This window comes from Anabaena lutea FACHB-196, from assembly GCF_014698305.1.
GTDB classification, from domain to species: Bacteria; Cyanobacteriota; Cyanobacteriia; order Cyanobacteriales; family Nostocaceae; genus Anabaena; species Anabaena lutea.
In genome coordinates this window covers 173,014-288,356 of the sequence record NZ_JACJST010000002.1, presented here as the reverse complement: position 1 = coordinate 288,356, position 115,343 = coordinate 173,014, and the positions used below count along the sequence as shown (strand labels likewise).

At 39.6% G+C, this 115,343-nt stretch carries 97 protein-coding genes and 2 pseudogenes (2 of these 99 only partly in view); 58 read left to right on the top strand and 41 right to left on the bottom strand.

Features of this window, described 5'->3' with window-relative positions:
- Positions 1-832: the 3' portion of a DNA cytosine methyltransferase gene (locus tag H6G59_RS03510; RefSeq protein WP_190711774.1), read on the top strand. Its footprint begins 362 nt before the window's first position; the window shows 832 of its 1,194 coding nt (coding positions 363-1,194); the start codon falls outside the window, past its left edge; its stop codon occupies positions 830-832.
- Here the strand turns inward: H6G59_RS03510 and H6G59_RS03505 are convergent.
- The 3 genes from H6G59_RS03505 to mnmE form a co-directional block, all read right to left on the bottom strand.
- On the bottom strand, positions 789-1,793 hold the full coding sequence (locus H6G59_RS03505; protein ID WP_190711773.1) for a restriction endonuclease: 1,005 nt from the start codon (positions 1,791-1,793) through the stop codon (positions 789-791). The genes H6G59_RS03510 and H6G59_RS03505 overlap by 44 nt on opposite strands.
- The gene (locus H6G59_RS03500; RefSeq protein WP_190711772.1) at positions 1,780-2,037 is read right to left on the bottom strand and encodes a helix-turn-helix domain-containing protein; all 258 of its coding nucleotides are present in this window, start codon (positions 2,035-2,037) and stop codon (positions 1,780-1,782) included. Before H6G59_RS03500 ends, H6G59_RS03505 begins: the two co-directional genes overlap by 14 nt.
- Before the next feature lie 93 nt (positions 2,038-2,130).
- Positions 2,131-3,558: a tRNA uridine-5-carboxymethylaminomethyl(34) synthesis GTPase MnmE gene (gene mnmE / locus H6G59_RS03495; RefSeq protein WP_190711771.1), complete on the bottom strand. Its 1,428-nt coding sequence runs from the start codon at positions 3,556-3,558 to the stop codon at positions 2,131-2,133.
- A gap of 154 nt (positions 3,559-3,712) precedes the next feature.
- On the opposite strand from mnmE, the gene H6G59_RS03490 reads away from it, so the two are divergent.
- Positions 3,713-3,913, top strand: coding sequence for a hypothetical protein (locus H6G59_RS03490; protein ID WP_190711770.1), 201 nt, complete (start codon positions 3,713-3,715; stop codon positions 3,911-3,913).
- On the opposite strand, the gene H6G59_RS03485 is transcribed toward H6G59_RS03490, so the two are convergent.
- Positions 3,910-4,623: a Uma2 family endonuclease gene (locus H6G59_RS03485; protein ID WP_190711769.1), complete on the bottom strand. Its 714-nt coding sequence runs from the start codon at positions 4,621-4,623 to the stop codon at positions 3,910-3,912. The two genes, H6G59_RS03490 and H6G59_RS03485, sit on opposite strands and share 4 nt — an antisense overlap.
- A 147-nt stretch (positions 4,624-4,770) precedes the next feature.
- Between H6G59_RS03485 and H6G59_RS03480 the strand changes: the two genes are divergently transcribed.
- From H6G59_RS03480 to H6G59_RS03470, 3 genes are all read left to right on the top strand, one after another.
- On the top strand, positions 4,771-4,992 hold the full coding sequence (locus H6G59_RS03480; RefSeq protein ID WP_190711768.1) for a DUF29 family protein: 222 nt from the start codon (positions 4,771-4,773) through the stop codon (positions 4,990-4,992).
- A 123-nt stretch (positions 4,993-5,115) separates the two neighbouring features.
- A complete protein-coding gene (locus tag H6G59_RS03475) occupies positions 5,116-5,331 on the top strand; it encodes a type II toxin-antitoxin system HicB family antitoxin (RefSeq protein WP_190711767.1) in 216 nt (71 codons plus the stop codon).
- Positions 5,328-5,552, top strand: a complete 225-nt coding sequence (locus H6G59_RS03470; protein WP_190711766.1) for a type II toxin-antitoxin system HicA family toxin — start codon at positions 5,328-5,330, stop codon at positions 5,550-5,552. Before H6G59_RS03475 ends, H6G59_RS03470 begins: the two co-directional genes overlap by 4 nt.
- 192 nt (positions 5,553-5,744) lie before the next feature.
- On the opposite strand, the gene H6G59_RS03465 is transcribed toward H6G59_RS03470, so the two are convergent.
- The 5 genes from H6G59_RS03465 to H6G59_RS03445 all read right to left on the bottom strand — a co-directional run bounded on the left by H6G59_RS03465 (position 5,745) and on the right by H6G59_RS03445 (position 10,388).
- A complete protein-coding gene (locus tag H6G59_RS03465) occupies positions 5,745-6,347 on the bottom strand; it encodes a cytochrome c oxidase subunit 3 (protein WP_190711765.1) in 603 nt (200 codons plus the stop codon).
- Between the two features lie 78 nt (positions 6,348-6,425).
- A complete protein-coding gene (gene ctaD, locus H6G59_RS03460; protein ID WP_190711764.1) occupies positions 6,426-8,102 on the bottom strand; it encodes a cytochrome c oxidase subunit I in 1,677 nt (558 codons plus the stop codon).
- 153 nt (positions 8,103-8,255) lie between these two features.
- A complete protein-coding gene (locus tag H6G59_RS03455; RefSeq protein ID WP_190711763.1) occupies positions 8,256-9,182 on the bottom strand; it encodes a cytochrome c oxidase subunit II in 927 nt (308 codons plus the stop codon).
- A gap of 100 nt (positions 9,183-9,282) precedes the next feature.
- Positions 9,283-9,891 carry a DUF2231 domain-containing protein gene (locus H6G59_RS03450; protein WP_190711762.1) on the bottom strand — a complete coding sequence of 203 codons (609 nt, stop codon included), beginning with the start codon at positions 9,889-9,891 and terminating at the stop codon, positions 9,283-9,285.
- Positions 9,888-10,388, bottom strand: a complete 501-nt coding sequence (locus H6G59_RS03445; protein ID WP_190711761.1) for a DUF2231 domain-containing protein — start codon at positions 10,386-10,388, stop codon at positions 9,888-9,890. The genes H6G59_RS03450 and H6G59_RS03445 overlap by 4 nt, the downstream gene beginning before the upstream one ends.
- Positions 10,389-11,098: 710 nt before the next feature.
- Here H6G59_RS03445 and H6G59_RS03440 point away from each other — a divergent pair.
- A complete protein-coding gene (locus tag H6G59_RS03440; RefSeq protein ID WP_190711760.1) occupies positions 11,099-11,887 on the top strand; it encodes an ABC transporter permease in 789 nt (262 codons plus the stop codon).
- Positions 11,888-11,906: 19 nt separating this feature from the next.
- Here the strand turns inward: H6G59_RS03440 and H6G59_RS03435 are convergent, their stop codons facing one another.
- The 3 genes from H6G59_RS03435 to H6G59_RS03425 form a co-directional block, all read right to left on the bottom strand.
- Positions 11,907-12,164 carry a hypothetical protein gene (locus H6G59_RS03435; protein WP_190711759.1) on the bottom strand — a complete coding sequence of 86 codons (258 nt, stop codon included), beginning with the start codon at positions 12,162-12,164 and terminating at the stop codon, positions 11,907-11,909.
- A gap of 445 nt (positions 12,165-12,609) precedes the next feature.
- A complete protein-coding gene (locus H6G59_RS03430; protein WP_190711758.1) occupies positions 12,610-14,316 on the bottom strand; it encodes a serine/threonine-protein kinase in 1,707 nt (568 codons plus the stop codon).
- A gap of 65 nt (positions 14,317-14,381) precedes the next feature.
- On the bottom strand, positions 14,382-15,218 hold the full coding sequence (locus H6G59_RS03425; RefSeq protein WP_190711924.1) for an alpha/beta fold hydrolase: 837 nt from the start codon (positions 15,216-15,218) through the stop codon (positions 14,382-14,384).
- Between the two features lie 180 nt (positions 15,219-15,398).
- Between H6G59_RS03425 and H6G59_RS03420 the strand changes: the two genes are divergently transcribed.
- A complete protein-coding gene (locus H6G59_RS03420) occupies positions 15,399-16,931 on the top strand; it encodes a SagB/ThcOx family dehydrogenase (RefSeq protein ID WP_190711757.1) in 1,533 nt (510 codons plus the stop codon).
- Between the two features lie 134 nt (positions 16,932-17,065).
- On the opposite strand, the gene H6G59_RS03415 is transcribed toward H6G59_RS03420, so the two are convergent.
- Entirely contained in the window at positions 17,066-18,667 is a 1,602-nt protein-coding gene (locus tag H6G59_RS03415; protein WP_190711756.1) for an alkaline phosphatase D family protein, read from the bottom strand.
- 260 nt (positions 18,668-18,927) lie between these two features.
- Between H6G59_RS03415 and H6G59_RS03410 the strand changes: the two genes are divergently transcribed.
- Together H6G59_RS03410 and H6G59_RS03405 are read left to right on the top strand one after the other, a co-directional pair.
- Positions 18,928-21,348 carry a GAF domain-containing protein gene (locus tag H6G59_RS03410; RefSeq protein WP_190711755.1) on the top strand — a complete coding sequence of 807 codons (2,421 nt, stop codon included), beginning with the start codon at positions 18,928-18,930 and terminating at the stop codon, positions 21,346-21,348.
- A 17-nt stretch (positions 21,349-21,365) separates the two neighbouring features.
- Positions 21,366-22,874: a hybrid sensor histidine kinase/response regulator gene (locus tag H6G59_RS03405; protein WP_190711754.1), complete on the top strand. Its 1,509-nt coding sequence runs from the start codon at positions 21,366-21,368 to the stop codon at positions 22,872-22,874.
- Between the two features lie 10 nt (positions 22,875-22,884).
- Here the strand turns inward: H6G59_RS03405 and H6G59_RS03400 are convergent, their stop codons facing one another.
- The 3 genes from H6G59_RS03400 to H6G59_RS03390 all read right to left on the bottom strand — a co-directional run bounded on the left by H6G59_RS03400 (position 22,885) and on the right by H6G59_RS03390 (position 26,965).
- Positions 22,885-25,470: a DUF3769 domain-containing protein gene (locus tag H6G59_RS03400; RefSeq protein ID WP_190711753.1), complete on the bottom strand. Its 2,586-nt coding sequence runs from the start codon at positions 25,468-25,470 to the stop codon at positions 22,885-22,887.
- 203 nt (positions 25,471-25,673) lie between these two features.
- Entirely contained in the window at positions 25,674-25,790 is a 117-nt protein-coding gene (locus tag H6G59_RS03395; RefSeq protein WP_015209277.1) for a photosystem II reaction center protein I, read from the bottom strand.
- 986 nt (positions 25,791-26,776) lie between these two features.
- Complete coding sequence (locus H6G59_RS03390; RefSeq protein ID WP_190711938.1) at positions 26,777-26,965, bottom strand: hypothetical protein; 189 nt, start codon at positions 26,963-26,965, stop codon at positions 26,777-26,779.
- A gap of 401 nt (positions 26,966-27,366) precedes the next feature.
- Here H6G59_RS03390 and glgP point away from each other — a divergent pair, with 401 nt between their 5' ends.
- A complete protein-coding gene (glgP, locus tag H6G59_RS03385) occupies positions 27,367-29,931 on the top strand; it encodes an alpha-glucan family phosphorylase (protein WP_190711752.1) in 2,565 nt (854 codons plus the stop codon).
- Between the two features lie 483 nt (positions 29,932-30,414).
- Here glgP and H6G59_RS03380 read toward each other — a convergent pair whose 3' ends face one another.
- On the bottom strand, positions 30,415-32,472 hold the full coding sequence (locus H6G59_RS03380) for a thioredoxin domain-containing protein (protein WP_190711751.1): 2,058 nt from the start codon (positions 32,470-32,472) through the stop codon (positions 30,415-30,417).
- A gap of 385 nt (positions 32,473-32,857) precedes the next feature.
- Complete coding sequence (locus tag H6G59_RS03375; RefSeq protein WP_190711750.1) at positions 32,858-33,013, bottom strand: hypothetical protein; 156 nt, start codon at positions 33,011-33,013, stop codon at positions 32,858-32,860.
- 519 nt (positions 33,014-33,532) lie between these two features.
- On the opposite strand from H6G59_RS03375, the gene clpP reads away from it, so the two are divergent.
- Positions 33,533-34,138 (top strand): ATP-dependent Clp endopeptidase proteolytic subunit ClpP, encoded by a 606-nt coding sequence (gene clpP, locus H6G59_RS03370; RefSeq protein WP_127054511.1) that lies wholly within the window; start codon positions 33,533-33,535, stop codon positions 34,136-34,138.
- An 88-nt stretch (positions 34,139-34,226) separates the two neighbouring features.
- On the opposite strand, the gene H6G59_RS03365 is transcribed toward clpP, so the two are convergent.
- The gene (locus H6G59_RS03365; RefSeq protein WP_190711749.1) at positions 34,227-35,015 is read right to left on the bottom strand and encodes a hypothetical protein; all 789 of its coding nucleotides are present in this window, start codon (positions 35,013-35,015) and stop codon (positions 34,227-34,229) included.
- A gap of 1,150 nt (positions 35,016-36,165) precedes the next feature.
- On the opposite strand from H6G59_RS03365, the gene H6G59_RS03360 reads away from it, so the two are divergent.
- From H6G59_RS03360 to H6G59_RS03350, 3 genes are all read left to right on the top strand, one after another.
- A complete protein-coding gene (locus H6G59_RS03360; protein ID WP_190711748.1) occupies positions 36,166-38,520 on the top strand; it encodes a ribonuclease R family protein in 2,355 nt (784 codons plus the stop codon).
- 17 nt (positions 38,521-38,537) lie between these two features.
- Positions 38,538-39,158, top strand: a complete 621-nt coding sequence (locus H6G59_RS03355) for a UbiX family flavin prenyltransferase (protein WP_190711747.1) — start codon at positions 38,538-38,540, stop codon at positions 39,156-39,158.
- A 202-nt stretch (positions 39,159-39,360) separates the two neighbouring features.
- The gene (locus H6G59_RS03350) at positions 39,361-40,023 is read left to right on the top strand and encodes a LapA family protein (protein WP_190711746.1); all 663 of its coding nucleotides are present in this window, start codon (positions 39,361-39,363) and stop codon (positions 40,021-40,023) included.
- A 19-nt stretch (positions 40,024-40,042) separates the two neighbouring features.
- Here the strand turns inward: H6G59_RS03350 and H6G59_RS03345 are convergent, their stop codons facing one another.
- A complete protein-coding gene (locus tag H6G59_RS03345; RefSeq protein WP_190711745.1) occupies positions 40,043-40,237 on the bottom strand; it encodes a hypothetical protein in 195 nt (64 codons plus the stop codon).
- 427 nt (positions 40,238-40,664) lie between these two features.
- On the opposite strand from H6G59_RS03345, the gene H6G59_RS03340 reads away from it, so the two are divergent.
- The 6 genes from H6G59_RS03340 (at position 40,665) to H6G59_RS03315 (ending at position 46,318) form a co-directional block, all read left to right on the top strand.
- Complete coding sequence (locus H6G59_RS03340) at positions 40,665-42,317, top strand: NB-ARC domain-containing protein (protein WP_190711923.1); 1,653 nt, start codon at positions 40,665-40,667, stop codon at positions 42,315-42,317.
- 52 nt (positions 42,318-42,369) lie between these two features.
- Positions 42,370-42,924, top strand: a complete 555-nt coding sequence (locus H6G59_RS03335; RefSeq protein WP_190711744.1) for a shikimate kinase — start codon at positions 42,370-42,372, stop codon at positions 42,922-42,924.
- A gap of 128 nt (positions 42,925-43,052) precedes the next feature.
- Positions 43,053-43,943 carry an acetylglutamate kinase gene (argB, locus tag H6G59_RS03330; RefSeq protein ID WP_190711743.1) on the top strand — a complete coding sequence of 297 codons (891 nt, stop codon included), beginning with the start codon at positions 43,053-43,055 and terminating at the stop codon, positions 43,941-43,943.
- A gap of 115 nt (positions 43,944-44,058) precedes the next feature.
- On the top strand, positions 44,059-44,580 hold the full coding sequence (locus tag H6G59_RS03325; protein WP_190711922.1) for a tetratricopeptide repeat protein: 522 nt from the start codon (positions 44,059-44,061) through the stop codon (positions 44,578-44,580).
- A gap of 14 nt (positions 44,581-44,594) precedes the next feature.
- Positions 44,595-45,422, top strand: coding sequence for a DUF3153 domain-containing protein (locus H6G59_RS03320; RefSeq protein WP_190711742.1), 828 nt, complete (start codon positions 44,595-44,597; stop codon positions 45,420-45,422).
- Positions 45,423-45,553: 131 nt separating this feature from the next.
- Positions 45,554-46,318 (top strand): Uma2 family endonuclease, encoded by a 765-nt coding sequence (locus H6G59_RS03315; protein ID WP_190711741.1) that lies wholly within the window; start codon positions 45,554-45,556, stop codon positions 46,316-46,318.
- 34 nt (positions 46,319-46,352) lie between these two features.
- Here the strand turns inward: H6G59_RS03315 and pdxH are convergent, their stop codons facing one another.
- Positions 46,353-46,997, bottom strand: a complete 645-nt coding sequence (gene pdxH, locus H6G59_RS03310; RefSeq protein WP_190711740.1) for a pyridoxamine 5'-phosphate oxidase — start codon at positions 46,995-46,997, stop codon at positions 46,353-46,355.
- A gap of 112 nt (positions 46,998-47,109) precedes the next feature.
- Here pdxH and H6G59_RS03305 point away from each other — a divergent pair, with 112 nt between their 5' ends.
- The 3 genes from H6G59_RS03305 to H6G59_RS03295 all read left to right on the top strand — a co-directional run bounded on the left by H6G59_RS03305 (position 47,110) and on the right by H6G59_RS03295 (position 50,654).
- Positions 47,110-48,204, top strand: a complete 1,095-nt coding sequence (locus H6G59_RS03305) for an AI-2E family transporter (protein ID WP_190711739.1) — start codon at positions 47,110-47,112, stop codon at positions 48,202-48,204.
- A gap of 126 nt (positions 48,205-48,330) precedes the next feature.
- Entirely contained in the window at positions 48,331-49,146 is an 816-nt protein-coding gene (locus H6G59_RS03300; protein ID WP_190711738.1) for a segregation/condensation protein A, read from the top strand.
- A 338-nt stretch (positions 49,147-49,484) separates the two neighbouring features.
- Positions 49,485-50,654: a nucleotidyltransferase family protein gene (locus tag H6G59_RS03295; RefSeq protein ID WP_190711737.1), complete on the top strand. Its 1,170-nt coding sequence runs from the start codon at positions 49,485-49,487 to the stop codon at positions 50,652-50,654.
- Between the two features lie 79 nt (positions 50,655-50,733).
- On the opposite strand, the gene speA is transcribed toward H6G59_RS03295, so the two are convergent.
- Positions 50,734-52,746 carry a biosynthetic arginine decarboxylase gene (speA, locus tag H6G59_RS03290; protein ID WP_190711736.1) on the bottom strand — a complete coding sequence of 671 codons (2,013 nt, stop codon included), beginning with the start codon at positions 52,744-52,746 and terminating at the stop codon, positions 50,734-50,736.
- A 351-nt stretch (positions 52,747-53,097) separates the two neighbouring features.
- Here speA and ndk point away from each other — a divergent pair, with 351 nt between their 5' ends.
- Positions 53,098-53,547: a nucleoside-diphosphate kinase gene (gene ndk, locus H6G59_RS03285; protein WP_127054297.1), complete on the top strand. Its 450-nt coding sequence runs from the start codon at positions 53,098-53,100 to the stop codon at positions 53,545-53,547.
- A gap of 173 nt (positions 53,548-53,720) precedes the next feature.
- Here the strand turns inward: ndk and H6G59_RS03280 are convergent, their stop codons facing one another.
- A complete protein-coding gene (locus tag H6G59_RS03280; RefSeq protein WP_190711735.1) occupies positions 53,721-54,467 on the bottom strand; it encodes a TerC family protein in 747 nt (248 codons plus the stop codon).
- A gap of 248 nt (positions 54,468-54,715) precedes the next feature.
- Between H6G59_RS03280 and H6G59_RS03275 the strand changes: the two genes are divergently transcribed.
- The 3 genes from H6G59_RS03275 (at position 54,716) to H6G59_RS03265 (ending at position 57,469) form a co-directional block, all read left to right on the top strand.
- The gene (locus H6G59_RS03275; RefSeq protein WP_190711734.1) at positions 54,716-55,144 is read left to right on the top strand and encodes a hypothetical protein; all 429 of its coding nucleotides are present in this window, start codon (positions 54,716-54,718) and stop codon (positions 55,142-55,144) included.
- A 245-nt stretch (positions 55,145-55,389) separates the two neighbouring features.
- A complete protein-coding gene (gene tcmP / locus H6G59_RS03270) occupies positions 55,390-56,676 on the top strand; it encodes a three-Cys-motif partner protein TcmP (protein WP_190711733.1) in 1,287 nt (428 codons plus the stop codon).
- Between the two features lie 43 nt (positions 56,677-56,719).
- Positions 56,720-57,469, top strand: coding sequence for a DUF5131 family protein (locus H6G59_RS03265; RefSeq protein ID WP_190711732.1), 750 nt, complete (start codon positions 56,720-56,722; stop codon positions 57,467-57,469).
- A gap of 71 nt (positions 57,470-57,540) precedes the next feature.
- On the opposite strand, the gene H6G59_RS03260 is transcribed toward H6G59_RS03265, so the two are convergent.
- The 3 genes from H6G59_RS03260 to H6G59_RS03250 all read right to left on the bottom strand — a co-directional run bounded on the left by H6G59_RS03260 (position 57,541) and on the right by H6G59_RS03250 (position 59,176).
- Positions 57,541-57,882 (bottom strand): hypothetical protein, encoded by a 342-nt coding sequence (locus H6G59_RS03260; protein ID WP_190711731.1) that lies wholly within the window; start codon positions 57,880-57,882, stop codon positions 57,541-57,543.
- A gap of 115 nt (positions 57,883-57,997) precedes the next feature.
- On the bottom strand, positions 57,998-58,417 hold the full coding sequence (locus tag H6G59_RS03255) for a hypothetical protein (protein ID WP_190711730.1): 420 nt from the start codon (positions 58,415-58,417) through the stop codon (positions 57,998-58,000).
- 66 nt (positions 58,418-58,483) lie between these two features.
- Positions 58,484-59,176, bottom strand: coding sequence for a hypothetical protein (locus tag H6G59_RS03250; RefSeq protein WP_190711729.1), 693 nt, complete (start codon positions 59,174-59,176; stop codon positions 58,484-58,486).
- A gap of 452 nt (positions 59,177-59,628) precedes the next feature.
- On the opposite strand from H6G59_RS03250, the gene acs reads away from it, so the two are divergent.
- From acs to H6G59_RS03195, 11 genes and pseudogenes are all read left to right on the top strand, one after another.
- Complete coding sequence (acs, locus tag H6G59_RS03245) at positions 59,629-61,599, top strand: acetate--CoA ligase (protein ID WP_190711728.1); 1,971 nt, start codon at positions 59,629-59,631, stop codon at positions 61,597-61,599.
- 22 nt (positions 61,600-61,621) lie between these two features.
- Positions 61,622-62,200 carry a DUF4365 domain-containing protein gene (locus tag H6G59_RS03240; RefSeq protein WP_339327918.1) on the top strand — a complete coding sequence of 193 codons (579 nt, stop codon included), beginning with the start codon at positions 61,622-61,624 and terminating at the stop codon, positions 62,198-62,200.
- 4 nt (positions 62,201-62,204) lie between these two features.
- Positions 62,205-62,795 carry a DUF4365 domain-containing protein gene (locus H6G59_RS03235; RefSeq protein WP_190711727.1) on the top strand — a complete coding sequence of 197 codons (591 nt, stop codon included), beginning with the start codon at positions 62,205-62,207 and terminating at the stop codon, positions 62,793-62,795.
- 3 nt (positions 62,796-62,798) lie between these two features.
- Positions 62,799-62,996 (top strand): annotated as a pseudogene (locus H6G59_RS03230) (AMP-binding enzyme); the annotation flags it as partial.
- A gap of 304 nt (positions 62,997-63,300) precedes the next feature.
- Positions 63,301-64,224, top strand: coding sequence for an energy-coupling factor ABC transporter permease (locus tag H6G59_RS03225; RefSeq protein WP_190711726.1), 924 nt, complete (start codon positions 63,301-63,303; stop codon positions 64,222-64,224).
- On the top strand, positions 64,217-64,876 hold the full coding sequence (locus H6G59_RS03220) for an energy-coupling factor transporter transmembrane component T family protein (protein WP_190711725.1): 660 nt from the start codon (positions 64,217-64,219) through the stop codon (positions 64,874-64,876). Before H6G59_RS03225 ends, H6G59_RS03220 begins: the two co-directional genes overlap by 8 nt.
- Positions 64,877-64,886: 10 nt before the next feature.
- Positions 64,887-65,651, top strand: coding sequence for an energy-coupling factor ABC transporter ATP-binding protein (locus H6G59_RS03215; RefSeq protein ID WP_190711724.1), 765 nt, complete (start codon positions 64,887-64,889; stop codon positions 65,649-65,651).
- 337 nt (positions 65,652-65,988) lie between these two features.
- Positions 65,989-66,468, top strand: a complete 480-nt coding sequence (locus H6G59_RS03210) for a hypothetical protein (protein ID WP_190711723.1) — start codon at positions 65,989-65,991, stop codon at positions 66,466-66,468.
- A 58-nt stretch (positions 66,469-66,526) separates the two neighbouring features.
- Positions 66,527-67,183 carry a DUF1361 domain-containing protein gene (locus H6G59_RS03205; protein WP_190711722.1) on the top strand — a complete coding sequence of 219 codons (657 nt, stop codon included), beginning with the start codon at positions 66,527-66,529 and terminating at the stop codon, positions 67,181-67,183.
- Positions 67,184-67,546: 363 nt separating this feature from the next.
- A complete protein-coding gene (locus H6G59_RS03200) occupies positions 67,547-68,716 on the top strand; it encodes a baeRF7 domain-containing protein (RefSeq protein WP_190711721.1) in 1,170 nt (389 codons plus the stop codon).
- A complete protein-coding gene (locus tag H6G59_RS03195; RefSeq protein WP_190711720.1) occupies positions 68,682-68,924 on the top strand; it encodes a hypothetical protein in 243 nt (80 codons plus the stop codon). The genes H6G59_RS03200 and H6G59_RS03195 overlap by 35 nt, the downstream gene beginning before the upstream one ends.
- Positions 68,925-69,057: 133 nt before the next feature.
- Here the strand turns inward: H6G59_RS03195 and H6G59_RS03190 are convergent, their stop codons facing one another.
- Positions 69,058-71,403, bottom strand: a complete 2,346-nt coding sequence (locus H6G59_RS03190) for a putative PEP-binding protein (protein WP_190711719.1) — start codon at positions 71,401-71,403, stop codon at positions 69,058-69,060.
- A 293-nt stretch (positions 71,404-71,696) separates the two neighbouring features.
- Between H6G59_RS03190 and H6G59_RS03185 the strand changes: the two genes are divergently transcribed.
- Entirely contained in the window at positions 71,697-72,149 is a 453-nt protein-coding gene (locus tag H6G59_RS03185; RefSeq protein ID WP_190711718.1) for an MgtC/SapB family protein, read from the top strand.
- Between the two features lie 49 nt (positions 72,150-72,198).
- Here the strand turns inward: H6G59_RS03185 and H6G59_RS03180 are convergent, their stop codons facing one another.
- The 3 genes from H6G59_RS03180 to H6G59_RS03170 form a co-directional block, all read right to left on the bottom strand.
- Positions 72,199-72,612, bottom strand: coding sequence for a hypothetical protein (locus H6G59_RS03180; protein WP_190711717.1), 414 nt, complete (start codon positions 72,610-72,612; stop codon positions 72,199-72,201).
- A gap of 420 nt (positions 72,613-73,032) precedes the next feature.
- A complete protein-coding gene (gene recF, locus H6G59_RS03175) occupies positions 73,033-74,163 on the bottom strand; it encodes a DNA replication/repair protein RecF (RefSeq protein WP_190711716.1) in 1,131 nt (376 codons plus the stop codon).
- 328 nt (positions 74,164-74,491) lie between these two features.
- Complete coding sequence (locus H6G59_RS03170; RefSeq protein WP_190711715.1) at positions 74,492-77,350, bottom strand: cation-translocating P-type ATPase; 2,859 nt, start codon at positions 77,348-77,350, stop codon at positions 74,492-74,494.
- 189 nt (positions 77,351-77,539) lie between these two features.
- Between H6G59_RS03170 and H6G59_RS03165 the strand changes: the two genes are divergently transcribed.
- Positions 77,540-79,210 carry a transglutaminase-like domain-containing protein gene (locus H6G59_RS03165; protein WP_190711920.1) on the top strand — a complete coding sequence of 557 codons (1,671 nt, stop codon included), beginning with the start codon at positions 77,540-77,542 and terminating at the stop codon, positions 79,208-79,210.
- Positions 79,211-79,537: 327 nt separating this feature from the next.
- The gene (locus H6G59_RS03160; RefSeq protein ID WP_190711714.1) at positions 79,538-80,899 is read left to right on the top strand and encodes a hypothetical protein; all 1,362 of its coding nucleotides are present in this window, start codon (positions 79,538-79,540) and stop codon (positions 80,897-80,899) included.
- A gap of 342 nt (positions 80,900-81,241) precedes the next feature.
- On the opposite strand, the gene H6G59_RS03155 is transcribed toward H6G59_RS03160, so the two are convergent.
- Positions 81,242-82,096 carry a PD-(D/E)XK nuclease family protein gene (locus tag H6G59_RS03155; protein WP_190711713.1) on the bottom strand — a complete coding sequence of 285 codons (855 nt, stop codon included), beginning with the start codon at positions 82,094-82,096 and terminating at the stop codon, positions 81,242-81,244.
- A gap of 105 nt (positions 82,097-82,201) precedes the next feature.
- Here H6G59_RS03155 and H6G59_RS03150 point away from each other — a divergent pair, with 105 nt between their 5' ends.
- From H6G59_RS03150 to H6G59_RS03130, 5 genes are all read left to right on the top strand, one after another.
- Positions 82,202-83,629, top strand: a complete 1,428-nt coding sequence (locus H6G59_RS03150; protein ID WP_190711712.1) for a phosphoglucomutase/phosphomannomutase family protein — start codon at positions 82,202-82,204, stop codon at positions 83,627-83,629.
- Positions 83,630-83,739: 110 nt separating this feature from the next.
- The gene (locus tag H6G59_RS03145) at positions 83,740-84,009 is read left to right on the top strand and encodes a lipopolysaccharide assembly protein LapA domain-containing protein (protein ID WP_190711711.1); all 270 of its coding nucleotides are present in this window, start codon (positions 83,740-83,742) and stop codon (positions 84,007-84,009) included.
- A gap of 208 nt (positions 84,010-84,217) precedes the next feature.
- On the top strand, positions 84,218-84,916 hold the full coding sequence (locus tag H6G59_RS03140) for a Uma2 family endonuclease (protein WP_190711710.1): 699 nt from the start codon (positions 84,218-84,220) through the stop codon (positions 84,914-84,916).
- Positions 84,917-85,028: 112 nt separating this feature from the next.
- On the top strand, positions 85,029-85,247 hold the full coding sequence (locus H6G59_RS03135; protein ID WP_190711709.1) for a hypothetical protein: 219 nt from the start codon (positions 85,029-85,031) through the stop codon (positions 85,245-85,247).
- Positions 85,248-85,264: 17 nt separating this feature from the next.
- On the top strand, positions 85,265-85,696 hold the full coding sequence (locus H6G59_RS03130) for a DUF29 domain-containing protein (protein WP_190711708.1): 432 nt from the start codon (positions 85,265-85,267) through the stop codon (positions 85,694-85,696).
- 65 nt (positions 85,697-85,761) lie between these two features.
- On the opposite strand, the gene ndhD1 is transcribed toward H6G59_RS03130, so the two are convergent.
- Positions 85,762-87,336, bottom strand: coding sequence for a photosynthetic/respiratory NAD(P)H-quinone oxidoreductase subunit D1 (gene ndhD1 / locus H6G59_RS03125; RefSeq protein ID WP_190711707.1), 1,575 nt, complete (start codon positions 87,334-87,336; stop codon positions 85,762-85,764).
- Between the two features lie 294 nt (positions 87,337-87,630).
- Here ndhD1 and H6G59_RS03120 point away from each other — a divergent pair, with 294 nt between their 5' ends.
- The gene (locus H6G59_RS03120; RefSeq protein ID WP_190711706.1) at positions 87,631-88,197 is read left to right on the top strand and encodes a PEP-CTERM sorting domain-containing protein; all 567 of its coding nucleotides are present in this window, start codon (positions 87,631-87,633) and stop codon (positions 88,195-88,197) included.
- 437 nt (positions 88,198-88,634) lie between these two features.
- Here H6G59_RS03120 and H6G59_RS03115 read toward each other — a convergent pair whose 3' ends face one another.
- From H6G59_RS03115 to H6G59_RS03100, 4 genes are all read right to left on the bottom strand, one after another.
- On the bottom strand, positions 88,635-88,880 hold the full coding sequence (locus H6G59_RS03115; protein WP_190711705.1) for a hypothetical protein: 246 nt from the start codon (positions 88,878-88,880) through the stop codon (positions 88,635-88,637).
- Positions 88,881-89,291: 411 nt separating this feature from the next.
- Positions 89,292-91,364, bottom strand: a complete 2,073-nt coding sequence (locus tag H6G59_RS03110) for an NAD(P)H-quinone oxidoreductase subunit 5 (protein WP_190711704.1) — start codon at positions 91,362-91,364, stop codon at positions 89,292-89,294.
- Positions 91,365-91,643: 279 nt separating this feature from the next.
- Positions 91,644-92,030, bottom strand: a complete 387-nt coding sequence (locus tag H6G59_RS03105; protein ID WP_071188574.1) for a thioredoxin family protein — start codon at positions 92,028-92,030, stop codon at positions 91,644-91,646.
- Between the two features lie 371 nt (positions 92,031-92,401).
- Complete coding sequence (locus H6G59_RS03100; RefSeq protein WP_190711703.1) at positions 92,402-93,118, bottom strand: NnrU family protein; 717 nt, start codon at positions 93,116-93,118, stop codon at positions 92,402-92,404.
- A gap of 239 nt (positions 93,119-93,357) precedes the next feature.
- Between H6G59_RS03100 and H6G59_RS03095 the strand changes: the two genes are divergently transcribed.
- From H6G59_RS03095 to H6G59_RS03075, 5 genes and pseudogenes are all read left to right on the top strand, one after another.
- Positions 93,358-94,371, top strand: coding sequence for a LysR family transcriptional regulator (locus H6G59_RS03095; RefSeq protein WP_190711702.1), 1,014 nt, complete (start codon positions 93,358-93,360; stop codon positions 94,369-94,371).
- A gap of 96 nt (positions 94,372-94,467) precedes the next feature.
- The gene (locus H6G59_RS03090; RefSeq protein WP_190711701.1) at positions 94,468-95,844 is read left to right on the top strand and encodes a serine/threonine-protein kinase; all 1,377 of its coding nucleotides are present in this window, start codon (positions 94,468-94,470) and stop codon (positions 95,842-95,844) included.
- A gap of 27 nt (positions 95,845-95,871) precedes the next feature.
- Positions 95,872-96,906 (top strand): PstS family phosphate ABC transporter substrate-binding protein, encoded by a 1,035-nt coding sequence (locus tag H6G59_RS03085; RefSeq protein ID WP_190711700.1) that lies wholly within the window; start codon positions 95,872-95,874, stop codon positions 96,904-96,906.
- 69 nt (positions 96,907-96,975) lie between these two features.
- Positions 96,976-98,388: an ABC transporter substrate-binding protein gene (locus tag H6G59_RS03080; protein WP_190711699.1), complete on the top strand. Its 1,413-nt coding sequence runs from the start codon at positions 96,976-96,978 to the stop codon at positions 98,386-98,388.
- Positions 98,389-98,556: 168 nt separating this feature from the next.
- A pseudogene (locus H6G59_RS03075) lies at positions 98,557-99,153 on the top strand (substrate-binding domain-containing protein); the annotation flags it as partial.
- Between the two features lie 72 nt (positions 99,154-99,225).
- Here the strand turns inward: H6G59_RS03075 and H6G59_RS03070 are convergent.
- A complete protein-coding gene (locus H6G59_RS03070; protein ID WP_127054735.1) occupies positions 99,226-99,984 on the bottom strand; it encodes a Crp/Fnr family transcriptional regulator in 759 nt (252 codons plus the stop codon).
- Between the two features lie 271 nt (positions 99,985-100,255).
- Here H6G59_RS03070 and H6G59_RS03065 point away from each other — a divergent pair, with 271 nt between their 5' ends.
- On the top strand, positions 100,256-101,107 hold the full coding sequence (locus H6G59_RS03065; RefSeq protein ID WP_339327917.1) for a DALR anticodon-binding domain-containing protein: 852 nt from the start codon (positions 100,256-100,258) through the stop codon (positions 101,105-101,107).
- A 152-nt stretch (positions 101,108-101,259) separates the two neighbouring features.
- Here the strand turns inward: H6G59_RS03065 and H6G59_RS03060 are convergent, their stop codons facing one another.
- A complete protein-coding gene (locus H6G59_RS03060; RefSeq protein WP_190711697.1) occupies positions 101,260-102,132 on the bottom strand; it encodes a Cof-type HAD-IIB family hydrolase in 873 nt (290 codons plus the stop codon).
- Positions 102,133-102,553: 421 nt separating this feature from the next.
- Here H6G59_RS03060 and H6G59_RS03055 point away from each other — a divergent pair, with 421 nt between their 5' ends.
- Complete coding sequence (locus H6G59_RS03055; protein ID WP_190711696.1) at positions 102,554-103,366, top strand: exosortase-dependent surface protein XDP2; 813 nt, start codon at positions 102,554-102,556, stop codon at positions 103,364-103,366.
- A gap of 201 nt (positions 103,367-103,567) precedes the next feature.
- Positions 103,568-106,507 (top strand): DNA polymerase I, encoded by a 2,940-nt coding sequence (polA, locus tag H6G59_RS03050; protein WP_190711695.1) that lies wholly within the window; start codon positions 103,568-103,570, stop codon positions 106,505-106,507.
- Between the two features lie 8 nt (positions 106,508-106,515).
- On the opposite strand, the gene H6G59_RS03045 is transcribed toward polA, so the two are convergent.
- The 3 genes from H6G59_RS03045 to cofH all read right to left on the bottom strand — a co-directional run bounded on the left by H6G59_RS03045 (position 106,516) and on the right by cofH (position 110,371).
- The gene (locus tag H6G59_RS03045) at positions 106,516-108,024 is read right to left on the bottom strand and encodes a family 10 glycosylhydrolase (protein WP_190711694.1); all 1,509 of its coding nucleotides are present in this window, start codon (positions 108,022-108,024) and stop codon (positions 106,516-106,518) included.
- Between the two features lie 583 nt (positions 108,025-108,607).
- Entirely contained in the window at positions 108,608-109,006 is a 399-nt protein-coding gene (gene psb27, locus H6G59_RS03040; protein WP_190711693.1) for a photosystem II protein Psb27, read from the bottom strand.
- A 222-nt stretch (positions 109,007-109,228) separates the two neighbouring features.
- Complete coding sequence (cofH, locus tag H6G59_RS03035) at positions 109,229-110,371, bottom strand: 7,8-didemethyl-8-hydroxy-5-deazariboflavin synthase subunit CofH (protein ID WP_190711692.1); 1,143 nt, start codon at positions 110,369-110,371, stop codon at positions 109,229-109,231.
- 243 nt (positions 110,372-110,614) lie between these two features.
- Here cofH and H6G59_RS03030 point away from each other — a divergent pair, with 243 nt between their 5' ends.
- The 3 genes from H6G59_RS03030 to H6G59_RS03020 all read left to right on the top strand — a co-directional run.
- On the top strand, positions 110,615-112,198 hold the full coding sequence (locus tag H6G59_RS03030) for an LA_3751/LA_3752 family putative glycosyltransferase (RefSeq protein WP_190711691.1): 1,584 nt from the start codon (positions 110,615-110,617) through the stop codon (positions 112,196-112,198).
- A 40-nt stretch (positions 112,199-112,238) separates the two neighbouring features.
- The gene (locus H6G59_RS03025) at positions 112,239-113,930 is read left to right on the top strand and encodes a glycosyltransferase family 39 protein (protein ID WP_190711690.1); all 1,692 of its coding nucleotides are present in this window, start codon (positions 112,239-112,241) and stop codon (positions 113,928-113,930) included.
- A 281-nt stretch (positions 113,931-114,211) separates the two neighbouring features.
- Positions 114,212-115,343, top strand: the 5' portion of a protein-coding gene (locus H6G59_RS03020; RefSeq protein WP_190711689.1) for a glycosyltransferase. 110 nt of this gene lie beyond the right edge of the window; 1,132 of the gene's 1,242 nt are visible here — the first part of the coding sequence; it begins with the start codon at positions 114,212-114,214; its stop codon lies beyond the right edge, outside the window.

Genomic DNA, 115,343 nt, shown 5'->3' with positions numbered 1-115,343 from the left:
AAAAATTGGCTTACCTGAAATAAATGTTGTTGTTGGTGGTCCACCTTGTCAGGGATTTTCAGTAGCAGGGAAACGAGACCCAAAAGATCCAAGAAATAAGTTGTTTTATGAGTTTGTGCGCGTAGTTTCAGAAATACGTCCTTGGTATGTTGTGATGGAAAATGTACCAGGTATTTTGACAATTCAAAATGGTGTTGTAAAACAAGCTATTATTGAGGCTTTTGAGTCTATTGGTTATCCTCATATTTCTGTAGCAATTCTGGAATCTGCTGCCTATGGAGTACCGCAAATTAGACCAAGAGCTATTTTTATTGCTAATAGATTTGGAATGCCAAACCCTTATCCTAAATCTCAATTAAACCCTGAAGAATATAAACCTATTGAATCGGCGATTTCTGATTTACCAGCATATACAAGAATACCAGAAATTAACCATGAGTGGACTAAGCATTCACCAGAATATATGGAACGTATTGCTCAAGTTCCTCCTGGTGGTTCTTTATATGAAAAATATGTTGATGCTTTCAAAAGACAATATCCTGGTAAACCAAGTATGACGGTGAAAGAAAATCATGGTGGTACTCATATTCACCCATATTTAAATCGTGTAATTTCTGCTAGAGAAATGGCAAGATTACAAACATTTCCCGATTCATTTATTTTTGAAGGTTCAATGAAAAAAGCCATGTGGCAAATTGGTAATGCTGTGCCACCACGTTTAGCCGAATGTATTGGTTATGCGCTGATTCCTTATTTAAATGATATTTTCATGAATCAAAAACAACTAGCTACTTTTCCTGATTTTCAACAAACTCAGCTAACTTTTGATTAAGTGCATTACGCCACTTCTCCATATCGTACCAACCACAGCCAATACAACCTTTTTCTGCATCTTTGCCATTTTTAGATATATCATTTGGCCATCTTTCATCACCTTTATAATAAAACTTGATACCAAATGGATAAGGTCGAATATTATTCTGATAACATTGACGACAAACTTCACGTTTTTGTTGATTGCGCTGATTAGTCATCAGTTGAAAGTCATGAATAATCTCTTCGTCAGTGAGATTATTAATAGCTTCCTGACTTCTTCTTGTATTTGCATCCCAACGTATTTCAGGGAATTTATGATCTGGCAATAAGCTTTCTTTTTTACCTAATTTTCCTTCATAAACATCATACCCTCGAAGAGTAGTAATTATTTTCTCTCTTGTTGCCGGCGACCATGCTTCATAACCTGATATACCACCACGAGGTAAAGGAACTAGAATTAAATGAGTTGTGCGCTTTAAACATTGATTACAAGACTTATGAAGGTAAGTGGCAATTGTAAAGCCAAATTCTTTCAAATCTTGGTTTCTACGCGCCCAGTTAGGATTGGGAAATTTGCATGAAATACAAGTCCATTCAAAAGTTGTTAAAGCATCAAATAAGGATTTAGTGACTTCTGCTTTATCTTTGTTATCTCTCCAAAAATTTTCTTGTTCTACAAGCCATTCTCTACGGTTGTTAGGTTGACAATGATCATAAGCTTGAAGAAGGTATTCTTTAATTTCTAACACATCAGACAATTCAGTACCAGTACGACGATATTCAATTGGTATTGAACCTTCCCATGTCACACCGTTTTCATAGCTAAAAGTCACATCTAAATAAGATTCGGATGCTTTACTATGCAAACGTTTACTATGAACCTGAATATTTTTCAAATCTTGGTAAATAGTTGCATCTATTAAAGTTTTGCTGGATTTATTGCTACTATTCTTACGAGCAACCCTATTTTTTTTCATTGTACACAGTGGCTTCTGCTTCTAGTCCATTGAGAAGAACGGAAACACTAATACCTAAGCCATCTGCAAGACTTACAAGAGCCGTCAGGGAAGGATTTCTAACTCCGCGTTCCACACCAGATATGTATGTCCGGTCTAAATTAGCGCGTAGTCCTAATTCCTCTTGTGAAATTCCCAACTCTGTTCTACGTTGCCTCACAAGATAACCTAAAGCACTAAGAATCTTTTGTTTTGATTCATTCATGTGCCAATTGTGAGGATGTATGGACTATCAGTCTACGGACGATGTGTCACATTTAAAGGCAATTTTTAGCCAAACGGGGAAAACATCACTATCCTACTTTCCAATACAAAATCTACTAAAAATCCGATCTAAAACTGATTCCGTCACCTCTTCTCCGGTAATTTCTCCCAAAGCATAAATCGCACCTCGCAAATCAATTGTCCAAAAATCTAAAGGTAACTGCTCGATAATTGTTTTTTGCACTTGTTCCAAATCAATCTTCGCTTTTGTTAATGCTGCCGCTTGTCTTTGATTAATAGCTAAATCCATATCAGCAGCTTGCACCTTTCCCGCTTGGACTATTTCTAAAATTGCAGTTTCTAAACCATCAATTCCTTGATTTTTCGCCGCAGCAGTTTTCACAACTTGCTTGATTATTTGATCATCTCCTATTCTCTGCGTTCTCTGCGTCTCTGCGGTTCGTTTATTCCATAATTCCTGGTTATTTTCCAACAAATCAACCTTATTAATTACCAAAATCAAAGAACGGTGTTTTACTTGTTCATAAATTTCTTGATCTGCTTCTGTCCAACCTGCGGAAGCATCAATAGTCAATAATACTAAATCAGCAGCACTCGCAGCACGACGCGATCGCTCTACCCCTATTTTCTCCACCTGATCTGCTGTTTCCCGAATCCCTGCTGTGTCTAAAACCTGGATAGGAATTCCCCCCACCACTAGCTGAGATTCCACCACATCACGGGTTGTACCGGGTAAATCTGTGACAATAGCGCGATCGCTCTGACTCCACGCATTCAATAAACTCGATTTTCCCACATTGGGACGACCAACTATCGCTACTTTTAACCCGGTTCGCAATAATTCACCTTGATCTTTTGTGGCTAATAACTTGGTTATTTCTGCGGTAACTTGATCAATCTCAGAAATAATCCTTTGCTCATCTAAGGGTGGTAAATCTTCCTCAAAATCAATTCGTGCTTCTATTTCCGCTAAAATATCCAAACATTGAGCGCGTAACTGACGAATCGGATGAGCTAATTTACCTTGTAACCCAGCTAAAGCCGTTTGTGCTGCTTGGGGAGATTTCGCACCAACTAAATCTGCGATACTTTCTGCTTGGGTTAAATCCAATCTTCCATTTAAAAACGCTCTTAATGTAAATTCCCCCGGTTGCGCTAATCTCGCACCATTTTCTAAACATAGTTGCAATACTTGTTGTACAGCCATAATTCCCCCGTGACAATGGAATTCCACCACATCCTCACGGGTAAAAGAACGGGGTGCTTTCATAATTAGTAACAAAGCTTCATCAACAACTTGCTTGGTTTGGGGTTGACGGATGTAACCATAGAGAATGCGGTGACTTGACCAAACTTGTTTTCCCGGTGCAGAAAATAGAGTTTGTGCGATCGCTATTGCATGATCACCAGAAACCCGCACAATACCCACACTACCTTGTTGGGGGACAACAGCAGTAGCTATCGCAGCGATCGTTCCAGTATTAGCTAATAATTCCGACATGGGAGTTTAGGTGACAGTGAACAGGTGACAGGGAACAGGGAACAGGTGACAGGGAACAGGGAACAGTCAAGTGAACAGCAATAACTGACCTACAAAGTTAATAGTAATATTTATCTAAAGGGTAATAACGCCGTACTTGAGAGAGGAATTCACTGTGGAACAAACAATAAACTGTGCTGAAGCCTGTGTAAACGGCTGCGTTTTAGGCGATAAATGTCCCAATATCGACTCTAGAGAAGCAGCTTCCAAGTTTATCGAAGAGACTTCTTTGGATAAAATGCTAGAGATAGCTGAAGAAAGACTGCGGAAAAAAATGACAGAACCGCCAAAATGGGTATTTCCTGAAGATCCTTAAACAGTATTTGGATCAATACCTAATTCTCGCAGCTTCGCCGCCAAGCGATCGCTGCATTGTCTCTCTTCTTCAGCCCGTTGTTTCTCCTGTTCAGCCCTTGCAAATTCATGTTTTGCTACTTCTTCAGGTGTGGGAACTAATTCTCCTTCAGCAGTGAAAAAGCGTAACTTATTCTGATCAACTCCCAAAAATAACTCTAACTGCTGACTCCATAACCAGCCTTGACTATTAGGTTCTATTGGTTGATACTTCCCAGCTAGGAGGACAAACCCAACAAACTCTAAATTTTGAGGATCAAACCAAAAGTATTCTGGTGTTCTAAAAATATCTTGGTAAATTTGTTTTTTTAAACCCTTGTCCGTTTTAGCTGTAGAATCTGATAGCAATTCCACAATTACATTTGGATACTTACCATCTTCTTCCCAAACAACCCAACTTTTGCGAGGTTTACGTTCAGTTCCCAACACGACAAAAAAATCTGGACCCCGGAAATGTTCAGATTTCAGTTGCCGAGGACTGTAATAAACTGTAACATTACCAGACGCATAGAACTTATTATTATTTTGCCACAACCACTCAAGACATTGAATGAGCAGCGTCATTTGTAGTCGGTGTAAGTCAGTTTCCAAAGGCGGTTCATCACTATATAAATCTCCTGGAGGAAATATAACATCTTCTTCTGGGACGGGAATATCTTGGATAAGAGTCATGGTAATAAGTAGCGGATTAATAAATAAATGTATCTAATTAGTCGGTGCTAAGTTCAGTAATTGAATACTGTCAACTTACAGATGATATTATGATTATAGAATAAGCTCAATGCCAGAAGAAGGCTATATTTTAAAGTATAAACCGCTATGAAACTTCAAACTCAAGCAACTTTATACGAGCAAGATTATTATTTATGGATAGAAACTACGATAAAAAAATTACAAGATAATGAATTTCAATCTTTGGATATTGACAATTCAATTGAGGAACTTGCAACTTTGGGACGGAGTGAAAAAAGCTTTGCGGAGCTATCTAAATTTAACAGATTTTTTGGGGAATTTTTAACCATCGCTCTCCTACCCCCCTGAACGGTTACAATTGTAAGGATTTAGCAATGCTAAACCCCTACGAAAAATTTATATCTATCATAATTTTCGTGAAATAGTATTATGCTTTAAAATAAACTATATCAACAAAATCCCCATACCCAAATGAGTAGAGAATTTAACGTAATTATTGAACGAGATGCTGATGGTTACTTCGTCGCATCTGTACCCAGTCTCCGTGGTTGTCACACCCAAGCAAAATCTTTAGATGAACTAATGGAACGGGTGAGAGAAGCGATAGAACTGTGTTTAGAAGTAGATGAAAATCAAACAGAATACCTAGAATTTGTAGGTGTTCAAAGAATTGCAATTGAAGTATGAGCAAATTACCAAGTTTAACAGGAAAGGAAGTCATAGCAGCACTTGGTAAAGCAGGTTTTGAAGTAATCAGAGTCCGAGGAAGTCATCATATTCTTGTACACAGTGATGGAAGAAGAACCGTTGTTCCAGTCCATGCGTGTGAAACAATTGGAACTGGATTAATGACGCAAATACTCCGTGATTGTCAATTAGATAGAGAAGAATTTAGAAACTTACTTTAAAATAGCTAATTGTGGAGTTTTTGCTGTTAATATTCATCTTTTTCTTTCCTTTGCGTGAAACAAAATATCCATTAAATAATAACTAACGGTTTTGGGGATGAAAACCTCAATGCACCAAATCATTGATAACGGTGCGTTACGCTGTCGCTAACGCACCCTAAAAAATTTATTGATTTTTGAGGAGTAAAAGACCTACTGCCAAACGTAGATAAGCAGAAACAAAATAATCCAGATCACATCAACAAAGTGCCAAAACAACGAAGTTGAATTAACACCAAAGTGACCTGTATCGTAATTACCGGGAATAAAAGAACGAATCAAAATCATCAACTGCAACAAAATCCCAGTCAAAACGTGCAAACCGTGAAACCCAGTTAACAGGTAAAACATTCCGCCAAAAGTACCGGAAGTGAAGCCAAATTCTAATTGACTCCATTCCACAGCTTGACCATATAAAAAGTAGCTACCCATTGCTATTGTAGCTAACAAAAATAGGCGAAATCCCTGTAAATTGTCACGTTGTAGGCATCTTTCAGCAAAGTAAATTACAAAGCTACTAGAAACCAGAATGATTGTGTTAATTGTCGGTGCTGTAACTTCCAGTCCTGAAACACCAGCAGGAAGCCAGTTAACTGTTGTGGTTTTGTAGATAATATAGCCAGCGAAGAAACTTAAGAAAATGACGCTTTCAGATAAGAGAAAGACAATAAAACCAAACATTTTATTGCCTTCTTCGTCGTGTTCATGTTCATGGCTGACATGATGCAATTCTTCAGGGTTGATAGAACTATCCATTGGGTAATTTCTCCTTTTGAGTTTTAAATGCAGAGAGAGGGGACGCAGAGGTTTTCTACGTCCTTCTTTTTCTCTGCATTATTCTGCGTTTTGTAATATTGTCTGGCGTTCCAAGTTAGCTGTTAATGGTTCTGATTTTCCGTAGCCATAAGGTGCGCTAATGACAATGGGAATTTCTTCAAAGTTTTCTACGGGAGGAGGTGAAGAAATCATCCACTCTAAACCAATTGCTCTCCAAGGATTATCTGGTGCTTTTTCACCTTGCATCCAAGAAATTAGCATATTGAAAATGAAGGGTAAGGTAGACATTCCTAATAAGAATGCACCTAGACTAGCGATAATATTCCAAAATTGATACTCTGGTGCGTATGAAGCAACTCGGCGTAACATCCCTTGCAAACCTAATGGGTGCATGGGTAAAAAGTTAAGGTTAGTACCAATGAATGCTAACCAAAAGTGAATTTGTCCCCAACCTTCACTGAACATCCGCCCTGTCATTTTCGGGAACCAATGATAGATGGCTGCATACAAACCCATCGTCACTGTTCCGTAAAGAACATAATGGAAGTGACCAACGACAAAGTAGGTGTTGTTAACGTGAACGTCTACTGGTACAGAAGAAAGCATAATTCCTGTAATACCAGCAAAGACAAACATCAGCAAACCACCCAACGCAAATAGCATTGGTGTAGTTAATCGGATTTTTCCACCCCAAATTGTTGCTACCCAAGCAAATACTTTAATTCCTGTAGGAATGGATACAAACATGGTTGTCAACATGAAAATCAACCGCATCCACCCAGGTGTACCGCTGACATACATATGATGTACCCAGACGATACCGCTAACTACGGCGATTAACATGGAGGAAACAGCGACGACTTTGTAACCAAATAATGGCTTACGAGAATAAACGGGGAAGATTTCTGAGAAAATCCCAAAGATGGGCAAAATGATTACATAAACTGCTGGGTGGGAGTAAAACCAGAAATAGTGCTGGAACATCACCGGGTTTCCGCCTTTGCTGGGGTCAAAGAAGGCAGTTCCAACTGTGATGTCAAACAGCAGCATTACTGCACCAGCAGTTAAGGCGGGAAGTCCAAATAATTGGATGATTTGGGCGCTAAATACTGCCCACACAAATAAGGGCATTCGGAAGAAACCCATACCGGGGGCGCGCATTTTCACAATGGTGGTGACAAAGTTCACCGCACCCATGATGGAGGAAACACCGGAAATAGCTACCGCTAATAACCAAAGAACTTGTCCGTTAATCAAGTTGCCCGTGGGGTTTTGGGTACTGACGGGGGGATATGCCCACCAACCAGATTGGGCGGGGCCACCGGGAACGAAGAAGCTGGACATGAGGAGAATGCCCACGACTGGAACCATCCAAAAGGCGACGGCGTTCAGGCGGGGAAATGCCATATCTCGCGCCCCAATCATCAAGGGTACGAGGTAGTTAGCTAGACCAACAAGGGAGGGAAATGTCCACAGGAACAGCATGACAGTGCCGTGCATGGTGAACATTCCGTTATAAACGGTGCGGTCGATTAAATCAGATTCGGGGGTGACTAGTTCTCCCCGCAAGATCATGGCGAAAATACCGCCAATAAGAAAGAAGAAAAATGAGGTGACAAGGTATTGAATACCTATGACTTTGTGGTCTGTGCTAAAGGTGAAGTATGTTTTCCAGTCGCTTGGTGGTTCGTGGTGATGTGTTTCACCTGCGATATGAATAGGAATGTTAGTCATTCGATTTTAGATTGTGGATTTGGGATTAAACGTCAGAATCTCTTCTTGTTTAGGATTAAAGGATTAACAAGATTTAAAAAATAAACAGAACATAATTAACTTAAATTCTGAAAGTCCTTAAATCCTGTAAATCCTGATTCTGATAAAAGTTGGTTAGCCGGAAAAGTTGACTACTGGAGGTGCAGCTGGTTTGACGGTTTCCCAGCCAGTTTTGAAGCTTTGTCCGCTGGTTTGGGCGTATTCGCTGGCTGCTTGATTTTTTGCTGGGGTGGGAATGTGGCTTGCAGCTTTTTCTAACCATTCGTGATACTTTTCTGGAGATTCAATAATCACGTTGGCTTGCATGGTTGCGAAGTATGTACCGCTGTATTGGGAATCGGTGAGGCTATATTTACCGGGGCGAATTGGTGTAAATTCAAAGTCGATTGTATGACCAGGAATTATGTCTTGTTTGAGGCGAAAAGCGGGGATGTAGAAGCCATGTAGCACATCTTGTGATTGCAATGCTAAACGGATTCTGCGATCGCTTGGTAAATGCAATTCTGTACTGGTAACATTCTTCTCAGGATAATGGAATACCCACGACCATTGTTTGGCTAGTACGTCAATTTTTTCTACAGATTCATCCACAACTTCATCTGGTGTTTCTTGATCTGCGGCAAAAGCTGATTGCATACCAATGGGATTATGTAGGTGTACCAGCTGGGCTGGCCCTTGAATCCCCATTTCTTCATAAACTTGGTAGCTGTAATTTGCAATCCACAACACTAACATGATGGGAATTGCTGTCCACACAACTTCTAAGATAACGTTACCTTCAATGTGTGGACCATCACTCAAATCGTATTGGTTAGCACGGTGGAAGGTAATTGAATACAAAACGGTGCTTGTGACACCCAAAAAAATGAAAGCACCCAATGTCACCAAAAAGCTAAACAAATCATCAATGAGATGAGATTCAGCTGCCGCTTGAGGGGGAAGCCAAGAATAAGCCTGTTTGCCAATACCGATACTGATCAAAGTGATGGCAACTACCCCGGTCATCAAGGTTAATATATTTAAAATCTGCCGAATTTTCATGGTTACTCATTGGTCAGTTTTGATTGGTAATTAGTAATTGGTAATTGGTAATTGGCAACAGAAATTTATTAATTACGAATTACGAATTACAAATTACGAATTAATTTCCCAGTACCTTGTTAATGTCTTGTCCCATTCTCAACAAGTTGTCTGCGGTGTTGTGAACGCCAAAATCAGCGGCTAATTGCGCTCCTAATGTACCGTGTAAGTACATAACAAACATGATGGAAATTCCTGCTAATAGATAACTCCAGCGCACTTGTATATCTGAGTCTTTGCAAGAAATGTAGCGTTGCCATCCTCGCCAAAAAGTCATGCCAATAATCAAAGCTAGTAGTGCAACACCGCCTACACCATGCCACATCATGGTTGCCATTGCTTGCATACCCCAAGCACTTTTAATATCAGCAGATGGGGTTGCTAAGAACATTTCATAAAAACCCGCAGCTACTGTGAAAAAGGTGATGACAGCAGAAGCTACCATGTTGTACCAACCAACTTCAAATAATTGAGCGCGTTCTACAGAAATTGCTAAATATTTGAAAACCCATTGATCTATTGGGAAGAGTACACCAACAATATCGAAGGTAATAGCAATGATGAATAAACCTAGTGTTAGATGTACTAAGTTGGGGTGAATGGGAATACTGTAAGGCAATCCATTTGCACCCATTTGAGCGCTGATTTGATCAATTAATTCTGAGTTCATGGTAATATTCCATCCTTTACCGCTTCCACAACTGGAACGGTGTGTAGTCCATAAACCCACACAAGTTGATCACCGAGATATACTTGTACTCCAACGATGATGGTTAAAAGTAGCCCAGCAGCTAGATAGTGAATTGGTAATTTTTGTGGGTTCCGGGTGCGGAGTACATAGCGCCAAGCTGTAATTGTGGCGATAATTCCCGAAAGTGACCAACCGATGAGGGTATGGTAATTTAATACTGATTTAACTAAGTTGTAAGGTTTGGCTAAACCAGCTTCAAATTGACCAAAAATAATGGCGACAAAAATAGCAATCGTCGCTACACACATATTCCACCAACTCACTTCAAATAAGCGAGTTTTCCCAGTTAAATATCCAATTAGATCACAGAAAAAAGAAAATACCACCATCGCAATTACGAAGTGAACGACGATGGGATGAAGTGTATCTGGGTAAGGTAAATTATGGTCGTTCAACGACGTTAAAGACTCAAACATGAAATTCTCCTAGACTTAGGTACTACTCCTGTGCCAAACTTCAATAGTTGCTAAATATCTGCTTATAGCAATTGATGAAATCTTTTGATGGAGACTGCCTTTAGGCATAAGTTGACGGCTGAATATTGATAATTTTCAGTTAATTCATTTGCTCATAACAACAGATGCAACAGCAATTGTTGATGTAGATAAACTAAATCGCTGTTGGGTTTTTGATTTACTCAACCTATTTTTTAGGTTACGTAAATTTTTGTGAATTGTCCAAAACCTAAAAGTTAAACTTTTAGAATTAGTAGAGAGCAAGAAAAGGAATATGCTAATTTAGCTACCTTTGCTTTCTTTAAATATTATGAAATAAAAGGCATAAATTTTGATGTCTAGTGTTGTACATATAAGAATTATTACTTTGTGATGGAAATGACAGAAATTTAGATTATTCTTGTTACAGATAAAAACTGTCTATTTTGGTGATTTGCTTTAGTTAATAATTATTGTAAATTGGATATCGTGGGAATAGTTATTTTTTCTTCTTAGGAATATTTAGCACCTAAGTAAGTAGGCTTAATTTAATATAATATCTATCCTGGGATAATTTATTTTTATACATATTTATCTATGCTTATTTTACCTGGTTTGTCAAATATATGTTATACCAAATGAAATGAGTTTACTCTGAGATTATAGTGATGAGTTATTACCAACTACCTATTATGAAACAGACGATTAAAAAAGCCTTAACTTTGCTTTCCGTTTACTATGCTTATATGCTAGAGTATCGCTCAGAACTAATATTATGGGTTCTGTCTGGTTCTTTACCAATTATTCTCATGGGTGTATGGATACAAGCAGCACAAGGAGGAAAATTTAGTTTCACTCCTATAGAATTTGCTCGTTATTTTTTTGCAGTTTTTCTGGTTAGACAAATTACAGTTGTTTGGGTTATTTATGATTTTGAAAAAGAAGTAGTGGAAGGCAAACTTTCACCACGATTATTGCAACCATTAGATCCAGGATTTCATCACTTTTTTACTCATGTTGCGGAAAGATTTGCCAGGATGCCTTTTGTATTTATATTAGTAGGATTATTCTTTTTATTATATCCTCAAGCTTTTTGGTTGCCAAGCTTGGCGAATTTATTGCTTTTCATATTGGCAGCAATTTTGGCTTTCACCTTAAGGTTTTTAATTCAATACACCTTTGCTATGTTTGCTTTTTGGACAGAAAGAGCCACAGCTATAGAAAATGTTTGGTTTTTGTTTTTGCTGTTTTTATCCGGTATGATTGCACCTTTAGATGTTTTTCCAGAAGCGGTGCGGAACGTAGTCATGTTTACGCCTTTTCCCTATTTGATTAATTTTCCTGCCAGTATTTTGGTAGGGCTACCCGTGGATTTAACAAGGGGATTTTTATCAATTGTGGGTTGGTTACTGGTATTTTTGGGTGCAAATCGCTTGTTATGGCGTGCAGGCTTAAAGCGGTATTCAGGAATGGGAGCTTGAATAATTCATAATTGAATGTTTAATGTAGTTCAGAAGCGTGAGTATTCTGTATGAGTTCCCGTAGTTGATCGAGATTATTTACAGTTAAGACATACTTATGAATAGTCCTTAATATCTCTAAATCACAAATTGGGGAGATCTCTGATATTAGTTCTAAACCCTCCATGCCGAATTTTACATCTAAAGCTAATTCAATACTTAAAAGCCGTTCTTGCACCCGGCCTTCTTCTCTGCCCTTCAGCAGAATTTCCTGATAAAAGAAAGATTTTTCTAGCACTATTATCCTCCACCTAATAATTTATCTAACTTGCGTGAGTTTGATTTATTAGATAAGTTACTGGAATTTGTAGTAAATTCAGTAAACATTACTGCATATGAATATACAAAGTTTAACTGGTAACTAAATAGCTATTTTACATTTTAACTATGAGATTAGCGACATCTAAAATAATGCAGTTGTAACTAGTAACACGCCAAAGCGTACAATCTTATTTTTTAGCTAGTTGCTGCATTTAATCTACCACATCTCGTCCCGATTTACTACCTAAAAACTGATGAAGCAGTCTATACCATATTTTGAATAATTTTGTATAAAAAATTACTACTATTAGACTAAGCATAGCAATGCGCCTAAAAGGATTCTTAGTATACCAAAAGCCTGAAACTAGCTATTTCGGTAATTTCATACCATGATTAATTTATAAAGTCCGTAAGTCCTAATATTATAAATTGCTGGGTATGGTTTTAAATTTCTCTACCGAACCCAAAGAATAATCTTCTAATTTAAAATCAGCAAAAGGTTTTTTCTCTAATCTATCTCGTAAGGCTTCATCTAATATCACGCCTTCGGCTTGTTTTTTCACACCAATAATAATAATACTGCGTTGATAAGCTGTTGAATCTTGACTAGCTTGACAATCTTTTCTTTGGAATTGTCCCAAATTTAATAAGCGATAACCTTGAACAGTGGATATATTGCTAAATATCTTTTTTACTAATAATTGAATTTGCTTAGAACGTTCTAAAGCCCGACTTTGTTCCGCTGCAATATCACCTTCACAAGAAGCTGTTCCCACAGAAATAATTTCGCTGGGATTTTCCATGATTCTCTGGATACCTTCTTGTTCTAAGTTAGATTTTAACGAGTCAAGGGTAATAGTTTGATCGTTATATTTAATTTGGTAGGTGCTACCTAATTGCCATTTATATTCTACTGATAAAACCGCAATATTAAATTCTGCTACTCTCCCTTGACTATCTTTGCCTTCTTCGTAGGGGAAATAATCAACTTTGCCTTTTTTGACGGGTGCTTGTCCATAATCAGGAGGAAGAACGATGAATTTTTGATTGCGGTTGGCTAATGCTACAGACCAAAGTAAGAATAAGGAAACTATTAAAGCGGCTAACCATGCTAATAATGGCAATTTTTCGGGCTGCTTTTGTGGTGGAATAATGGTGTGATTAGTAGTTGTTTTATTAACTATTGCAGTTTTTAAACCGCCGCCAACATTGATGGTAGCTGATGTATTATCTGTAAGTAAAAATTGAATTTTTACTAATCTTTGTAAAATTTCTTCTGCATTGCTAGGACGTTGATTTACTGCTGTTAACATCAACCAATCAATGAAATCTAATAGCAGTTGTGAAACGTGAGTTGCATGATTTCGCCATTCTAAAACATCTAGGTGCGGATTATATAATTGTGTAGGTTGATATCCCGTTAATAAAAATACGAAGGTACGTCCTAAGGCAAAGAAATCTGATTGGGGTATGGCTTGTCCTTGCATTTGTTCTGGAGGGCTATAACCTGATGATGTAATTGCTGTCATTCCCCCACCATTTGCCAAATAGGTTCTCGTAATTTCTCTGGCTGTACCAAAGTCAATTAATACTAATTGCCCATCAGGGCGAATCATGATATTTGATGGTTTAATATCTCTATGTAGATATTGGTGGTGATGAACTAAAGCTAATATTTCTAATAGTTGTTTTAACCAAGTTATGGCTTGGGGTTCAGAAATGGGACGGTTTTGTTGTTGCTTTAACCACTGTTCTAAGTTGGGTCCTTCAATTTTTTCCATCACCATACAATGCAAAACTACAGCATTTCTGGTTTGATATGGAAAGTAACCCTCTGCTGTAGGAATACCAGGATGATTTAATTGTTCTAGGACATTGACTTCTTGTTGAAATAGTGAGACTGCTTTGGGATCTTTAGCTAATTCTTGTTTGAGGACTTTGAGAATTTTTGGCGTGTCTTGTTGGTATGCTTCATAGACTTTGCTAAATCCAGTTTTATCACTTAATAACCGCAATACCCGATAACGTCCTAACAATTCTAATTGAGAACCACAACTTTGACAAAAGCGGTTTTCATCGTTGTCGGGGTGGTTGGGTTGAGGACAAACTGGATTAATACAAAGACTCATAAACAATTAAAAATTAAGAATTAAAAATTGAAAAAAGATTGGTAACTAATGATTAGTACAATATCTCATCTTTGTGCTGCTAAAAAAGTGGCGACTGTCTGATTAAATTCGTCTGGGTTACTTAAAAATGGCCAATGATTTCCAGGAACTTGGCAGAGATGTAGATTTTTTAGGTTAGTTTGATAAGGTTTAATTTGCCAATTTTGGCGGTTTACACCTTTTTCTGGTTGTATAAATAGAGCAGGAGTTTCAACTGGGTTAATAAAACCTGGTACTTCCATGACTGCGTCAAAAATCCCATCACGGGCTGCAATTGTAAATTTGCTACCCCAACTACCATCGGGTTTTTGTTCAATTCCGGCTTGAAAAACTTGCTGTTGCAAAGAACTCCAATTTTGATATTGGCTGAGTTGTCTGATTTTGTGTTCGGCTTCTTCGTAACTAGCAAAGGGTCCCATGCTTTTGAGGAAAGGTAAGACACGGTACAACAGGGGAAATGTAATTTTGAGGAAACTGGGCATTTTCCAGATAAAAATGGGATCTACTAGGGTGATACTCCGTAAGCGTGCTGGGTTTTGTCTAGCCCAGATAGCGGCTAATTTACCTGTCCAAGAATGACTGACGATATGGGCAGCAGACCATCCCAGTTTATCCATTAATGCTTCCACATCCGCGATCGCACTCTCAAAAGTATAATCCCTCTCTGGCTTACTACTCTCACCATGACCCCGCATATCTGGTGCAACTATATGGTAATCTGCTGCCAAATAATCTCCCAAACTAGACCAAACCAAAGCATTATCAGCCATACCATGTAACAACAGTAATGGTTCTTGGCCTTGATTCCACTCTAGGTAAGAAAGTTGAATATCAGACGTTGATAGAGTTTGACGTACAGGCATCATTTGGACAATCTTCTCCCGGATAGGTGACTGGAAAGGTTATCAGAAAAAATTCATTTTTAGGTTTTAATTTTTGATTTTTAATTTTTAATTTTGATGATTGTACTCATTAACACGAAATAATAGAGCTAATGAATGCCAAGATCAATAATAGGACTACCCTAGAATATTAAAATTAATATGCCAGAAATACACCAATCCATTGCCCAACATTACCACGAACGTACTAAATATGACCCTGAGACTCTAGCCTCTAAAGGTCAGAGGTTAGACTGGGCTAAACAGCCAGTACCGTTCAAAGAGTACAAAATTGGCTCTGATTTTGACCTTAAACCCTATCTGCAAGAAAAACCAGAGACATTTGCCAATAATGCAGATTTTCAATGGTGGCAGAGACTTTCACAACTGCTGTTTCGCAGCTACGGACTAACGGCAAGAATGCCTTCTATGGGTAGTGCAGTATATTTGCGTTCTGCGCCAAGTGCAGGCGGTTTATACCCTGCTGAACTATATGTAGTTTCCCGTGGTACACCTTTACTGCCACCGGGACTTTATAACTATCAATGTCGGACTCATTCTCTCAAGCATTATTGGGAAAATGATGTTTGGCAAGCTTTACAAACCGCTTGTTTGTGGCATCCCACTTTAGAAAATACCCAACTTGCGCTGATCACTACTGCTGTTTTTTATCGTTCAGCATGGCGTTATGAAGATAGAGCTTATCGCCGAATTTTTCTAGATACAGGACATCTTTTAGGTAATATCGAGTTAGCTGGTGCCATTACTGATTATCGCCCCCATTTAATCGGTGGCTTTATAGATGAGGCAGTCAATGATCTGTTATATATTGATCCTCAACAAGAAGGTGCTACTGCTGTATTAGCGTTGGCAGATTTGTTAGATATTCAACAAAATTTACCCTTGGGAAAAACTGCTTTACCTTCAAATACCGAAACCAATTATCCTTCAATTCCCGATGGAGAACTGCTGAAATATTTTCATTTACATACCCAAATTCCATCTAGTACAACTGGTAAGTCGAATTTGCCAACGGTACAACAAGAAAGATCTTTAGAGGATAAATATAATTTTCCTTTTTGTGACAAAGTTTCCACTGTTACTACTTCCATTTATTGGGGCAAAAATCTTTCAGAATTAGAGAATACTATCTATAATCGACGTTCTACCCGCGCTTATAGTGGTGATGATTTAACCTTAAATGAACTCAAAGCTTTACTCGATTTTACTTACCAACCCCAAAATTACATTGACCAAAGTTTAGATACTTATCCAGATTATTTTGATCTGAATTTGATTGAAACATTTATTGCAGTTTCTGGAGTCAACGGACTAGATTCAGGTTGTTACTATTATGCACCTAAAGCCCAAGAATTAAGACAAATTCGCTTTAAAAATTTCCGACGTGAGCTACATTTTCTATGTTTAGGTCAGGAATTGGGGCGGGATGCAGCAGTGGTACTATTTCATACCGCTGACCTGAAATCTGCGATCGCTCAATATGGCGATCGGGTTTACCGTTATTTACACATGGATGCTGGACATCTCGGACAAAAACTCAATTTAGCTGCAATTCGCTTGAATTTAGGTGTCAGCGGTATTGGTGGCTTCTTTGACGACCAAGTAAATGATGTTTTGGGTATTCCTGCTGATGAAGCTGTTCTCTATATCACGACTTTGGGCAGACCAAGATAAGTAGGTTGGCGTTAAAAATTGTCGTTGGGATAAGGCAGGAGGGCAAGGCGCAGGGGGAAAAAGGGTTTTAGCCTTTGTTTTTAAACATGAGTTTTTTCTGTTCCCTGTTGCCCGTTTCCTATTCCCTCTGAAATTTAATTAGTATCAACCTCTGGCTGTAAATCTAGACCATAAAGCTTTTCACCTGCCAAATTATGCAAAGTCACAGTTAAAACTTCAGTTTTTCCATCAATTTTTACAGTTCCAAAAAATTGCAACCCTGCACTTGGTGGTTGATTTTGTTTCATATCGGCTGGGATACTTTGAAACTTTACTTGTGGACCAAATGTATTATCAAGTTGAGCCGGTCCAAATGTTCCCGAATTGAGTGGTCCGGCGACAAATTCCCAGAAAGGTTTAAAGTCTGTAAATTGAGCTTTGTTAGGATCATAATAATGAGATGCGGCATAATGTACATCAGCAGTTAACCAAACCACATTTTGGATATTGTTGTCTTTAATAAAGCGGAATAAATCTGCCAATTCTAATTCTCTTCCCAATGCTTTTCCGTCTCCATTAGCAGCATTTTCAAAGTTGGCTTTACCATCGCGTACTACTAACCCAATCGGCATATCACTAGCAATTACTTTCCAAGTGGATTTTGAGTTCTTTAATTTGCTCTTTAACCAACGTAATTGAGAACTACCAAGAAATGCTGTTTCTGAACTCATTACACTTTGGTTATTTGGAGAATTTTTTCCCCGATAGCTGCGTTTATCCAGCATAAAAATTTCTAGTAATTGCCCATAATTAAAAGCACGATAAATGCGTTCTGGATCTTTGACATCAAAGCGGATAGGATTATATTCTTGAAATGCTTGTTTTGCCCGTGATGCTAATAGAGAAACATCCTTAACTGTGTAGCGGCTATCATCTAATATCTGTCCAGGATACCAATTATTTCTGACTTCATGATCATCCCATTGCACCAATTGAGGAACTTGGGAATTGAAACGACGGATGTTTTCATCTAGTAAATTGTAAGTAAAATTACCTCGAAATTCTGTGAGGGTTTCTGCTACTTTGGACTTTTCCTCTGTGGTGATGTTTTTCCAGATACTACCATCATCTAGCTTTACCTCTGCTTGAATAGGATTATCCGCGTAAATAGTGTCCCCAGAATGGATAAAAAAATCGGGGTTTAGCTGACGAATCGATTCGTAAATTTTCATACCACCCCATTCTGGATTAATTCCCCAACCTTGACCTGCGGTATCTCCTGACCAAGCAAAAAATATATCCTGTCCTCGTCCTTGGGGAGCAGTTTTCAAATGTCCGATAACAGGGGCGCTGTAGATGTTTTCATCACCTATATCTTGGAAAGTGACTCGGTAGAATATATCTTGACCAGGTGGTAAATTATTCAGATATGTCCGTGCGGTAAAGTCAGTATTTGCCGCAGCGACTTGTCCAATAATCCGGCGACGATTGCGAAAATTGTCATCAGTCGCATATTCTACAATCATTCTTGCAGGTCTATCGCTCCGACTCCAAATCACTCCGCTATTGCTGTTAATATCGCCACTAGCCACACCGTAGGGAATAGTAGGGCGATTTTTATCTAATGTGATGAATGCAGGTGTGTGCGCTAAACCTGATTTTGACCACAGGTTTGCCCCGATAATGCTACTGCTACTTATGGCAGCTTGTATTAAAAAGTCTCGGCGTTTCAGTTTGGATGATATGTCTAATTTCATAAATTTACTCATTAGTTATTGATATTTAACAATGTGTTACAAATTATGTGAGAACGGGTAAAAATTGCGGAGAATATATCCTATATTCTTTGATACAAATTTTTATTTCACCTTAAGATGATGTGTGGAAAGTCATAAAGTTTACCGAAAAAACCAGTTTCCATATGAAAATATAGCGAGATAATAACTTTAATTATCAGATTTTCACAAGAAATTAACTATTTTTTTATAACTTTGTTACCAAATCCTATTTATAGAAAATGAATAAAATACAATTACCTGAAAATGAATACCATCGATTAAAAGTACTATATGAATATCGAATTCTCGATACAGAATCTGAAGAAATTTTTGATGATTTAGTCCAACTAGCTGCCGATTTGTGCGAAACACCTATTGCTTGCATTAGTTTAGTTGATGCTGAACGGGAATGGTTTAAATCAAAAGTTGGTCTAACCGTATCAGAAGTTCCGCGAAATGTTGGTTTTGGTAGTTATACCATTCTCCAAAATGAAATCTTGATTATCCCCGATACATTACAGGAGACAAGGTTTGCGAATAATCCTCTTGTTATCTCAGAACCCTATTTGCGTTTTTATGCAGGAGTTCCCCTAATTAATTCTAGTGGCGTGGCTTTAGGTTGTTTGTGTGTCATGGATTTTGTTCCTCGTAACTTGAGTGCTAAGGAACAAACAGCTTTAAAATATATCAGCAAACAAGTAATTCTCAATATAGAACTAAATTTTAATAAAAAATCTGATCATAGCAAAATCAGGGATCTGACACAAGCCATTCCCATTCCTTTGATGATTTTTCGCGTATCTGATGGGTTGATTTTATATGCTAACTCAGAGTTAATGCAAACATTCCAGCTTTCTTATGAAGAATTATGTAATACTAAAATTGCAGATTTATATGATGAAATATCTGAATTAAATTCACTCATAGAAACTCTATCTAGCAACGGCTATTTGCATGGACAGGAAATTCTTTTTAAAAGAAAAGATGGTTCTTTTATTTGGGCTATTACTTCCCTGCAATATCTAAGTTTTAATCAAGATATTGTGATATTAATAGTATTTTATGATATTACTAAACGCAAACACACTGAAACTCAACTCCGAGAACAAAATGAGTTTTTACAATCCATATTCCAGAACATTCCTTTGATGATTGCACTGAACGATATTAATGGTAAAATTTTGTGGGTAAACCAAAATTTAGAGCAGACTTTAGGTTGGAATTTGCAAGATTTCCAAACTTATGATGTTTTTGCAGAATTATATCCTAATCTTGAATATCGTCAATCAGTAATTGATTTTATAGAGTCTGCACAACCAGTTTGGAAAGACTTTAGAAATCATCTCCGCGATGGTCGGACAATGGATACATCTTGGACTAATGTCCGGCTTCCTAAAGGTGAAACTCTTGGTATTGGTAAAGATATTACAGCACGCAAGCAAACTGAGCAAGCACTCAAGGCTCAAGCTGAACGGGAGCAATTAATGCGAACTATTGCTCAACGCATTCGTCAATCTCTTAATCTTCAAGAGATTTTAAATGCAACTGTTAAAGAAGTACGAGACTTGTTGCAGGTTGATCGTGTCGTAGTTTATCAGTTTGCTCCAGATATGAGCGGTCAAATTGTAGCGGAATCTGTAGTTGCTGGATGGACAGTTGCTTTAGGAATAAAAATTGAAGATATGTGTTTTCAATCAGGTGCAGGATTACAATATCACCAAGGACGGAAACGAGCAACTAGTAATATTTACACTGCTGGACTGACTGATTGTCATCTTAATTTATTAGCACAGTTTGAAGTCAAAGCTAACTTAGTTGTCCCGATTTTACTAGAATCAAGTGGGGAAAATTCAGGTTCTGGTCTTTGGGGTTTACTCATTGCTCACCAATGTTCTGCACCCCGTGAATGGGAAGAAAATCAATTAGATTTGCTTGATCAACTGACAGTACAAATAGCCATCGCTATTCAACAATCTAGTATATTTCAACAAGCTCAAATTGAAATTGAGCAAAGACAAAAAGCAGAAGTTCAGTTAAGAAGTGCTTTAGCTGAAAAAGAAGTTCTGCTCAAGGAAGTTCATCATCGAGTTAAAAATAATTTGCAAATTGTTTCTAGTCTCCTACAACTTCAATCTCACACAACCAAAGATACGGAAGTTATCAAAGCACTCCGAGAAAGCCAAAATCGCATTGAGTCAATATCTCTGATTCACAAAAATCTCTATACTTCTCCTAATATTGGACAACTTGATATTTTTGAATATATCAATAATTTAACATCTAGTCTGCTGACTTCTTATCAAATAGTACCTGATAAAATTATTATTGAAACTCAGATAGATTCGGTAAAATTAAATGTTGATGAAGCTATCGCCTGTGGTTTAGTTGTTAATGAGTTAATCTCCAATGCTATCAAGCACGCATTCCCTAATCAACAGCAGGGTTTAATCATCATTAAACTGCATAAACTTGATAATAATATTGAACTGGTTGTTCAAGATAATGGCATAGGTTTGCCAGAAGGTTTAGATTGGAAAAATACTAATTCCTTGGGTCTTTCGTTAGTATATGACTTGGTTACAGAACAATTAGAAGGTAATATTACTGTAGAACGCAACCAGGGAACATTATTCCACATTCAATTTCCGCAGTTAACATGAGTACAATTTCATAGCAAATGAGGCAAGCTAAAATTTTAGTGGTTGAAGATGAAATAATTGTGGCTAGAACTATTGCTAGTCAATTACATCAATTAGGGTACATTGTTACAGGTACGGCTTCTTCTGGAAAAGCTGCTATTGCTAAGGCATTAGAAACTCAACCAGAACTAGTTTTAATGGATATTATTCTGAAAGGCGAAATGGACGGGATTACTGCTGCTGGTGATATTCGTGAGCAGTGTGATATACCTGTGATTTTTCTGACTGCCTATGGTGATGATCATACTTTAGAACGTGCCAAAATCACTCAACCTTTCGGTTATGTTGTCAAGCCATTTACTATCCAAGATTTACGTATATCGATTGAGATAGCTTTGTCACAACATAAATTAGAACGTGAACTGCGGGAAAATCGAGATCAGTTAGCAACCTTGTTAAACTCCATGAGTGATGCAGTAATTGCTACCAATGACCAGGGAATTGTCACATTTATGAATCCCGCCGCTCAGAAGTTGACTTGCTGGCAGCAAGAAGAAGCGCTGGGAACAAATGTATCAGATATACTACATCTTATTGATGAACTTACAGAAGAAATAATAGAAAATCCTGTATTCACCGTACTACGGGAGCAACAGGTTGTTTATTTGGGAGAATTTACCTCTTTAATTACCAAATACGGAAAAAAAGTACCTATTGGTGACAGTGCTTCACCACTGAGACGGAGACCTAATGAGATCACTGGTGCAGTGGTTGTGTTCTGGGATCTGAGTGAACGTCGTCAAAAAGAATACTTAGAGCAAGCCTTGAAAAAAGAGCAAGAATTGAACCGTCTCAAGTCTCTATTTATATCAACTGTTTCCCATGAGTTTCGTAATCCTTTGACTGTAATTCAAACTGCAGTGGAACTTATCGAACTTCAAGGCAATAATTTAACAGAAACAAAAAGAAAAACTTATTTAACCAGAATTTATGGTGCTGTGCAAAGCATGGAAAAACTTATGGAAGATGTGCTTTTCATGGGTAAGGCTGAGGCAGACAAACTGATATATAATCCAACCACCATTAATTTAGAAAAATTTTGTCGAGACTTAATAGAAGAATTTTCTACTCTTGAATCTAGCTGCCCGGAAATCATCTTTACCTGTCACAGCGATAAAACTGATGCTGTTATGGATGAAGTACTTTTACATTACTTATTCATAAATTTACTTTCTAATGCAGCTAAATACTCTCATGAAAATGCTAAGATTCAGTTTAGTTTGACCTGTAATTTATTGACAGGCACAGCAATTTTTCGTGTTCAAGATCAAGGCATTGGCATTCCTGAAACCGACCAGGAGAAAATTTTTGATTCTTTTTATCGAGCTTCCAATGTCCAATCAATTCCAGGCAATGGACTAGGTTTAGTAATTGTTAAAAGGTGTGTTGATGCTCACAAAGGTAAAATTGAGATTAGCAGCCAAGTTGGTGTGGGGACTTTATTTACTGTTACCTTACCGTTAAATCAGTTACCAGTGAATAGTTAACAGTTATCAATTACCTATCCTGACTGACTCCACCCACAACTGGCTTAACCTCAGAAAATGGATCAGTACCACCACTCCAGTTAAAGTCACTAATGCGGATGGTAAAACTACCTAATTCCAGCACTGGATTGTAACGTAAGCTAATACCATAGGTGCGGCGACTATATTCTAAAAGGTAATCTGTACTACTTTCTCTACCTGTATCCAGGTTTACAGAGGTTTGAAATCCTAAGCGTAGTGGCCCATATAGCTGCTGTGAAATACCAGCACTGAGAACTTTGTTGTCAACTGAACGGTCAAACAAGAATGGTGATAATCCACTGTTAAGACCTTGGGAGTAACTAACATTAAAGGCTGTGTAGTCTAAGAAAGGTTGAGAAAAATTACCAATTTGTCCAACTAAGCCGATTGTCCCAATCACGGTGCTTTGATTATCGCCACTTGTGTAATAACTTGTAGTACCCGTAACACCTGCGATCGCTTGCAAGTAAGGTACTAAAGGATTGGGCGTATATTTTAATCCTTCAGCGGGAGTGGCTGGTAATGGTTTTCCTTGCCAGAGTAAGAAGCCCGTACTGAGAGCCACGCTACCTTGTAAGCGACCAAGAGAAATGCGATCATTTTTACGTTGTGGCTCAAGTAAGTCTTGGCGGTCAGTATTAGCATCAATATACTGAGCGCCTCCTTGATAGCTGAGATTAATCCCACTTTTTCCCAAGGGAATAATCGGGGAAGTAATCACTCCACCGATACTACTCTGAACAGTTTGAAAGCCGAGAGTACCATTGTAAAGGCGATCGCGGTAGCTCGTTTCCAGACTCAATATATGTGGATTCACCTCACCTAATAACTGCCGCAACCGCAAACTCCCCCGTAGATTATCTTCTACTTTGTTGAAATCAAAACTGGTTAATTCTCCCTTTCCTTCAATTGTAGTTTTAGCACTCAAAACAGCATTCAGTTTTGCCTTCACACCAAACAAATCCGCAACATTACTATTGTCTGTAAAAGCTTTCTGCACAAAAAACTGCGGTGTAAAGCTCAAATTTGTCTGATCAGTAGTTATTGCCGCAAAATTACGCTCAACAAAAAAACCACCTCGTTTACTACCATCAAACCCTGGAGAGACTATAAATGGCTCAACTTGGCGTTCCCGACGGTCAATTTTTTGGTTATCTATGGGAATAGGTAAGGTCAAATTTTGGTCAAATACTAAACGCTGACGCTGGGTGGTAATGCGGTCTACCAAAGGTGCTTCTCGCGTCAACGTCACTTTATCCGCACGTAATTCTAATTCTGGTGGTGAAAATGGATCATTAGTAATCCGCACATTGTTAGCTTGCCAGCCCTGTGGATAGAAGTCAATGCGTTGGGCTTCAAATCTTAACCGTTTGACAATACCACCTGTTTGCGGTGATGCAATGTTTCTGGCATCGGCTTGACCACCGATAGTAACATTAATTCCTCCAGGACTACTGATCCCAGTTACAGGCTGATTGGCGCGAATGCGATCGCTTGGTGGACGACTGGGTACACCCCCAGATGTAATATCTGTAGGTAGAGTGGGAGAGGTAGGTTGGAAAGCGAAATCTGTTTGAGTTGTGGGAACGTAAATTTCCCCACTGCCATTTTCCAAATCTCCACTGTCTTGGACAAAATTATAGGTAAAACGTTGTCCCCGGAGTACCTGATTGCCTCTGGTTAAAGCCACATTGCCTTCCCCCACAGCAATTAAATTATCCAAACTTACTTGCAAGCGATCGGCATCTACAACCGCCCCATCAAATCGCACCACAACATTACCTTCTGCGGTTACAATCCGCCTTTGCTCATCATATTCTTGACGGTCGGCGATTACCTCTACAACTCTTTGTCTTACTTGTGGAGTATTCCCAGATGGTGGATCTGCTGGAATAGTTGCTGGGGGTGGGGGAAATTCTACAGTAGTAGAAGTTGAAGGTTGGTTACTGGGATTACGAGGCTTAAACTCAATAATATTTTGGACTGGAAGAGAATTTTGTGCGGTTTCCCCAATAGCTCCTGCCAGATTAATTTTGCCCTCAGATTCCTCTAAAGTCACAGAATTTTGCTGTTCTGCTGGACTTAATGTTTTGATAACAACTGGTGACTGAGACAACAATAAATTTTTTTTCTTGACAACTTCACCAGAAATTTTTGACAATGTAACAGATGAAGTGTTGTTATGATCAGCAGTTTTCACTTGGGGAGCCGTAACTGCCAACGATTGTTTTAAAGATGAAGTGTTGCTATTGTCAGCAGTTTCCACTTGGGGAGCCGTAACTGCCAATGATTTTCTTAAAAACGCCGCAGTCCTCGAAGCCCTAAGGGGAGAAAACTCCGGTGGTAATTTTTCTGGCTCAGGGGTTAAAGGTAAAGGTTTGGCCGCTACTAAGTTATCCTGATTAGCCCGGTTGGAATTGGGCAGTCCATTGTCAGTCTCAATCAAGTTTCCTGGAGTTGCCAGTTGCTGCACATCAGCCTGTTCCTCTACCGCAGAAGCAGAAGCGGGAGAAGTGGCAGGTTTTAAATATTCGACAATGGGGGGTGAGTCAGGTGGCAAAACTGGATGAAGCATATCTCAAGACAATCAAGCTAGCAAAAAGGCAGGTATCCAGCCGGAAGGATTAATTACACATTTGCCTTCCGACTTTCGCCTTCTGCTGACTTGCAGTAAGCCGCCAAGAGGATGACACTGTATCATTTTTCCAAGTTGGTCGCCAGAGTTTGGGCGTTTAGTGTCTTCCACCTTCCAGCTGTTGTGGATGATTTGTGGCGTTGTTACTCTGAATCTCGCCGTCCGGGGTTACGAGCAGGGTCGTTTGACAAAAACCCAAACACAAAAATTCCGACAAAGAATGCAACAACAATATAAACAGCGATTTTTAAAGTCACCATAAAAATATCTCCCAGGGGTATGACAAAAAAGCTCTCAACAATCTGCTATACAGAAAATATAGCTCCTTTATCTTACCCATATCTCGTTCTTTTTTCGAGAATTTTGGTGAGAGAACTTTACTCTTGAGTTTAGGTGCTTCTATGTCTGAACCTGGCTAATTTTTAGATTTTGCATTCACAAGCCCAAATTGAGAATCTAACACCCACTCTCATTGACGTTAACTGATGCTAGAGGTTTCCCAAGCGCTTCAAATTCCTCTTACTTGTACGATTTTGAATTGGGAATTTTAGAGTTTAGATTGTGAAACATAGACAAGTCATGGTTTTGCGCTATCCATCTGTCACAATCATTTTAATAACTCTCTAAAAACCTCCTTCCTTTCCTTCTCCTGTCGGAGAGGCTGCGCTTTAGCGATATATGTTCTATCGCTACTGAAATGTACGCGGTAATAAATTTTAGGTTTGCGGTACGCTGCGAGTTAGCGTAGCTCTTCTGCATAAATGACGCTTTAACTTTACCTGGTTTGTTTTTCCGTTACTTGTGAGTAAGTCCTGTTGTTATGCTGCTTCTGACTATTTTCAAACTTTTGTCATCAGTACCTGTGCAAAATTAACTGAATATTTTTAAATTCCTCATCCTTAATAGGATAAAACAGATTTTTTTTACCGGCTTCCAAGACTGTAATCTGTTAAGAATTTCGTGCGAAAACTGATATCAACAAGCTATTTTTTACAAAAATACACATACCAAGCAGCTTAATAACTATAGGGTTACTATTTGATTTTTGAACATATACGTAGAGTGGGCATTGCCCACTACAATACTTAGATATTTTATGGCTACGCCACGCAAGCTATCAGAAATCATTTAAGATTGCTATATAATCACTTTTTGCCTAGTCCACGATGTAATGATTGTTAGATTTTGATATGGTTTTTTAATTGTCAAAAATATACAGCAGATTGCAGATCAATGGGGTACAGAATCAAAATTGAAACCTAGACACCAAGCCAGTTTTACTCCTGACTCCTGAACCGAAGGTCTGCGAAGCGTCTCCTAACTCCTGAATTCTGCTGTAAAGTCGAGCGTCACCCACTTCAGCCATCACATTGAAGTTCACCATTGGTTTAAACAAGTAGGCGCTTCCCCGACGGCTATAACGACTTTCTGGCAAAGCGTTTCTAGAGTATTAGGAATCTTAATAGTTAGCAATCTTGATTTATTAAGAAATAATTAAAATTTCTTGAAATTTTTTGGGTAGTTGATCCAGTAGTTGGTAGTGGAAATCCGCAGGTCAAACCACTGATTAATGCAGTGTTAAAGGTAAATCTATTGGCGTATATCGCAGTATACAAGTATCACGGAAAAATTAAATTTTACTAAGTTAGGAATACGAACGAAGCAAACCTCTAGACCGATAACGTGTTTTGGTGTAAGGTTTAGCAACGCCTGGAAGAATTTTTCTCAATGCGTAAGAAAGTCATCATAAATTCACAAACATTGTATAAAGAATTGGCAACATTGGAGAAAGACGGTAAACAATAACCATAGCTTAATTTAAATTTTTGTCACACTATGCAGCCAATTCGCACATTCAACGTATCTCCTTCACTACCGCAGCGACTAGAACCACTGCGAAATTTAGCATACAATCTGCACTTTGATTGGAATGTTGAGAGCAAAGACCTATTTCGCCGGTTAGACCCCGATTTATGGGAATCGAGCCATCATAACCCAGTGTTGATGCTGGGGACTATCAGCCAAGGGCGGCTTTTGGAAGTTGTCGAAGATGAAGGCTTCCTAGCGCAAATGGATAGAGCGGCTCGTCAGTTAGAAGATTATTTACAAGAGCGCACTTGGTATCAAAAACAACGCCCTCAGCAAAGTAAGGAATGCTATGCTTATTTCTCTGCTGAGTTTGGATTGGTAGACTGTTTACCTATCTATTCCGGTGGTTTGGGTGTATTAGCAGGGGATCACCTCAAATCTGCTAGTGATTTGGGATTACCTCTGGTGGGTGTGGGCTTACTTTACCAACAAGGTTACTTTGCTCAGTATCTAAATGCTGATGGTTGGCAGCAAGAACGCTACCTCATCAACGATTTTTATAATATGCCCTTGCACTTGGAGCAGAATCCTGATGGCTCTGAGCTAAGGATTGCGGTAGATTATCCAGGACGTAAGGTGTATGCCAGAGTCTGGCGTGTGCAGGTGGGAACTGTACCCCTGTATATGCTGGATACCAACATTGAACCTAACAACGCTTACGACCACGATATCACTGACCAGCTGTATGGTGGTGACATCGATATGCGTATCCACCAAGAAATTATGCTGGGTATTGGTGGTGTACAAATGCTCAAAGCGTTGGGCTATAAGGTAACAGCTTACCACATGAATGAAGGTCACGCGGGGTTCTCTGCCCTAGAGCGTATCCGTCTTTTGATTCAAGAAGAAGGGCTGAGTTATGCTCAAGCCAAACAGGTAGTCGCTTCCAGTAATATTTTTACTACCCACACACCAGTTCCAGCGGGAATTGACTTATTTGCTCCCGATAAAATTTTGTACTACCTGGGCTATTACGCAGATATTTTTGGCTTACCTAAAGAACAATTTTTAGGACTGGGGCGAGAAAATACTGGGGATTTATCTGCGCCTTTCAGTATGGCGGTGCTGGCGCTGAAGATGGCAACATTTTCTAATGGTGTGGCACAACTACACGGTGTAGTTTCGCGGCAAATGTTTCAAGGTCTGTGGCAGAAAGTCCCAGTTGAAGAAGTGCCGATTACTGCCATTACTAACGGTGTTCATGCTCGGAGTTGTGTGGCTAAATCAACTCAAGAGTTGTACGATCGCTATCTAGGCCCAAATTGGTCATCAGCACCACCAGATAGTCAGTTGTGGGAACGGATGGAAGCTATTCCTGATGAGGAATTATGGCGCAATCACGAACGTTGCCGTTTAGACATGATTTTGTATGTCCGGGAGCATTTAGTGAAGCATTTGCGCGATCGCGGTGCTTCTGGTTCCGAAATCGCTCTATCCCAAGAAGTGCTTGACCCTAAAGTTTTAACCATTGGCTTTGCTCGTCGTTTTGCTACCTACAAACGCGCTACCCTGTGGATGCGCGATTTAGAACGGATTAAGCAAATTTTGCTAGGTAACAAAGATCGCAAAGTCCAATTTGTGATTGCGGGGAAAGCACACCCCAAAGATATCCCTGGTAAAGAATTGATCCGCGATATCAATCACTTCATCCGCGAACAGCATTTAGAAAAACACGTCGTGTTTGTTCCCAATTACGATATCCACATCGCCCGGTTGATGGTGGCAGGTTGTGATATCTGGTTAAATACGCCCCGTCGTCCCCGTGAAGCTTCTGGTACTAGCGGCATGAAGGCAGCAATGAATGGATTGCCGAATTTAAGCGTACTAGATGGTTGGTGGGATGAGGCTGATTATGTCCGTACTGGTTGGGCGATTGGACATGGTGAAAATTACGAAGATCCCAATTACCAAGATGAAGTAGAAGCCAACGCTCTCTATGAATTGCTAGAGAAAGAAGTTGTACCTTTATTTTATGAGCATCGGGACAGTGATGGCTTACCTCGTCCCTGGGTAGCTAAAATGAAGGATTCCATCCGGTTAAATTGTCCGTTTTTTAATACAGCACGGATGGTGCGGGAATATGCACAACGGGCTTATTTCCCCGCGAGCGATCGCTATCATACCCTCACTGTTGATAACTACGCCCCTGCTAAAGAATTAGCAGATTGGAAAGCAAAACTAGGTCAACACTGGTTTAACATCAGAATCAAAGATGTTGATGTCTCCGCAGTCTCAGAACTTAAAGTAAATCAAACTGTAGCGGTAAAAGCTAAGGTTGATTTAGCAACTTTGAAAAATGATGATGTGCAAGTAGAACTATACCAAGGTTCTATTGATGCTAATGGCGATATTGTCAATGCTGTTCCAGTGGTAATGGATTACCAAGGTCAGGATAGTGAAGGATTAAGCGTTTACACAGGAAGTATCACTTATACCACTTCTGGTTTGCAGGGCTTGTCTTTGCGTGTGTTACCCCAGAACCAACACCTCGCTAGTCCTTATGAACCCAGGTTAATCGCTTGGGCTGAGTAAGCATTTTGTGTCTGATATATAGCGATTTTAAACTCTGTAAAGTCAAGTTTTAAATCGCAAAGCCTTTATAGGGCGGGGTTTCCCGCCCTTAATTGTATTTCATTTTTGTAGCGGCTGCCATTATATAGGGCTTGCTGAGAAAGTCTTCTCGTGTTCGCGCAGCGTGACGTAAGTCATGGGCTTGGAGGCAGGAGGCAGAAGGCAGCTATGCTGGAGGCGATATGAAAACTTCTTTTCCATCTCTTGAACTCCACAAAAGTGCAAGGTTTTTCATCCTGTAGACACTATATCTTTGCACTTTTTTTCCTGTTTATCAGCCTCAAACCTTTGATTTATACGGGTCTTGGTTTTATTCAGCAACCCCTATATAGCTGTAGCCAGGTTGGTTAGGACATGAACTAATGATAAAACCTAGACACAAAGAGACGTTCAACTCTGTCACCTGTCACCTGTCACCTGTCACCTATCACCTATCATCTGCCATTACATTCTATTTTGACTGCGCTGCACCTGGAGAAGCAACTCTTCTACACTCGCTGCTGCGGGAAGACATTTCAACCCTTGACAGACTAAACCAACGCTTCCTTCTGGTAACTCTGATACCATTGCCAAGACGGTAGTTGGTAGATATTTGGACATCAACGATGTTAGCTGCTCAAGGTTACTCCGAATCAAGGTGGAATTACGATACCAATCCAAAGCTGTAAATAAACTAGGACAACCTTGGGGAGAGTTATTCATTACACCTCTAAAGGCTCTCAAACCTTGTTCAGCTAAATCCAAGTAATGGAGATTATCAGTCAATAAGGATAGACGAACTAAATTAGCGATCGCAATCCCATTTGCTGAAGGTGTGGCATTATCTATATAACTACGCTCCCTGACGATTAAATCTTGACTATTATCACTAGCTGTGTTGAAGTAACCACCTAGTTCTACACTCCAGAGAAATTCGTTAAATTCTTCTTGGAGAGCAACAGCTTTTTCCAACCAATCAGAATTTTGAAGGGAAGCTTGGTGTAAATCCAGTAATGCCTTAATAAAAAAAGCGTAATCTTCAGATTGAGCTAAAACACTTGCTTCACCCTGATAGTTAAGTCGGTAGAAACGTCCATCTACAAACTGATTATCTAAGATAAAATTCGCAGTTTTTGCGGCTAATTCCCAATAACTTGGTTGTCCAAACACCACAGCAGCCCTAGCCAAACCCGAAATCATCAAGCTATTCCAGGCTACAATCATTTTTGTATCTGTCACCGTCGGAATCCGACCAGGCCATTCGGTTGTTTTTGCTTCTTGATTGTCTTGCGCTGGTGGAAAAGTTGTTAACGTCTCAGGTGTAGAACCATAACGAGCCGCAAACAACTTACTCAAAGAGATTTCTAGCGTTTGACTCAGTTCACCCTGATGCAATCTTTGTAAAACATTTTGTCCTTCAAAGTTGCCATTAGCCGTAACCGTAAAATTTTGTTGTAATTCCGTTAGTTCTGCCGGTGTTAACAGTTGCGCTAATTCGCTGTAAGGCCAAACATAAAAAGCGCCTTCTTCTGGTTCGGCCGCTGTGGGATGAGTAAAACTATCAGCATCTTGAGCAGCATAAAAGTAACCACTGGGTGCAGTCATTTCTCGTTGCAACCATTTGACAGTTCCAGCAACAGCCCTCTCAAAAGCTGGTTCCTGTATTCCCGCACTCCACAAATTTCCCAGATACTCGATAATCTGACCGTTATCATAAAGCATCTTTTCAAAATGGGGGACAGTCCAAGTGGGATCAACAGTGTAACGATGAAAGCCACCACCTACATGATCATAAATCCCACCCAGTACTAAATCTAATCCCCGTTGAGTACAAACTTGCTGTCTATCATACTCAGATTCATAATTAAACCGAGTTCCGCGCCATGCAAATTCAGCGTAGGGGATCATCGGAAAACTGTTACCAACTTGCTTAGGAATAATGATCCCCGTGCTAGTTTCCCAAGCTTTGAGCAATAATTCATGATCTTCAGTATCCTGAGTATTGCTGTTTTGTAAGACCGCAGATGTCAGCAATGCCTCAACAACTACGGCTTTACGTTGGCGCAACTCTTCTTTTTCTGTATCGTAGTAACGACGTAAAGCTTGCAAAACCTGTAAAAATCCAGGACGACCATAGCGGGGATCTACAGGGAAGTAAGTTCCCGCGTAAAACGGTACTAAATCATCTGGAGACAGAAAAACATTTAACGGCCAACCCCCTTGACCACTCATCATCTGCAAAGTCTGCATATAGATGCTATCCAGGTCAGGTCGTTCTTCCCGGTCTACCTTAATGGAGAGAAAATTGGCATTCATGTATTCAGCGATCGCTAAATCAGAAAACGCTTCTCCTTCCATCACCGTACACCAGTGGCAACTAGAATAACCAATGGAGAGAAAAATCGGTTTATCTTGTTCCCTGGCAGTGGCAAGTGCTTCATCACACCAAGACCACCAGTCAATCGGATTTTCGGCGTGTTTGCGGAGATAGAGGCTTTTGGCTTCAGCAAGGCGATTAGTCATCAGGGTAAGAGCAGGTAATTACTTTTTTTGCTCAGTCTACCTTTTTAATATTATTTTCGCCTAATTACCAAACGTTACATTGCTAAGTAGCTAGGCACAATTAAATATAAAACCTTTCTGGTAAATCTCTCCTCTACAAGGAGACAGGCTTTGACTCCCCCTTACGTATTATGGGAAAGAGAATTAGGTCTATCTTATATTTTTTAACGCCCACCTACTTAGTGAGGAAAAGAGAGAACAGACAACGCAGAATAATCTTACCGATCCCCAGGCAATTGATGAAGTTTTATTAAGCCGTTGGACATTTAACTTGCATAATTAGGGTGGGCAAGATGCCCACACCACAAGAGTTTTTCTGAGATATGCAATTTAAAAGTTGATGAGCTTATTTCCAAAAGTGAATTGTGGAACCGATGACTGACGCTGGTATTTCAGACATCGGTGATACACCCTTAGCAGGAATTCGAGTACTAGTATTGAGTCCGGCTGTCAGGTGCAGTAAAAAGGTAATCAAAGCAGCTTGTATAAGTCTTTCCAGCATATTACTTCTCTCTCTTAATTGATAGCATTTCAAGTAAGACTAGTTATTCTAAATACACCTCATATTCTCGATTTACCAGATTTGACGAATATGTCCGGATAATTAACCAGAACAAGTTTGAAAAATGTGAAAAAAGTTACTAATACCTGAAAAATAATTTCGAGTCATCGAAATCTACATTTTTCCAATAAAGGCAAGCTAGAGGTGTAGGGTAAGAGGTAGCTAAGGGCAGAAGAGGCAGAATAGGAGTTAATCTTCCTGTTATTCAGCCCTCTTTTCAGATGACCATAGCCACTTAGACGCTTGTCGCACTAAAAAAGTGTCCGTTAAAGAATTTTAGATTTTAGATTTTAGATAGTTTGGTGTGATGAATCTGCTTGTTCAGAACTGAATTATGGAGAAATAAACACTGATATTCTCTAGTTCTCAAGATTTTTCTCAATATTCATTTGCCTGTCTAAACACAATCAGCCATTGACATCGATAGAATAAATGGAAAATAGCTACAAGCACCTGTCCATGATTCCTATCGTTATTGAACAATCGGGTCGAGGCGAACGCGCCTTCGATATCTACTCACGGCTGTTACGTGAGCGCATCATCTTTTTGGGACAACAGGTTGATAGCAGTCTTGCTAACTTGATTGTTGCCCAATTACTGTTTTTAGATGCTGAAGACTCGGAGAAAGACATTTATATGTACATCAATTCTCCCGGTGGTTCGGTTACGGCGGGGATGGGGATTTTTGACACCATGAAGCATATCCGCCCCGATGTCTGTACTATTTGTACTGGACTAGCGGCTAGTATGGGCGCTTTCCTCCTCAGTGCTGGTGCTAAAGGTAAGCGAATGAGTCTACCCCATTCGCGGATTATGATTCATCAACCTCTAGGTGGCGCTCAAGGACAAGCGACTGATATTGAAATTCAGGCGCGGGAAATTTTATACCACAAGAAAAGGCTAAATGATTATTTAGCTGATCACACAGGTCAGCCAATTGAGCGTATTGCTGAAGATACTGAACGTGACTTCTTCATGTCTCCTGAAGAAGCCAAGGAATATGGCTTAATTGACCAAGTGATTGACCGTCACGCTGCGGGTAGTCGTCCAATGGCTGTAGTGTAAGAGAGTACCGAGTACTGAGTACCGAGTGCTGAGTTTTGGGTAAATTTTCCTCACAACTCATTACTCAGAACTCATGACTCGGCACTCTCTAAAACCCAGCTATAGGGTCTGGTTGAGATTTGAGGTAGTTAAGAAAATCTAGCAACTCTTCTTCACTGAGTAAAGAGCGCCCTAGCTTCCCGTAGGTTTTTTTGAGAAATTCCCTTCCTTGTTCTTTAGTCCAGCCTAAACGCTCTATTTGGACATCTGTTTGGGCAATGACATCAGATAAATTAACTGGTTCATTTTTTCTCTTTCTTGTTCCTATACCTAACTGCACACCAACATCTTCTGGAGGAGAATAACTGCGTGGGGTAAATGGTGTGACATTACTAGGAGTCATTCCTGGTAAGGGGTAATGGTCAGATTCTTGATCTGATAATATCTTTAAGCTTTCCCCTGGGGGATCAAGTTGTTGTTCTCTAGCAGTATGTTCTGGAAAACTTTGACCTAACACTTGGTTGTAGGTATCAGGTGTAGATTTTTCTATATTGTTGACTGTTGACCATTGATTACTGACAACATCCTGAGGGGTTTGGCCAGACTCAGGTGGGACAGTTGAGGGATTTAAAGAGGGATTTACCTGCACAGAGGAAATTGGTTTTGGGGTAAATGTACCTTTTCCCTCAGTTGCATTAGTGATTCCCAAGACCATGAGCGCCCTGTTTATGGCTTGGTCTTCAGCTGCTTCTACGGTTTCTGCTCCTGCCATACCAGTGGAGCGGGTGATGCCTTCAATTTGTACAGTGACTCGGACGATATATTTTCCTTGAAAAATTTGTACTAATTCCGAGATAATACTGCCGTTAGGATACAAGCTCTGGAATTGAGCCAACATAATAGTGCCACCAATCTAAATCTGTTTAATTACTCGGTTGATCGAAGATGACGCGGAGGGTTTGATGCATCTGATGCCCCGTGTCAGGAACGAAAGTTCCAGGGGTATAAAACCCCGTGTGAATCTTCGATTTAGACGCTTGAAATTGGGCGGGGTTACAATCGGAGTCAAATTTCTGTCCCCGTGTTCCCGTGTCTCTCTCTCTTTGCGTCCTTCGTGATGTCTTCTGTGTACACAGGTCACATCTTTTCAATGCATTTAAAACTCTGGTCAGGAGTCACTTTAATTTTAGTGTTCCTCCTGGGACTTCAGGGTACTTTTTGCGGTATGATCATGTGTCACGATTGTAGCAGCAGCCGGTTTTTGAGCCGATACTTTTTGGCTACTGTTGAGTAACTTAGGGTGTTCTTCCTTTCAATGCTATACTAATTACCCAATTCGATATCTAAAAGTATTTTCTGGAAGTGCGCTCTAAATCTACAATGATAAGGATAAGGTTCGCCCTCACGGCTTGTTAAGCTGCTTACCTAATTGTTACCGATTCTACATATGGGAAAATTGGGTTGATCGGCAGTTTCTCCTAGTTAAAATTCAGATTCTTATGGTGGAAAATTACCTTTAATCTAGACAATCAAACACTTGTGTTTCCCGCAGGTATAAGCTTTTTGGGTATTATAGAGAGTTCTCTAAACCAATCCTCTCAAAAATCCATAGCGTAATTACCTGGTGGAGCAAAATTGAGTGTCAGGAGTGCTTTGTAAGATTGCTTAGGTAAAGAAAGTTTAAACCAGACGGATTCTGAGAGTGTCGTGCAGTGAGAAGTCCGAGCAGAGGTTTACTCTGAGAGGATCTTCGGTAGCCTTGCCTTCTCTACGAGACGCTACGCATAGCTTGCTTCTCCGCAGGAGTACAGATAATTCGTTTGTAGCAAATGTCTTCTGTAATTCGTGAGGGTATACAGGGAAGAACCAGATTAAACAACAGACACTTTAACGCCAGTCACAGGCCGCTTGCTACAACTCTCTAGACCAGAGCAATGTAGTGGCTCCTCAAGTCGGGAAACCCACAGTGCTGGCTGATCAACGGGGGGGAACCTCCGCACGTAAGTGTCTTCAAAAAATGATGTTTTGACCAAAGGTCGGTTCACTGCATGGAATTTTCAATCGCTACACTCCTTGCCAATTTCACCGATGATAAATTGGTAGCTCGTAAAGTCTTGGAAAAGAAACTCGGTTGTGAGGATGAAGAGAGTCTAGAAAAACTTCACATTGCTTTGGAGGTGCTGGAAAAAGTAGGGCTGTTGGTGAAGGAACGGGGTAAATACCGCCGGGTGACAGAAGAGGGGTTAATTGAAGCAAAACTCCGTTGCTCTAGTAAGGGATTTTGCTTTGCGATTCAAGATGTGGAAGGATCTGAGGATATTTACATCCGGGAAAGCCATTTGAGTAATGCCTGGAATGGCGATCGCGTTTTGGTCAGAGTTCTCAAGGAAGGTAGTCGCCGTCGTTCACCTGAAGGTGAAGTGAAGCTGATTCTGGAGCGTTCAAATCACACTTTGCTGGCACGAATTAAGCAAGTAGAAGGCGGTTTTCGGGCTGTCCCCTTGGATGATCGTTTGCTGTTTGAATTGAAACTGCTCACAAACGGCATGAAATTAGATCAAGCCCTCGATCACTTAGCCCATGTAGAAGTCCTCCGTTACCCCCTAGCTCAGTATCCCCCCTTGGGTCGAGTGGTGCAAATTCTCGGTAGTGATGCTGAAGCTGCGGCTGATATAGATTTAGTAACTTGTAAGCATGATTTATCACGTAATTTTCCAGATAATGTCCTCGATGTAGCCGCTAAATTACCTAAAAAGCTTCTCAAAGCAGATTTAAAAAATCGGGTAGATTTACGTAATTTGTTTACTCTGACCATTGAAGGGGTAAATGGTGATGACCGTGTAGTAGAAAATGCTTTTAGTTTGGAAAAAATACCAAACAAACCTTGGCGATTAATTGTTCATATTACGGATCTTTCCCACTACATCCAACCTGATGAACCTTTAGATCGAGAGGCGCTCAAGCGCGGAAAGTCAGTGTATCTGGGAGAATTAATTCTGCCGATGTTACCAGATGCGGTAGCCGAACGCTGTTCTTTATCACCCGGTAGCGATCGCTTGGCCTTATCCTTTGTGATCACAATTCATCCCCAATCGGGAGAAGTGTTGGACTGGGAAATTCAACCTAGTGTGATCAATGTAGACAAGGCTGTAAGTAAACAACAAGCAGAAGCGATTCTTACAGGTAAATCAACAAAAGTAGCTGCTGAGAGTATCGAGATATTACAGGACTTAGAAAGTTTGGCACAAGCAGCCAAACAAGCGCGATTAGCTCGTGGTAGCTTGCAGTTGAATCTCCCACCCAGTCAAAATCCCTACTATGATGAGGGCGTGATGGGGGCTGTGGTAGTTAATGATTTACCTGTGCGATCGCTCTTAACCGAGTTGGTGCTATTAGTAAATCAACTGGTCGCAGATCACCTCAGCGCTTTGGGAGTTCCTGCTATTTGGCGAGTCCAAGGCACACCTGATACTGAAGATGTTCAGGAAATGCTGAAACTAGCGATTAATTTAGGTGTAGAGTTAACTTTAGATCCAGATGCGGATATCCAACCCTTAGATTACCAACACCTAACTAGTGCTTTTGCGGAATCACCATCTGAGCAAGTTCTTACCTATTTGTTGCAAGATACCCTCAAGCCATCTGTGTACAGCACAACTAAAGGTTCTCACTTTGGTTTGGCTCTAACACAGTATCTTCACTTTAGCTCTCCCCTGCGGCGCTACCCAGATTTACTCATGCAAAGGGTATACCATTCACTACTAGAATACGGACGCGATCGCCGCAATACCCGTGTGAAAGAGCGTGTGAACCTGCGTCACTCCTCCAGTCATGCGGAAATTAACTGGAACGTTCTCCCTCCAGAGTTACAACAAGAACTCCAAAGTGATTTAACCAGAGTACTTGTCCAGATTAATGACAGAGAAAAAGAAGTCCAAGAAGCCGAAGCTGATTTAGCTGGACTGCAAAAAGCCCAACTCATGAAACAGCGAATTGGTCAAGTTTTTCCCGGCGTGATCACAGGTGTTCAATCTTATGGATTCTTTGTAGAAATCGAAGTCCCAGCCGCAGAATTAGAAATTGGTTCCCAGCTAGGTACACCGTTGCGGGTAGAAGGACTAGTACACGTCAGTTCACTCAAAGATGATTGGTACGAATATCGTGCTAGACAGCAGGCTCTATTTGGGCGTAAAAATCGCGCTTCCTATAGATTAGGCGATCGCGTTGCTGTACAAGTAAAGAGTGTCGATTACTACCGTCAGCAAATTGATTTAGTCACTGTTGGTGTTGATGGTGTAGCCAAAAATTTGGGAATTGGTGCAGTCAATCAAGATATATCAGACATTTACTTACAAAATGACCTTGAATCTCTTGACTTAGATCCCTATGCTGATGATGAGTAAATATTCTGGATAATAGCGTGCCAAATGACACAAAGCCTTTAATTTTGGGCGTATCCGGTGCATCAGGTCTGATTTACGCCATTCGCGCTCTTAAATTTCTTCTGGAAGCAGAGTATAAGATTGAACTAGTTGCTTCCAAATCAACTTACATGGTTTGGCAAGCAGAACAAGAAACCCGAATGCCAGCAGACCCCGAAGGACAAGAGCAATTTTGGCGAGAACAAGCCGGAGTGCCACTATCAGGTAAACTGCGTTGTCATCCTTGGAGTGATGTTGGGGCTGGTATTGCCAGCGGTTCCTTTCGGACTTTAGGGATGATCATCATACCATGCAGCATGAGTACAGTAGCAAAACTGGCAGTTGGCTTGAGTTCCGATTTACTAGAACGGGCTGCGGATGTCCAGATTAAAGAAGGACGCAAACTAGTTATTGTTCCCAGAGAAACTCCTTTTAGCTTGATTCACCTGCGGAACTTAACAACCTTAGCAGAAACAGGAGTGAGAGTCGTCCCCGCTATTCCTGCCTGGTATCACAATCCCCAAACCATTGAAGATTTAGTTGATTTTGTGGTAGCCCGTGCCTTAGATCAACTGGATATTGACTGTATTCCCATCCAACGCTGGCAAGGTCATCGTTAAATCAGTTATCAGTTATCAGTTATCAGTTATCACTGTTTACTGATAACTGTTAAAAGGGGTTAAATGCAGTTCAGGAGTATCTCTTTAATCATCAAAACTTGACATTCGCTTCTCTACGAGACACTGCGCCGAATCTTTTGATCTCTTCTTTCTCTCTTTCTTCGTGTCCTTCGCGTCTTCGCGGTTCATTTTGCACTTTCTTATGGCTGTAATTCGCTTAATTCTGTTGGTAGCTGTGCTGGGAGGACTGATGCTGTTGTTAGTCCAAAATCTGTCGCCAGCCCTCCCATTGGTATTTTTGGGGATGCGGACTCAAGCATTACCATTAGCTTTGTGGATTTTCTTGAGCATTGCCACCGGTGCTTTCACATCTATATTAATTGCCACTTTATTGAAATTTACTAATTATTTTGCTCAACCACCAGAAAGAACTTCTTCCCAATCACCTGTAAATTCACAACGAGTGAGGACAACTCCCAGAAAAGAATCTACACCTTCTCCTAGCAGTCCACCATCCCCTACTAATAAACCTGATTACACTACCAGCCAGGAATTTGATGATTGGGAGCCAAAGCCTACTGATGATGATTGGGATTTTGAAGAACAACCACAAACAGGCAGTTCCAAAACCTCCGAACCCCAGCAAGCACCTAGAACTGCTTCTCAACCTGGGTCAGTTTACTCATACAATGCTCAAGAACCAAAAAATACTGGTGTGGGAAAAACTGAATCTATTTATGATGCTGATTACCGAGTAATTATCCCTCCATATCAACCATCAACTACTAATCAATCAGATGATGATGATTGGGATTTCTTTGAAGACGACGACTTTGAGGATGAAAATGAAGGCTCACGCCGATAAACTGATCAATTAATTGATCCTACTTCATACCACACTTCTCTCGTGATTCCTGCTTAATTTTACCCATCATAGCAGCTTCCTGCAAAGTCATGAAGGCATGAAAATCCTCCAAGTCATACTGGGTAGTTAAAAGTTGTCTAAGTTGATTTTCTGCTTCTACAGTTAAATAACCAGTTGCTAAAGCTGTTTGCACAACGTCTAGAATTCGAGTCATAGCTGAAACCTCATTCATACCACATTGATTGATGGGAGTTTAGTTGAGAGAGAATAAAGCTTTTTTTGTCAAAAATGGAAAAGTTAGTTATTTTTTACACCTTGACACGGAGAGATGCAAGTGATCAAGGCTTACCATTAGTCACATTGAGAAGAAAAAACTGTCTTGTTAGCAAGATAGTATTGAGGAACACTTAATTCACTTACCAGATGAAGTTGGATTTTTATATAGACAGAATTTAGTTCCTTAAAGTTTCAAACAAGTTATATGAAATTTCCATTAAGTTCAAGAATACCTAAGTAATAAATAAGAACGCACCTAACAATCGTTATTAATTTCGTTATAAATTTATCGTTGGTTTATTCTGACTTTACATAACAAACGTTAGTATATCGCTAAAGTCACTGTAAATATACTAATAACAATGATGGTGGTAGTAGGTTCTCAACCAGTGGAAGAAGAATTTATAGAAGCTCAGAAAAATTGGGAGTTAGAGAAATTATACTTAGATTTAGCTACTGCAAAGAGAAAAGCCTTAACACCTGTGGAAAAGAAATTCCTGAGAGGTTTGCTTTGTGGTTGTAGTCCTGCGGAAATAGCGAATAGAGTTTATCAAAGTCGCAGTAGCAGTACAGTCAGAGTTTATTTGTCTAATGGATTATATAAGTACATAGAGGATATGCTGAGTAGTCAAGCTGGATACTCAGTCAAGGTCAAAAACTGGAGTCATGTGACTCATTTATTAGAAAAGGCTGGGTATAAAAAAAATTGGATTCAATTAAACACAATCGTCACTTTTATCAAAGATACCAAAGAGCAAGAGACAGAGTTAATTGAACTGAAATCCCCAAAAATTCAAGATTGGGGTGAAGCCGTTGATGTCAGTGGCTTTTGTGGAAGGATGACAGAATTAGCCACAGTTTCAGAATGGATTTTACAACAGCGCTGTCGGTTAGTTGTGCTTTTGGGAATGGGTGGAATTGGTAAAACTGCTTTTTCGATCAAGTTAGCAGAAGGGATTCAAGATCAGTTTGAATATGTGATCTGGCGATCGCTACATCTATGCCCGCCGATAGATGTGATCTTAAGTAATATAATGCAGATATTGTCGCCAAATCTAGAGATAGATCAGACAGCAACTCTGAATAGCAGAATTTCCCAACTGATTAATAGCTTACGCAATGCTCGATGTCTTTTGGTCTTAGATAACGTTGACTCAATTTTATCTAGTGCTGATAGAGATGAAACCTCAGTACCATCTTCCACCCTAGGGAATACACCTTACGGTCTTTCACAGATTCGTTATCGTCCTGGTTATGAGGGCTATGGTGAATTAATTAGAAGGGTGGGAGATTCCCAACATCAAAGCTGCTTATTATTAACTAGTCGGGAAAAACCGCCGGAAATTGCGGCTATTGAAGGAAAAAAACTACCTGTTCGTTCTGTAAACTTGACTGGTTTAAGCCGGAAAGATAGCCTACTTATCCTCAAAGCTAAAGGATTCTCCGAATTTCAATATACCGAATGTGGTGTATTGATTGACTACTACGCTGGTAATCCCTTATTTTTGAAATTAGTTGCTACTACTATTCAAGATTTATTTGGTGGTAGTATCTATGAGTTTCTGGAACAAGGTAGTTTAGCGTTTGGTGATATTCGCCGGATTTTAGACCAGCAGTTCAATCCTTTGTCAGAGTTAGAGATATCTATTATATATTGGCTGGCGCTAAATCCAGATTGCGCTTCTATGCATAGTGTGCCGAGTAATATTATCCCCGGCTTGTCACCACGATTAGCACAAAGATTAATTCTGGAAGCGATAGAATTACTCCAACGGCGATCGCTGATTGAGAAAGCTAAAGTACAGGCAGACATTCATTCTACAGACCCGCTCATGAACACACAACTATTTTGTTTATCCCCCGGCATCGTTTTTAGGGACTATATAATTGAACGATTAATGGAAGAAAATTTTAAATCTCATCTATCGGCAGAAAGTAACTTATTGCTGCGTAATCCAATTTTAGCGGCGCAATTGAAAATTGACATGAAAAAAAGTATTGTTAATAGCAAGGTTTAAATCAGTTATCACTGATGACTAATAAATAATAAAACTGGAGTAAAGTGACTTGGTGAGTAATTTATTAAAAGGAGTCAACCTATATTTAATTGGGATGATGGGTGTGGGTAAGACGACGGTAGGGCGCTTACTAGCACAGCAACTTGGTTATGGGTTTTTAGATACTGATAATGTCATAGTCAAAGCTGCGAGAAAATCTATCAATGAGATATTTGCTGATGAAGGGGAAGCAGCATTTCGCCAATTGGAGAGTGAAATTTTAGCTCAAGTTTGCCCTTATACTAAGTTGACTATAGCCACTGGTGGGGGTATTGTACTGAGGCGAGAAAACTGGGGCTATCTGCGTCACGGGTTGATAGTGTGGCTGGATGCGCCAGTGGACATTCTGTTGCGTCGGTTAGCAGAAGATGATACAAGACCACTTTTACAAAATTCTCACCCTGAAGATAAATTGCGGTCGCTCCTCGAACAACGCCAATCGCTTTACTCCCAGGCAGATATACATATTACCATCACCGAAACACAAACACCAGAAGAAATTGCCACACGCATCTTAAAAGTAATTCCTAGCGTTCTCAAAAATCAAGATTCTCAACAGCAAAATTAATTTGAGGAAATTTTGTGATACTAAGTTGCTAAGAGGATCTCTGAGAAGGGTGAATATAATTTGCCATGATCTTTTCTTGTATCCTGTAGAATCTAAAATCCAAAATCTAAAATTGGCAGATCCTCAGAATGGCGAACGATACAGAGTATATCAGACAAGCTGAAGCTAATCGCGTCGAAATCCTCAGCGAAGCACTACCTTACATTCAACAATTTGCAGGTCGCACCGTTGTTGTCAAATACGGAGGTGCAGCGATGAAAGATAGCACCCTTAAAGATAAAGTTATCCGCGACATTGTATTTTTGTCTTGCGTCGGGTTGCGACCAATTTTAGTACACGGTGGTGGCCCAGAAATTAACAGTTGGTTAGGTAAGCTGGGAATTGAAGCTCAGTTTAAGAATGGTTTGCGCGTCACCGATGCAGCGACAATGGATGTTGTGGAAATGGTGTTAGTGGGTAGAGTCAATAAAGAAATTGTCTCCTTGATTAACCAAGCCGGTGGTATGGCTGTGGGACTTTGCGGTAAAGATGGTAACTTAATTACGGCTCGTCCCCAAGGTGATGAAGGTATTGGTTTTGTCGGGGAAGTTAGTAGTGTGAATATCAAGATTTTAGATACCCTATCCAAAAATGGATATATTCCCGTGGTTTCTAGTGTTGCTGCTGACGATAACGGACAAGCTTACAATATTAATGCTGACACGGTAGCGGGGGAAATAGCGGCTGCATTAGGAGCAGAAAAGCTGATTCTGTTGACCGATACGCGGGGTATTTTAACAGATTATAAAGACCCATCTACCTTGATTCCCAAAGTAGATATTCGGGAAGCTCGCCAACTAATTAGCGATGGTGTAGTTAGTGGGGGTATGATTCCTAAAGTAACTTGTTGTGTGCGATCGCTCGCCCAAGGAGTCAAAGCTTCACACATCATTGATGGACGCATTCCCCACGCCCTTCTGTTAGAAATATTTACAGATGTCGGGATTGGGACAATGATTCTGGGTTCTCAGTTTAAATAATAATTTGGTGATTGGTGATTGGTGATTGGTGATTGGAAAGACCCTAACCTTTTTGTTCTTCTTAATTCACTATTACAAATCACCACCCATAACTAATGACCAATGAACAATGACAATGAGTACCGAAATTATAGAAATTGCCAAATCTCGTTACCAAGCTGGAAAACTGGCCTTTGAAAATGGAAAATATCGGGAAGCTGTAGAAAATTTAGAAAAAGCCAGTGCTTTATTAGCTAGGAATACACGCTTGGCTGGTGAGGTGGAAATTTGGTTAGTCACAGCTTATGAAGCCGCTGAAAGAACTGAGGATGCGATCGCACTTTGTCAACAACTTCGTCGTCATCCCCACCAGGAAACCAAGAAACAAGCACGACAGTTAATCCATATCTTACAAGCTCCCAAACTGAAAAGACCAAAGGAGTGGATGACAGAAATCCCCGATTTGGGTGCAATTTCTGATAACGACTCCAAAAGACTTGTCGCTGTTAAACCTAAAAAATCTATCCCTAGACAGAAGTCTGCGGAACCAGAATATGTTGACCTCAGTACAGTGAATACAAGAGATAATAGTTTTATCTGGGTAGCATTAATTGCTGTTGGTTTAACTATTTCCTATCTAGTTTGGTTAAGTTTTTGAGAGATGATCCAATCATGAATATATCTAATTTGCAAAAAAATGTATTATCGTTGATTAAAGGAATTAATTTCATGTTTATCAAAATCAGACTAAAACCTATTTCCTGGCTGATAGTCTGTGCCTTTTTCCTATTATCTGGTTGCGTTCAATATGATTTAGGAATTAACTATAACAACACCAATAATGGCGAAATAGTACAGCATATTCAGTTATCTGAAAAATTAACCAGCTTTAGCGGTGATTATATTTGGGAATGGTTAAATAGTTTAGAGCGTCGAGCGCGAAAATTAGAAGGTTCAGCAAAGCGAATTTCTCCAGAAGAACTGATTGTGAAAATTCCCTTCAGTAACGGTCGAGAATTACAAGAAAAGTTTAGCGGATTTTTCAATTACCGCAGTTCTCAAAATTCTAATCAAGTCCCCCAAGATTCAGAAATACCAACTATTGCTTCCAACTTGCTAGTAGAGGAAAACAATTTTTTACTATTATCGAGAAATCATTTGATTTACGATTTAGATTTGCGTTCCCTTTCTGCACTTACCAGCAAAGGAAACATTTTAACTGGTACTGCTTCAGTTCTTAATTTAGACTTTAGCTTGCAGACACCCTGGGGAGTTAAAAATATTAAACAAACTGAAGATACAATTCAACCCCAAAAGCATGGAAATCAAATAGTTTGGCAACTCAAACCAGGTGAATTAAATCATATAGAAGTAGTCTTTTGGCTTCCTAATATGTTGGGTATTGGTACTTTGATAATTATTCTGTTTGTTTGGAGTGGTTTTTATTTGAGATATACATTGTTACCAGAACCCCAACTCCAGTTACAAGAAAGAGATTGATGATTTTCACATTTTCATCATCTGATTCAGACAACAAAATTCCCAGCTTCTAACCAACTATCATTAAATCACATCCCATAAATCCTTCAATCCAGAAAATCCTGATTCTGACAACCTATAAGTAACTCTATATGATTCTACAAACTCATCCAATTCAAAAAACACCGACTGTCACCTGGGAAGCACTTCCCACTGATTTTATTTTACCTGACGACCCAGTGGAAAATATTCAACAACCTCCTCTCGCTGCTGCACTGACCGATGCTTTGGGTGCAGCAGGGTACATCCAACCACAGATGCTGATTGGCTCTAATTTTGGACTTGTAGCTACATTAAACAAGAAAATCATCATCAAAGCCCCTGACTGGTTTTATGTACCACAGGTGCATCCTGTAGCAGTTGATGTGGTGCGTCGCAGCTATACCCCTAATCTAGAAGGGGAACCCGTGGCTGTGGTGATGGAATTTCTCTCCGATACAGAAGGTGGAGAATTATCAGTGCGTTCCACACCTCCCTATGGGAAGTTGTATTTCTACGAGTATATCCTGAAAATTCCCACTTATGTCACTTATGACCCCTATGAACCCAGTTTAGAAGTCCGCTATTTGCAAAATGGAGAATACACCAAACAACAAGCAGATACTAATGGGCGTTTTTGGATTCCTGAGTTAGAGCTATTTTTAGGAATTTGGCCTGGTGAAAGATTGTGTCAAACCATGAACTGGTTGCGGTGGTGGGATAGGGAAGGAAATTTGCTACTTTGGAGTAGCGAACAAGCCGAACAAGAACGTCAACGGGCTGAACAGGAACGCCAACGGGCTGAACAAGAACGCCAACGGGCTGATTTATTAGCAGCTAAGTTACGTGAGCTAGGTGTTGATCCTGAATTGTTGTAAATTTGTAATGCGGGCATCTTAGCCCGCTAAAAAATTAAGGTGACAAGCGTTCTATTTTCCAACTTCCATTATCTAAGCGAGTATAAAGCAAGCGATCGTGTAAACGGCTAGAACGACCTTGCCAAAACTCAATTTCCTGGGGAATGATCCGATAACCTCCCCAATGAGGTGGTCTAGGAACTTCCTGATTTTCATATTTGCACTGGAATTCTTGTAATTGTCGCTCCAAAACTTCTCTTCCAGCAATTACCTCACTTTGATTAGAAGCCCATGCACCTAAGCGACTATTTGCTGGACGCATTTCAAAATATCCATCAGACTCCTCAGGGGAAATCTTCTCTATAGTTCCCACAATTCTGACTTGGCGTTCTAGTTCAGCCCACCAGAAAACTAAAGCCCCATGAGGATTTGCAGCTATTTCTTGACCTTTGTGACTGTTATAGTTAGTAAATAAAACAAAGCCCCGTTCGTCAAAATCCTTCAGTAGTACCATTCTCGCTGAAGGCTTCCCGTCTAGTGTGCAGGTAGCCAGAGTCATTGCATTAGGTTCAGGTAATTGTGCTGATAAAGCCTGATTAAACCAGAATTTAAATTGTATAAATGGATTAAGGTCAATTTTATTTTCACTCAAATCTTGCAAGGTATAGTCTTTGCGAAGATCAGCTATGCTTTTATCCATAGGGTTTTGGTTCCTTGTTATCAGATAGGCTTATACAATTCTGGGAGAAAAATATCTATCATGGGAATCAGTAACAATGCCAGATTGACAAATTTTCTTTATTTTTCTCAAGATGCGTCGTTCAGCCTCTGTCCAAACTCTGTTAATTTATGGTTTGAGTGGCCCGATTATCGCTCTCAATGTCTGGCTACTGTCTGTGCTGTTTCGTTATTTTCAGCATCCAATTACTATTCTCAGTATTGCGGCAATTTTGGCTTTTTTACTCAATTACCCAGTGAAGTTGTTTGAGAGAGTAAGAATTACACGCACTCAGTCAGTGATAATTGTCTTAATTATTACTCTAGCTTTATTGATTGTTTTAGGTGTTACCCTCGTACCGATGGTAATTGACCAAACAATCCAACTTTTAAATAAGATTCCTGATTGGTTAGCGTCCAGTCAAGATAATCTAGGTAATTTACAGGTGTTGGCGCGTAAGCGACGTATAAATATTGATTTAAGCCTAGTGAGTAATCAAATCAATGCTAATATTCAGAATTTAGTGCAACAGATAGCTTCCGGTGCGGTAGGGTTTGCGGGGACGCTGTTGTCAGGATTATTTAATGTGGTGTTAGTATTTGTTTTGGCGTTTTATATGCTGCTATATGGCGATCGCGTCTGGTCTGGTCTAGTTAATCTCTTACCATCTAATATTGGCATCCCTTTCACTAAATCCTTACAGCTAAATTTTCAGAATTTTTTCCTCAGCCAACTGCTGCTGGGGTTATTCATGGTCATCGTCCTCACACCAATTTTCCTATTTCTAAGAATACCCTTTGCTCTTTTGTTTGCGATCGTTATTGGTATATCTCAACTTATTCCTTTTATTGGAGCATCTTTAGGCATAGGTTTAGTTACACTCTTGTTACTACTACAAAATTGGTGGTTAGCCTTTCCAGCAGCAGTAGCAGCAATGATCATGCAACAAATTAAAGATAATCTCTTAGCTCCTAAGTTAATGGGTGACTTTATTGGACTTAATCCCCTATGGATTTTTGTCTCTATTTTAATGGGTTTTGAAATTGCTGGTTTGTTGGGAACTCTCGTGGCTGTGCCAATTGCTGGTACTATCAAAGGCACATTTGATGCTATCAAAAACGGTAAAAATGGTAATTTCGTATCTAATGTTACTGTCAGCTATGAATCTCCACCTGATACAGATCATTAAAATAATTCGTAATAGTGCCTCCGGCAGGCTGCGCCAACGTAATTCGTAATTCGTAGGTTTTAATAAAGTTGTGTAAATACAAACCTTCTCTGTTGAAGGACAAGACAAATCTTAAATCTAAAATTGATGGATGCTGCGGAGCTATTAGAAACAATTACACGTCTGATTGACCAAGCTGAACAAGGGGAAATCGACCCTTGGGATGTACAAGTAATTTCAGTGATTGACCGTTATTTAGAACTAATGGCACCAGAGGCAACAGCCAGGGGTTATGAAGCGGACTTGTCTCAATCTGGACAGGCTTTTTTATCAGCATCAATGCTTGTTTTATTTAAAGCCAATACTTTAATGCAATTGTCAACAGTAGAGAATACTGAAGAAGACATTATAGATGATGCAATGATTGAAGGTGAAGATGGGGTATCATATCCTGCTCATCGTCTGCAATTAGAACGACACTTGCGCCGCCGTCCAGCGGCAATGCCACCTGCAAAACGTCGCGTGACTCTACAAGAACTAGTCAAGCAATTGCAGATTATGGCTAACCAGCTGAAACTGGTAGAGAAGGTCAGCAAGCCTCACCGTGCCAAGCGTCAGCCTAGTATGCGAACCATGCGGGAGGCACTAGAATTAGCTCACCAAGAAAATCTGACGGAAGTAGCTCTAGAACTGGAGCAGGTGTTGCATCTATCAGCAAGAGAGCTAAATTTAGAGGAACATTATGTGAATTTAGAACAACTTGTGGAGTTGTGGATACAGACAAAAAAACCAGATAGAAATGCCGATTCCCATAATTCAGAACATAGTCACCTAGTTAGCATTTTTTGGGCATTACTACTGCTGTCGGCTCAATCCAAGGTAGAGCTATTTCAAGAAGAATTTTATCAGGAGATCAAAATTCGCTTACCAACAGGCAACAGGGAATTTCAGATGGGGGTTTAAACCCGTCGCTTTGAGGTAAAGTTAGTGGTAGTTTTCAACCCAGATGGGCAAGTTATCGCGTCCGGTTAAATACTTATAATTAGGAAACCGCACTCTGATGCAGAGAATTTTTTGATCAGCAAGTAGCGGCACTGGAGATGATCAGAGGTAAACTTGTTTAAACACGCTATATATGAATTTACTGAACTTTTGTATCAGCAAAACCCAGAATCCGATTAAATTTAAAGGATAACTGGTTAATCATCTAGCTATAGCCTTAGTAAAGAACAAAATAAAAACTGATGATTAAGTATCACTCGATGAAAGTAAACTGGCTTGGGGTTGAGGAATAAAATCTTATGAAAGCGATGATTCTCGCAGCAGGTAAGGGTACTCGTGTTCGTCCTATTACTTATACCATTCCCAAACCGATGATTCCCATCCTGCAAAAACCAGTGATGGAATTTTTACTAGAACTTTTACGTCAACATGGATTTGACGAAATTATGGTCAATGTTAGCCATTTGGCTGAGGAAATAGAAAATTATTTCCGTGATGGTCAGCGGTTTGGTGTGCAGATTGGTTATTCTTTTGAAGGGAAAATTGATGATGACGGTAAACTTGTAGGGGAAGCAATCGGCTCGGCTGGAGGGATGCGACGCATTCAAGACTTTTCGCCATTTTTTGATGATACTTTTGTGGTGTTGTGCGGCGATGCCTTGATTGATTTAGATTTAACTGCGGCGGTAAAGTGGCATAAGTCCAAGGGGGCAATTGCAACTATTATTACGAAGTCTGTCCCCCAAGAAGAAGTCTCTAGCTATGGGGTAGTTGTAACGGATGAAGATAATCGAGTCAAAGCTTTCCAAGAAAAACCCTCTACAGAGGAAGCTCTCAGTACTAATATCAACACAGGTATTTACATTTTTGAGCCAGAGGTGTTTGACTATATTCCTTCAGGGGTAGAGTTTGACATTGGTGGTGAATTATTCCCAAAACTTGTGGAAATTAATGCGCCTTTCTATGCTATTCCCATGGATTTTGAATGGGTAGATATTGGTAAAGTACCAGATTACTGGCGGGCGATTCGAGGTGTGTTGCTAGGGGAAATCAAAAATGTGCAAATTCCCGGTCATGAAATAGCTCCTGGTATTTACACTGGTCTAAATGTAGCGGTGAATTGGGACAAGGTGGATATTACAGGGCCAGTTTATATTGGCGGTATGACCAGAATTGAAGATGGAGCGAAAATAATTGGACCGGCGATGATTGGTCCCAATTGCTGGATTTGCAGTGGTGCAACTGTAGACAATAGTGTGATTTTTGAATGGTCACGCTTGGGTCCAGGGGTGCGTTTGGTAGATAAGCTGGTATTTGGACGTTATTGTGTAGATAAAACAGGAGCAGCCATTGATGTCCAAGCTGCGGCTTTGGACTGGCTGATTACTGATGCTCGCCAAACACCACCTTCTGATACTCCCATAGAACGCCAAGCGATCGCTGAATTGTTGGGAACAAATATTAATTAGGTAATGGGTAATGGGTAATGGGTAGTGGGGGAGAATTATCTATAACCTCTTCCCAATCACCAATTACCAATTACCGATTCTAACTATTCAAATACGTGTATCTTCTGAGACTTTGTTCATAGGTTTGTAACAATCTCTGAGATTCAGCTAGGGTAATGCGTTTTTCTTCCAAGGCTTTCTCACAACGCTGGCGGATGTTTTCTACCATATCCTCTGAGTCGTACTGCACGTAGCTAACTACTTCACTCATGGTATCTCCCTTGACGACGTGTTCAATCTGGTAGCCTTTGGGGGTTAATTGGATGTGAACGGCGTTGGTGTCACCAAAGAGGTTATGTAAATTGCCCATGATTTCCTGGTAAGCTCCATTGAGGAACATTCCCATATAATATGGTTCTCCAGGCACGAATTTGTGCAGTTCTAGAACGGATTTGACATCACGCAAGTCGATAAAACGGTCAATTTTACCATCACTATCACAAGTCAAGTCTGCTAAAATTCCTCGCTGTGTTGGTTCTTCATCTAGCTTATGTATGGGCATAATCGGAAATAGTTGATCAATTGCCCAACAATCAGGTGCTGATTGAAACACAGAGAGATTGATGTAATAGATGGAAGCCATAATTTTTTCTAGGTCTTCCAATTCATCAGGTACGTATTCCTGCTGTCTGGTGATTTTAAGAATTTTTTGACAACAAGCCCAGTAAAGACGCTCGGCTTTAGCACGTTCTTTGAGGCGCAAAATTCCTAAGTTAAAGCGGCTAATGGCTTCTTCTTTAAATTGTGCAGCGTCGTGGTAAAACTCCTGATAGTTCTCTTGGTTGATGGATTGGTAGGTTTCCCAAAGGTAATTAATAATTGGCGATTCTCCCTCTTGTGGAGGTTCTGGAAGTTCAAGGGGGACATCGCTAGTGCTGAGAACATCAAAGATGAGAACAGATTGATGGGAAGCGATCGCTCTGCCACTTTCGCTAATCAGTGTAGGTACGGCTATTTGCCGTTCTGCACAGGTATCTTTTAACTCTGCCACGATATCGTTGGCATAGTTTTGCATATTATAATTTTTTGAGGCGTAGAAGTTGGTTTGAGAACCGTCATAGTCTACACCTAATCCACCACCAACATCCAGATATTTCATATCTGCCCCCAGCATCGCCAACTCTACATAGATGCGGCTGGCTTCTTGGATGGCATCTTTAATCACATTAATGGCGGAAATTTGTGAACCGATATGGAAGTGCAGCAACTGCAAAGAATCGAGTAAGTCAGCTTCTCGTAACTTATCAACTGCTTCCATTATTTCTGGAATTGTTAATCCAAATTTAGCGCGATCGCCGGTGGAAGTTCCCCAACGTCCCATTCCTTGGGTACTGAGTTTAGCTCGTATCCCTAAAATCGGCTTAATTCCCAATTGACGGTTAGCTGCAATCACCAAATCGACTTCTTCAATCTGTTCTATGACAATAATTGGTATTTGTCCTAGCCTTTGGGATAACATTGCTGTTTCAATGTATTCTCGGTCTTTGTAGCCATTGCAAACTAACAAAGCTCCTGGGGTATCTAGCAAAGCCAGAGCAATCATTAATTCTGGCTTAGAACCGGCTTCTAGCCCAAATTGATGTGGTTTGCCAAAACGCACCAAATCTTCAATCAAGTGACGTTCCTGGTTGCATTTAACGGGAAACACACCACGATAAACACCAGGATAATTATAACGAGCGATCGCTTTAGCAAAACAAGCGTTCAACCGCTCAATCCGATCTTCTAAAATATCGGAAAAGCGAATTAACATGGGAAGTCCCAAATTACGCTGCTTTAAAGAATTGACTAGTTCAAACAAGTCGAGAGAACCACCACGATCTCCCTTGGGAGAAACTGTAACATGACCAGCAGCATTGATGGAAAAATAAGGCTTTCCCCAACCTTCAATTCGATAAAGGTCTTCGCTGTCTTCAATTTTCCAAGTACGAGGTAAATCTTCTGTATTTGTACTCGGTGCTAGCAGTTTTTTGTGTTTCTGGCTTTTTAATTCCGATTTATGCCCGTTGGGAGGCATTTTCACAATCTCATCAGCGGTTGATTCCACACCCATTTCTTCCTGACCTCTGTTTTTCGCCCACGAATTAACAATTTAACTCATTCATCTAGAAACCGATCTACACTCAGTAAGAATTTTTGATTGTTAAGAATCAGTTAAGGAGTTTAAGTATCAGAATGAACCAACAACAGCAGCGAATACCATTTTTGCCAAATCATCAAATTTTCAGGAATTTGGGCGGCTTCTGTGTTGATGATCAACTGAAGAAATCCTGAACTGATAAACTGCTTAACTCCTGAATTCTATTAGAGTCAAAATCGGAATTTTCTGGAACTACTAGACAAAAGACATATAAACAACTGACAATTAACGCATAAAAACTTTATTAAGTTTTGGGAGATAGCTTTGGAACGCACATTTTTAGCAATCAAGCCTGATGGTGTACAGCGCGGACTAGTAAGTGAGATTATTGGTCGGTTTGAAACTAAAGGTTTTACCCTCATTGGCTTGAAATTTCAGAAAGTCAGCCGAGAATTAGCTGAACAACACTACGATGTTCACCGGGAAAGACCATTTTTTCCTGGTTTAGTAGAATTTATCACTTCTGGCCCCGTTGTTGCTATGGTCTGGGAAGGTGATGGTGTGATTGCTTCTGCCAGAAAAATCATTGGTGCCACAAACCCTTTAAACGCAGAACCAGGAACGATTCGCGGCGATTTGGGCATTAACGTTGGTCGCAACCTGATCCACGGTTCTGATGCTCCAGAAACGGCACAAAAGGAAATTGCGCTGTGGTTCAAGGATGAAGAATTAGTAGCTTGGCAACCTCACTTAACTCCTTGGTTGCATGAGTAATTAGGGATTGAGGTGATGGGGTTATGGGGAGACGCGGAGATGGGGAGATGGGGAGATGGGGAGATGGGGAGATGGGGAGATGGTGAGAAATAATTACCTCCTGCACCCTACGCCCTCTGCCCCCTGCCCCCTGCACCCTACACCCTGCCCCCTGCACCCTGCCCCTCTGCCTCTTATACAACTTCGCTCTTTTCCGGCTCCTTAGCCTCTGCGGGTAATGAGATGACTTCGTTGGAAGCAGGTATGGCAGTGCGTTTGGAAAATCCCCAGGTTAAAATAATGGCGATCGCACTAATCATGATCCATTGGGGTGGGACTAAATCATCATTGATGACTCTCAACAACAACCGTAAACCCACAAATGCCACCGTGATATAGCCAGCATCTTCTAAATTTTCATATTCATCTAACCAGCGGATAAATAATCCGGCCATAAATCTGAGGGTGACAATACCAATTGTGGTTCCGGTAATTACCAACCACATTTCTTGAGATACTGCGATCGCTGTTGTCACACTATCTAAGGAAAACGCCAAATCTGTAAAGGCAATCACGGGTATAGCCTGCCACAGAGAATTAAACCGTGGTCCGTGATGATGATTTTCCTCGTCTTCTTGTGATGTAAAGTGTTGGAATACTAGCCACAGTAGGTAAACAGCACCCAATAATTCAAATTGCCAGAATTTTTGTACCCAAGTAGCTGTCAGCAATAGGGTAATTCGGAGTACATAAGCGAAGACTAAACCAATGTTTAGCGCCTGACGTTCTAGTTTTTTGTCTTCTAGTCCTTGGGCAATTGCCGCCAGAGCGATCGCATTATCAGCCGATAACACCGCCTCTAAGAATACCAAGATTAACAGGACTATAGAGGCTTCTACACTGAAATGAAAGTTCAGGTAATTAAAAATTTGGTCTAACATTCCAATTTCTCAAACAGGGAAAATTTAAACTTAACAGGAATAGCTAATTTAATATAGAACGGGCAATAAACTGCTACGTTTATCTATTTTAACGTATTTATGGCACATTTTGAAGGTAGTGCATCGAGCTCAATTAATTTCCGTATAAAAAAATACTGCACTTTCTGACTATAGAACTAGAAACGTAATTTATGCAAAAATGGTGCTATTAACATTTAACGTCAAACTAAACACTCAGGCAAATCAACATGGAAATTAGTAACATTAGATTGCGCCCTCAACAATTACTCGTATTTCTGTCCATAGTGTGTGGAGTTGGTGTAGTGAATCCCGATACCGTTTCTTCTCAAACTACTCCTGTAATCCGTATTTTAAGAGTTAATGCTGTTTCTGGTACTAGTTTCAAGCTGCGAGAAAACTGGTTTAAACAATCAAAAGACATAACATCTGACGAAAAATGCCCAGTTAAACGAAATGATAAATTTTTTGTGACTTCTATTAGAAGACAGATTCAAAACGCGCCGGCTCGTCCTCAAGGTAACACCGAACGCCTCTCCGACTATTGGGAAGTTACATTTGAAAAACCACTCCCATGTGAACAGAACATTGACAGTGTTCAAACTTGGTTTGTCTATAAACCGCACGTGCAAGAACTCAGGAGTGTTCTTGTTCCTTAGAGACTTTTAATTTAAAAAATCTCCAATTTGTAAGGTGCGTTAAAGATTTCATCCTCTAACTTGCGTGGCGAAGCCATACGCACCCTACAATACTTAATTTTTTCTCGAACAGGTAAAATTAGACAAATTTTTTTACTAAAAATTAAACCTCGTCGTGAATTGTTATATTTTTTACAAATTTTGCTGGCATTTGCTAATCTAGAATATAGCCATTAAATGTTTTATTTAGTTATTGGAGGTTAGCAATGTCTGTAAAACAACTATCTCTATTTAGTGACGAACCAGAATATTTCAATCGGAAAAGAACATGGACGGCTGCCAAACATCGGATCATGCTCAGGTATATACAAACCTTCTGTTATACCTTAGGCGGTAGCCAAGGCTTCCAATCAAAGTATCTTAACTATGTTGATGGTTTTGCAGGAGAAGGTAAATATGATGAAGGAATTGGCATTGAGAATTTTGTAGATAAATCAGAATTTTGGAAAAGATATAAAACTGATTTTTTAGATACTGATGGTTCACCTCTCATAGCTCTTAAATTAGCCAAAATATTTGAACTTGAAGAGCGTGTTACATTAAGATGCTTTTTTACTGAAGAAGATAAAGAACGTAACCAAAAACTCAATATTAACTGTAGTTTAATAGGTGAGGGATTATCATATAAGATTTATGATTATCAAAGATTTGATAAAGCATTAGTTCAAATTATGAATGAATTAAAAAACTATCCAACATTATTTTTTCTGGATGCTTTTGGAGTTCAAGGAGTTACTTTTGAGCAAATCTGTTCTATAGCTGATTATGTGAGTAAAAATAAAGGGGAATTATTCTTACTCTTTCATAATCGCGCAGTCGCTCGCAATGCAGGATTCTATAAAGAGAATTATAAAGATTCTAAGAAACAGAAAACTGCGGAAACATATACACAACATCTAACTAAACTTCTAGGTGATAAATCAGATTTAGAATGGAAACCAAAATGGCTTGAATATCAACAAGAAGAGCAAAAAGAGCAAAAATTTGAAAGATGGGCGCTTGAATACTTCAAAGATAGATTACAAAAAAATAGTAGTTTTAATGGAGTAGCTAGTTTTGAAATAAATGAGCAATATAATGATACTAGACCGCAGTATCATATTGTAGTTGGTAGTAACCATCCTCAAAAAGCTTTAGGTGTCTTTTTAAATGATTTTGTGTATCAGGAAAATGAATTACTGTTTTATCAAGATGATAAAAGTGGTAAGTATCATAAATTTATGTCTCAAGAGTGGGAACGTCAAAATAATGAACGTATTTCCACCATTAAACCTCAAATAATTGATATTTTACGCAGTAAAAATCAAGATTGGATGACTTTAGACAACGCTATAACTCTGATTATTCTTGAAATTGGTAATATTGGTTACTTAAATAGGAAAAAATATAGAGAAATATTTCTAAAGTTATATGAAGAAAAAATCATTGAACCTAAAGAATTGGGTGCAAGTGGTAAATTAACTTTGGAAAATTTCATTAGAGTAGTAAAATAATACTAATACAATAAACCGTAAGTTTTTTATTGAGTAAAATTATATGTCGGTATCTTCAACAATAGAATGGACTGAAGCGACATGGAATCCCACCACTGGCTGTCATAAAATTAGCCCTGGTTGTCAGAATTGTTACGCAGAACGTTTTGCAGAACGGTGGCGTGGTATTCCTGGCCATCCTTATGAACAAGGTTTTGATGTAAAATCTTGGGATGAAAGAATAACAATGCCTCTTTCATGGAAAAAACCTCGCATAATATTTGTTAATTCCATGAGTGATTTATTCCTTGATGAAATTACAGAAGAATTCATCATCAAGGTTTTTAATGTTATGGAAGAAGCGCATTGGCATCAATTTCAACTCTTAACTAAGCGTCCAGAAAGGATGTTGGAAATATCTAAAATACTCAAGAAATGGCCTCATAATGTTTGGGCTGGAGTCAGTGTAGAATCACAGGCTTGGATATGGAGAAGCGAGATTTTAAAAGAAATTCCTGCAAAAATTAGATTTTTATCTTGTGAGCCGCTTTTAGGTTCTTTAAAACTTTCCTTGGATAATTTACATTGGGTTATTGTTGGTGGAGAATCTGGTATAGGCGCTCGTCCTATGAATATTGAATGGGTACGGGATATTAGAGAACAATGTATTGAAGCGAATGTGCCATTTTTCTTTAAACAATGGGGAGGAGTTCAAAAGAAAAAATTTGGTAGAGAACTCGATGGAAGAACATGGGATGAATTTCCAAAATCAGCAGATAGTAAAAATAAAGTATCTGCATTGGCTCTGAAATAAAAAAGTAAGTAAACCAAGAAACTTACAAATATAATCTTTTTTTTCTTGTAATTCAACAGAAATATAAACACTCACGCTACTTTAGATTTTTCCTGAAGTTGGTTTAAAGTATATCTAGCTCTGGTTTTAATAATATTTAATTGGTCAACCTGTGCCAGTAATTTGTCTAAAGTTTCACTTTCTTCATTAGATAATTGATTTTCAGAATTTTTCATTAATAACTCATCTAGTTGAATCTGACTGTTAACAGACAAAGAAGTTTCTGATAAAGCTTGCAACTCATCGAGACTCAAACCAATCAATAATTCAGTATCTGCTGATAGATTGGTTAGCTGTTGGTAAGTTTCCAAATTTAACAATACACCAACTCTATCTCCTTGGGTATTAGTTATATACTGCACTGATTCAGACATAGTTTTAGATGTAACTCCAAAAATTAATTTGGTTCATACTTATGATGAGAATCAGGATAGCAGAAGTGAAATTTCCTCTGATTCCTGACTCCTAAAATCTGCTGTAATATTAATATTACAACAATTTATCTAACAAACTAGTTGCTAAATCAAGTAAATCAGTATCATAAATATCAAAATTATCAGCTAAAATATCTCTCACAGCAGATGTTCTTTCATCTTCTCTAGAAATCCTCAAACATTCTTCTAAATTTACGGCTAAATCAAACAGTGGCTTGTCTCCCAAATGATACCTAATCTTCACTGCTACATCATCATTACTAACTAGAAATTCCTTAATAGCATCAAATAAAGAATTAGATATTTCATCATCCCCCCAAGTTTCTAGCCAATCTCCTTCTACATCTTCAACATACAGATGAACAAAATTTAGCCCATATTCTAGCCAGTCTTGCTGCATTCTGCGGGCTGCTGCTAAAATTTCAGCAAATTCATCTACTTGAGTAATGCTGTTCATTTCTTGTTGGTTAACCATAAATGCTGTTGTAAGCAAATAAAAATGTGGGCTAAGACGTAGGTATTAGATATCAAAAATTTGATATCAGGAAAAATTCAGATACTTTCCTTCAGCAAGATGATCACTGTTATACAGCGCCACATTTACTAACTGATTGATAAAATCAATTTCTCCGGGATTGTAACTTAAGAACAATCCTCTTTCTATTTCCCACAATTGCAGTGCATTTTGCCACTTCTCATACTTTTGGCGATGAAATTCTTCACTAACACTAGTAACTTGAATACAAAGTGGTTTTTGTTGATGATTACTGACTATTAAGTCTGTTGCCATAGAAAGGTCGGCAATATAGCGCTGCCAAAAACTCCCTTCACGACGAACAATATCTTGAGCTATTAATTTAATAATATCACCATCAAACTGATTAAACTCTCCCGACATGATTTTTTTCTTCCAAATATAAAATTTGGAATCTGTGGAGTTTATCCACCTAGGAAAAAGGTAGCTATACCAATACCTCTCATTTGGTGTCATTTGGTCGAACTTTGCTTTCCGTGCTGCTTCTGAAGGCAAGGATTGAATGATTAGCCAAATTTTAGAATCCGTAATTACTTCTAGGAGAAAGGCAAGGACAAATGGTTTAGCAGTCAGGGAACCAGGCCGAATAAATTTAACCCAACGATTGATCTCATTTAGTCTTGTTGCTAATTGAGGATCTATCAAAGAGGCTTGCTCGGTCAGTGACTTTAGTTTATCCTTTATCTCTTTTGCTTGCAAACTACGCCCTACTTTTCAGTAACTAAAAATTTTCTTAAAAATTTATACCTTTTCTGAGAATAATCTGAATCATGGATGAGTAATTAAATTTTGGTTAAAAAAAAGATTCCATTTCCAATCTCTCCCAATTATTCCTATTGACAAAGTTTTATTTATATGAGAATACAGGTTTCAAACCAGTCAATTGGTGTAAAATACCTATTAACTTAGCGATACACTGTTATCTTACCTTTTCGCAACCTACAAAAGGTGTAATTTGGGATTTGCTAAATTACACTTAATATTTTTTTTCAGCTTTAATCTGCCGTTAACTGCACAACCTGGCTTAATTGCGATTGGTGTAAACTAAGTAACTTGGAGACTTTTACCCACCTTAACGAAAATCTCAACACTATTTGACACAACTCCGTTAAAAATAGTTTTCAGTCACAATATCGTTTGCATAGATTACCATGTCTCAGCCGACTATAGAATCCATCTTACAAGAAAAACGCCTCTTCCATCCTCAGAGTGAATTTTCGCAAAAAGCTCATATCAAAAGCTTAGAAGACTATCAGCTTCTCTATGATCAAGCTAAAGCTGATCCTCAGAAATTCTGGGCAGAATTAGCAGAAACTGAGTTACACTGGTTCCAAAAATGGGACAAGGTGCTAGACTGGCAACCACCTTTTGCCAAGTGGTTTGTCAATGGGAAAATTAATATTTCTTACAACTGTCTTGACAGACATCTCACGACTTGGCGCAAAAATAAAGCAGCGTTGATTTGGGAAGGAGAACCCGGAGATTCTCGTACTCTTACTTATGCTCAACTACATCGGGAAGTTTGTCAATTTGCCAATGTGCTGAAACAGTTGGGGGCAAAAAAAGGCGATCGCATCGGTATTTATATGCCCATGATACCCGAAGCGGCTATTGCTATGTTAGCCTGTGCCAGAATTGGCGCACCTCACAGCGTAGTTTTTGGGGGATTTAGTGCCGAAGCTTTGCGCGATCGCTTAAATGATGCTGAGGCTAAACTAGTGATCACAGCCGATGGTGGTTGGCGTAAAGATGCGATCGTCCCTCTCAAAGAACAAGTAGATAAAGCTTTAGATAACGGCGTTGTTCCCAGCGTCACAGATGTACTAGTCGTACAGCGCACAGGTCAAAAAACACACATGGAACCAGGGCGCGACCACTGGTGGCATGATTTACAAAAAGGTGTTTCCGCTGATTGTCCTCCTGAACCAATGGACAGCGAAGATATGCTGTTTGTCCTTTACACTTCCGGTAGTACCGGCAAACCGAAGGGCGTTGTCCATACCACAGGGGGATATAACTTATACACCCACATCACCACCAAATGGATATTTGATTTACAAGACACAGATGTATATTGGTGTACTGCTGACGTAGGTTGGATTACTGGACATAGCTATATTGTCTATGGACCTCTTTCCAACGGTGCAACTACTGTCATGTATGAAGGTGCGCCCCGTGCGTCTAATCCTGGTTGCTTCTGGGATGTAATTGAAAAATATGGAGTTAATATTTTTTATACAGCACCTACAGCGATTCGGGCGTTTATTAAAATGGGTGAACATTTACCCAATGCGCGGAATCTATCTTCTTTGCGTTTACTGGGAACCGTCGGTGAACCCATTAACCCCGAAGCTTGGATGTGGTATCATAAAATCATTGGTGGTGAACGCTGTCCGATTGTTGATACTTGGTGGCAAACCGAAACTGGTGGGATTATGATTACACCCCTACCTGGTGCAATTTCCACGAAACCCGGTTCAGCAACTCGTCCCTTCCCTGGAATTATTGCAGATATCGTCGATTTAGAAGGTAATTCTGTCCCTGAGAATGAAGGTGGTTATTTAGCGGTTCGTCATCCTTGGCCGGGAATGATGCGGAATGTCTACGGTGATCCAGAACGCTTCCGCCGCACTTATTGGGAACATATTCCGCCCAAAGATGGTAATTATACGTACTTTGCTGGTGATGGAGCCAGAAAAGATGAAGACGGTTATTTTTGGGTAATGGGGCGTGTGGACGATGTGCTGAATGTATCTGGACACCGCCTGGGAACAATGGAAGTAGAATCTGCGTTGGTATCTCACCCTGCGGTTGCAGAAGCTGCGGTGGTGGGTAAACCAGATGAGTTAAAAGGTGAAGAAGTTGTCGCTTTTGTGACTTTAGAAGGAACTTATCAAGCCAGTGAAGAACTGAGTAAAGAACTGAAAAAGCACGTTGTTAGTGAAATTGGTGCGATCGCACGTCCAGGTGAAATCAGGTTTACTGATGCTTTACCTAAAACCCGTTCTGGTAAAATTATGCGGCGTTTATTACGAAATTTGGCAGCCGGTCAGGAGGTATCGGGGGATACTTCGACTTTAGAGGATCGCAGTGTTTTGGATAAGTTACGGGAAGGAAATTAATTTAGGATAGTTTTTCATAACTGTGGAAAATCTGTATGGGGTGGGCAAAATTGCCTACCCTTTATTGTGTGAAGAAAATTATAGCTTGAATTATAATAGGAGTAGATGTAAGAAAATGAGAGATGCACTGGGAGCGAGAGGAGAATCGCTATTTCACCTTTTAATGACGCCGTTTCCCTTGGGTGGTAGTCCCATTTTTAAGCCGCAGTTTTTAGGAAATAAATGGCAGTATCTTGATTTTATTGTTGAATTAGTAGGTGCTGATTCTTATATTCCCTATTTCTTTGTTCAAGTCAAAACTACGAGGCAAGGTTATACTAAAAAAGAGAATCGCCTCAAGGTGAAAGTAGAAGAAGAATCTGTAATTGGTATAGCATCCTATCCAGCACCAACTTATATAGTTGGAATTGATGAAATTCAAGAAGTTGGTTATTTAGTTTCTGCTAATGGAGAAAATTTAAAATCTCTCTCAAGTCTATCTACTAAATTTCCTATTAATAAAGACAATAGACAAATCCTTTGGGATGAAGTCAATAATTTTTGGAGTCAATATAAGAATAAGAATTTAGCTTCGCAATTTTCTGATCAACAATCGAGATAAAACTATGCAAACAGAACAACCTTGGTATATTGGTTTACGTTCAAAAGCTTTAGCAGTTGTGTACTTAACTCGTCGTGATGACTTGATTGTTGATACCGAAAAAAAAGAGCATGATTTAGATATTTTAGTTTCGATTAGGCAAAATGGTAAAAATATTAATAGGATTTTTGGCGTTGAGGTAAAAGCAATAAAATCTAGCCCTAATATCATTCAGAATGATCATATTTTCAATATAGAAGGAGCAGATATAAATGTTCTGCAATCACGATTCATAAAGTGTAATTTTCCAATATGTCTATTTTTCTTTACCCTCGATAATGATAATGGCTACTATAAATGGATTAGCGAACCAATTCTTGATAACGAAAACAGTAACAAATTAAAATCTAATGGAAGTCCAGAATTTAGAAAATTAACAAACGAAGCAATAAATGATATTGTGTCTTTAGTGAATCAATGGTACGAGAATCAACCAACTAATTATGTAATATCACGACGTGAACGTTATCAGGTACGTGATGCTCTAAAACAAATTACACAAAAGCGTGCAGCTAAAGATGATCTAGAACACGCAACAAAAGAGGTGAAACCATGATACAAAAAGTACGTTGTTAGTGAAATTGGTGCGATCGCACGTCCTGGTGAAATCAGGTTTACTGATGCTTTACCTAAAACCCGTTCTGGTAAAATTATGCGGCGTTTATTACGAAATTTGGCAGCCGATCAGGAAGTGTCTGGTGATACTTCTACCTTGGAAGACCGCACTGTTTTAGATAAGTTACGAGAAGGAAATTAATTAATTAGGACAGTTTCACGCAAAGACGCTAAAAAATCCTTTGCGTCTTTGCAATTTTAATTTTTAAATTGTTTATTCAAGTTTTATAAACATTCCAGCAAGATAAATTGACAAAAATTAATTATATAAAAAATAAGTATAATATTTGACATATTTTTTATTATAAATCCTTCCTAAGTAGCAGCTAAAAATCCCCCAATATGGCATTGTAAAAAAAGGAAATTTATAGTTTGTTATTAAATTGATGCCGTAATTAAATTGCTTGCATTGGTGTGAAGAAAAACATAAAAATGAAGGGAAAAATATGCATATACCTGATGGATTTATTTCTGTACCAGTTGCAGGAGCAACTAGTTTAGCGAGTGCGGCAGCTTTGTTTATTGCTTTTGGGCGATCGGAAGAAGCTTTTGGAATTCGTCGCGCTCCCATACTGGGGTTAACCACCGCCTTTATCTTTGCCGCCCAGATGATCAATTTTCCCGTAGCTGGGGGAACCAGCGGACACCTATTGGGAGGAACCTTAGCAGCAATCATCTTGGGTAGTCCTTGGGCGGGAATGTTGTGTATAGCCACAGTTTTAATTATTCAAGCCGTACTATTTGCAGATGGTGGCATTACGGCCTTGGGTGCAAATATTTTGAATATGGCAGTAGTGGGAGTGTGGACAGGTTGGATCTTAACCCAAACCTTACAAAGACTATTTGGGGGTTCCAAGGCGCGTTTACCCCTAGCTGCTGGTATTGCTGCTGGATTCAGTGTCGTAGTCGCCGCTGTAGCTTGTGCAATTGAATTAGCCCTTTCTGGAACAGCACCAGTCAACATAGTTTTACCCACCATGACTGGTGTACATATTTTGATAGGCATTGGTGAAGGTGTGATTACTGGCAGTGTGCTGACTTACCTAGCCACAGCCAGACCAGATTTACTACCAGGAGAAGAAGAAAAGTTTCGTGGGTGGTTGGTTCCCATTGTCAGCATTTTTCTAGTTGCAGGTGCATTGTCTTTAATGGCCTCAGGATGGCCCGATGGTTTAGAAAAAGTGGCAGAAAACCTAGGCTTTATCAACTTAGCCGAGAACGTGCGAGTAATAGTCCCCACACCCTTAGCTGACTATGAAATTCAAGGTTTAGGACAAATCGGTACTAGTATTGCTGGGTTAGTGGGAGCAACGGCTTGCTTTGTAGTAGCTTTTGGAATTGCCAAAGTCATTAAACCAAAGAATGCTTAAAATTTCCTTACCTTTACGCTTGCAACTGTCTCTAGTAATTGTAATTGGGGCAGCTTTATTAAAGCCTTATGCTTGGTCTAACTTGGTTGTGTATGGAGCGATCGCACTTTTGTGGGCTTGGCTATTGCGTGTCCCCATTCGCAAATTAGGCGGGTTACTGGGTACAGAATTAATTTTTCTGTCATTGATAGCTTTACCCTTGGGATGGGAACGAGCTAGTTTTTTGCTCGTGCGTTCCCTAATTTGTTTGATTACCATGAATAGTTTTTTGTTAACTTTACCGCCCCATAGTTTCGGTATCGCCCTCAAAGGCTTACCCGTGCCAGCCCCATTAAAGCAAAATTTACTTTTGGCTGGACAATACTTAGAAATTTTGCTCTCAGAAGTAGCACGAATGCAACGTAGCGCCCAATTACGAGGTTTAAATGGTGCTGGGGGATGGCTACGCTATGCTAGTGCCTCTATGATTGGGGCTTTGTATCTCCGCACTTTAGAAAGAGCAGAACGAGTGTACAGCGCCATGATAGCCCGTGGTTATAACGGGCAATTACCCATAGATTCCACCCTCAGACCAAAAGAACGTTTTATCCTATTAGTAGCTGGGGTAACTGCTAGTTATTTAACCCTCAGTTCCTACTTTAAAGTTATTTGAGTGGTGAATTTTGACATCTTTAACATCTAATCCCCAAACTTCTATTTCTCACCGTCACAATGCTGTGATTGAGGTGCAAAACCTGGTGTATACCTATTCCCACCAGGAACCAGTATTAAAAGAAATTTCCTTTAGCTTGAATGCAGGCGATCGCGTTGCTTTAATGGGTGCAACCGGCTCAGGCAAAAGCACCCTCCTAGAAAACCTCATCGGCTTAAAACATCCCCAAAGTGGTGCAATTTACATCAACGGCACTCTCGTAGAACCAAAAACCTTACCTCAAATACGGAAGCAAGTCGGCTTTACCTTCCAAGATGCCAACGACCAATTATTTATGCCCACTATATTGGAAGATGTTACCTTCGGTCCACGCAACTACGGTGTCTCACCAGCAATAGCAATTGATAAAGCACTGCAATTATTAGCTGATTTTGGTCTAGAAGCCTATGCTCGTCGTTCTGCCCATGAACTATCAGGAGGACAAAGGCGTTTAGCCGCTCTAGCTACCATATTAGCCTTAGAACCATCAATTCTCATACTAGACGAGCCAACAGCCGGACTAGATCCAGCATGGAGAAGGCATTTAGCCCAAGTCTTATTAAAGTTGCCAGTGCAAGTAATTTTAATCGCTTCCCATGACCTACATTGGTTAGGCAGAGTCACTCAACGTGCTTTAGTGCTGTCTGGTGGTTGCATTCAAATAGACAGCCAGATTCAACCGCTTTTACAAGATGGCAAAACCCTAGACCAGTTAGGTTTGCCAGTAGATTGGTAATTCATAATTCGTAATTCATAATTCGTAATTCGTAATTAGGGCTGGCTGAATAAACGTAAAAACACTAATAGATAAGGCTCTCAGACTCTTTGAGGTAAAAAAGTGCAAGGTTTTTCTAGGAGGAGTTTCAAAAAGAAAGTATTTTTAGCGGACTGGGAGGAAAATCTACCGAATTTCCTATCTTCACGAAAAGATTTTTATGGCTTACGCCAAGCTACGCTATCAGCAAACCCTAATTAACTCGAATTACGAATTGGTGGGCTTAATTACCCCACAATCGCTAAATTATTAGCTAGGATTAATGGGATTTTACTGCTGTTGGGAAATTAATAAATTAATGTTCATTTTACATAAGTATAATATTATTGCTCCTGTTAGTCTAAGTATTGCTTTGTTGGTGACTGGTTGTAGTGAGAGTAAAGTTTCCCAGTGTCAACGATTGATCAAAGCTGTCAATCAAGGTACATCATTGATTGATACCAATAAAGGAAAACAGGTAACAACCAGTTTGCAATTATCCAAAGATTTGCAAAATGTTACTAAATCTATTGGGGAACTACGGTTAACAGATCCCAAGTTGAAAGAGTTTCAAAGCAACTTCGTGAAAGTGTTTGATAATCTTAGTCAATCTATTTCCACAGCAGCTAAGGCTCTTGGTGCAGCTAAGACAGCAGAAGCCTCCTCATCAGGTAGAGAAAAAATCCAAAAAGCCAGAAAAGATATTGACTCATCACTGACAGCAGCAGCCACAACTGCTGGTAAACAATCAGATGTCTTCGGGAATCAGCTGAATGAGTATTGTAGTCAATCCCAATGAAGAAGATAGAGATTGCGGATACGACCAAGAGATTCTAAATCAATAATACTTATTGCGTATGAAAGCAGAATTAGTTGAATTAATAGCCCTTGTGATCCAAGTATTACAAATCAATATGCGTTGGATGACTTGGAATTTATTTCTGGCTTTTGTCCCCTTGGCTTTAAGTATTTGGCTGTTTCGCACTAAACGAGGCCGTTCTTGGGTTTGGTGGTTAGGATTTCTAGCTTTCTATGCTTTTTTACCGAACGCACCTTATTTATTGACTGATGTCATTCACTTAATAGACGATATTCGCAGGATTCCATCTATCTGGATAATTACATTAGTATTAATTCCTGTTTATCTGCTAGTAATTCTTAGTGGATTTGAAGCTTATGTAATCTCCCTCATAAATTTAGGTTACTATCTACACCGCATTGGCAAAAGTAAATGGATTTTTGGTGTTGAGTTAATTACTCATGCTCTTTGTGCAGTTGGTATTTATTGGGGAAGATTCTTACGTTTCAACAGTTGGGATTTTATTACGCAACCAGATGCCATACTCACAAAAGGTGTTGAGGAGCTTTTTGGGAAACAGCCCTTGGTAATTATGACTATCACTTTTGTGGTTCTTTGGGGTTTGTACTGGTTAATGAAACGAATTACCTTGGCTTTTGTGAATAAAGGTGTAAATTCACAACCAACTAATCCTCACGTCCCCAAGGCTGAATAATCACTAATTCCTCATCATGTCTAGAGTCGGCTACGCCAAAGTCATTCCAAGAAGGAAAAGCTTAATTTTTACACAGCAAGGATGGAATTTCTCAACAGGATATGTTTGATATCAAATTGCTGTAATTACTTATTCAAAAAAACTCTCCGCGTCACCGCGTCTCCCTATCTCCGCGTCGGCCTTAATTATCAGTCTTTAACCGAACAGGATATGAATGGGTAGAATTACGAATCATGACGATTCTATCTAAAGAAAGGAATATGAAAGTGTAATTTCTTATCAAAAGAAAGATGCAGCGATACCACGACAGAGGTTGAATAAATCTAGATTATTCAAACTTATTGAGGTGGAGTAAATCATAATATGACACTATTGTCTATTGATGAACTCAAAACTTTAGTTGCAAATCCCGAACCCCCATGTGTATCTCTGTATATGCCTATGTATAAAGCGGGGCCAGAGATTCGACAAAATCCTATTCGCTTCAAAAATTTAGTTCGGGAAGCCGAGGAACGCTTAGATGCAATAGGAATAAGCGAAACTGAAGCGTTAAATCTTCTCCAACCAGCTATAGAACTGGATAAAAGCGATTTCTGGGAACACCAAGATCAGGGATTGGTAATTTTTCTTTCCCAAAATTTATTTCGTTACTATTGTTTACCAATTGAATTTCCAGAATTAGTTGTTGTTGGCGAGCAATTTCACCTCAAACCGTTGCTGCATTTAATCAACAACGATGGTAGATTTTATCTTTTGGCTTTGAGTCAAAAAGATGTGAAATTTTTTGAAGGCACAGGTTATAGCCTGAATGAAGTGGAAGTAGAAAATATGCCACCGAATTTAGAAGCGACTCTTTTAGAAGATGATATCCAAAAAGGGGTACAGCATCGCATTGCTACATCTAAAGGGGGAACTGCTAATCCTTTTCAACACCCAGGTTCAGTTCATGGGCAAGGAAGTCCTGATCAAGATCAGCATCAAGTAGATATTTTACAATATTGTTACGCTATTGATGGTGCGTTACATGAGAAATTAAAGGAAGAAAATGTGCCTTTAGTAGTAGCAGGAGTGGAGTATCTGTTCCCAATTTACCAAGAAGCAAATACTTATCCCCATTTGTTAGCAGAAAGTATTACTGGTAATCCAGAAAGTATCAATTTAGGACAATTACATGATGAAGCTTGGAGAATTGTTGCACCTTCATTTCAGGAAAATAAAAAGGCAGCAATAGAACTTTATCAACAATTTGCTGGTGAAGGTAATGGAAAGGCATCTAGTGATATCAAAGAAATTATTCCAGCGGCTTACTATCAAAGAATTGATTCTTTGTTCGTATCGGTAGGTGAGCAGAAATGGGGAAAATTTGATTCAGAAACAACAACTGTGGATTTACATACGGAAGCAGAACCAGATGATGAAGATATGTTAGATTTTGCTGCTGTTCACACGCTGTTAAATGGTGGCAGAGTTTACACTCTTGAATCTGACGAAATGCCAAATGGGGCAACGGTGGCGGCAATTTTCAGATATTGATTTATTGATTTTAAAATGGTGCGTTAGCGACAGCGTAACGCACCCTACAATAACTTCTTTTCTGATTTATTTGGCTTTACTCGGTGCAGTTATCGCTGCGGCTGTGGGTTATGCCGAAGGTGGATTCGACCCCACCCCCAACGACAACAGCGAATACACCACCACCCTTACCGACACAGCCTACCGCTATCAAATTATCAATAATTGAGGCGGATATTGATAATGTAGAAATATTTTTACAGTTGATTATAGTTGTTTACAGTTGGGTTTCGTTCCTCAACCCAACCTACAAGATCAGCGATACAAATGGCGGTGCAACCAAATTTTGCGGCGTGAAGTGCTTAATTCCCCAATTGCTTCCGTGCTGCTGCTAAAATTAACCGTTGTTCAGCACGTGCGATCGCACTATATGTCCTCTCCACGGCTTCCGGTTCCACAGAAATCGAAGTAATACCCCATTCCACCAACTTATCAATAATTTCTGGATATAAGGCTGGTGCTTGACCGCAGATTGAACAAGGAATCCCCCCAGCTTTGGCTGTTTTAATCAATTGAGCGATCGCACCCATAACTGCCGGATGACGCTCATCAAATACACTTCCTAGTTGTCCTTGCTCTCTATCCACACCTAAAATTAATTGCGTGAGGTCATTTGTGCCAATAGAAATACCAGCCACACCAGCTTTAATATATTCTGGCAGTAAAAACAGCACACTTGGTACTTCTGCCATCATCCATAATTGAAAATGGGAACTCTGAGTTAAGCCTGCTTGCTCAACTTTACGGCGGCAAAATACAAATTCTTCTACAGTCCGCACAAAAGGTAAAATGAGACGAATATTGCTGTAACCACGTTTCTGTACAGCAGCCAAAGCCGCTAATTCCAATTCAAAAACAGCAGGATTTCGTAAATAACTCAAAGTACCATGTTCACCTAATATCGATTCGGAGGAAGATGGTTTATTATCACTCAATGATGGCAAATCCTGTGGTCGCCAATCTAAAGACCGATAAAAAATTGGTCTGGGTGCAAAAGCGTCAGCAAATTGCATAATCTGCTCAGACCATAGTTCTAATAATTCTGTGTGTCGTCCATCCAATAGCCAAGCATGAGGATTTTGTCCATCTAAAATGTTTAGCACCATCAGTTCTGAACGTAATAATCCCACTCCATCTACAGGTAAAACTTGCACTTTGGAAATCAGACTCGGCTGACTAAGGTTAACCAGTAGTTGGGTAGCAATCATTGATTGAGAATGTGAAGGTGGTGGAGAAGATATGACTTTCCTCTCTTCCTCAACTTTCCTATCGCCCCACCTGCCGATTTCCCCAACACCTCCATCTCCTCGACTCCGATAAACTTCTCCCCTGTCACCATCAAGCAGTAGTCTTTCGCCAGTTTGAATCAGGTTTGTGGCATTTATAGCACTGACTATGGCAGGAATACCCAATTCTCTAGACAAAATCGCCGCGTGGCTGGTTAATCCACCTTGTTCTGTAATAATTCCCACCACATCATGCAGTAAAGGCAACCAATCAGGAGTAATTGCTGATGCGATTAAAATCACTCCCTGGGGGATTTGTGCTGGTTTTGTTTGTGAACTGACGATTACATAGGCAGTAGCCATCACACGTCCTCTAGCCGCACCTATTCCCTTAATGAAGTATGAACCGGGAATTGCCGATGAGGGGGCGCTCACTTGAGTGATATAGAGTTTTGTTGATGAAGTTTCTTGGGTGATTGTCCACTTCATAGTTAACTTTGTACCTAGTTCACGAACTAGTTGATTTCCTAAAACAATGACTTGTGGCAGTAATTCTTCTGGTAAAGCATACTTTTTTTGTTGGTTCTCACTCAGCAAGTAAGCCAGCAGACAATTGTTATCTACCATTAACACCCTTTTAGACTCGGATTCCTCAACAGCTACAGATGCAGGATCATGAACACGATAGGCGAGAATTTTATTTCCCAAATGTCGTTCTCTGATAACTTCTGTTTTATCTTGGATATAGTAAACATCTGGCAATACTTCGCCGTTGGTAATCGCCACACCTAATCCCCAAGTAGCTTCAATATCCGCGCCTAATGTGTTGGCATTGAATAAACCAGAAGCGATCGCATTTTCTACTGGTTGCACCAATACCGCTAAATTAATTTGTTGTAAGTTAATGCCTACATTCTGCCAGTAGAGTAGACTTCTAGCACGAAACAACTGGCTCCAAGCCTGCTTTAATGCTTGAGCGATCGCTTCTTGATCACAAGGACAAAACACCGACTCTAGCAAGCCAGAGATATTCCCTATCACCTGTGTCGCTGCTGATACTGCTAGGGTGGGACGCAAAATTAAACATTTCTTTTCCCATGTTTGAGCCGCTTGAAAAATCGTACTCACCCAATGCTGCGGCACAGTAGCAGAAATAATTTCCTGACGCAAGCGGCCAGCCACCTGCTGTAGTTGTTGCCAATTAGCTACATCCAAATGTAGAGAAGAATAAGGTAAATCAGCAACTAATGACTCTGAGCTATTGAGGGTTTCTAGAAATTGCCGCCAAACATCCGCCGAAACTACAAAACCAGGCACTACCGGGTAGCCCTTCTGCATAAATTTACTCAAATAAAACGCTTTATCGCCAACTTTGGCGCGGTCTTGTAGTTTAATTTGGTCAAGCCAGTAGAGTTTATCCACTCAATTAGTTAGGTGTCAGTTGTCATACAAGTTCTTGATCAAGAGGTACTTACAGCGGAAAGAGGGATGTGGTTGCACATGACTCATGGTTGAACAAAATACGGATCAGACATCTTCTTAGGTCAATCTTATTGATTAGTGACTTTTTGAAAGTATATTACCAACTAACATAGAATATAAGATTATTTATAGCAATCATAAATTAATTGACCAATAATTCCTTGATGGTACAGAGCAAGCGGATTTATCCGTGGAATCAATCCAAAATCCAAAATCTAAAATCCTGGTAGAGGATGACAAACTCTTACTACATTGCCAGTAATGATTGGCTGAACATCTGTTTTCGGCTATGTCTTGCATTGATCATTGGCGGAATGATTGGCTTAGAACGCCAACTCAGGAACAAACCCGCTGGTTTAAGAACCCATATGTTGGTCAGTTTGGGTTCATCTGTGTTTACTATCATTGCTATCCAAGTCGGTGGAGAACAAATTAGTGCTGATGCTCTCAGCCGGGTGATTCAAGGTATTGCCTCTGGTGTAGGATTTCTAGGTGCAGGAGAAATCTTACGCGAATCTTCTCAACAATCAAACTCATTTGCAATTCACGGACTTACTTCGGCCGCAGCAATTTGGGTTTCAGCTGCTTTAGGAATTGCCTGTGGTTGTGGTTTATGGCAGCTAGGATTAATTGGTGCTGTGTTCACTGTTGTTGTTCTCCATATTTTTAAAAAAGTAGAAAAATAGCATTAGTTATTGGTCAATTTTTATTGGTAATCATGCAAATGAATACTAACTAATTAAACAATGTTAATGCTTTAGCAAAAATTTCTTCTTCCGCTCTTGTTTGGAGAATAGATTTTACCAAATCGATAAATTTTTCATCACAAATATCATCATTTTCTACGGTTTTACTAGCTGCATAAAAACTAACATTGTCAATTTTTAACTCATTGGTAACACCTGTTTGGAGTTGAGTATTTTTAGTATGCCAAGAAAGGGATTTACCACGTAAAGTAAATTGAAACCATACAATTTTATCATTACTTAATTCAAAAAAGATATCAAAATAAGGTTCTCCACCTTGTAACCAAATTCTAACTGTATCTGCTTTTGGAGAGGGTTTGAGTAGCTTTGGCTCAATTGTCCTCAATGATGCACCTAGTAATTCAATTTCATTCTTATCTAATACATAATTTCTGCGATTCATATTTAATCCTATTTCACAAAATACCTGAGCCAAAGGATATGTCTCTACTTATTTACTCCTCCAAAATCAATCTTTTGCTGCCTATTTGTATAAATTTTAAACGTAAGAGTTCAGGAGACGCTTCGCAGACCTATGGCTTACGCCACGCTGCGCTATCGGTTCAGAATGCTGATGAAATCAGGAATAGAGAGAAGTTATATTTTGTCAAAATCATCAAAGTTGACTCAGAAAGCCTTTATTCTCTTGACTTATGTATTCTCTATCCTGAATACTTACTTTTAAACTAAAATGTTATCAACGAATGTAGCGTAAATCAACCAAGCCTTAAAACTTTCTCATCAAAAGCTTGTATAATCAAATTTATTCTATTTTTAATTTCTAATTTTTCATTCCGCAAAGCGGTACTATTTACTAGAGAATTTATTCAAAAATAGCAGATGTTGATAGTTCTCCTGCTTTCACATAGAGAATTTGCGAAGACTTTAACCAATCTTGTTCAAAAGAACCTAAATGAGTAGTAGTAATCAAAGTCTGGAAACGGTCTTGAATAGCCTCAAGCAATTGATTTTGACGGGATGGATCTAATTCTGCTAAGACATCATCTAGCAAAAGTAAGGGTGGCTCGTTAACGACTTCTTCGATTAATTGTAATTCTGCTAATTTTAAAGCCAGAACTAATGTTCGTTGCTGTCCTTGGGAACCATATTGACGAGCAGGTGTTTGGTTAATAATTAATTCCACTTCATCACGGTGAGGACCGACAAGAGTAATACCCCTATGTAATTCTGCCAGAGTTCGCTGTTGAATTTTGGCTAGAAAGGCTTGTTGTACTGCTTCGGGATGATTTTTTTCCAGGGGGACATTCGGTGCATAATTGATTTTGAGAACTTCTGTACTACCACTTATTCTAGCGTGCCAAGCAGCGGCAATAGGTGTTAGTTTTTGGATAGCTCTGTCACGCCTGATAATTACCCTGGTTCCAGCAGTGACTAACTGTGCATCCCAAATAGCAAGTTCTGAATTTTGGCTTTTGACTCCTAACTCCTGACTCCTTTTCAAACAAGCATTGCGTTGACGTAGGACTTGGTGATATTGCTGCAAAATGTGAGCATAAACCGGTTCGAGTTGAATTAAGAGAGTATCTAACCAGTTACGACGACCTTCAGGACTTCCGCGCACTAGTTCTAAATCCAAGCTGGAAAACTCAACTGCATTGATAACGCCAAGAAAATCCATTTGACGACGAACCGTTTCGCCATTAATAGCCACAGTACGACGAGCATTGCGACGTAGTGTCAGGGTTAAGTCACTGATACCAGCTGCTCTTTCTAGGGTGGCATTAATTTGGGCGATCGCTTCCCCATCTTTAATTAAATCACGATCGCGTGCCATGCGGTGCGATCGCAATGTTGCTAATAACTCCACAGCTTCCAACAAGTTCGATTTTCCCTGAGCATTATTACCTACCAAAATTGTTTTGGCAGCGGTAAACTCAATCTTCTGGTCTTGGTAATTGCGAAACTGTCGGACGTGTAGGGTTTTCAGGTACATATTCAAAAATTAAAAATTAAAAATTAAAAAACTTGCGGGGATTTTTAATTTTTAATTTTCCTATCCAAGATTTTAATTTACTGATGATAGTGACAGGATATTTTTTGGTAAACAATTTCGTAAGGATTCGGGATACAGAATGTTTGATATCAGGGAACTCTTAACAGGGAACAGAAGAGAAAATATTCTTCATCCTTCTTTCTTTCCAACTCCTGAATCCTGAATCCTGAATCCTGAATTCTTACACAATTTCCTAGCATCACATCACCAGCATTACCATCATCAACAATTAAAAATTCTAGCTTGATGAAGTTGTAATTCTTAATTTTTAGACAGTTTTTTTACCTCTCAAGCGGAAGAAAATCTTTTCACCTTCAATCCAGACAACCATCAAAGCACTGAACCCAATACAAGTACCTAATTCTGAAAGACTTAGTTCATGAGTGCCAAAGAAATCTCGTAGAGGTGGCACATATACTAGCATTAACTGCAAAATTGTTGTCACGACTACAGCACCCAAAACAAAAGGATTAGACCAAGGATTCATTTCGATGATGAGTTGATTGTTGGAACGAATAGCGATCGCATGACCCATTTGTGCGATACACAGAGTCGTAAATACCATGGTTTTCCAAGCTTCAGGATTACCCTGATACCCTTGGGCATGGGTATGATTATAAGCCCACCACATCAAGGCAATGGTAATAATAGCAAAGATGATACCAATGCGAATCATGTAAGAACCCAAACCCCTAGCAAAAATACTTTCGCGGGGGCTAAAAGGTGGACGCTGCATTACATCTGGTTCTGGGGGTTCTACCGCCAAAGCTAGGGCTGGTAAACCGTCTGTCACCAAATTCATCCAAAGAATTTGCAGAGGAGTCAGCGGCACACCGCCTAAACCAATTAAAGGCGCAGCAGCAATAGTGAGAACTTCGCCAATGTTACTACCCAAAATGTATTTGATAAAACGGCGAATGTTGGTATAGACTACTCTACCCTCTTTAGTAGCAGCAACTATAGTGGCAAAGTTATCATCTAGTAGCACCATGTCGCTGGCTTCTTTGCTCACATCTGTACCTGTGATGCCCATTGCGATGCCTATATCGGCTTGTTTGAGGGCGGGGGCATCGTTGACTCCATCGCCCGTCATAGCCACAAATCGACCGCGACGTTGCAATGCTTGCACAATTCGCAGTTTGTGTTCTGGAGAGACTCTGGCGTAAATACTCACTAAATCAACTTGTTCCTCAAGTTCTGGGTCAGTCATGCGTTGCAATTCTTGACCAGTGAGGACTCTATCATCTTCACGAGCAATTCCCAAATCTATAGCGATCGCTTTGGCTGTTAATTGATGGTCGCCAGTAATCATCACTGGGCGAATACCAGCTTGGCGACATTCTGCTACTGCGGCTCTCACCTCCGGGCGTGGTGCATCGAGCATTCCCACCAATCCCAACCAGACCAAATCTTGCTCTGATGTTTCTTCTGAACCTTCTGGAAGTATTTCCAGCAATGGTTTATAGGCAAAACCTAACACCCGCAAACCTTGACTTGCCATTTGGTCATTGGCTGCCAGAATTTGAGTGCGTTGTGCCTCATTAATAGAAGAAGCGTGATTACCTAAATAAATCTGAGTACAACGAGCTAAGGTTAATTCTGGCGAACCCTTGGTAAACATTAAGTATTGTTCAGATTCTAAAAAGCCAGCGATAACCGGATCAACAGCACTCAAAGACGCATCAGCCGTAGCGACTTCTTGGACTTGACAAATTACACTCATGCGTTTGCGTTCCGAAGAAAAGGGAAACTCAGACACACGGGGTAATTTACTATTCCATTGGTCTTTTTCAATTCCCGCTTTCCCTGCGAGGGTGACTAATGCACCTTCTGTGGGGTCGCCTAAAATTGCCCATTCCCCGGCTTCTTTTTGCAGTACAGAATCATTACAAACGGCACAAGCAACTAGCAAAGCGGGTATTTCTGGACACTCATCTACAGTCACTTTTTGTCCATTTAACTGAAAATCTCCATTGGGAGCATAACCTTCTCCCGTAACACGGAAATTTTGCTGATTCATGTACACTGACTGCACTACCATTTTGTTTTGAGTCAGAGTACCAGTTTTATCAGAACAAATGGTGGTGACAGACCCAAGTGTTTCCACCGCTGGTAATTTACGAATTAAAGCATTGTGGCGTACCATGCGCTGGGTTCCCAGTGCTAAGGTGACGGTAATTACCGCTGGTAAACCTTCTGGGACTACAGCCACTGCCATACTCAAAGAAACTTCTAAAAGTTCTTGTAAGTTACTAAAGCCTCTGGCTTGAATAACACCACCGACAACTACAATCAAAACCAGAATCAAAGAACCAGTTACCAGAACATTACCCAGTTGGGTCATTCGCTGCTGTAATGGAGTAGGTTCACTTTCCACCGACTGCAACATAGCGGCAATTTTGCCTAGTTCAGTTTGCATCCCGGTCTTAGTGACGAGAACCTTGGCGCGTCCTTGGACAACTTCCGTTCCTTGATAGACTACATTCAGGCGATCGCCTAAAGATGTTTCTTCTGGTAATGTGAGAGTTGCCTGCTTATTCACAGCTTCGGCTTCACCCGTTAGTGCCGACTCCCGCACTTGTAAATTAGACTGTTCTATTAAGCGTCCATCAGCCGCTATTTGCATACCAGCTTCCAGCAGCATCACATCCCCAGGTACTAATTCCTTGGCTGCAATTTCTACTAGTTTGCGATCGCGGATGACTCTCACTAAAGGAGAGGTCATTTTTTTCAAAGCCGCTAAAGCTTGTTCAGCACGGCTTTCCTGCACATAGCCCAAAATACCATTGAGGATAACAATCGCCATAATCGCAATTGTGTCTTTGAATGGCACTTCACCAGGTTTTAATGTGCCTTGTCGTAACGCCCAAAAATCTAAAAAACCAGAAATCAGGGCTACACCTATCAGCATCAACAACATGATGTTCTTGAACTGATCTAGAAGAATTTCCCAAGCGCTTCGACCGCCATGTTCTTCTAGTTCGTTAGGTCCGTATTTTTGCAACCTTTGTTGAATCTCTTGAGGTGTTAACCCACTGTCTACGTTACTATCGAGCAGGTCTAACGCTTTATCAACTTCTAAACTATGCCAAGCAGCGGCACCTTCAGGCAAAGAATGAGCAGACATCGTTTAAGTCACAGGAAATGGTTACAAAATTCGATCATAATTTAGTGATGGCAGGAATTCCATCAACTAAAGTTACATTGGGGATGCGGGGACGCAGAGGAGGACGCTCTTAAGCTCTTACGCAGAGAATAATCTGTTGCCTTTTACTAATGATTAACGACTAATGACTAATGACTAATGACTAATAATATGAGTTTTGCACTCCCTAGTTTGACTGTTAGCCAGATGTTTGGCCAAAAAACAATCCGACCGCTTACTGCTGCTACTTTATATGGCATTGCTTTCATCAAAGATAGACTTATTGCTATCGACACGATCAAAGGACATTTATTGGAGATTGACCCGATCTCTGATAACAGTACAATCCTCAATCCCCACCAAGTTAAGGAGTTTACAGAAGTTACAGGTTTAGCTGTCTGGGAAGATACTCTGTGGGTCAGCCGTGATCATAGCGTTTATCTGTGTAAACTTTCCTCTTTAGGTTTAGAGCATTTTGTTACTTTACCTTATATTGCTGATGGCGTTGCTGTTTGGGAATCAACTGTTTATGTTAGTTGTCAAAGACTTGGCTATATTCTAGTTTTTGACCGCGAAACACGCAAAGAAATTACTAGGTTTCATGCACCTGGTGTGGGTATAGAAAATTTGGCCGTAACTCAGGAAACTCTGTGGGTTTGCGATCGCACAGAGCAAAGCGTTTATTCTATGGATAGGGCAACTGGGGAAATTCGATTCAGTGTGCTTACACCTTTTGCATCTCCTACAGGTATTGCAGTACATAGAAATCAAGATACAACGCAGGAAAATCTCTACATCGCTTATGCTACTGAGGAGCCTTATATTCGAGATAACCCCAATGCTGACCCCAGTCATGAGTTAACCTACCGGGATATGACTTTTATTCATCCCCTCTATTATCATTATCAGCCAGATAAACGTTACGCCCTCTCTAATGGTTATCTTATAGAAATGTCCTATGTTGAGGAAATTTCTCCCCTAGACGAGGTTTATTTACCCAATGTAGAATGGCGTATTGCCCTACCTTCAGAAACTGAACGCCAAAAGCTCAAACAAGTTGAACCGATTGGTTTACCCTTTACAGAAGAAATCATTGAGGGGCAACGGGTAGCCGTATTTAAGTTTGATTCCCTCACTCCCGGTGAACGGCATATATTTGGCTGGAAAGCACTTTTAGAAGTCCGAGGAATTAAGTATCGCATCACACCTAAAGATGTTGAAGGACTTCCAGAACCTACACCAGAATTCCAAGCACGCTACTTGGTCGATGATGATGATTTAGCAATGGATACGGCTATTGTCCGTCGTGCTGCTCGTGAAGCAGTTGGTTCAGAAACTAATATGTTACGGAAAATGTACAGCATCCGTAACTACGTCTATGACCAGTTATCATATGGGATTAAGCCATACATTGACACACCAGATGTAGTTTTAGAACGTGGTATTGGTTCTTGTGGCGAGTACGTAGGTGTGTTACTGGCTTTGTGCCGTTTAAATGGAATTCTTTGTCGGACTGTAGGTAGATATAAATGCCCTCCCTATGGAGAACAGCAAGGAGTTCCTCTACAACCTGACTTTAATCATGTTTGGCTAGAGTTCTATATCCCTAATTTTGGCTGGGTGCCAATGGAGTCTAATCCTGATGACGTGGGTGATGCAGGTCCTTATCCCACACGCTTCTTTATGGGCTTATGCTGGTATCATATTGAAATTGGCAAAGGGATAACCTTTGAAACCCTGATCAGTAATGGTAGTCGATTAACTAAGGAAGATATTTCTATTGGCGAATTGGCTATAAATCATATTCGGTTTACAATTCTTAAAGAATTATCGCCTTTTTAACCTAGGAATTGAGTATTGGGAACTTGTAGTTTGCAATGAGGGATTAGGTAAAAGCATTTGTGAATTTGCCCCAAACTCCCCCTTGCCCCAATTTCCCTACCTGTCTTAATCAAAATTTTACTCTCTGGCGGGGGATATTCATGTTCACTTTATTTAACTACTAAGTAATTTTTCGGTATTTACTGTAAGATATTCATATAAGATTCTTCCCTAAAAATATTGAGAAGAAAGTCAGTTAATCATTATTAAAACCGAATTTATACGGTTGACAAGGAAAGTTTAAAGTATGAAAACTAACTTAAGGACGTTTGTAAACGGTAAAAACAGGTGAACAATTGGATTAGTTCTGAATCTGAAACAACTGTGGAGCAAACACCTTCAGCCAAATTGCCAGGTGGTAGACTGGAGTATCTTCACAACTATCATGACTGCTATCAAGAAGAACAGCTAATATATCAACATTTACTTCATTTGGTGCAAATGGAATCTCCCAGCCAAATGATTGAGCGCTTTCGCTGTCTATTCATTGAACGTGCGAATTATCCTGAACCAGAAATTATCTCAATTTTAGACAAAATTACAGGATCTAAAACAGCAATAGAGGATTTTAAATTTTTCCTCAACCGTTGTTGCCATATTTTAATTAATCGCTGGTATATGCAACCGCAACTGCACCATGCTATTGCGGAATTAATCGAATTGTTTGATTCTCCTCCCAATAGGTTAGGAGTAGGTAGTTTTCGCTTGCGAGAAATTAGGCGCTTGCGTGAACTGGTGCAAATTTTTTCGGAAAGTGACCAGTATGTAATTTTACGTCGCTTTACGCAAATAGTTAATCAAACCCCTAAATGGGATAGTAACAAAAATAGCCAGCCCTTAATGAGTTTGATTCGGCGCTATCCCTACTTATATGAACATTGTTTAATTAGCGAAAACGCTACTTTGGAACAAAAAGAAACGATTATACACTTTCAGCAACAGGTGCAGAAAAAATTTGAAATTGATTTATCACAATATGTAACGTATAAAATACGTCAAGTTAATATTATTACAAAAGTTTCGCCATTTGAGGCAAATCGAATTTTACGCCCGATTAATAATCCTACATTGTTGAGTGATAGTGATCTGTATAGCACCTTAAAGCAATTTATTGGTAATGCGGAAGGTGACTGCACTTATCAAGAAAAAGCACAAAAATTTTTAACCCATAGCAGTCAAACTGCCAAATTCCATAGTTTTAAAGATGATTTATATGAATATTTAATATCATCTGTTGATGGACAATATGGCAAACGTCAATTTAATCAACGCTTATACTCTCATTTACAAAATACATTACCGCAAGCTGATGATCAAAATCTCACTGATTTTTTGATCGTCAGAACTTGCAGTCACTTACTAAACTTTTTAGTTGTCAATAGCCAAGCATACCCGCAACATTCAATCTTTTTAGATTTGATCAGTAATCAAGGTACGTTATCCACCATTGGCTTGCTGCTAAAAGTGGTACTTATTTGTCGTAAAGTCAAACCATTTTTAGAAAAAAGATTTGCAATTTTGTTTAACCACTATGAATCGGCTACTACCGATGGTATTGGTTGGTTTGTTGGCACTTTAGAACAATTGAATATTGCGATGAGTATTCATTTTGGTAATATTGATTTATCCTTTTTTAAGCAATTCTGTTAATTGCAGCAGGGAATAGGGAACAGAGTTGAAATTCTCTTTTTATATGGCTTTGTTATTAAATTTTGTATCTTTTGCAACCTGATATCTGCTGTATCAACAGTTAAAGGGTTTAATATAGCTTATTCTATACTTAGCTTGCGTTCTCCTACTTTAAGAAAGCTAGTGTCCTTGTTTAGATCCTCGCCTGAAACTGTTTTTAATTTATAATTAATTTTAATTTTTTATTCAGTGTATTTTTCTGATACAGCAGATTGCAGATCAATGAGGTACAGAATCTAAATTGAAACCTAGACACATTCGCCAGTTTTACTCCTGACTCCTGACTCCTGAATTCTGCTGTAATTAACTGCGATTTTTAGTAATTGGCATGGCGTGTGATTTTGCCAGCTTAAAATCGGAAAATTCGCAAATTGAGTTAAATGGACAAAATCGGCAGTGATTGCCGGGATTTGGTGGAAATATTTTACTAAAATCACTGCTTTCTGTTTGATATTTTTGTAAATCAAGTTGATGTTGGTGGGCTATATTAGCTAACTCAAATTCAAGAGATGCTAATTCATCGTTATTAAGAGTAATTAACTCCGATTTTTGACAAACTTCCAAATTATAAAAAGATGCTACAGCCGTTTTTCCTGGATAAAGATAACGTGCTGCTAATAAATAAACTAATGCTTGTCTTCGGTCAAAAGCCGATTTACCAGTTTTAAAATCTAAAATATGTAAGGTACTATCAGACTCGATAAATACACAATCCATAGCTGCATATAATCGAAAACAATAGTTTTCCTGTTCAATCACAATCGGTTTAGGAAATCCTTCATCACCTGGGGTTAATTGAACAATCCTTTTACCCAAAAGCAAGGGCGAATTTTGATATTTTTGCAAAATTTGTAGTACCCGTTGCTTCACTTGAAAAGTGAAATTGCTTAATTTTAGTAACTGGGCTACTTTTTCTACTCCATCAGATTGAGTTAATAAATGCCGATGATGATGAAACTCATAAACACCTTTTTGGGCAAGTATACCAATGCGCTGGGGTGGAGTAGCTTGCGCTAACAAGGTTTTCACCTGTGGTTCGTGTTGTCTCGCTTTAATAAATCCTCGCCTCATTTGGCAATGCCAACGTTCTTGCCCTGTCGCTGGGGCAACTAAAGACCAAAGGTGATAACTGGCAAAAGGTCTATCGGGGGTTGACATTGCTCAGGTAGAGTGAGAGAAAATACGGTGGGGATACTTGCGGCTACACACGCTTTGCGGGATGCTTCCTAATAGTAAAGATGATGCAGGGGAGAGAGTGGCAAAATGAGCAATAGTAGCAATTCCAGCAAAATAAAATTTGGTACTGATGGTTGGCGCGGCATTATTGCTGATGATTTTACTTTCCCCAATGTGCGGAAAGTCACCAGGGCGATAGCTAGTTACCTGGAAACTGCCTACAGTAAAGATAGACCAGTTTTAATCGCCTACGATACAAGGTTTTTGGCTGATGAATTTGCCCGGACATCTGCCGCAGTGTTGGCTGATTTAGGGTGGAATGTGAAAATTACAGATCGGGATTGTCCGACTCCTGTAATTGCCTACAATGCCCGTCACTTGAATTCCGCAGGGGCTTTGATGTTTACTGCTAGTCATAATCCTGCACCTTATTGTGGGATTAAATATATCCCCGATTATGCGGGGCCTGCCACTCCAGAAATTACTGATAATATTGTGGCAAATATAGAAAGTGCATCTGATGAGTTGCCCGGAAGTAATCCATCAGGTTCAATTTCTACTTTTGATCCGAAGCCCGATTATTTGAATTTTATCTACACTTTACTGGATGTAGAAAAAATCAAAAGCGCGAATTTAAAGGTCAAGTATGATGCCCTTTATTCTACCTCTCGCGGTTATTTAGATGAAGTTTTGCAACAATGTGGTTGCCAGTTAGAAAGTTTCCACGATTGGCGGGATGTACTTTTTGGTGGCGGTATGCCGGAACCGAAAGGGGAACAATTAGTTGAGTTGGTGGATGCTGTCCGTGCTGATAAGGCTGATTTAGGTCTGGCGACAGATGGCGATAGCGATCGCTTTGGTATTGTCGATGAACAAGGTAATGTCCTCACTCCCAATACAGTGCTGTTAGTTCTAGCACGGCATTTGATAAAAAACAAGGGTAAAAGTGGCGCGATTGTGCGGACGGTGGCAACTACTCACTTGTTAGATAATTTTGCAGCTAAGTATGGTCTGCAAATTTATGAAACTGCTGTTGGTTTTAAATACATCGGGGAGAAGATGCGGGAAACCGCTGTTTTGATTGGTGGGGAAGAATCGGGTGGTTTGAGTATCATTGGTCATATTCCTGAAAAGGATGGCGTTCTTGCCGATATGCTGGTGGCTGAGGCGATTGCTTATGAGGGTAAGCCGCTGAGTCAGTTGGTTCAGGAAGCGATCGCAGAAGCTGATGGTCCTTTGTATAACAATCGCTTGGATTTACACCTGACCGAGTCTCACAAAAATGCTGTAATTGACTCTTACACCAAAAATCCGCCTTCAGTAGTGGCGGGAATTAAGGTGAAGGAAGTTGGACGGAAGGATGGGATTAAATTGTATTTAGAAGAGGGTAGCTGGGTGTTGCTGCGTCCTTCTGGTACAGAACCTTTGGTGAGGGTGTATATGGAAACTAACTCGCCAGAAAAACTTAGTCAGATTGCTCAATTTATGGAGAGTGAAATTGCTAAGTTAGGATAAAGAAGGCAGGAGGCAGAAGGCAGAAGGTTTTTTCTCTCTTGCTTTTCTGGTTGAAAATCTCCACTATTACCCCTCTTCGTTTGTGTAGAGGGGGAATTATTTATTAAGTTATGAAAAGTTTTGTGAATTTATTAATATCTATAGTTATAGCTGTTTGGGTGATTGCGATCGCACTTATTTCGGTGCAGAATGCTACGCCTGTATCTTTACGGTTTTTGGTTTTTCAATCAATTCAAATTCCTTTTGGGTTAGTGTTGGCTTTTTCTGTTGCTGTGGGTTTGTTAGGTGTGGCGGTTTTGCAGCCTTTTTGGGCGTTGGGCGCGTCGAAATCTAGGGTTGATGAGGAGGCGGAGTTTTTTATTGATGATGAGGATTTTTAGGGGTTTTTCTCACGCAATCTCCGTCAGGAGATCCCGTAGGGTAGACGCAAAGACGCAAAGAGGAAGAAAAAAGTTTTTTTGTGAGGCGGTTTTAACCGAATTTGGCTTTTAGACAGGGAATTTATTCTCTGGTTTTTATTAAGAATTAGGGTATCTATTCTTGAGTGCTAAGATTTTAGTAAAGTAAACAACTAACTAATTTAAAGTTATGGTTACTCAACCTCTACCCCTAAATACATCAGAGGTCATCTACCCAGACAATGATGGACAACCAATGGCTAATAATACAGAACAGTTTCGTTGGATATTAGTTATTCAACAAAATTTAGATTGGTTATTTGCAGATAACCCTGATGTTTTTGTTGCTGGTGATTTATTTTGGTATCCCATTGAAGGGAAAAATTATATATTCAATGCACCAGATATTATGGTTGTATTTGGACGACCAAAAGGTAAACGCGGTTCTTATTTACAATGGCAAGAAAATAATATTGCACCCCAGGTAGTTTTTGAAATTCTTTCTCCTAGCAATTCTCAAACCGAAATGGAGAGGAAATTAATATTTTATGAAAGATATGGAGTAGAAGAATATTATATTTATAATCCTCAAAATAATCAGTTGAGAGGATGGTTAAGAACGGAAGATGGTTTAGATGTCATTTCAGAAATGGACAATTGGGTTAGTCCCAGGTTAGGAATTAAATTTGATTTATCGGGGGAAGAATTACAAATTTATCGTCCTGATGGGAATAAGTTTTCTTCATATCTGGAAATTTCCCAACTTCTGGAACAGGAAAAACAACGTGCTGAACAAGCAGAAACAGCTTTAGCCGCAGAAAGGAAAAAAACGCAACTTTTAGCTGAAAAATTAAAGGCTTTAGGTGTGAATCCTGATGAAATAGAGTGATAATAAAAAACAAAAATAGTCGGTTTTAACCGACTATTGTTTTTAGACTCTTAATTGATTTTATGGCTGTTCCATATACAGTAAAATAGATAATGATTAATGGTGAAAAATAATGACTAATTTACTTGAACAAGCTATTGCACAAATAAAACAACTTCCTGAAACCGAACAAGATAGAATTGCCTTACTCATCCTCGAAGAAATAGAAGACGAAAGCCAATGGGATCAAGCATTTGCAAAATCTCATGATGTACTTGCTCAACTTGCAGCAGCAGCATTAGCAGAAGATCAAGCAGGTAAAACTTTAGAATTAGATTCCAAAAACCTTTAATGAGGTAAACTGAATTTATGGACTTAACCTATCAAACCGATTTCAATATGTGGGTTGAAGAAACCGCAAAACTATTACTAGAAAATCGCTGGCAAGAAATAGATAAAGAACATTTAATTGAGGAGATTTCTGACTTGGGCAAAAGTGAAAAGAGAGCAATTTCTAGTCAATTAATTCGCTTACTTTTACACTTGCTCAAATGGCAATATCAACCTCAACGACATTCAGACAGTTGGTTAGATTCTATCACAGATGCTCGTACTCAAATTGAATTAACTATTAAAGATAGTCCCAGTCTTAAAAATTATCCTCAAGAACAACTTGAAGAAAGCTATCAAAAGGCACGTCGTCAAGCAGCTAAACAAACAGGATTAATAATTTCTGTGTTTCCAGAAGAATGTCTTTATGATTTAGAGTTAGTTTTAGATGAAGATTGGCTACCAGAATAAAAAAGGCTGAAAAAAGGGCAGGTATCAAACCCACCCTCATCATAACTCGTAGTTGTAATTACGAATTAATTACCAATTATTGGCGCACTTAAAGAAACAGTTTCCACCGCTTTATCAGCCGTTAAAGTTGGTACAGAATCACGCAATCTTGCAGTCAATTGTACAGTTGTAGCGTCGTACATTTGAGTTAGCAACTTGGGATAAAAACCAATGCCGATAATTGGAATCAACAAACAAGCAATGATAAATACTTCACGGGGTTCAGCATCAATCAAAGCTTGGTGAGAAACTAATTCTTCGTTTTCTTGTCCGTAGAAAATTTCTCGCAACATTGAAAGTAGATAAATTGGCGTTAAAATCACACCAACTGCCATCAAGAAAATGACGATGACTTTGAATGTTGGGTTATAAGCATCGCTAGTAGCAAAGCCCACAAACACCATTAATTCCGCTACAAAACCACTCATTCCTGGCAATGCTAAAGATGCCATTGAACAAGTTGTAAACATAGCGAAAATCTTCCGCATTTTTTTACCAACACCACCCATTTCATCTAACATTAAGGTGTGTGTGCGGTCATAAGTTGCACCGACTAAAAAGAACAAACTCGCCCCAATTAATCCGTGAGAAACCATTTGTAAAACTGCCCCACTCAAACCCAAATCGGTGAAAGAGGCAATACCAATGAGAACAAAGCCCATGTGAGAAATTGAAGAATAGGCAATTTTCCGTTTTAAGTTCCTCTGGGCAAAGGAAGTTAACGCAGCGTAGATGATATTTACTACCCCCAAAATCACCAACGCAGGTGCAACGTAAGCGTGGGCATCAGGTAGCATTTGGGCATTCATGCGAATTAAGGCATAACCACCCATTTTCAACAAAATACCTGCTAGTAACATATGCACGGGCGCTGTAGCTTCACCGTGGGCATCTGGTAGCCAGGTATGGAGGGGAATGATGGGCAACTTGACAGCGTAGGCAATCAGGAAGCCAGCGTACAGTAAAAGTTGTAAGTTTAGACCAAAATCTTTCAATGCGAGCGATCGCATATCGAAAGTCACCGTATCTCCATAAAATCCCATTGTCAAGGAAGACAGCAAAATAAATAGCGACCCACCAGCAGTGTATAAAATAAATTTAGTCGCTGCATATTGGCGCTTTTTACCTCCCCAAATCGACAGCAGGAAGTATATCGGTACAAGTTCCAATTCCCACACCAGGAAGAATAACAGCATATCCTGGACTGCGAACACAGCGATTTGACCACCATACATGGCCAAAATCAAGAAGAAAAATAATTTCGGCTTGAAGGTGACAGGCCAAGCTGCTAAAACTGCCAAGGTGGTAATGAATCCAGTCAACAGAATTAGGGGCATAGACAAGCCATCTGCCCCTACTGACCAATTCAAACCCAATTGGGGAACCCAGGGGTAACTCTCCACCAGTTGCAAATCGGGATTGGAGAAATCGTACCCAGTACAAAAAGCGTAAACAATCAGTGCGAAATCTATCAACCCGACAATCAGGGAATACCAGCGCACCGTTTTGCCGTCTTTATCTGGGATGATAGGAAGTAGTAGTGACGCGGCTATTGGGAACAAAATAATCGTCGTCAGCCACGGGAAATTAGCTATATTCATCACAATCAGTCTGCAATTAAAATCTTGTTTGGCAAAAAGTCATTAGTTATTAACTAACAGCTTTTTGGCAATTTTCCCTTCATTGTTAGGTTGATTTAATTAAATTGGTATTTTCGAGCAAGAGTTTTCAGCCTCTATTTCATCAGCGTCTGGTTTTGTTATCAGGTCACATACCTGCTACAAAACTTCATTGAAAATTCACAATCAGTTGATAGTTACAATATATACAGAATGGTAAAGTAATGGGGAAATCAGTAAATTCATTGACTTGAAGTGAACTACAAGCACACCAAAATGAACAAAAACATCTTTATTGCCCTAACCTCAAGCATAGTAGCTGTAGCCGCGATTGGTGCTTCACCTCTCAAATCACAAGCGCTCACCTTTGATTTTACATTTGATAATTCGCCTAATGGCACCGTAACTGCTCCTATCGTAGGATCAGGAACCTTTAGCTTTGACGGAGATCTTGGAGATGGAACCTTCGCACTGACCTCTTTAACAAACTACAACTTTTCCTTTGATTTTGGCGTAAACAGCTTTACAAACGCAAATATTGTAACGCCGGTGGCTAATGTTCTTGTAAAAATCGCAACTATTGGTAGCGATCGTTTCGTCAACTTCGGCGGTTCAGGTGGTGGTCCATTCGGAGGGTCTCTAGACTTTCTAAATCCTAGTCCTTTAAGTTTCCAACCCAATTTCGGACCGCTTTATTTTACAGCAGCTGGTTTTGGAACTTACCAGGGGGTAGCACGGGCAGATGTTACTTCTGTTCCCGAACCAGGTAGTGTCTTAGGTTTATTAGGTTTATCCTTGGGAGCGTTAGTTGCTAAGAATAGAAAAAAGCTGAACCCAGCTTAAGAAAAGTAAACTAAAAAAATAGGCTCTTGTGTTGGTTTTATGCTACGACATTCAAATCAAAGGTTTATAGGAAATCTCAAAACTGCAAAACCCATCAGTGTTAAGAATTCTAGCCTAGAACCGAGTTTGATTTGTTATTTCTAGTCCATAAAATGTATGCGAGAAGCCTATTAATTCTCCATAAAAGAGACGCAAAAACCGATTATTTGCCTGAATCAGGAAGCATGGCTATAGCTTGCGTGGCGTTAGCCATACTCTAAGCTGCGCGAACAGGATTAAAGGATTTATAGGATTTTTTATATATCAAGAATAATTGAACGCAGATAAACGCAGACAGACGCAGACGATAGAAGATAAATTAATGGATTTCTTAATTGCATAGTAGATGAAAATTAATTGAAAATAAATATTTTTATACCTTACATAAAAATCTTAACTCAAAAACACCCCCCACGCCGATAAGCTTCAATTTCTGCTGCTATTTCCTCATCTGTAATCTCTTCCACACCAGGAATAGCCTGAGTTTTATCAAATAAATTCCGCAATTTATTACTAATTGTATCCTGCGGGTTATCTTCAGCTAAAACAATAATCTCCACACGCTGTCCAACTTGAAAAGGTAAATCAGATAAAACTACCTGCTTCGGGTCTTCAATGGTGATATAAGTCTTGTAAGCATTCATGATTTATTCTGCTATTTATCCTATATATAATATTTATGATACTTTTTTATTTTACGTCTTTGCGCGAAATAAAAACTCCAACAATGCCCATCATTAATAACTTGTTGACGAACTGATTTAGAAATAGATAATACCATACATGATTTATTTTTTAATAGGAATTAATTATAAATTATTTTGTCTGAATCAGGATACCCAGGATTAGAGGATTAAGAGGATTTTTTATGAATATTGATCTGGGAATATTTCAGGCTTTTAAGATTAGTTTTTTTCTTCATCCTGAAAATCCTGATATGGCTTGCGCTTGGCGTTAGCTATCAGACAGTAGGGTATCATAAACTCTGCGACTCTGCGCCTCTGCGTGCAAAAAAAATAATCTAGGGGCGGACAAACCGCCCACCCCCATTAAAATCAGGTAACACCAAAAACGATCACCAAGCCCAAAACAGCCCCAAAAACGATTAAGGCATAGAATTGAACTCGACCGCTTTCCAGGTATTTCAAACCTTCACCACTAACCAAAGTAAAGAAGCCAGTTAAATTAACCGCACCATCAACAACGCGGAAATCAACTTCCATTACTTGTCTAGCGACACGACGCAAACCAAGCACAAACACACGATGATAAATATCGTCAAAGTACCACTTGTTCAAAGATAATTCATACAGTGGTTTGATTTTGGAAGCGATCGCAGCAGGGTCAATTTTTCGGGCTAAATACATCAGCACCGCCAAAGTAATCCCCACCACAGAAATAGCCACAGAACTACCCGCCATAATGTAAAACTCATGGGGGTCAAATTCCGCAGCTTTTTCCATGACTTCTGCCAAACTTTCGTTAGGAGAATAGATGAACTGCTCAAAATAATTGGCGTAGGGAGTACCTATCAAACCAATTAACATTGAAGGAATAGCCAACACCAACAACGGTAGAGTCATCGTCCAAGGAGACTCATGGGGAGAAGTGCTGTGGTGTCCGTGGGAGTCATGTGCTGCCAGTTCGCCTTTTTTCATTGCCCCTGGGCCAAAGTTAGGCGCTAGTTCAACAGCACCTAATTTTTCAGCAGCCGCATTCTTGAGTTGGGTTTTGATTTTCTCATCATTACCCCGGAATTTGCCTTCAAATGTCGAGAAATACATTCTAAACATATAAAAAGCAGTAATCCCGGCAGTCACCCACCCAATGAACCACAACAGGGGGTTAGCCGCAAAAGCCGCACCGAGAATTTCATCTTTTGACCAAAAACCAGCAAAGGGAGGAACCCCGGAAATTGCCAAGCAACCAATTAAGAAAGTGATACCAGTTGCGGGCATATACTTCCGCAGTCCGCCCATTAAGCGCATATCCTGCGCTAATACGGCATCATGACCAACAACGCCTTCCATGCCGTGAATTACCGAACCTGAACCCAAGAATAGCATCGCCTTGAAATAGGCGTGGGTCATGAGGTGAAATAATCCAGCAGAGTAAGCGCCTACTCCCATAGCCATCACCATGTAACCGAGTTGGGAAATGGTGGAGTAAGCCAGTCCCTTTTTGATGTCGTTTTGGGTAATAGCGATAGTCGCGCCCAAAAACGCGGTAAATGCTCCAGTAAAGGCAATCACGTTCATAGCTGCGGGAACGTGTTCAAATACTGGATACATCCGCGCAATTAGGAATACACCCGCTGCCACCATTGTCGCCGCGTGGATGAGGGCAGAAATGGGCGTGGGGCCTTCCATTGCATCTGGTAGCCAGACATGGAGGGGGAATTGGGCAGATTTAGCAACTGGACCGAGGAAGACTAAAATCGCAAACAGGATGGCGAGGAAATTGCTAATAGAACCAGTTTCTACCAGTTCTGATAAGCGATCGCCCATAATCATGAAATCAAAGCTTCCTGTCGCCCAGAACAGCCCCAGAATGCCCAACAATAAACCAAAGTCACCAACGCGGTTAGTAACGAATGCTTTTTGACAAGCATCTGCTGCTGCTTTGCGATCGTACCAAAATCCCACCAGGAGGTAGGAACACATCCCCACCAATTCCCAGAAAATGTAAATTTGTACCAGGTTGGGACTGACCACCAAACCCAACATTGAAGAACCAAATAAGCTGAGATAGGCGTAAAACCGGACATAACCTGGGTCATGCGCCATGTAGCCATCAGTGTAAATCATGACTAAGAAGGCTACGGTAGTCACAATCACCAGCATTAAGGCTGTCAGGTGGTCAATAGTGTAGCCCATTGTCAGGTGAAAATTGCCTGCTGATGCCCATTCCAGGGTGCGGAGGTAAGGCTCATGACCTTGAATTTGACTCCACAGCAAGGCCAACGACAGCCCCATAGCTGCTCCCATCAGGGAGATAATTACCACAGCGTTAAGCTGCCGCAGGCGGTTTGTCACCTGATTTAACGAGATTAATCCTAGACCGACCAGCATTGCTCCCAAAAGAGGGAATACTGGAATCAGCCAGGCATACTGATAGATTACTTCCATCACTGACGCCTACTTTTAAAATTCTTGACTAAGTTAGGATAGTAGTGTAGAAGTTTCTTCCACAGGCAACTATCCAGGTCGGAACTGTTAATAATTGTGACACACACCCTAGATGATAAAATACCCCACCTAATGAGCTTTAGGTGGGGTGTTAAGCATGGTTTTAGATTTGGGAACTGGAAAATGGTAAGAGGAAAGGGAGTAGGGAGCAGGGAGCAAGGGGGAAAATTCTTCTCCTCTGCGCCCTGCGCCCCGCCCCTCTGCCTCTTTTGCCTTCTATCAAACTGTGCGGCACTCCAAGTCTGCTGTTTTAGGAATATTGTAAGTTTTATGACTACTACTGTAGTTGAGTTTAATTTCTTCTAAAGCTAGACGTAAATCATCTCTACTGCGAAAACCTTCTAAGCGTTGTCGGACTATGCCTTTTTCAATCAACAGTAAAGTTGGTAGTGATTTAAGTCTATAGGTGGTAGATAGCTTGAAATTTTGATCGGCGTTAACTCCAACAAGTTTAATTTCGTCGCCGCATTGAGCTTGAAATTGCAACAGTAGGGGATGGATGATGCGACACAAGCCACACCAGGGAGCCTCAAAATTAACTAAAACCGGAATTGGAGATTCTAAAACTTCTTGAGTAAATGTCCGCTCACTAACCGACAACACCATGACGCCTCTTGATTTATAAGGTTTTTATATCAAAGTAACTACCAGTATGGGAGATTGGCAAGTCAGCTTTGGCTGATATCAGCGCTAAAATTAGGTGTAAATTAGGTCAAATTTAAGCGCATTTAAGATGTTGCTGACAAAAAAGCCAGCGCGACATTCACGGTGGCTTTTTTTATTGTTCAACTCCTGATTGCCGTTTCCTCCCCAGGAAAGTAACTTGACCAGCAACTACCAATCTAAAATCTCAAACCGACTGAGGAAAATCTCACAGACAGGTATTTACATTCATCCTACATTGATTTGGTGGTAATTGATAAGTCCAAATTTGGATTAAATTGGTATTTTCTGTTTAGATTGGGGATCACTTCAAACTACCATCCTAACCTACTAGTTGCTACGAATAACAGCGGGTGTGACCACCACAGCAACGCCACAAAAATACTAACCCCTACATAGGCAGGGCGGAGAAATTCCTGCCATTGGAGAGATTGACGACCATCAAGAATAGCTTGAAAGGGAATAATTGAAGTTCGCTGTTTGACTGTTTCAAAGGCTTCTCCGTAGCGGTTGCTTAAGCGCCGCTCGCCATGCCAAACCCCAAATAAGTGGTGTAGCACCAAACCCAATGATGTCACAAGTGTAAAGCTAGTTCCTAGCCAGAGAGTATGGGCAACACACCAAATGACTTGTCCCACCATTTGGGGATGACGGGTAATACGAATAATTCCTGTCTCATAGAGATGAACTTGGGGCTTTTGAATAGCCGCAATTTCTAGTAGATTGAATGTAGCAGGATATAAAAATAAAAAGGAAATCGCTGACAGCACCCAAACGAGTGGTTGTATTCCTGGTATACCTTGGACTTGCCAAAGTTGCCAGCCATCATAACGATGATTAAAAAAGTAAACAATTAAGATGACAGCCAAGGGTAAGCTGATTAATGCAAATAAAATGCGATAAAACCTCGGTCCGATGTAGTTTTCTGCCCAAGGACGCAAAGCCGCGCCGCCACTGTGCGCGATCGCAAAAGCTAACTGTAACCCCAGCATGACAAAATGACTGGAGGTAAACCAAGGATTCGGCATCATAGACACAACTCAATTCAAAATTAAAAATTAAAGAATTCAAAATGAAAGAAGCTAGTATTGGTAAGCATCTTAACCTTTAACAGATTATACACAAGAGGACTTTAGCCAAGATGTTGTGGTAATGTCTTTTGCAAGTCCAGCCTCTCAGTTGAAGTTGTAATAAATCATGCCTGGCTTATTGCTGTTCACCTTGATTTATTGCCAAAATCGCTCCTTTCAAAGTTTGTGGGTTGAGCCTTATGTCTGACCTTCCTTTCACTTTAGATCAGTTACGCATTCTCAAAGCGATCGCCGCAGAAGGGAGCTTCAAACGCGCCGCTGATAGTCTTTACGTCTCCCAACCAGCAGTCAGTTTGCAAGTACAAAACCTGGAACGCCAACTGGATGTCCCCTTATTTGATCGGGGAGGACGACGCGCCCAATTAACCGAAGCAGGGCATCTACTCCTGAGCTACGGTGAAAAAATCCTCAGTCTGTGCCAAGAAACTTGTCGTGCGATTGAAGATTTACAAAATCTCCAAGGCGGTACTTTAATTGTCGGGGCTTCTCAAACTACCGGCACTTATCTTTTGCCGCGCATGATTGGAATGTTCCGACAAAAGTATCCAGATGTGGCAGTGCAATTGCACGTCCACTCTACCCGCCGCACGGCTTGGAGTGTGGCTAATGGACAAGTAGATTTAGCGATCATCGGTGGAGAGATTCCCGGTGAACTGGCAGAATCTTTAGAAATTGTTCCTTACGCAGAAGATGAACTGGCGCTGATTTTACCGACATTCCATCCCTTTGCTAAACTCGAAACAATTCAAAAAGAAGACCTATATAAACTACAATTCATTGCTCTCGATTCTCAATCTACTATCCGCAAAGTCATTGATCAGGTGTTAGCACGCTGTGAGATTGATACCAGGCGTTTTAAATTTGAAATGGAACTAAATTCCATAGAAGCTATTAAAAATGCTGTGCAATCTGGTTTAGGGGCTGCCTTTGTCTCTACTTCTGCGATCGCTAAAGAATTGCAAATGGGTGTGCTACACCGTACGCCCATTGAAGGTGTAGTTGTCAAGCGAACCCTGTGGCTGATTGTTAATCCCAATCGTTATCGTTCCAAAGCAGCAGAAGCCTTCAGTCAGGAAATCTTACCTCAGTTTGCTACTCCTGGATGGAATGAAGATACGTTAAAATTATCACCAAAGGATCTACTCGGAACTACATTAGATACCGTAACGCTCAATTCATCTAACGCAGACTAAACATTTTGTCAAAGGTTAACAGTCATTAGTACCGCAGGATATCCGAGAAAGCGGTACTAATGACTAATGATTAATGACTAATGACTAAAAACTAATATGGAAGTTTACTGCACTCGTCCACATTGTTCGCGCCCAAAAAACCATTTTGCTGATTTAGATGATATTACAAATTTAAAAACTACACAGCAAAAATACTGTACAAGCTGTGGGATGCCACTGATTTTACGCGATCGCTATTTGCCAATTAAACTTTTGGGACAAGGAGGATTTGGCGCGGCTTTTCTAGCGATTGATCGTGATACACCAAAAATGCGTCAATGTGTAGTTAAGCAATTTCAACCAAGTGGTAATTTAACAGAAGAAGCCTTAGAAAAGGCAAGAACTCTATTTACACAAGAAGCAGAAACTTTAGAAGAAATAGGTAATGAACACAAGCAAATACCTAACCTATTTGCTTTTTTTACTATCACACTTCCCAGCTTGCAACCAAGTCAGCCAAACCAGTTTTTTTATTTAGTCCAAGAATATATTGATGGCCAAAACCTGGAAGAAGAATTAATTCAAAATGGGAATTTTTCTGAAGTCCAAGTGCTAGAAATACTCCGAGAAATTCTCCCAGTACTGACTTTTATCCACGACAGAGGCATTATTCACAGAGACATTAAACCCTCTAATATCATGCGTCGTCGGGATGGTAAACTCTTTTTGTTAGATTTTGGTGCAGTTAAACAAATTGCCAATTCCCCTTCTGGTTCTGCTGCTTCCACGGGCATCTATTCTATGGGATTTGCACCACCTGAACAGATGTCAGGAAGTCAAGTATTCCCATCTACAGATTTATATGCTTTTGCGGTTACTCTCCTCACTTTAATGACAGGACAAGAGGCAAATCAGCTATTTGATGCCTATACCAACCAGTGGAAATGGCGTTCTCAAATCACCGTTAGCCCCCGATTAGCTGATATTTTAGATAAAATGCTGCTGGCTGCTGCTAGTCAACGCTTTCAGTCAGCGCAGGAAGTATTGGAAGCCCTTTTTGCTCCCTCAGTTCCGCCAACAGTATTACCACAACCACCTCTACCACCAATACAACAACCACCTCAGCGGCCAATACCAGTTCAACCGGCTTTTGCAACTTGGGAACTATTAGCTGGGGCGGCTTTTAGCGGTTTTGAGGGAGCATTAATAGCGATCGCTCTTTTTAGTTTAGTCAAAAATCCGATTATTACTTTAGCTATTGCTTTTGTGATTTTAGGAAGTCTGATTTTTAGTCAAACTCAGCGCTGGATTGAAAAATTTGATCTGCTCATTATTCCCACAATTAGTTTGGCAATTATATTTTTCATCCCTTACTTACGGGGAGGTCTTGCTATTCAGCAAATATTGATTTTTACAGTTGCTGCTGCTTTAATAACTATCGCTATAACAACCTTATTTAAACTTATTTATAAATTATTATCTTCCATACTTTAGAACCAATTAACTTTAAGAAAGCCACGTATGTCTCACAAGAATGAAACGCTTCGGCTGCTTTTATCTTTTATTATTACCTGTGGGTTAATTTTTGGAGGACTATGGTTTTTAATGGAACGTTGGGCAAAAATTAATAGTTCTAATTCTGAAAACTTAGTTGATAAATCGAAAAGTCCGAATTCATCACCTAGTTGTAATGTAGCCAATATCCCTGAAGGCACATTTAACTATGGTGGAAGTACCACCTGGTCTCCCATACGTAAAGACGTAGATTCAGTACTGCAAACAATTTGCCCTCAGTTTATTTTACGATACACACAACCCCTTTTTGATAAACCCGGTTCAGGAACTGGTATTAAAATGTTGATAGATAATCAACTAGCTTTTTCTCAATCATCTCGTTCAATCAAAGCAGAAGAAAATACACAAGCTCAACAAAAAGGATTTAGTCTCAAAGAAATTTCTGTAGCAATTGATGGAATTGCCATCTCAGTTCACCCTAAACTTAATGTATCTGGTTTAAGCGTTGCCCAAATTAAAGATATTTACACTGGCAAAATTACTAATTGGCAACAGGTAGGTGGATTAAATCTACCTATTACACCTTTATCTCGTAGCAAAGAAGCAGGAGGAACAGTAGAATTTTTTGTGGAAAATGTCCTCAATAAAGAGCAATTTGGTAGCAATGTTAGTTACATTGGAACAACGACAGAAGCTATTAGAAAAATAGCCACTACTCCAGGTGGAATTTACTACGCTTCGGCTCCAGAGATTGTCCCCCAATGTACAATTAAATCCCTCCCAATCGGGCGGACAAGCAGTCAATTAGTTGCTCCATACCAACAACCTCCAATACCTCAATCTGAATGTCCTGGTAAGCGTAACCAGTTGAATGCTCAAGATTTTCGTAGTGGCAATTACCCAATAACCCGCAATTTATTTGTGATTGTCAAACAGAATAGTCAAGCCGATCAACAAGCTGGAGAAGCTTATGCAAATTGGTTACTAACACCTCAAGGTCAAGAACTGATTGAAAAGGCTGGATTTATCAGAATCAAGTGATTTAAATTAAGCCAGCAGAATTTTGTCAGAACAATTAAATAGCAAATTCCACCCTATTAAAACTCAGTTATGTCAAACAAAAATGAAATTAAAATTTTAGTCTTATCTCTACTATTGACAACAGGTTTAGTGGGTGGGGGGATTTGGTGGTTTATTCATAGTTCTGGGTTTAATGTTGGGAGTAATACCACTTCAAATCAAACCAATAATAGTAACAAATCAATTAGCGAACGGATTAGTTTTGGAGATAAATCCTTAACTCCCGGAGAAATATCTTCAGCTAAAAAAGACGGCATAGAGGCTTTAGCTAACAAAAGTTATGACAAAGCAATTGCCGATTTAACAGCGTCCCTAAAACTCAAACCAAATGATCCAGAAGCACTGATATATCTGAATAATGCCCGGATTGGAAATAGCAAAAGTTATACTATTGTTGCATCTATACCTATTGGTACTGACCCCAATGCTGCTTTAGAAATTTTACGGGGTATTGCTCAAGCCCAAAATGAAATTAATGCTGCTGGGGGAATGAAGGGAGTTCTCTTAAAAGTAGGCATAGCTAACGACGATGATAATCCAGAAATATCTCAACAAATTGCTGCCAATTTAGTTAAAAATTCGGAAGTATTAGGTGTAGTTGGTCCTAATACAAGTGATGCAACTTTAGCAGCAGGTGCTGTTTATACTTCAGGAGAACTTGTCGCTATTTCTCCTACCAGCACTTCAGTAAAACTCTCTAACTTTAGCCGCTATGTTTTTCGCACGGTTCCCAGTGATTTTATGGCTGCGAGAACCTTAGCTAACTACATGGTCAAAACCTTGCAGAAAAAGAAAGCTGTCGTTTTCTTCAATTCTCAAAGTAACTATAGCCAATCTTTAAAATCTGAGTTTGTTTCCTCTCTGGCTTTGGAAGGTGGACAAATATCTAGCGAGGTTGATTTATCTCAGGGTAATTTTAGTGCCGCTAAAAGTGTAGAACGGGCAATTCAGGAAGGAGCAGAAGTGTTGATGTTAGCCGCGAATACTGAAACTTTGGACAAAACATTACAAGTAGTTCAAATGAATCAGAAACGCTTAACTTTACTGGGAGGCGATGATGTTTATAGCCTCAAAACTTTAGAAGTTGGTGGAGAACAAGCAAAAGGAATAGTAGTAGCAGTTCCGTGGCATATTGATGGTGAGGCCAAGTCAGATTTTCCCCAAGCGTCTCGCAAGTTATGGAGTGGTGATGTAAGTTGGCGTACTGCCCTTGCCTATGATGCCACAAAAGCGTTTATTGCGGCACTAGAAATTAATCCCACCCGGTCTGGAATTCAACAAGCTTTAGTTTCGTCAGATTTTGCAGCTACAGGTGCTTCTGGAGCAATTCGCTTTTTACAATCAGGCGATCGCAATGCCCCAGTCCAACTTGTGAAAATTGTTCCCGGTAATCGCTCCCGGACTGGGTATGATTTTGAGCCTATCCGAGACAAGTTAAAATAATTCGTAATTCATAATTCGTAATAATGCCTCCGGCAGGCTACCGCCAACGTAATTCGTAATTCGTAATAATGCCTCCGGCAGGCTACCGCCAACGTAATTCGTAATTCGTAATTCGTAATTCGTAAACAGGGAACAGGGAATTCTTAATTTTTTCCGCGTCTCCGCATAATAGCGATTGATGGATTAGCAGTAGCAGTCAACCCCAAGCTGAATATCCCAGGATTGACAGTAGATCAATTGAGATCTATATACACAGGCAAGATCAATGAATGGAATCAAGTCGGTGGTTCCAATCTGACTATCAAGCCATTTTCACGCCGTATTAGTGATGGCGGTACAGTTGAACTTTTTGTCCAAGACATTTTGGGTGGTCAAGCTTTCAGTCCCCAAGTCGAGTTTGTCTCTACGACCACCCAAGCCTTAAAAAAGCTGGCTGATAGTCCTGGTGGCATCTATTACGCTTCTGCCCCAGAGGTTGTTCCTCAATGTTCCATTAAACCCTTGCCTTTGGGGCGAACGCCAGGGCAATACATTGCTCCTTACCAAGAACCATTTATTTTCCCTAATGAATGTCCTAATAAGCGGAACAAATTGAACATCAAGGCCTTTCAATCCGAGGAATACCCGATTACCCGAAATCTGTTTGTGGTGGTTAAACAGAACGGTCAGAACGAGGAGCAAGCAGGCTTTGCTTACGCCAATTTACTTTTAACAGAGCAGGGACAGGAACTAATTACCCAGGCTGGGTTTGTTAAAATCCGCTGACTCCTGCTAGTTATGGCTTTGAAAATAGCAGCTACCAACTTATATGCTCAGAATGTGGCTTCTAACTGTGCTTTAGTTGGCTCTATTAATCGATTCTGCTGGCAAGCAAATCAAATTATCCCCTTGGGTGAGGATGAGGCCGCGTTGACGCAATTTACCCATCAAGCGGGTAACTGTGACACGAGTTGAACCAATCGCGCTCCCAATTTGGGCATGGGTGAGGGGGAAGGGTAGGCAATAACCACGAATTACATCGGGATCTGTTTCGCTCATTGCTGGCTCTCCGTATTCCTCAATCAACAAGGTGAGAAATCCTAGGAGCCGATCAATTGTGCGCCGTTGTCCCAAGGCACTTAACCACAAGAGTTTGCGCTGGTGTTGATACCTAAACGCATCCATGACTTCACGGCGGAAGTGAGGCCAGTTATCTAAATCATGCCAATACATCCATAACACCGCAGTTTGGTCAACGTGGGCATAAGACTGGAGTGTAAAGGGCGATTGAGCAACGATTTCAAATGGTTGCCCTGCTCCCACAAAACCCAAAAAGGCTTCTTCTGGGGTTCTGTTGATACGTCGAGATGTTAGTTGACTGGCAGTCGCACTGACTTGGGCTGTTCCTACCATGCGGATTGCCCCTCTTTGCACTAAATAGAGCAATCCAGGTCTAGCTGGAATACGCTCATCTTTGCTGAAGGTGCGGCAGCGGTAGTGTTCTTGGGCCCAATCAAGAATGCGTTGCCAAGTTAAGAAAGGCCGTGATGCTTCGGAAAAGGAAGATTGAGATTGCATAGGTAACAAAGAGCGTTCGGCTGAAGACAAAGACGTAATAAAAAGGTGCAAGGAGTGTCTTTGTGTTAACAGGGTTGGCTTAACGCCCAGTAGCGTCAGCCGTCTAAAGTGTAGAAAGCAAATTTGCTATCTACTCTTCTGTTATACTTCTTACTGTACAATGAAGGTAGTAAAGTTTACTCATGATTCATCGATTATTCATGAAATTTTATCCTACTCTCATTTTTCTTTACCTAGAGTTAACTTCTATCTAAAGGTGGATGGAACAGGATAAAATGATCGTATCCACAAAAGTTTCCCAAAGATCTACGTGCATCAACGGCTACTTTTTAAGAAGTATACATCAATTAAACATTTAGTCTATATCCATTTCATGAATTTTCTAAGTGATTCTACTAATTATATGGAAATTCTATGCATAGAAGATGGAAAAATTCCTCTATATCAAGGTAGAGATGATGAAAAGATTTTGTATATTTCCAGTTTAGCTTTACGGCTATCAAAGTCTCATAATTCACAAGCTATGGAAATTGCCAGCGAAATGGTTGCTTATTTATCGGCTCACTGTGGCGAAATTTTCAAAGTTAAAATAGTTCCCCCTGTTTGGATTTATGTAGAACTTACTCATCTTACCTTAGCAGATTGGTTGCACAGTATTACAGTTAAAAATACTGAATTAAAAAGTATAGAAAATAATTGCTCAATCATAAATACTGATAAATTAGTATTTACTATTCAATATAGCCATGCACGGTGCTGTTCATTATTACGATTAGCTCACCGAGAGGGATTGATTGAACTTGTCGATAATAGCCTGAATCTGGGGGATTTCCAGTCCGCGCAATCCATACCGTGGCTTGATGATGAGCAAAAATTGCGTCTCAATCAACCAGATGAAGTTCGTCTGATTCAACAATTGTTAAAATTGGTAGATGATTTGGTATATCCTGATGCAGGTAGTTCCGTTAACTGGGGAAAAGCAGGGTTAAAGTTGAGCCAAGCTTTTGATAGTTTCTGGCGTAATTGCCGGATTTGGGGTGAAGTGAAAATTAATTCCTGGGAATTAGCCCAAGCTAGACTGGGATTGTTGATGGCTACTCAGTTGGTGTTAAGGTCTGTTTTAGAGACAAAATTGGGGGCTTTTGCACCTCCAGAGTTATAAATTTGATTAATTCTACTCAAAGCTAAATAAAAATTTTGATTACGGATATTGACTCAATAAATCTCCTCGGTTATAGTAGCAGGTGTGTGAGGAGCGAACCAAAGAAGACACCGAGACGAAACACGGCCAGTCGTCGGTGTCTTTTTTGATGTTTAAAGTAGAAACTTTTCCATTGCTACCGCTGCTCCATCTGCTTCTACATTAGGAGCTACCCAATTAGCGATCGCTTGCACTGGTGGTGGTGCGTCACCCATAGCCACACCAATTCCAGCATATTCAAGCATTTCCACATCATTGAAATTATCGCCAATAGTCATCACATTATCTCTTTCTAATCCCAGCAGTTCTTCTGCAAGGTAGCGCACAGCAGTTCCTTTATTAACAAAGGGGTTGGCTGCTTCCAAAAAAGTGGCAACAGATGTGGTTAAATATAGCTCTGTGGGTGTGTATTGAAGGCGTAAATTCCCCAAAAGTTCATTGATAATATTTACATCGTCACACAACGCTAAAACCTTGGTCGGTTCATCAGTTAAAACTCGACGCAAATCACCCACGGGTATGGGGGTGACACCGCAGCGTACCGCATAACTTTCTGTTTCTCTGGTAATTTCCCGCACATAAAGTTTGTCATTAACGTAGAAATGGACAGAAAGTAAAGAACGCAATGGCGGCTGTTCAAAGTAATCTAGTAATTGCTGGGTAATTTCCCTAGAAACAGGTAAATGACGATGAATTTTTTGGTTACTTGGTTCTTGAATCCAAGCACCTTGATAAGCTGCTAATGGTAGGGTAGATTGAATTTCTTGATGAAACCGCAAAGCTGAACAATACATTCTCCCCGTAGCTAGGGCTACCTGAATGCCTTTTGCTTGCACCGCTGCGATCGCTTGCTTGACAGTTTTACTTAAGTTATTAGAATGTCCAGCAATTGTACCATCTATATCTAATACTAGTAATTTAATTTGTTTTCCTACTATAGCTAGATTGCTAGTTGATAGTAAATCAGTGGTAGATACTTGCTGCATAAATTCCCCAGCTTTTAAGTGCTAGTAAGAGATTAACAGGCTCATCTGGGAATTGGGGAGTAATGGGAAGAATTGTATAATCTTAACTTCGTAAAGTATATTATTTACATAATATTTATTTATAAAAAAAATATAGTTAAGACTTTTTTTAATGATTTTTCTCGTATCTATACTGAAAAAATATATTTATCCAATGTGTTTTGCAAGTATAAATACAGATGAAGCTTCGGCTGTTTAGGCATTAAAAGCTTGTTAGGTTTAAGTTTCTAACACTAGACAAATTTAAAGAATCAGTAAAGCCTAGGATACAAGTATAGACACGGATATTGAGATAGTTATATAAACAAAAAAGCGATAACAGCAAAGCAGACTGTCTTATTAACACAGTTCAAGTAATTCATAGATAAAAAGGGTAAATACCATGAAAGCTCAAAACCTACTTATATCTGCTAGTTTAGTTATTAGTTCAGTTGTAGCAATGGCTGCTTCTGCTCAAGCGGCAAGTTTTACCACAAATTTTACCCCCAATAATCCTGACCCTAAGGCCGATATCTGGCTACAGTCCGTTACACAGAATGGTAAGACAGTCAGTAATTTTTCCTTAGTTAAAAGTGCTGATATAATTTACAACGCACCTAAAGTTATTGGAATCCAGAACAGTGGTGCAGCTAGTACGGATAAAGGTGATAATGCTTCTGGTCCTTCTGCAACTAATGAAGACCCAACAGGGGCGGAAATTGCTGCATTCTTAGGTAACAAAAACTTAAATAACATCATTGACACTGAAGATAATGGTACATTTGACATAAATGTATTCTTCGATAGCTTAATCAAAGAAGATAACTCAGGATTAGATAGCTTGTACTTCTGGGAACGGGGTATGAATAGTAGCTTGGAAATTCAAGCTCTAGATGCTGCTGGTAATTTAATCGGTAATTCTTTAAAATTATCTGCTAGTCAACAAAACTCTGCTGGCTTCAGCATAGACACAAAAGAAATTTATGGATCTCAACAAGTAGGTTCTTGGGGAGTCACCTTAGCACAGTTAGGAGTCACAGAGTTAAAAGGTTTGAAATTAACAGCTGATGCCAGTTTCAACGGTCCTGATTTTAAAGTAGTTGCTAGAAAAACTACTCCTGAACCTAACGCAATGATTGGTTTAGGCGCAGTAGCTGCACTATCTTTTCTCCGTCGTCAGTCGAAGCAAGGTTCTTCTTGGAAGTCTGCTAAGTAATATTGTACTAAAGTACGCTTAGGAATGTTTGTGAATTATCAATTTGTATACAGTTAGCAGTAGCATGATTAAAAATATTTTGTCATAGCCTACTATTGCTATAAAAATTATACAACCAAAAAGCTGAGGTAATCAACCATCAGCTTCTTACCTAATTATTTTAAGAGAGGTCGGATATTCAATCAACTCTTAAAATAGGATATGTCCAAACATTCGGTTAACCAGTTGATTTCAGATTTCGCAACCACAACCAGTCCCACCATCATCCTTGTAGATGGACACTCTTTGGCTTTTCGTTCCTACTTTGCTTTTGCTAAAGGTAAAAACGGAGGACTACGTACAAAAGCAGGTATTCCCACTAGCGTATGTTTTGGCTTTCTTAAGTGTTTGCTAGAAGTAATAACCACACAACAGCCACAAGCAATGGCTGTAGCTTTTGATTTAAAGATACCAACTTTTCGTCATGAAGCTGATGATACTTATAAAGCTGGACGTGCAGAAACACCAGAAGATTTCATTCCCGACTTAGCAAACTTACAGGACTTGTTAAATGGTTTTAATTTACCAGTTTTAACTGCACCAGGGTATGAAGCGGATGATGTTTTGGGAACTCTGGCACAAAAAGCTGCTGCTGCTGGGTATCGGGTGAAAATTTTATCAGGGGATAAAGATTTATTTCAACTGATAGATGCTGATAAAGAAATTACTGTTTTAAATTTTAGTCCAGAAGCATTAAAACGTTCTACAAATAGTATTACTGAATTTAGAGCAGAACAAGTTAAAGAAAAATTAGGCATATTACCTACACAAATTGTTGATTACAAAGCTCTTTGCGGTGATAAATCAGATAATATTCCTGGGGTAAAAGGAATTGGAGAAAAGACAGCCGTAAAACTGCTCAATACTTATAATTCTCTTGAGAATATTTATTCGGCATTAACCGAACTCCAAGGTACGATTAAGGAAAAATTGATTAATGGGAAAGAAAATGCTTTCCATTCTCGTTATTTAGCGCAAATAGTTGTTGATGTTCCTCTAGAAGTTGATTTAGAAGATTGTAAATTAACAGGATTTGATACCAGAATTCTTACACCAATTTTAGAGAAGTTAGAATTTAACAATTTTTTAGATAAAATCAACGAACTCCAACTTAAATTTGGTGGAGAAGTTAAATCAAATCCCCAAGTAGATAAACCAGAAACAAATAATATTGATGAAGATGATGATTTGTCATTTTTCAGTGCTGCTGAGACAGCAGAAGCTAAAAAACAATCTGCTTCACCAATTCAGCCACAAATCATTAATACCGAAGCTAAATTAATTGAGTTGGTGAACCTATTAAAAACATTCACTAATCCAGAAACACCCGTCGCTTGGGATACAGAAACAACTGCATTAGAACCTAGAGACGCGGATTTAGTAGGAATTGGTTGCTGTTGGGGAAAGGAAGCAAATGAAGTAGCTTATATTCCTTTAAATCATAAAGTTGGGGAAAATTTAAATCAAGATTTAGCATTAGCTGCATTGCGTCCAATTTTAGAAAGTGCGGAATATCCTAAATCTTTACAAAACGCTAAATTTGATCGCTTAATTCTCAAGTGTCAGGGAATTAATTTGACAGGAGTGGTGTTTGATACCATGCTGGCAAGTTACTTGATAAATCCAGATATTAGCCATAATTTAAGTGATTTATCACAGCGATATTTAGGATTAATAGCAAAAAGTTATGTTGATTTAGTTCCCAAAGGTAAAACCATTGCTGATATAGATATTCCTGCTGTTGCTGATTATTGCGGAATGGATGCTTATTCGACTTTTGGGTTAGTCCCAAAATTGCGAGCAGAATTAGAAAAAACTCCGGCTTTAGATAAACTACTGCGAGAGGTTGAACAACCGTTAGAAGCAGTTTTAGCCCAAATGGAATATACAGGAGTAAGAATTAATTCAGATTATCTGCAAGAACTTTCTCAGCAGTTAGAAACAGAATTAGCAAAATTAGAAATAACAGCGACTGAAATTGCTGGGGAAAAATTTAATTTAGGTTCTCCCAAACAAATGAGCCAGATTTTATTTGAGAAATTGGGATTAAGTACTAAATATTCCCGCAAAATTCAAACTGGGTATTCTACAGACGCAGCAACTTTAGAAAAACTCCAAGAAGTTGATAATACTGGTTTTGTGGATGCGATTCTCGAATATCGGACTTTATCAAAATTAAAATCTACTTATGTGGATGCTTTACCAGCATTGGTACATCCAAAAAGTCAACGCTTACATACAGATTTTAACCAAGCTGCAACTTCAACTGGTAGGTTATCTTCTTCTAATCCAAATTTGCAAAATATCCCGATTCGTACCGCTTTTAGCAGACAAATTAGAAAAGCGTTTTTACCTGAATCAGGTTGGTTAATGGTAGCTGCTGATTATTCACAAATTGAATTAAGAATTTTGGCTCATTTGAGTCAAGAACCGATCTTACTGAAAGCATATCAACAGAATGAAGATATTCACACTGTCACAGCAAAATTAGTCTTTGAAAAAGAAGAAGTAACATCAGAAGAACGTCGTTTTGCTAAGACAATTAATTTTGGTGTAATTTATGGGATGGGTTCTCTCAAATTTGCTCGTTCTACTGGTGTAGATAAAGCTAATGCGAATGAATTTATTAAGAGATTTAATGAACGATATCCCCTAGTATTTAAATATTTAGAGGGAGTGAAAAAACAAGCTATTTCTCAAGGTTATGTAGAAACCATTTTGGGAAGAAGGCGTTATTTTGATTTTACTAGTAATAGTTTACGCAATTTAAAAAATCGGAATATAGAAGATATTGATTTGAGCAAATTGAAAAACTTAGGTGCGTATGATGCGGGGTTATTGCGTTCTGCTGCTAATGCACCAATTCAAGGTTCTAGTGCTGATATTATCAAAATTGCTATGGTGCAATTACATGAAGTTTTAAAGAATTATCAAGCACGGTTGTTGTTACAAGTTCACGATGAATTGGTGTTTGAAATTCCTCCTCAAGAGTGGGAAGAATTGCAACCGCAAATTAAGTCGGTGATGGAAAATGCTGTGAGTTTAAGTGTGCCATTATTAGTAGATGTGCGTGCGGGTGAGAATTGGATGGAAACCAAGTAATTTGGTAGTTATGGAAGACGGCAAAATTTGCGATCGCTATCCTGTTCAGGATATTGCCAAGAATAAGCAAAATGGCTGACTCCCTTAATTTGAGGGGCAAATTGGCGTAAAGCTGCCATCTGTGCTTCCAAGGATGGACGATTACTAATAGATTCTCCCCATTTACCAGCTAAAGCTGGAATTATCTGTGTACCTGGTTGTGCCACACTCAAAACTCGCTGTACTTGTTCTGCAATACAACTAGCATTAGCATTACCACAATTTGCATAAGCCATAGGATGCCATTCCAAAGAAGGAGAGAAACGATCCCACGGTTGCAAACGGGAATCATAACCTTTTCCTACAGCTTGATTACCGTCTGGAAAAAACACCGCCCCGGAGGGAATGCGTTGCTGCTGCCCTAGGGAACTAGCTAAGGCGACAAAATCCAGGATACCTTGCATTGCATGGGCTACAGCCAACTGCCATAGCTCTGATTGTAAAAGTTGTTGTCTGTTGGTTGGTGATAAGAGCGACTTGTCGGCTGTTGGGGGATTGCGTCCTTGCCAAAGAGGTTCACTTTCTTGGGGATAAAGTTTATCAACTTGATTTATGTCTCCTGTGGTGACATATCCCTTACTTAAAAAGCGCCGCATTAATTCTAACCCTTTGGAGTTGAAAGCTCTACGGAAAAAGGCTTCTTGGGTTGCGGGCGTGAATAACCACAAATCGGAAACTTTAGTAGCAATAGAGTCACTTCCTGCTTGTCGAGGATAGCGGACATAGTCAAATAACAAGCCATCTGGCCGACGACGCACGACTTCTTGCACCATGCGGTAGTAATCGGTTTTTGCTTGGGTGTTATAAGGGTCGATAAATACTTGAGAGGCGTTATCTACAACAGCTAAACTGGTTTGTCCTTTACCATTACGAGCGATCGCTTCTTGTCTACTGGGAATCTGTCCGTAAGTGTAGCCAAAGTTGACCGTAAACATCCAAGCATAAACCTTCAAACCCCGTTCTTGCCCTTTTTTAATTCCTGCGGCTAATAAATCAACCTTTTCTGTTCCCGGGGTGCGAACTACAGCCGGCCAAACTGTGGGGTTAGCGGCTGCTGGTAATAGTACCTGTCCGTCATAAAATGCTTCTAAATAAACTTGGTTATAGCCACGGCTAACAATCCGATCCATAATCTGATCAATTGCTCCCGGCTGTGTATCACAGGGATATAAACGCAACCAGATGGCTTGGGTTTGAGGCCAATTACGACTCCGACAATTTTGTAATTCTTGTGCGTGTTGTTTTAGCAGCTTTTGGTAGCTATTTTGGCTATCTCGATTCCCTTTGAGTGCTGATAAACGTAGCTTTTCTTTTTCTTGGATTGCTTTTGGTGATAGCTGACAAGACTGTAGCACTACTTGCGCTCTTGCTGTTTGGTTCCCCAAGTTAGGAAGTAACAAACTACTACTAAAAAGGATAGCGAACAAACTGCGCCAAAATAATATTGGTCTTGTAACGTTCAAGAAACAGTTAGACATATTTACCAGTAGATTGACAAAACAGTTATCGACCCCCATTAATGAAATATACAATTAATGAGAAGACGATTACAATTGACAAGCAAAAGAAACTATTAGAAAAAGTGTTAAATGTGTCAGAGAAAGTCTTAACAGAACTCTTGATACCTTTAAGATTATCATTGATATCTTGAAGACTCTTATTGATGTCACTAAGATTCTGCTCAATTGGATTTGGTTCTTTTTTTACATTATCATTTTGCTTGTTCATTGAACTTAGCCGTTACTTCCTCTGACTAATACTCAATATTATTTCATATCACCCCATTAATGACAACTTAGAAGCGAATAAATATTTTCAATACCTCATTTAGTGAGACTTGGCGAAAATAAATATCCATTTTAAAAAAGATTCAACAACCTTTTTGGTGTTCTAGCTTTTGATTTATTGCACTATAAATTAGGAAAGTTTGAATTCAAAAGTCCAAATTTAAACCCCAGATAGATTTATCTACAGTGGGAATCAAGTAAGCAAGAGTCAAAAATGCAAAGTCAAAACTTGGAACTTTGAATTTTTGGCTCTTGACAATAAAATAGCTGATGGTTAGCTACCACGCTTAAGTGCTGTTTCTACAAGATCAAACTCCTTGACTAGGCGACTTTTGAGCTTTTGAGGGATGGGACGATTAGGGTAAGAACTGTAGTGGCCAGCTAAGGCGTTGAGGGCTGTTCGCATGGTTGTAAAAGAGCTAAGAGTGGAGACAGAATTAGCCCGCTGATAACGAGCAGAAAAGTCATTAATTTTTTGACGTGCTTCTGCTTGGAGTTCTGCTTTATTTGGGGAATCTGGTGATAAATCTATGGCTTGTCTCAAGGTGTTGACTACAGCCAAGGTATCTTGACGATAATCCCCAGTTAAACTATCTGGACTACCAGAACAGCCCATTAAACCAATGGCTACCACCAAAACCAGTGCAAGCAGACGCGACCAATAACGCTTCATATGCATTAAGTAAAAGAATATGTAAATCAACGTCCATCCTATCTTGGATTGGGATCAGTCAGTTATGAGGAATAGGGAATAGGGAATAGGGAACAGGGAATAGATAATTAATTATTTATTCTCCCCATCTCCCCATCTCCCCATCTCCCCATCTCCCCATCTCCCCATCTCCCCATTTCCCCATCTCCCCATCTCCCCATCACCGCGTCCTCTTCTTCCCCCTCACCTGTTACCTATTTTGCGATACAAGGTGTCCCGTTGTTGGTAAGGTCTTTCTAGGGATGCAATCGCACTTTGCAAGGTTTCTACCTCCATACAAGTACCACCTACAGCCCCTGCCATTGTGGTAATGTGTTCTTCCATCAATGTGCCACCGATATCGTTACAACCCCAATTTAAAGCTGCTGTCGCACCAGCTAAACCCAATTTGACCCAACTCGGTTGATGGTTAGGTATGCAATTTCCTAAATAAATTCGCGCTACAGCAGTTAATAACAGTGCATCAGCTAAAACTGGTTGATCTCTTCCCACACGACGACGTAAGGATTTGGGCGCTTCTTGGCCAACGAATGGTAAGACAATGAATTCCGTAATTTTAGCTGGGTATTCTTGCTTAATAGCATTTTGTTGGAGCGATCGCAATTTGTCTAAATGTCCAATTTGCTGTTCTGGGGTTTCGATATGCCCAGATAACATGGTACTAGTGGTAGGTACACCTAATTTATGGGCAGTACTGACTATTTCTAACCAAGTAGCCGTATCAATTTTTTCTGGACATAGTACCCTGCGTACCTCATCATCTAACACCTCAGCAGCTGTTCCTGGCATAGAACCGACACCAGCATCCCGCAAAGCTGTAATTACCTCTGCATAGGAAATTCCATCTAATCTGGCGATAAACTGGACTTCTTGAGGAGAAAATGCGTGTAAATGCAGTTGAGGAAACTCTTGCTTAATAGTTTCTACCAACTTGAGGTAATAAGGCAAAGATTTACCGTTGATTTGCGCTTGTGGGTGCAATCCCCCTTGCATACAGATTTCTGTTGCTCCTCGACGCACCGCATCTGTAGATTTTTCCAAAATCTGCGCCCAATTTAACCAAAAAGCATCAGTATCACCCTCATCCCGACGGAACGCACAAAAACTACAATGCTGCTCACAGATGTTGGTAAAGTTAATATTCCGGTTAATTACGTAGGTAACTGTGTCACCTACTTGGGTTTGACGGAGTTTGTCAGCGGTAGCCTGAATAGCACTTACAGCCTTTGGATCAGTCTGTTTTAACAACACAACACCTTCAGTAGGTGATATATCATACCCTAATAAAGCACGGTCAAGAATAGCATCAAAAGTTATATTAGCCACAGTTCATCAAACGTAAACTACTTATTTAATTTTCGCAATAAATTAAAAGTTGCAGCTTGTGATGTTATATTATTGACAAGCCATTGCATTTCAGTCTGCTTTGTGAAATAAATACTATTTACGTTTTATCATAATCCATTTCCTATCTTGACAGATAATCGCCAATTTATCTGCTTTTAAATTCGCTTGAGTTTTATGTATCCAATTGAATAGATATCGACGATAATCATTTTTTATGAATTTATGAATAAATTGAAAGCAAACACACCATTATTGATCATCTTATCTGGTGTAATTTTTTCTCTATACCTGCTATCACAAATACCTTATGAAATTTACTTTAGTGGTGATGGTGGACTGAAAGCATTGTTAGCCAAACAACTTAGTTCGGGCAAACTCCGTTTTGATTTAGATTTAGTAGCACCACAATGGGTACATAATTTATGGAATAGCGGACTTTATCCCTTTGAAGCCCCATTTAGTTATAAGATATCCAATCTTTACTATATTACATTTCCGTTTACATTTCCACTAGTAACTGCCCCGTTTTATGCCATTTTCGGTTTTAGAGGTTTTTATATAATTCCTTTAATTTCCACATGGATAATTTGGTTTAGTTTTTATAAATTATGTCAGTGTTTTAAACTAGATAAGCTGATTATAAACATCGGATTGATCACTTTGATATTCGCTTCCCCACTGACTATGTATAGTGCCATGTATTGGGAACATACACTAGCCGTATGTTTAGCCTTTAATGGCTTAGTAATTCTCTTAAGTAAAGAAGAACAAGATTTTTCAAACAAAGATGCCATAAATAGTGGCATATTAATTGGTTTATCAGTTTGGTTTAGGCCAGAATTTTTAGCATTAGTAGCTATTTTGATGATGCTAGTAATCGCCTCATATAAAATTAAACTCGATTTCATCACTCTTATTAAAAATCGGCAAATAACATTTATTGCTAGTCTGATAATAACCATATTATGTTTCTTTGCTTTAAATAAAATTATTTATAATCATCCATTGGGCGCTCATGCTTTTCAAGTAGTAGAAAATTTTTCTCTACAGACAAGACTATTAAAAGCTTTCAAATTTTTAAATGTACTTAAAAATGAGTTGCTCTATTATTTTCCAGTAATATATTTTGCTATAGCAATTTTTATTATTTCCTTATTTAAAAACACTATTACTTTAACCTCCCAAGTTAGAAAAATATTATTCATATCAATTTTATTTATTTGTCTAGTACCAATACTTATTCCTAGTGATGGAGGTAAGCAATGGGGTCCAAGATTTTTATTAATCCTCATACCATTACTTAATATAACAGCCATATCTGGTTTGAGCATAACTCTAAAAATTAAAAAGTTCGGTCTCAGATATATTAGCGGTGGAATTTTTGTAACTCTATTTATAGTTGGACTTAACCTCAACACATTTACAGGTACTATCAATTCTTATCAAAAAGACAAAATAGTCAATCTTGATGTCCTTGCTTTTTTGCGTCAAGATAGTAATCAAGTTGTAGCTGTAGCTAACCAATATGTTGGCCAAAGTTTTGAAGCCATGTTTAACCAAAAAATATTTTTTCTCACAAAACAACCTGATGATATGAGTAAATTAGGTTTAGCATTGCACGAACAAGGTTATCAAAAATTTATTTATATATGCCCTGCTTATGACAAATGCTTTTCAAATTCCAAACTATCTGAAACATTGCCCTTATTGTCTAGTCCAAAAAACTTGATGATTCAGCTAAAAAATATCAAAGAAAATAAAAAATACAGAATCCAAGAAGCAAGCATTATTGAAAAGAAAAACTAGGAAATTCTGAAAGTTTTAGCAAAGAAAGTATATTTTAAATATGAAACCAAACTTAGCAAGTTCTAACATCAACAAATTTTTGTCTTTAGAAAAAATAGCACTGATTGTGATTGCCATAGCTGTACTGCTAAGAATCATCAATCTAGGAAGTAGAGAATTTTGGTACGATGAAGTTTTATCATTATTGCTATCTACCAGTAAAAATGGTATTTATAAAACTCCTGGAGATACACCAGTCGTATTAGCAGAATATACATCCTTATTGCGCTTACCAATTGAAGCTAGTTTACGGGACTTTTTTCTAACTATTGAGAGTTTAATTAGGAGTTTACTAGGTGGAGAACCTCATCCACCATTATTCTTTTTAAGTCAGCATTTTTGGTTGCGTCTTTTTGGCAATAGCGAAGCATCTGTGCGGAGTTTAAATACATTGTTTAGCATTGCCGCTATGGGTGGGGCTTATGGTTTAGGAAAGCTGGTTTTAGGACATCGTGGAGGACTATTTTTGGCGGCAATGCTGGGAATAAGTCCATATTATTTATTTCATTCCCTAAATATGCGGATGTATGCGCCTCTGGTATTATGGGTAATGTTGAGTACATGGGCATTACTGTATTTAATTGAACAACAAAATTCACCAATTAGCCAAAGTCGTCGTAGTCAATTGCTATGGAATGGACTTTTAATTATCTCCATTGCTGCGGGTTTGATGACTTTTTATTTATATGCCTATTGGCTGATAGTTTTAGGAGTATTGGTACTTTATTTAGATAGAAGGAATTGGTGGCAACATGGCTTACGATTAGGTGCTGGAGTTTTATTAACTATGCCCTGGGTTTTGTGGGGTACTATTAAACAACTCCGCAACGCTGATTTAGATCGTTTTGGTAAAGCTAAATCCACATTACCTCCGTTGTTGAGACATTTACAAGATTTTACTAACACTTTGGGAACAGACCTACTCATAGGAGACTGGGCAAGTAGTTTAGATCCAATCGTGATTACTATAGCTGGTTGTGTAGTTATCTTGTTATTTTTAGCCTGTAGTATTCACTTGTGGCAACAAGGTGAGAAAAAGAACTTAACTGTAGCTTTGATATTAGGAATTCTCCCCTTATTACTAGCCTTAGCTGTAGATATCGCTACTAAAAAGTTTACCTTGGGGTTTGGCTTTGGAAGGACAATGATCATTATTCTCCCTGGCTGTTTATTATTAGTAGCTTTGTGGGTAGAAAAAGCAGTTGCCAAACAATGGCAAACTCCTGTAGCAGCGGGTTTATTGCTGGTGTATCTGACTATTAGTGTTGGTGATTTTAGTCTGCGGACACGCTCTGTTTTTCGCTCAGTTTCTGAATTAATTGCCCAAGACTTAAATCAGCCAACTTTAATTGCTATGAACTCCAAAGCTTGGGGTCATGTAATGCGTGTGGCTTATTATATTCCCTCTTCTTATCCTGTGATGCTTCTATCGCAAACACCATTAGGACTAGCTACTTCTTTAGAAACGGTTCTCAAAGAAGAACCAGCTAAATATTCTCGTGTCGTGTGGTTAGATAGTGGTAATCCTCTCTGGTCTAAATTAAAAACCGAAGCAGAAGTAGAGATACAAAAACAAAAAATTGAACAAGTTTTATCAAGCAAATTTAAGTTAGAAAACACTCGCAATCTTTCTGGAACAATGACCTTGGATGATTTTACTGCCAAGCTTTACACACTATCTCCCAAAACTTAAAATTTCTCCAAATTGTAGTTTCAGTATATGAAAAAATGTTGCCTAACTAAATACTGTGGAAATATAAAGTTGAGATGAACTATCTAAATATATTATGCAGTAAAACTTTTCCAATACTTAACATCAGAATAATCACTGATGATCAGATAATGAGAATACCGTTTTTGCTAGTATATCTCAGGTAAAATTTCTAGTATCTATTATACTAAGTTTAGCAATAGTATTGAATTGATAGTTAACCTTTATACAGGCGATTCCGCAATTTCACATTTACTGACTTTATGAATGCAAACTCATCAAACTCCCTGTTAGCAGTTCCCTCTGGGGCATTAAAGATTCCTGAATATCCAGTTACGGATGTGGTTGGAGACAATCCCATACTTCTATCTTTGGTGATTCCCACGTATAAAGAGCGTGACAATATCCCAAATGTGGTCAGTATCTTGAGCCGATTACTAGATGAAGCTATACCTGGTAATTATGAACTGATTGTAGTAGATGATGATAGCCCAGATCTGACTTGGGAAGTTGCACAATCTCTGATGCCAGAGTATCCGCAGTTGCGGGTGATGCGGCGTGAAGATGAACGAGGACTGTCATCTGCTGTGATTCGTGGGTGGCAAGCGGCTACAGGGAGTTTTTTGGGTGTGATTGATGGAGATTTGCAGCATCCACCGGAGGTGCTGATACAACTCTTGCAGAAAATGATAGATGGGGCAGATTTAGCCTTAGCTAGTCGTCACGTAGATGGTGGTGGTGTTAGTAGTTGGAGTGTGATGAGGCGCTTTTTATCTCGTGGGGCGCAAGTGTTGGGATTGATTATCTTGCCAGGGGTACTGGGAAGAGTTTCTGACCCAATGAGTGGTTATTTTATGGTACGACGGAGTGCGATCGCTAATACTACTCTTAATCCTGTAGGCTATAAAATTCTTCTGGAAGTGATTGGACGAGGAAACGTGAGGGAAATTGCTGAAGCTGGTTATGTATTCCGTGAACGGACAGAAGGTGAAAGCAAAGTCACGTCGAAGCAATATGTAGAGTACATCCATCACTTAATACGCTTACGTGTATCCACAGGGCGCATAGGAAAAATTCGCAGCAAAGTGAATTTCCCTGTTGGTCGATTTCTCCGCTTCGGTGCGGTGGGATTAAGTGGGGTATTTGTAGATATGGTAATACTTTATTTACTTAGTGACCCAACAACTTTAGCTTGGCCTCTGACACGTAGTAAAATCTTGGCTGGGGAAATTGCTATTTTCAATAATTTTCTCTGGAATGATGCTTGGACATTTGCCGATGTATCCATGCAGCAAAAAGGTTGGAAGCTAAGATTAAAGCGGTTTTTGAAGTTCAATCTGATTTGCTTGGCTGGGTTAGTATTAAATGTACTGGTGTTGAATATAGTGTTTAATT

Bases quoted from the DNA above. Each gene is read 5' to 3' on its own strand.
- H6G59_RS03505 (WP_190711773.1), bottom strand. From the start codon at position 1,793: ATGAAAAAAAATAGGGTTGCTCGTAAGAATAGTAGCAATAAATCCAGC.
- H6G59_RS03500 (WP_190711772.1), bottom strand. From the start codon at position 2,037: ATGAATGAATCAAAACAAAAGATTCTTAGTGCTTTAGGTTATCTTGTG.
- mnmE (WP_190711771.1), bottom strand. From the start codon at position 3,558: ATGTCGGAATTATTAGCTAATACTGGAACGATCGCTGCGATAGCTACT.
- H6G59_RS03485 (WP_190711769.1), bottom strand. From the start codon at position 4,623: ATGACTCTTATCCAAGATATTCCCGTCCCAGAAGAAGATGTTATATTT.
- H6G59_RS03480 (WP_190711768.1), top strand. From the start codon at position 4,771: ATGAAACTTCAAACTCAAGCAACTTTATACGAGCAAGATTATTATTTA.
- H6G59_RS03475 (WP_190711767.1), top strand. From the start codon at position 5,116: ATGAGTAGAGAATTTAACGTAATTATTGAACGAGATGCTGATGGTTAC.
- H6G59_RS03470 (WP_190711766.1), top strand. From the start codon at position 5,328: ATGAGCAAATTACCAAGTTTAACAGGAAAGGAAGTCATAGCAGCACTT.
- H6G59_RS03465 (WP_190711765.1), bottom strand. From the start codon at position 6,347: ATGGATAGTTCTATCAACCCTGAAGAATTGCATCATGTCAGCCATGAA.
- ctaD (WP_190711764.1), bottom strand. From the start codon at position 8,102: ATGACTAACATTCCTATTCATATCGCAGGTGAAACACATCACCACGAA.
- H6G59_RS03455 (WP_190711763.1), bottom strand. From the start codon at position 9,182: ATGAAAATTCGGCAGATTTTAAATATATTAACCTTGATGACCGGGGTA.
- H6G59_RS03450 (WP_190711762.1), bottom strand. From the start codon at position 9,891: ATGAACTCAGAATTAATTGATCAAATCAGCGCTCAAATGGGTGCAAAT.
- H6G59_RS03445 (WP_190711761.1), bottom strand. From the start codon at position 10,388: ATGTTTGAGTCTTTAACGTCGTTGAACGACCATAATTTACCTTACCCA.
- H6G59_RS03440 (WP_190711760.1), top strand. From the start codon at position 11,099: ATGAAACAGACGATTAAAAAAGCCTTAACTTTGCTTTCCGTTTACTAT.
- H6G59_RS03430 (WP_190711758.1), bottom strand. From the start codon at position 14,316: ATGAGTCTTTGTATTAATCCAGTTTGTCCTCAACCCAACCACCCCGAC.
- H6G59_RS03425 (WP_190711924.1), bottom strand. From the start codon at position 15,218: ATGCCTGTACGTCAAACTCTATCAACGTCTGATATTCAACTTTCTTAC.
- H6G59_RS03420 (WP_190711757.1), top strand. From the start codon at position 15,399: ATGCCAGAAATACACCAATCCATTGCCCAACATTACCACGAACGTACT.
- H6G59_RS03415 (WP_190711756.1), bottom strand. From the start codon at position 18,667: ATGAAATTAGACATATCATCCAAACTGAAACGCCGAGACTTTTTAATA.
- H6G59_RS03410 (WP_190711755.1), top strand. From the start codon at position 18,928: ATGAATAAAATACAATTACCTGAAAATGAATACCATCGATTAAAAGTA.
- H6G59_RS03405 (WP_190711754.1), top strand. From the start codon at position 21,366: ATGAGGCAAGCTAAAATTTTAGTGGTTGAAGATGAAATAATTGTGGCT.
- H6G59_RS03400 (WP_190711753.1), bottom strand. From the start codon at position 25,470: ATGCTTCATCCAGTTTTGCCACCTGACTCACCCCCCATTGTCGAATAT.
- H6G59_RS03395 (WP_015209277.1), bottom strand. From the start codon at position 25,790: ATGGTGACTTTAAAAATCGCTGTTTATATTGTTGTTGCATTCTTTGTC.
- glgP (WP_190711752.1), top strand. From the start codon at position 27,367: ATGCAGCCAATTCGCACATTCAACGTATCTCCTTCACTACCGCAGCGA.
- H6G59_RS03380 (WP_190711751.1), bottom strand. From the start codon at position 32,472: ATGACTAATCGCCTTGCTGAAGCCAAAAGCCTCTATCTCCGCAAACAC.
- H6G59_RS03375 (WP_190711750.1), bottom strand. From the start codon at position 33,013: ATGCTGGAAAGACTTATACAAGCTGCTTTGATTACCTTTTTACTGCAC.
- clpP (WP_127054511.1), top strand. From the start codon at position 33,533: ATGATTCCTATCGTTATTGAACAATCGGGTCGAGGCGAACGCGCCTTC.
- H6G59_RS03365 (WP_190711749.1), bottom strand. From the start codon at position 35,015: ATGTTGGCTCAATTCCAGAGCTTGTATCCTAACGGCAGTATTATCTCG.
- H6G59_RS03360 (WP_190711748.1), top strand. From the start codon at position 36,166: ATGGAATTTTCAATCGCTACACTCCTTGCCAATTTCACCGATGATAAA.
- H6G59_RS03350 (WP_190711746.1), top strand. From the start codon at position 39,361: ATGGCTGTAATTCGCTTAATTCTGTTGGTAGCTGTGCTGGGAGGACTG.
- H6G59_RS03345 (WP_190711745.1), bottom strand. From the start codon at position 40,237: ATGACTCGAATTCTAGACGTTGTGCAAACAGCTTTAGCAACTGGTTAT.
- H6G59_RS03340 (WP_190711923.1), top strand. From the start codon at position 40,665: ATGGTGGTAGTAGGTTCTCAACCAGTGGAAGAAGAATTTATAGAAGCT.
- argB (WP_190711743.1), top strand. From the start codon at position 43,053: ATGGCGAACGATACAGAGTATATCAGACAAGCTGAAGCTAATCGCGTC.
- H6G59_RS03325 (WP_190711922.1), top strand. From the start codon at position 44,059: ATGAGTACCGAAATTATAGAAATTGCCAAATCTCGTTACCAAGCTGGA.
- H6G59_RS03320 (WP_190711742.1), top strand. From the start codon at position 44,595: ATGAATATATCTAATTTGCAAAAAAATGTATTATCGTTGATTAAAGGA.
- H6G59_RS03315 (WP_190711741.1), top strand. From the start codon at position 45,554: ATGATTCTACAAACTCATCCAATTCAAAAAACACCGACTGTCACCTGG.
- pdxH (WP_190711740.1), bottom strand. From the start codon at position 46,997: ATGGATAAAAGCATAGCTGATCTTCGCAAAGACTATACCTTGCAAGAT.
- H6G59_RS03305 (WP_190711739.1), top strand. From the start codon at position 47,110: ATGCGTCGTTCAGCCTCTGTCCAAACTCTGTTAATTTATGGTTTGAGT.
- H6G59_RS03300 (WP_190711738.1), top strand. From the start codon at position 48,331: ATGGATGCTGCGGAGCTATTAGAAACAATTACACGTCTGATTGACCAA.
- H6G59_RS03295 (WP_190711737.1), top strand. From the start codon at position 49,485: ATGAAAGCGATGATTCTCGCAGCAGGTAAGGGTACTCGTGTTCGTCCT.
- speA (WP_190711736.1), bottom strand. From the start codon at position 52,746: ATGGGTGTGGAATCAACCGCTGATGAGATTGTGAAAATGCCTCCCAAC.
- H6G59_RS03280 (WP_190711735.1), bottom strand. From the start codon at position 54,467: ATGTTAGACCAAATTTTTAATTACCTGAACTTTCATTTCAGTGTAGAA.
- H6G59_RS03275 (WP_190711734.1), top strand. From the start codon at position 54,716: ATGGAAATTAGTAACATTAGATTGCGCCCTCAACAATTACTCGTATTT.
- tcmP (WP_190711733.1), top strand. From the start codon at position 55,390: ATGTCTGTAAAACAACTATCTCTATTTAGTGACGAACCAGAATATTTC.
- H6G59_RS03265 (WP_190711732.1), top strand. From the start codon at position 56,720: ATGTCGGTATCTTCAACAATAGAATGGACTGAAGCGACATGGAATCCC.
- H6G59_RS03260 (WP_190711731.1), bottom strand. From the start codon at position 57,882: ATGTCTGAATCAGTGCAGTATATAACTAATACCCAAGGAGATAGAGTT.
- H6G59_RS03255 (WP_190711730.1), bottom strand. From the start codon at position 58,417: ATGGTTAACCAACAAGAAATGAACAGCATTACTCAAGTAGATGAATTT.
- acs (WP_190711728.1), top strand. From the start codon at position 59,629: ATGTCTCAGCCGACTATAGAATCCATCTTACAAGAAAAACGCCTCTTC.
- H6G59_RS03235 (WP_190711727.1), top strand. From the start codon at position 62,205: ATGCAAACAGAACAACCTTGGTATATTGGTTTACGTTCAAAAGCTTTA.
- H6G59_RS03225 (WP_190711726.1), top strand. From the start codon at position 63,301: ATGCATATACCTGATGGATTTATTTCTGTACCAGTTGCAGGAGCAACT.
- H6G59_RS03220 (WP_190711725.1), top strand. From the start codon at position 64,217: ATGCTTAAAATTTCCTTACCTTTACGCTTGCAACTGTCTCTAGTAATT.
- H6G59_RS03210 (WP_190711723.1), top strand. From the start codon at position 65,989: ATGTTCATTTTACATAAGTATAATATTATTGCTCCTGTTAGTCTAAGT.
- H6G59_RS03205 (WP_190711722.1), top strand. From the start codon at position 66,527: ATGAAAGCAGAATTAGTTGAATTAATAGCCCTTGTGATCCAAGTATTA.
- H6G59_RS03200 (WP_190711721.1), top strand. From the start codon at position 67,547: ATGACACTATTGTCTATTGATGAACTCAAAACTTTAGTTGCAAATCCC.
- H6G59_RS03195 (WP_190711720.1), top strand. From the start codon at position 68,682: ATGGGGCAACGGTGGCGGCAATTTTCAGATATTGATTTATTGATTTTA.
- H6G59_RS03185 (WP_190711718.1), top strand. From the start codon at position 71,697: ATGACAAACTCTTACTACATTGCCAGTAATGATTGGCTGAACATCTGT.
- H6G59_RS03180 (WP_190711717.1), bottom strand. From the start codon at position 72,612: ATGAATCGCAGAAATTATGTATTAGATAAGAATGAAATTGAATTACTA.
- recF (WP_190711716.1), bottom strand. From the start codon at position 74,163: ATGTACCTGAAAACCCTACACGTCCGACAGTTTCGCAATTACCAAGAC.
- H6G59_RS03170 (WP_190711715.1), bottom strand. From the start codon at position 77,350: ATGTCTGCTCATTCTTTGCCTGAAGGTGCCGCTGCTTGGCATAGTTTA.
- H6G59_RS03165 (WP_190711920.1), top strand. From the start codon at position 77,540: ATGAGTTTTGCACTCCCTAGTTTGACTGTTAGCCAGATGTTTGGCCAA.
- H6G59_RS03155 (WP_190711713.1), bottom strand. From the start codon at position 82,096: ATGTCAACCCCCGATAGACCTTTTGCCAGTTATCACCTTTGGTCTTTA.
- H6G59_RS03150 (WP_190711712.1), top strand. From the start codon at position 82,202: ATGAGCAATAGTAGCAATTCCAGCAAAATAAAATTTGGTACTGATGGT.
- H6G59_RS03145 (WP_190711711.1), top strand. From the start codon at position 83,740: ATGAAAAGTTTTGTGAATTTATTAATATCTATAGTTATAGCTGTTTGG.
- H6G59_RS03140 (WP_190711710.1), top strand. From the start codon at position 84,218: ATGGTTACTCAACCTCTACCCCTAAATACATCAGAGGTCATCTACCCA.
- H6G59_RS03135 (WP_190711709.1), top strand. From the start codon at position 85,029: ATGACTAATTTACTTGAACAAGCTATTGCACAAATAAAACAACTTCCT.
- H6G59_RS03130 (WP_190711708.1), top strand. From the start codon at position 85,265: ATGGACTTAACCTATCAAACCGATTTCAATATGTGGGTTGAAGAAACC.
- ndhD1 (WP_190711707.1), bottom strand. From the start codon at position 87,336: ATGAATATAGCTAATTTCCCGTGGCTGACGACGATTATTTTGTTCCCA.
- H6G59_RS03120 (WP_190711706.1), top strand. From the start codon at position 87,631: ATGAACAAAAACATCTTTATTGCCCTAACCTCAAGCATAGTAGCTGTA.
- H6G59_RS03115 (WP_190711705.1), bottom strand. From the start codon at position 88,880: ATGAATGCTTACAAGACTTATATCACCATTGAAGACCCGAAGCAGGTA.
- H6G59_RS03110 (WP_190711704.1), bottom strand. From the start codon at position 91,364: ATGGAAGTAATCTATCAGTATGCCTGGCTGATTCCAGTATTCCCTCTT.
- H6G59_RS03105 (WP_071188574.1), bottom strand. From the start codon at position 92,030: ATGGTGTTGTCGGTTAGTGAGCGGACATTTACTCAAGAAGTTTTAGAA.
- H6G59_RS03100 (WP_190711703.1), bottom strand. From the start codon at position 93,118: ATGATGCCGAATCCTTGGTTTACCTCCAGTCATTTTGTCATGCTGGGG.
- H6G59_RS03095 (WP_190711702.1), top strand. From the start codon at position 93,358: ATGTCTGACCTTCCTTTCACTTTAGATCAGTTACGCATTCTCAAAGCG.
- H6G59_RS03090 (WP_190711701.1), top strand. From the start codon at position 94,468: ATGGAAGTTTACTGCACTCGTCCACATTGTTCGCGCCCAAAAAACCAT.
- H6G59_RS03085 (WP_190711700.1), top strand. From the start codon at position 95,872: ATGTCTCACAAGAATGAAACGCTTCGGCTGCTTTTATCTTTTATTATT.
- H6G59_RS03080 (WP_190711699.1), top strand. From the start codon at position 96,976: ATGTCAAACAAAAATGAAATTAAAATTTTAGTCTTATCTCTACTATTG.
- H6G59_RS03060 (WP_190711697.1), bottom strand. From the start codon at position 102,132: ATGCAGCAAGTATCTACCACTGATTTACTATCAACTAGCAATCTAGCT.
- H6G59_RS03055 (WP_190711696.1), top strand. From the start codon at position 102,554: ATGAAAGCTCAAAACCTACTTATATCTGCTAGTTTAGTTATTAGTTCA.
- polA (WP_190711695.1), top strand. From the start codon at position 103,568: ATGTCCAAACATTCGGTTAACCAGTTGATTTCAGATTTCGCAACCACA.
- H6G59_RS03045 (WP_190711694.1), bottom strand. From the start codon at position 108,024: ATGTCTAACTGTTTCTTGAACGTTACAAGACCAATATTATTTTGGCGC.
- psb27 (WP_190711693.1), bottom strand. From the start codon at position 109,006: ATGAAGCGTTATTGGTCGCGTCTGCTTGCACTGGTTTTGGTGGTAGCC.
- H6G59_RS03030 (WP_190711691.1), top strand. From the start codon at position 110,615: ATGAATAAATTGAAAGCAAACACACCATTATTGATCATCTTATCTGGT.
- H6G59_RS03025 (WP_190711690.1), top strand. From the start codon at position 112,239: ATGAAACCAAACTTAGCAAGTTCTAACATCAACAAATTTTTGTCTTTA.